This is a genomic window from Sphingomonas sp. C3-2, from assembly GCF_033025475.1.
Taxonomy (GTDB): Bacteria; Pseudomonadota; Alphaproteobacteria; order Sphingomonadales; family Sphingomonadaceae; genus Sphingobium_A.
On record NZ_CP130322.1, the window covers coordinates 796,361 to 908,866 of the forward strand.

Here is a 112,506-nt window from a genome sequence, read left to right on the forward strand (position 1 = left end):
CTAGGTGATAGGGAAAGTGTCTTGTGCAGACAGGCACCGTCAGGCAGCAGGGCGCCCGTTGCGTATAAAGTGGGGTGGGCATGATCGAGCTAATCACCGAAAATTGGAGTGCGGTGCTGCCGTTCATTGCCATCGGCTTTGCCGCACAGATGGTGGACGGCGCGCTGGGCATGGCATTTGGCGTGATCTCGAACACCCTGCTCGTCAGCTTCATGGGCGTACCGCCCGCACGCGCATCGGCTGGCGTACACCTCGTCGAGATGTTCACCACCGCCGCATCGGGCATCAGCCATGTCATCCACCGCAATATCGACTGGAAGCTGTTCGCGCGGCTCGTGATCCCCGGCATCATCGGCGGCTGTCTGGGCGCTTATGTGCTCACCAATATCCATGCCGATGCGGCGCGCCCCTTTGTCATGGCGTACCTGACCTGTATCGGCCTCTATCTGCTTTGGCGCGCATGGGATTTGCCCCGCCCGCACAAGCGCCCTAAGGTGATTGCGCCGCTTGGACTCGTTGGCGGTTTCCTTGATGCCGCAGGCGGTGGCGGCTGGGGTCCGGTTGTCACGTCCAACCTGCTCGTCCAAGGCGCGACACCCCGCACGACGATCGGCACGGTCAATCTGTCCGAGTTTTTCCTGACCACTTCGGTGTCGCTGATCTTCATCTGGCAGCTTGGCTTTGCCGCCTTCACCACAGTGACGGTCGGCCTATTGCTGGGCGGTTTGCTGGCTGCTCCCTTCGGCGCCTATCTGACAAAGCGCGTATCCGCACGTACGCTGATGACGATGGTGGGCGTCGTGCTGACGCTGACCAGCCTCTACAGTGTGTACAAGGCGCTGAGCTGAGCTGAACCGAGCGGGCGCCACGGCTGGCTAGAAAAATCGATCAAAGCGATTATATTCGCATGATTGATCGAGAAGGTGACTGATGTCGACATATCTGCCGACGCTAAAACAACTGCAATATCTGGTGGCATTGCGCGATCATGGCCATTTCGGGCGGGCCGCAGATGCTTGTTTCGTGACCCAGTCGACACTTTCGGCCGGGCTGCGCGAACTGGAATCGCTGATCGGCATTACGCTGGTGGAACGGACCCGGCGTGTCGTGCGGTTTACCCCCCTAGGTGAAAAGATCGCCGACAAGGCGGTGCGCGTATTGCAGGAAGCCGAGGAACTGTCGGGCATGGCACGCGCTGCCGGGAAGCCTTTATCGGGCGACCTGCGCATGGGCGTCATTCCGACCATTGCGCCCTTCCTGCTACCCAAGATTCTTCCACGCATTCGACAGGACTGGCCCGAACTGAAGCTCTACCTGCGCGAGGAAACCAGCCGAAGCGCGTGCGAATCGCTGCATCATGGCCAGGTAGATTGCGTGTTGCTTGCCCTTCCCTATGCCTGTGGCGATGTGGAAACCGCCGCGCTGTTCGAGGACCGGTTATTCGTGGCCTTTCCACAGGGCGAGCGCGAACATCTCCCCGCCCTGGTCAACGCCGATGCCATCGATGAAAGCCGGCTGTTGCTGCTCGAAGACGGCCACTGCCTGAAAGATCATGCGCTGGCGGCCTGCAACCGCCCCGAACTACGCGCCGAAGCAGCGATGCTTGGAACCTCGCTGCACACGCTGGTCCAGATGGTCGACAACGGGCTTGGCGTTACGCTGCTTCCCGAAATGGCGGTGGATGCAGGCATTCTCGACGGAACGACGATCGAGGCGCGACCACTCGACGCGGCCAACCCGTCCCGCCGGATCGCATTGGTATGGCGCAAGGGCAGCCCCCGGGAGCGCGATTTCCAGCTGTTGGCCGATGTCTTGAAAGACGCCAAGGCAACGACGGAGTAATATCTCCGAAGCCGCGTCGGCCTCAATCCATGTGCTTGAGGCCGACGCGCAGGTAATCCCAGCCGGTGACCATCGTCAAGATCGCCGCCGCCCAAAGCGTGACCACGCCAGTGCTCATCACAAACGGCCATTCGGGCAGCGCGCCGCCCAGAATTAGGGCACCTAGCGACACCAACTGAAAGGTCGTCTTCCATTTCGCAAGGCGGCTGACCGGTACGGAGACGCTGAGCCCGGCCAGAAATTCGCGCAGGCCCGATACCATGATCTCGCGCAGCAAAATGATGAGCGCGGCAATCATGTTCCACCCCTCGATATCGTCGATGAAGATCAGCATCACCACGACCGCCGCCACCATGATCTTGTCGGCGATGGGATCGAGGAAGACGCCGAGGCGCGATACCGTGCCCTTGGCGCGGGCCAGATAGCCGTCGAAATAATCGGTAATGCCCATCAGGCAATAGAGCGCAAAGGCCAGAAAATAGTCGAACGGCTTTGGGCTGGGCCAAAGCAGAAATACGAGCAAGGGTACCGCGAAGATTCGCGACAGCGTCAGAATGTTCGGAAGCGTCAGCATGATCGTCCCCTCCATAGCGTGCATATTTGCAACTGTGGAGAGATTGATTGGTTTTGCGGCATCGGTCCGCTATGACCGCGCCTCCTGTGAATTACGGAGCTTCCATTCCGTCCCATGCAAACCTCGCTCCGGCTCCTTGCCCGCCGTCGTTTCCTACCGCTTTTCGTTACGCAGCTGTTAGGCGCTTTCAACGACAATCTGTTCAAACAGGCGATGATCCTGTTCGTTACCTTTCAGGTCTATTCGGACCCGATGCAGGAAACGGCGTTCAACGCGGTGGCGACAGGGATTTTCATCCTGCCCTTTTTCCTGCTTTCGGCGCTGTCAGGGCAGTTGGCCGATGCGCGCGACAAGGCGATGATCATCCGCTGGGTGAAGACGGCCGAGATATTGATCATGGTAGTGGGTGGAATCGGGCTTCTCCTCCCCTCGGTTCCCTTGATGCTCGTGGCGCTGCTCGCGATGGGCGTGCACTCGACATTTTTCGGGCCGATCAAATATGCGATCCTGCCGCAGCACCTGAAACATAATGAGGTTCTAGGCGGCACCGGACTGGTCGAAGCCGGTACCTATATCGCGATCCTTGCCGGCACGATCACGGCAGGCGCGCTTGGATATCTTTCGGCCCATACCGCCAATGCCAGCGGCGGGCTGATCAATGATACGGCCAAGCTTGCGACCGCCCTCGTGCTACTCGTTGCGATCTTGGGCTGGGTTGCCGGACGACAGGTTCCGGCCGCGCCCCCGATCGGTGAACCGGACCCGATCGATTTCAACGTGCTGCGATCCTCGTGGAAGCTCGTGTCCAGCACGATGCACATTCCACGCCTGTTCCTGGCGATCTGCTCGATCAGCTTTTTCTGGACGATCGGATCGGTACTGTTCATCGAATTCCCGCCAATCGTGAAAAATGTACTGACCGCGGACGAAGGCGTGACCAGCCTTCTCCTCTCGATCTTCTCGGTGGGCGTCGCCATCGGATCGATCGCGATCAACCGCTTGCTGAAGGGTGAGGTATCCGCCCGTTACGCGCCGGCATCCGTGGTCGCGATGGGTGGTTTCATCGTCGCTTTCTTCTTCGTCCTGCGCGGTTGGACGGGGATGCCCGAAGGCCAGCTTTACGATTTCTGGACCTTTTTGAACCTGCCGAATGCCCCAATGCTGCTGGGATCGCTTTTGATGGTGGCGGTCACCGGCGGCATGTTCGTGGTGCCGCTCTATGCGTTTCTGACGACCACCGTCGCGCAAAGCGAAACCGCGCGGACCGTCGCCGCGAACAACATCGTCAATTCGGGTGCGATGGTGATCGGCGCGGTGCTGGCGATGGCGCTTTCAGCCATCGGCGTCAGCGCGGTCGATCAATTGCTGATGGTTGCGGGCATGTGCCTGATTTCAGCCTGGCTTGCGCTCAGGTTGATCCGGGCGTGCCGCCACGGTTAAAGGATGAAACCGTAAAAGGCTGTGAATGCGACGCAAAAGGTAATGCCTGCGTCGCGCCAGTCCGCCGCGACAAGGGCATAGCGTGAGGCCGCAAAACGGGAGATCGGTCGCGTCCTTGGCGCCACCGGCAAACGATCAAGCTTGTTATCGCCCCTTGCATCACATGGGTTTTCCACAGGCAAAGCCTCCGCTAACTGGTCGGCAACACAATCAAATGCAGGGCTGGCGGAATCGGCCTGCGCGTGTATCGTGCCGCCCAAAAGCCGGGCTGGCGGACACGCGTCCGTTCCGACAGGCATTGGCTACCTATCAGGGAGTGAAACCTGATCCGGGCGATCGGGTTCCTCGGGGGAATTAGAAAAGCGGATGACAAAATTTCTTATCGGAATTGCCGGCATTGCCGTGATTCTGGCCATTGCTGTCGCGCTATCGAGCAATCGCCGCAACATCCGCCTTCGCGTGGTTGGGGCCGCTTTCGGCTTGCAGGTCGCGATTGCCGTGCTCGTTCTGTACGTTCCGGCGGGGCGCCAGGCGATCAACGCAATGTCGCAGGGTGTTTCGAACCTTCTGGGCTATGCCAATGAAGGCACGAATTTCCTGTTCGGCAAGTTTGCCACCGACGAGCTGGGTCAGAATTTCGCGGTGCAGGCACTGCCCGTGATCATCTTCTTCGCGGCGCTGGTATCGATCCTCTATTATCTGGGGATCATGCAGCGGCTGGTTCAGTGGATCGGCGGCGCGATCGAGAAGGTGATCGGCGTATCCAAGGTGGAATCGCTGTGCGCCGCGGCGAACATCTTCGTCGGGCAGAGCGAATCGCCGCTCGTGATCCGCCCCTATCTGGCCAGCCTTACCCCGGCGCAACTCTTCACGGTGATGACATCGGGTATGGCGGGTGTCGCGGGCACCATATTGGCCGCCTATGCCGCGATGGGAATCCGGATCGACTATCTGCTGGCCGCGAGTTTCATGGCAGCACCAGGCGGCATCCTGATGGCAAAGATCATCATGCCCGATGATCCGCGCGACGGCCCGATCGATCCAGTCGTCGTTGTCGATGACAGCCACGGCGAGGAAAAGCCCGCCAATATCATCATGGCAGCGTCGCAGGGCGCACAGACCGGCGTTCGGCTGGCGGTGGCGGTCGGCGCGATGGTGCTTGCCTTTGTTGCGCTGGTGGCGCTTGCCAACGGCCTGCTCAACGGGGTTGGCGGCTGGTTCGGGCTGACCGACCTCAGCTTCCAGAAGATCCTCGGCTATGTCTTCGCGCCGGTGATGTACCTGCTCAACGTGCCATGGGACGAAGCGCTGCGCGCGGGTGGCATGTTCGGCGAAAAGGTCGTTCTCAACGAGTTCGTCGCCTATATCAGCCTGGGCGCGCAACAGGGCGCATTGTCGCCGCACACGGTGGCCATTGTCACCTTTGCGTTGTGCGGCTTCGCCAATTTCAGCTCGATCGCCATCCAGATGGCCGTAACGGGCAGCCTTGCGCCCAATCAGCGATCGACAATCGCGCGACTGGGGGTCAAGGCGCTGATCGCCGGTTCGCTCGCCAACCTGATGAGCGCGGCACTGGCGGGCATGTTGCTCGCCCCCTGAGCCCACCCGACGGCCTAAATGCCGAAGTGCAGCGCCATCACGTCGCGATAATAGAAGAAGGCAGCGCCCAGCGCCGCAAGCGACAATATCACGCCCGTGGCCGTCAGCAGGCGGCCACGGCGCGGCGGGGGAGCCACTGCCTCCTCGTCCTCCAGATCATCGCCAGCATCCGCCTCATCGCGATCCGCAGACAGGCCGACCACGCCCGGCCCGGACACGCCGGACATCAACGCCAGCTTTTCGCTGTCGAGCGCCTGCTTCTGGCGCGCAACCATGTCGGAAATGGGCGCAAGTTCCGGCATGTCCTCTGCTGCACCGCCAATCGCCTCAATGAAATGTTCGAGTTCGCGGTCCATTTCACCAAGCCGATCGAGCGATTCCAGTGCTGGACGCTGTTCCTTTCGCATCACCGCCAATTGAAAGCGGGTCGACTGCATCGACACGGCGCGCATCAGTTGCATGCCGGCGACAAGTTCTTCCCGGGAAATCGGATCGTGAGGGTGCATTCCCCCAACGGAATAGGAATAGCTGCGCATAGCCCCGCCCTTGTCCACATGCGCACCGGCCAAGGATTCCGGCAGCGCAGGCCAATGGCTAAACCCAAGTGGGAAACAAGCGGAAGCGCTGCCGGGGCATTTAGCGCCGAAATGTGCCCATGGATCGGCACATGCCCCGATTCCGGACGATTCACCCTCAGAGAGCCGCGACACACAGGAGAACGCGCCCATTAGCTTGCTTTAAAATAAAATAGACCTAATCACTAAACCATCGAAATAATTTTTTCGAAGAGCAAATATCCAACGCGCTCTACAGAATTTTATCACAGGAGATTTAATTGAAGGTCGGCGATCAGATTCTTTTTCTTGAAGTCGATGAAAACGAAAACATCACGCGGCACGAAGCGCATATTTCCAGCATGATCGATTTCAAGGTCACGGTAGCGCACAAGAGCCGCAACATCACGCTGCACCGGCGTCGGCTTGTTCCGATCAGCAGAGATCGTTTTGCACTGATCCAGCCGGCCTGAGGGCGTCCCGCGCCCCTCCCCCAAATTTCGTTTTGAAATCTCAGCGCCTCCTCTCTGCGCCGACGCCTGACAGCGGCCGGGACGATCGGGCTGCGTCCAACGTCAACACTGGGGCGCTGGATCGAACATCACACCAGTGAAGCCCGATAATGTCAGGATGGCTCTCGCCGGCAGATTGTTGCCGGCGAGAATCGCGGAACCGAATCAGTGAACGCGACAGCAAGGCTGATTCGCGAATCACCGGTTGCCGCGATTCGGCAAATTCATGGTATCGCACCTCAGGAACGGCTCCGACGCACGAAAAAGGCGCCGGACCTTTCGGCCCCGCGCCTATCAAATATAGTTTGCTCTGAAATCTATTCAGCGCCTAGCGCTTGAGGGTTGGTGGAGCCGAGGGGGATCGAACCCCTGACCTCTACAATGCCATTGTAGCGCTCTCCCAGCTGAGCTACGGCCCCGTTTCCAACCTCGCCGCTCTGGGTTAGCGGCGTCGTGGGGCTGCCTTTACGGAGGCAGCTCCCACTTGGCAAGCACTGATTTTAATTATTTGAATCGTCGCTGTCGTCAGAGGTGTCGACGCCCAGATCGTCGTCGCCACCGAGGTCGACGTCGTCGTCCGGAGAATCGGCGTCTTCGGAATCGACGTCGATGTCCAGATCGTCATCGCCAAGGTCGGAATCGACCTTGCCCTCGCCGTCCTTCTTGGGCGCTTCATAGGGAAGCGGCTGCTTCGACTTCAGTACGGGCTCAGGATACCAGGCATTACCGCATTCGATGCAGTTGACGGGTTCATCCTTCGCAAGATCGTAAAACCGGGCCCCGCACTTCGGACAGGTCCGCTTGGTGCCCCATTCAGGCTTCACCATGTGCCGCCTCGCCTCCAATTCAAGTGAAAACAGCGAGCCAACGCACCTTGCGGCGGCTCGCAAACTGGAGCGGCGCCTTGCCATAGCCGGGGGCCGCTGTCAAAAGCCTGCGTTCCTGCAAGCCGGAATACAAGCTTTCTTCATGATTTCGAACACGCCTTTGCCCGCATCCTTCTCCGCACCGGTCCCGCTGAAGGGCACCATCAAGGTGCCTGGTGACAAATCGATCTCGCACCGCGCACTGATGCTATCCGCGCTGGCGGTCGGCCGCAGCACCGTGCGCGGCCTTCTGGAAGGCGAGGATGTACTGGCCACCGCCGCCGCAATGCGCGCCATGGGGGTTACGATCGATCGATCGGACGATGGCGTATGGACGATCGACGGCGTGGGCGTCGGAAGCCTGCTGCAGCCCCAATCTGCCATTGAGATGGGCAATAGCGGCACCTCTACCCGGCTGTTGATGGGGCTGATCGCAAGCCACCCGATCACCGCCACCTTTACGGGTGATGCTTCGCTTTCGAGCCGCCCGATGAAGCGCGTGATGGAGCCGCTGTCGCGCATGGGCGCGGAATTCACCGCCACCAGCGGCGATCGGCTGCCGATGATGGTGCGCGGCATCTGCCCTGCGGTTCCGATCGAATATCGCCTGCCGGTCGCCTCTGCGCAGGTGAAATCGGCGGTGCTGCTGGCGGGCCTCAATACGCCGGGCATTACCCGCGTCATCGAACCGGTGCCGACCCGCGATCACAGCGAACGCATGTTGGCAGGCTTCGGCGCGGAGCTGACCGTCGATGTGGAAGCGGATGGCACGCGGATCATCTCGCTGACCGGCGAAGCCACCCTGCGCGCGCAGGATATTGTCGTTCCCGGAGACCCCTCCTCCGCCGCCTTCCCCGTGGTGGCGGCGCTTCTCGTTCCCGGATCGGACGTGATCGTCGAGAATGTCGGCATCAACGCAACGCGCGCGGGCCTGTTCGACATACTCCGCGCAATGGGCGGGCATGTTGAGTATCTGAACGAACGCGAAGTAGGCGGCGAACCCGTGGCGGACATCCATGTCCGCCATTCGGTGCTGAAGGGGATCGCCGTTCCGGCCGATATCGCGCCGTCGATGATCGACGAATTCCCGGTCCTGTTCGTGGCCGCCGCGCTGGCCGAGGGACGGACGGTGACGACCGGGCTGGAGGAACTGCGCGTCAAGGAATCGGATCGTATCGCGCTGATGGCCGAAGGCCTTGCCGCGATCGGTGCGCGCGTGACCGAAACCGAAGACGGCATGATCATCGACGGTACCGGCGGCGCGCTGCTCGCCGGCGGCGCCAGTGTTGCCACCAAGCTGGATCACCGCATCGCGATGAGCTTTGCGATCGCGGGCCTGATGACGAAGGCGCCGGTCACGATCGACGACATGACCCCGGTTGCCACGAGCTTTCCGCAGTTCACCGAACTGATGACTGCGCTTGGAGCGGTGCGCGCATGATCATCGCCGTCGACGGCCCGGCGGCATCGGGCAAAGGAACAATCGCCCGCGCGCTTGCCGCGCATTATGGCCTGCCCCATCTCGACACGGGCCTGTTGTACCGCGCGGTCGCCTGGCGCGTACTGCAGGACGGCGGCGATCCGGAGAGCGAAAGCGACGCGCTGGCCGCCTGCTCGTTCGAGGACGCCGTCCTGTCGAATCCCGCGCTGAAGGGCGAGGAAACCGGGCGCGTGGCCTCGATCGTCTCGGCCCATCCGCTGGTGCGCGCGGCGCTGATCAAGCGGCAGAAGAGCTTTGCCCAGCAGCCCGGCGGTGCCGTGCTCGACGGCCGCGACATTGGCACGGTCATCGCGCCCGAGGCCGATGCCAAGCTGTTCGTCACCGCAACGCCCCAGACGCGTGCGCGGCGCCGGCATGACGAGATGCAAAAAGCGGGCAGCGACGGGAGCTATGACAAGGTGCTGTCCGACATCCGCGCACGCGACCGGCGCGACATGGCTCGGGAGAGCGCACCGCTGGCGCAAGCTGCCGATGCGCACTTGCTCGATACCACCTATCTCTCTATAGACGCCGCCGTCCAGCGGGCGATTGCGCTTGTTGATGAACGGACCGGCGCAAAGCCCCAAGGCTGAGGCCGGACGGGCAGTTTTGATGGTGCGCAGGGGCCTTGGCTAAGGGCCAGGGCTTTTGGCGCGCCCTTTTTTGCTATCCGCAACGTTCGTCATCTTGTCTCAACCGCACGCGGGATGCCGCAGAGGCATACGGCCGCTGTGGCAGTTCTGGTCAAGACCGCCGGAGACAACCGGCTGGCCGGAAAAAGAGACAGGAAACTATTTTTATGGCTTCTATGAATCCCTCGCGCGACGAATTCGCCGCGCTTCTCAATGAAACGCTCGGTGGCGAAAACGAAGGCTTTGAAGGCCGCGTCGTCAAGGGCACCGTCACCGCAATCGAAAACGATCTGGCTGTCATCGACGTAGGCCTGAAGTCGGAAGGCCGCGTGCCGCTGCGCGAATTCGCTGCGCCGGGCCAGAAGGCCGACCTCAAGGTTGGCGACGAAGTCGAAGTCTATGTCGACCGCGTCGAAAACGCCAATGGCGAAGCCATGCTGTCGCGCGACCGCGCGCGCCGCGAAGCCGCCTGGGACAAGCTCGAAGCTGAATTCAGCGAAAACACCCGCGTCGAAGGCGTCATCTTCGGCCGCGTCAAGGGCGGCTTCACGGTCGACCTCAACGGCGCCGTCGCCTTCCTTCCCGGTTCGCAGGTCGACATCCGCCCCGTGCGCGACGTCACCCCGCTCATGGATATTCCGCAGCCGTTCCAGATCCTCAAGATGGACCGTCGTCGTGGCAACATCGTTGTGTCGCGTCGCGCGATCCTCGAAGAAACCCGCGCCGAACAGCGTTCGGGCCTGATCCAGACGCTGGCCGAAGGCCAGGTGATCGAAGGCGTCGTCAAGAACATCACCGATTACGGTGCGTTCGTTGACCTTGGCGGCATCGACGGCCTGCTGCACGTCACCGACCTGAGCTACAAGCGCATCAACCACCCGTCGGAAATGATCAACATCGGCGACACCGTCCGCGTGCAGATCATCCGCATCAACCGCGAAACGCAGCGCATCTCGCTCGGCATGAAGCAGCTTGAGAGCGATCCGTGGGAAGGCGCAGCCGCCAAGTACCCGGTTGGCGCGAAGCTGACCGGCCGCGTGACGAACATCACCGAATATGGTGCGTTCGTTGAACTCGAACCCGGCATCGAAGGCCTGGTCCACGTTTCGGAAATGAGCTGGACCAAGAAGAACGTCCACCCCGGCAAGATCGTTTCGACGAGCCAGGAAGTCGACGTCATCATCCTCGAAGTCGACGAAGACAAGCGTCGTATCTCGCTGGGCCTCAAGCAGGCGATCAACAACCCCTGGGAAGCGTTCGCCGCAGCGCACCCGATCGGCAGCGAAGTCGAAGGCGAAGTCAAGAACGCCACCGAATTCGGCCTGTTCATCGGCCTGGACGGCGACGTGGACGGCATGGTCCACATGTCGGACATCGCATGGGGCATCTCGGGCGAAGACGCACTGGCTCTGCACCGCAAGGGCGAAGTCGTGAAGGCAATCGTTCTCGACATCGACGTCGAGAAGGAGCGCATCTCGCTCGGCATGAAGCAGCTTGAAAAGGGTGCACCGGCAATCGGCGGCGCAGTCACCTCGGGTCTGGCGAAGAACAGCGTTGTCACCGTCACCGTTCTCGAAGTTCGCGATGGCGGCCTCGAAGTGCAGGCTGGCGACGATGGCGCAACCGGCTTCATCAAGCGCACCGACCTCGGCCGCGACCGCGACGAACAGCGTCCGGAACGCTACCAGGTTGGCCAGAAGTTCGACGCGATGGTCACCGGTTTCGACCGTTCGAAGAAGCCGACCTTCTCGGTCAAGGCAATGCAGATTGCCGAAGAGAAGCAGGCAGTTGCACAGTATGGCTCGTCCGACTCGGGCGCGTCGCTGGGCGACATCCTCGGCGAAGCGCTGAAGGCGCGCACCGAAGACAAGAAGTAATCGATAAATTTTCCAGTAAGGTGCCGCCGTCGCTTCATGCGACGGCGGCATTTTTTTTCGTCTTTCCAATGGCCTGCACAAATTGACGTTTTCAGGCCCCGAAATGCCCGTGCTTTCTGGCCGAAGCGCATTCGGGCAAGGGCTTGCAAATGCACCGCAAAACGTCACATTTGGGACGCCGATCGAATGGTGTGGGGCCATTTTCCGGCGCTTAAGCGTTACAACAGCCCAACCCGGCGTATCGAGGCCTGTGGCCTCGACACCCATTTATGGGGATATTGCCATGATCCGTTCCGAACTTGTTCAGAAGCTCGCTGCGGAAAACGCCGATCTGTCGCTGAAAGACGTGGAACGCATTGTCGACGTCTTTTTCGACGAGATCACGGCACGCCTTGCCGAAGGCGGCCGCGTGGAACTGAGGGGCTTTGGCGCCTTTTCCACACGTGCACGTGCATCACGCCAGGGCCGCAACCCGCGCACGGGAGATCCGGTGGAAGTGGACGCCAAGCGCGTCCCCTATTTCAAACCGGGCAAGGAAATGCGCGAACGACTGAACATGGACGACCATTGATAGGAGCGGAGCCTGGCTCCGCTCCTTATCCTCGCCGTGCTCCTGCTCAGCTTTTGAGACGATAGCCGGTCCGGAAAATCCACCAGATCACGACCAGGCACAGAAAGAAGAAACCGAGCGTCGCCGCGAGGCTGAGCGTGATGCTGACATCCCCCTTCCCAAAGAAGCTCCAGCGAAACCCGCTGATCAGATAGACGATCGGATTGAACAGCGTGACCGTGCGCCAGGCCGGCGGCAGCATGTCGATCGAGTAGAAGGCCCCGCCGAGAAAGGTGAGCGGCATCACCACGAGCAACGGAATGACCTGAAGCTGTTCGAAATTGCGCGCCCAGATGCCGATGATGAAGCCGAACAGGCAGAAGGTGGCCGCGATCAGGAGGAGGAACGCCGCCATCCAGAACGGATGGGCGATCGTGACATCGACGAAGAGATGCGCGGTCGCGAGGATGACGAGCCCGACGATCACCGATTTCGTTGTCGCCGCGCCAACATAGGCGAGCACCGTCTCGAACGCCGAAATGGGCGCCGAGAGCAGTTCATAGATCGTGCCGGACCATTTGGGCATGAAGATGCCGAAGCTGGCGTTGAAGATGCTTTCGGTAAACATCGAGAGCATGATCAGCCCCGGGACGATGAACGCGCCGTAAGGGACGCCGCCGATTTCGGTCATCCGCGATCCAATCGCCGAGCCGAACACGATGAAATAGAGCGAGGTGGTGATCACCGGCGTGACGAGGCTGGTGAGCGCGGTGCGCATGAAGCGGTGGATTTCGAACTTGTAGATCGACCAGATGCCGCGAGCGTTGAAGTTCACTGGCCTTCCCCCTTCCCGTCGCGCACGAGCCCGACGAAGATTTCCTCGAGCGAGCTTTGGCGGGTGTTCAGATCCTTGAACCCGATGCCGAGATCGCCCAGCGCGCGCAGCAGCGAGGGCACCCCCGTCCGTTCGGCATTGATGTCGAATTCATATTGCAGCTCGTTGCCGTCGGCATGGAGCGTGAGCGGCCATTCGGCGAGCGTGTCGGGAATGGCGGCCATCGGCTCGCTGAGATTGAGCGTCAGCGTCTTGCGCCCCAGCTTCTTCATCAACCGCGTCTTTTCCTCGACAAGGATCAGTTCGCCCTTGCTGACCACGCCCACGCGGTCGGCCATTTCCTCCGCCTCCTCGATATAATGGGTGGTGAGGATGATGGTGACGCCGCTTTCGCGGAGTTCGCGGACGAGCTGCCACATGTCGCGCCGCAGATCGACATCGACACCCGCGGTGGGTTCGTCGAGGAACAATATCTCGGGCTCATGCGCGAGCGCCTTGGCGATCATCACCCGACGCTTCATCCCGCCCGAAAGCTCGATGATCTTGGCGTTGCGCTTTTCCCAGAGGCTGAGATCGCGCAGCACCTTTTCGACGAGCGCGGGATTGCGCGGCTTGTTGAACAACCCGCGGCTGAAGCTGACGGTATCGACCACGCGTTCGAACTGGTCGGTATGCAGTTCCTGCGGCACCAGCCCGATCCGCGCACGCGCCGCGCGGTAATTCTGGACGATATCGTGTCCGGCCACGCTGACCGTTCCCGAACTGGGACGGACGATGCCGCAGACGATACTGATCATCGTCGTCTTGCCCGCGCCATTGGGGCCGAGCAGCGCGAATATCTCACCGCGCCGGATATCGAGGTTCACGGCCTTGAGCGCCTGGACCCCGCCCGCATAGGTCTTGGTGAGACCGGCAATGGAAATGATCCCCTCACCCGGTGGGACCGCGCCATCGGCACGCCCCCCGCCATTGGATTCCGGAACTACGCCGCGCATCCTCTACTCCTGTTTTTATTATATCCCAGCTATCGGACGGGAGCGGCGCAACCGCAAGCCGGCGCAGCGCGAAACGCTCTTTTGCGCGACCAGAGGCGAACAACCCGCTTGACCGAAGGGCCGTTATCCGCCTTTGGTCAGCCATCACGCGGATGTGGCGAAATCGGTAGACGCAGCGGACTTAAAATCCGCCTCCCTCTGGGAATGCGGGTTCAAGTCCCGCCATCCGCACCAGAACACTTGCCCCCTACCCTCCCCATCGTCCAAAGGCAGTATGTGACTGCCAGAATCGACATTGGAACAGATGGCACCGGACAATCGGTGCAAATGGATCTTGAAGAACTGCTCGCGACCCGGCTGCTCGTGCAGGGCAATTCGGGATCGGGAAAGTCGCACCTTTTGCGCAGGCTGCTCGAGGGTAGCGCCGGGCTGGTCCAGCAGGTGGTGATCGACCCCGAGGGCGACTTCGTGACGCTTTCCGAACCCTTCGGGCACGTCGTGCTGGATGCCGCCGAGCACAGCGAGGGCGAGATTGCCCGCATCGCCGCGCGAATCCGCGAGCACCGCGCCTCGGTGGTGCTGAACCTTGAAGGGCTGGACCTTGATGCGCAGATGCGCTGCGCGGGCGGTTTCCTGTCCGCGCTGTTCGATGCCCCGCGCGATCATTGGTATCCCGCGCTGGTGGTGGTCGACGAAGCGCAGATGTTCGCGCCCGTTGCCGCGGGCGAATTTTCCGAAGATGCGCGCCGATCCGCGCTGGGCGCGATGACCAACCTGATGTGCCGTGGCCGAAAGCGCGGGCTGGCCGGCGTGATCGCGACGCAGCGTCTGGCGAAGCTGGCCAAGAACGTCGCGGCCGAAGCCTCGAACTTTCTGATGGGGCGTACCTTCCTCGATATCGACATGGCGCGCGCGGCCGACCTGCTGGGCATGGACCGGCGCCAGGCCGAGCAGATCCGCGATCTGGAGCGCGGGCGCTTTCTGGCGCTTGGCCCGGCGGTGTCGCGCCGCCCGCTTTCGGTGAAGATCGGCGAGGTGAAGACCGGCGCGCGCGGCGGCACCCCCAAGCTGACCCCGCTGCCCACCGCGCCCGAGGATCTGGAAGACCTGCTGTTTTCCTCGTTGGAAGTGGCGCACCCGCCGCCGCCTCCCCCGCCGACACCGCGCGTGACATCCGAGGAACTGATCCGATCGATCGCGCGGCCGGTGCTGACGCCCGCATCCCCCACACCCGCCGCGCCGCCGATGGAGGAAGGGCCGCGCAACGCAATCATCTCTGCCGTGCTGGCCGAGATCTGCGCCGATCCCGACGCGACCTACCGGACGGCGGCCGTGCTGTATCAGGATTTCGGGCTGCGCTGCCGCATGCGCCAGCTCAATGATCCGGGCATGGACCTGGCCGATTTCCGCCGCCGCCTTGCGATGGCGCGCGCCGGGATTTTCGACGAGGGCGATGAGAGCTGGACCGAGGCGCTGGAGCTTTCGACCCGACTGCCCGAGGACATGCTGGGCGCGTTTCTGTTGATCGCCCGCGCGGCGAAGGATGTGCTGCCCTGCCCATCCGACGCCGAACTGGCTGAGGTTTACGGCACGCGCTCCCCCGGGCGCGTCCGGCGCCTGCTGAGCTATATCGAGGCGCGCGGGCTGCTCGTCACCCGCATCGACCTTTCGGGCAAGCGTACGCTGACCCTGCCCGACCTGGGCTGGACCACCGCGCCCGCCATTCCCGAACCCGAGCAGCCGAGCGCGACGCCCGCGCGCGGGACGGCCGATATGGGCTCGCTGCTCTAAGGATCGCCCCATGGACCTCGACACGCTGATCCACCATTATTTCGGCACCGACGACCTCGATGCGCTGTCCGACGACGCACTCGCGCGCGGGCAGGAAGCGCTGGCGATCGATTTCGGCATCGCACAGGAACCGGGCCGCCGCTTTGCGCTCTGGGCGCTGATGCAGATGATGGGATGCGCGCCCGATCCGGACACGGCATTCGAGGACGCGGAGGAGCGCCGCGCTGCGTGGCGCTTTGCCCGGATGACAGAGCCGCCGCGCGACTGATCCGGATCATAAAGGCGACATGACGATTGTCCCCTTTGTCGCGCGTGCATCGAAATGTTGCCCTTGCACACAAAATGATAATGATTATCAAGAGCGCGCAATGACCCGTCGCGCCGCCCTTTCCGATTCGCATTTTCGGCAGATCGACCGGCGCGGCACCGCCTGGCCCGCCAAGGCCGATCGGATGCGCATAATGCCGCCATACCCGGCATTGCCACGCCAAGACGCACGCACCGGCGGATTTTTGCGGGTTTCGCCAAAGGCGCGCACCGATGCCTGCCCGCACCCGCCACCGACGCAGCCCAGCCTATTCACGCCAAAACAATTCTTACGTTGCTCTTGGCGAACAAGGTTGTATCGACGCGCTGCAGGCGTTTTGCCCCGGCATTGGCGCGTTTGGCGTGCCCGACACCTGCCCCGTTTGATCAAATGAGAGTTTTCGAATGAGCGACCGTAACGCTGCCGCATCGCTGCTTGCCCCTTCGGCCAGCCTTTCCGTCGAGGAAGTGCTGAGCGTGCGCCACTGGAACGAGCATCTTTTCAGCTTCACCATCACCCGCCCCGCAAGCTTCCGCTTCCGTTCGGGCGAGTTCGTGATGCTGGGCCTGCCCGATGGCAACCGCCCGCTGCTCCGCGCCTATTCGATCGCCAGCCCGTCTTATGCCGAGGAACTGGAGTTCCTGTCGATCAAGGTGCCCGATGGCCCGCTGACCTCGAAGCTGCAGCTGATCCAGCCGGGCGACCAGCTGTTCCTTGGCCGCAAGCCGACCGGCACGCTGGTGGCCGATGCGCTGCTGCCGGGCCGCCGCCTTTTCCTCTTGTCCACCGGCACCGGGCTTGCCCCGTTCCTGAGCATCATCCGCGATCCGGAAATCTATGACCGGTTCAACCAGATCGTGGTGGTCCACAGCGTGCGCCGCGTATCCGACCTCGCCTTCCGCGAGGAACTGGAATCGCAGCTGGCGGGCGATCCGCTGGTGCAGGACCAGGCGCTGGTGCAACTCAGCTATCTGCCGACCGTAACGCGTGAGGAATTCCGCACCACGGGCCGGATCGACAAACTGATCAGCGACGGCACGCTGTTCGAAGGCCCGCTGGCCGGCCCCAAGAATTTCGATCCCGAGCTGGACCGCATCATGCTGTGCGGCAGCATGGCGATGATCAAGGAAACCGCCGCGATGCTCGACGAATTGGGCTTCGAGGAAGGTTCGAACAACAAGCCCGGCCATTATGTGATCGAGCGCGCCTTTGTCGGCTGACGCCCGCCGCGCATAACAACCGCGTACAAACGCCGCGCCGCCCCTCAAAGGTCGGCGCGGCGTTTTGCTTTTCAGCCCTTTGCGCGCCCGATCGGGCTTGGCAGCACCGCGCCCACGCCATACACCCGTGAATCAGAAACACGGACACCATGGCCTTGAAATTCCGCGCCCTCCTGACCGCTGCCCTGCCTGCACTGCTGCTTGCCGGATGCAGCGAGCCCGCCAATGACGGGCCGCTGCGCGTGGTGGCGATCGGCGGCGAGCCCAAGCTGGAAGCCGCCGAGGGTGCGCTGAACCTGCCAAGCCAGATCCTGCGCATCTCGGTGGCGCAAGGGCTGGTGGCATTTGACGAGAGTGGCCATGTTGAACCCGCCCTGGCGCAACGCTGGGTCGTTTCGGACGATGGGCTGAGCTATATCTTTCGCCTGCGCCGGGCCGAGCTTTCCGACGGCAAGCCACTGACCGCGCAGATGATGGCGCGCCGGATCCGAACGATGGTGGCGCATGGCAGCAAGAACCCCCTGGCGCCGCTGTTCAACCCGGTGGAGCAGGTGAGCGCGGTGACGCCCGAGATCATCGAGCTGCGCCTGCGATCGCCGCGACCACAGCTGTTGCCGCTGCTGGCCCAGCCCGAGGCGGGGCTGACATTCGGCAATGCTGGGGGTGGGCCGTTCAAGATGGCGCGCGAGGAAGGCGGGTCGATCCTGCTGACGCCACTGGCCGAGGCGCAAGACGAGGAGGAACCGCAACAAGCGCGCTATGCGGTGCGGCTGCGCGGCGACCGTGCGGCGGCTGCCGTGGCGCGGTATGACAAGGGCTATGCCGATCTTGTGCTGGGCGGCAGCTTTGCCGACCTGCCCTATGCCCGGCTGATCAAGCCCCCCAGTGCACAGCTGCGTTTCGACCCCGCGATCGGCCTGTTCGGACTGGCGGTAGAAAAGCGCGAAGGCTTTTTGGCGAGCGCGAAGAACCGCGAGGCGATTGCCATGGCAATCGACCGCGAGGCGCTGATCCAGACGCAGAACATCTCAGGCTGGCGCCCCGCCTATACGATCGTGCCCGAGCGGCTGGATCTGGCATCGGACCCTGCCCAGCCCGGCTGGATCGGACTTGGCCGCGAGGAGCGGCTGACGATCGCGCGCCAGCGCGTGGCCGAATGGAGCGCGGGCCAGACTGCATTTCCGCGCGTGCGGATCGCGCTGCCCGCCGGCCCGGGATCGAAGATATTATTCGCGCGGATCGCCGTTGACCTGGGCCAGATCGGTATCATTGTGGAACGCGCCGAGGGCGACGATACCGATCTGCGCCTGATCGACGAAGTGGCGCCGCATGACAGCGCGAGCTGGTTCCTGTTGCGGCTGGGCTGCGGACGCGGGCTGCCGTGCAGCGAGGCAGGCGCCGCCGCACTGGAGGCTGCGCGTGCGGCGGACACGCTGTCTGCGCGGTCGAACCAGTTGACCAATGCCGAGGCCGCCTATCTGGCCGAATTGCCCTTCATTCCGATCGCATCGCCGGTCCGCTGGTCGCTGGTGCGGCCAAAGCTTACGGGGTTTCGGACCAATGTCCGTGCGGCGCACCCGCTCAACCGATTGTTGAAGGACTGATCGGGGCTTCCCATATCCGGGGCTCCCTTTTTGGAGACACGGTTCCAATGCGTATTTCCCCCGACCAGTTCGACGCGATGATGCGCGACATGCCCGGCATGGGGCGCGACGCGGATTCGATCCGCCGCCGTATCGAGGCGATGGAGGGCATATTGGAACGCGCCTTCGTCATCCCCGGCCTGAACCGGCCCGTGGGGCTTGATTCGATCGTAGGCCTTATCCCTGTGCTCGGCGATGTCGTGACCGCAGCGATGGGGGCGTGGATCGTGTGGGAAGCGCGCAATCTGGGCATGTCGAAATTCCAGATCGCCCGCATGGCGGCGAATGTCGGCTTCGATACGCTGCTGGGCGCGGTGCCGCTGGTGGGCGATGCGTTCGACTTCCTGTTCCGATCGAACAGCCGGAACCTGAAAATCATCAGAAAGCATCTGGACAAGCACCACCCATCCACTGTCGTAATAGACGGGTAAGGCGGCGTCCGTCGCCTGCTTCCGGATTCCCGCGTCTGACCAGGGCGCCAACAATATGACAGGAAGATGCGATGCCCGTTCAGACCGACGCCTATGCCGTGAAAACCGCCGGGACCCCGCTGGCGCCGTTCAGTTTCGAGCGGCGCGATCCCGTGGGAGACGATGTCGCGATCGACATCCAGTTCTGCGGGGTGTGCCATTCCGATCTGCACACCGCCTATGACGAATGGGGCCGCACCACCTTTCCCTGCGTGCCGGGCCACGAGATCGTCGGCAAGGTGACCGCGATCGGCCCCGATGTCACCAAGTTCGCCGTGGGCGATACCGTGGGCGTAGGCTGCATGGTCGACAGTTGCGGCACCTGCCCGTCCTGCGATGCGGGCGAGGAGCAATATTGCGAAGGCAGCGGCTTTGTCGGCACCTACAACAGCAAGGACGCCAAACATGGTGGCCACACGCTGGGCGGATACAGCACGCATATCGTCGTGAAGCAGGATTTCGTGCTGGCGATCGGCCATGACGACGCCGATCTGGCGGCGGTTGCCCCGCTGCTGTGTGCGGGGATCACCACCTATTCGCCGCTGCGCCACTGGAAGGTGGGGCCGGGCAGCAAGGTGGGCATCGTCGGGCTGGGCGGGCTTGGCCATATGGGCGTGAAGATCGCGCACGCGATGGGCGCCGAAGTCTATGTGTTCAGCACCTCCCCCTCGAAGCGCGAGGATGCGAAACGGCTGGGGGCGACCGACCTGATCGTATCGGGCGACGACGCCGAGATGCAAGCGCATGCGGGCAGCTTCGACTTCATCCTGAACACCGTGGCCGCGCCGCATGATCTGGACCGTTTCCTCAACCTGCTGAAGCGCGATGGGACGATGACGCTGGTCGGCGTGCCCGCCGAGCCGCATCCCTCACCCGCCGTCGGCAACCTCATCTTCCGCCGCCGCGCCATTGCCGGCTCGCTGATCGGCGGGATCGCCGAAACGCAGGAAATGCTCGATTTCTGCAAGGAGCACGGGATCACCGCCGATATCGAGACGATTCCGATGGACGCGATCAACGAGGCTTATGACCGGATGCTGCGCAGCGACGTGAAATATCGCTTCGTGATCGACATGGCGTCGCTGAAGGCGGCCTGAGCCTGAAACCCCGGCCGGGCGCTGAACCGATCAGCGCCCGCGCCAGATCTTGAGCCGCGCGCTATCGGCGAGCCCCTTTTGATGCGTGGGGCAGCGTGTCCATTTGCGCTGGCGGTTCATGCAGATCCACACCTCATCCAGCCAACCGCGCGCGCCGGTGACGCGGAACATCGCAGTGGTGAGCCCCGGATTGGCGGCGGCAAAGGCGTGCGCAAACTGCGCCACGGTGAGGTTAGGCAGCCGCGATAAGGCATCCATATCGGGATAGCGGATCTTCGCATAATGCGCGCGCGCTTCGGCGAAATAGGTTTCGGGCCGCGTCGTCATGCAGGTGCCGTGCTTGGCCCATTCATGCTGGATCAGCTGCGCCGACGGCGTGGCGCAGAGATTGGCGCGGATCGTGCTTTGCGGCAGGATGCGGGCCGGACGGCAATATTGCGGCCATTTCCCGCCATATCCATCGGGCCAGAGCCCGTGGAGCGTGAAGCCGAAGCGGTTGCCGCTGCCGCACTGGAACCGATCCTCGGTGCTGTTCTGGCGCGTCCGGCAATATTCGGGCGACCAGGTGAGCGCGAGCGTATAGCTGCCGATCGCAAGATTGCGCTGCGGCTGAGAGGGGGTGGGGTTATCCGGTAAGGGTCGCGCGACATGGCGTGGGATGGCGCAACTGATCGCCTGCGCACCCGCAGCCCCCGGCAAGGCAGCGCCGATCAGCGCCGCCGCAAGGGCAAGATCATGCGCTTTCAAAATCGAGCCCGATATCGGCCGCCGGTGCAGACTGGGTGAGACGGCCGACCGAGATATAGGTGACGCCGCTTTCGGCAATCGCGCGGATGGTATCGAGGCGGACGCCGCCCGACGCCTCGGTCGGCACACGGCCGTTCACCAGCGCCACGGCCTCGCGCAGCGTGGCGGGGCCCATATTGTCGAGCAGCAGGTGCGTGGCCCCGGCGGCGAGCGCGGGCTGGATCTGATCAAGCCGATCGACCTCGACGATGATGCGTTCGATCCCGGCGGCGACCGCGCGGCCGACGGCCTGGGCGACCCCGCCCGCAACGGCGACATGATTGTCCTTGATCATCGCGGCGTCCCACAGGCCCATGCGGTGGTTGGTCGCGCCGCCCATGCGGGTTGCATATTTTTCGAGCGCGCGCAGGCCCGGAATGGTCTTGCGCGTATCGAGCAGCGTTGCGCCCGTGCCGTCGATCGCATCGACATAGTCGCGCGCCATCGTCGCAATGCCGGTGAGGTGCTGGACGGTGTTGAGCGCCGAACGCTCGGCGGTAAGCATCGCGCGCGCGCTGCCCTTCAGCCGCATCAAATTGGTGCCCGCGGCCACCCGGTCGCCATCGGCAACGAGCATCTCGATTTCCACCGACGGATCGAGCGCGCGGAAAAAGGCGGCGGCGATGGGCAGCCCCGCGATCGTCACGGCATCGCGACTGTCCATCACGCCTGCGAAGATCGCATCGGCGGGAATGACCGCAGCCGAGGTGATATCGCCCCCCGGGCCGAGATCTTCGGCGAGCGTGGCGGCAACGAAAGCGTCGAGGTCGAAACCGGAAAGCGAGAAAGTCATGCGCGCTGCCTAGCCGCATTCAACGCGCTGGAAAAGCCGGAATGGCGCGCGAGCGCGAATGGATGCGGCGAGATCCGAGCAGGTTCAGCGCAGATTTTCGTGCCGTCGCCCCTCGTCCCGCCCGCCATCCCCACCGCCTGTACGCGGGGTTTCCCTCCGGGGTGCCTCGGTACGTGGAGTTTCGACGCGCGGCGCATTCCCGCTATCGCCAGCACCGCTGCGTGGTCCCTCGCCAGTCGGAGAAGAAGACGGCGGTGCCCCGCCCCCAGTTTCGCCGCCACCCCCAGGCGTACCGCCGGTAGACGCGGCGATGGCGGGCGAAGACAGCGATGTGGACAGCAGCACGGTCATGGCCGGCGGCACGGTCAGCGCGAAACGGCCACAACCTTTCAGGAAGGTTCGCCGATCATCCCCCGCAGTGTCCGCCAAGCGTTCGTCGTGCTGCATCGGATTGCCCTCCTGCCCTGCGCGTTCAGGGCAGAATGCAGCGGGGGTGCGGGAGGGTCAAATGCGCGGGCGGCTTATGCCGGGGCGCATAGATCATTGGTCAGAGGGTTCTTCCACGCACGAAAAGCGCGGGGTACGCCAAGGGGCGTGCAGGCCGCACGCCCCTTGGTGATCGTTAGTCGCCCGTGGGGCGCGCGCCGAGATCGCCCATGCCCACCGTGCCGGAGGCCATGGCGAGCATGCGATCGAGCGACGTCTTCGCGGCGAGACGCACATTTTCGTCGAGTTTGATGCGCGGCTCCAGATCGCGCAGCGCAATATAGAGCTTTTCCATCGTGTTGAGCGCCATATACGGGCAGATATTGCAGTTGCAGTTTCCGTCCGCACCGGGGGCGCCGATGAACGTCTTGTGCGGAACCGCCTTTTCCATCTGGTGGATGATGTGCGGTTCGGTGGCGACGATCACCACGTCATGCTCGGTCGTCTTCGCGAATTCGAGGATCGCGCTGGTCGACCCGACCATATCGGCATGGTCGAGCACGTGCGGCGGGCATTCGGGGTGCGCCGCAACCGGCGCGCCCGGATACTGCGCCTTGAGCTTGAGCAGTTCGGTTTCCGAAAACGCCTCGTGCACGATGCAGACGCCCGGCCACAGCAGCATTTCGCGGCCAAACTTGCGCGCCAGATAGCCGCCAAGATGCTTGTCGGGGCCGAAGATGATCTTCTGATCCGCGGGGATCTGGCTGAGGATCTTTTCGGCCGACGAACTGGTGACGATGATGTCGCTGAGCGCCTTCACCTCTGCCGAGCAGTTGATATAGGTGAGCGCGATGTGATCGGGGTGCTGTTCGCGGAACGCCTTGAACTTGTCCGGCGGGCACGAATCCTCGAGGCTGCAGCCGGCGTCCATGTCGGGCAGGATCACGGTCTTTTGCGGCGAGAGGATCTTTGCCGTTTCAGCCATGAAGCGCACGCCGCAAAAGGCGATCACGTCCGCATCGGTTTCCGCGGCCTTGCGCGAAAGCTCAAGGCTGTCGCCCACGAAATCGGCCAGATCCTGAATCTCAGGCTTCTGGTAGTAATGGGCCAGAATGACGGCATTGCGCTCCTTGCGCAGACGGTCGATCTCCGCCTTCAGGTCGAGCCCGGTCAGGCTCCCGCCAATTCCACCACGTGCATCCATCTTCCTCAACCTCCGGATTCGTCGCTGAAACGCGCGACGACGTTGGCCTCTACGCCCGCTGCCTTCAAAGGCATAGAGAAACTGTTGGCGATTGCGCGCCGGGTGGCTTCCCGGGCGAGCTTCATCGGAACGTCTTCGCGCGCCTGCCGCACCAGCTCAACCTGACCGGCCTTGCGATTCGCGGCGTCGAGCGTCTTTTCCGCATCGGTCAGCGCCAGCAATATGCCGCCGCCATCATATTCCCTTATCGCGGTCATATCCACTTCCGGTCCGCTGATCTCGACGGGCGGAAGCGTGATGCTGAGCGTCTTGGTCGCTTCGTCCCAGCGCAGGTCCTTGTCTGCAAGCTTGGACAGATCGACCTCGTAACGCACCAGCCCGGGCATGATCAGCGTCTTCTTCGCGCTCAGCCCGAAGCGGTTCTGTTCGGAGGTGACGACCGCGACGAAGCGCGCGGCGAAGGCCGACAGGCGGTTCTGTTCGCGCAGGCCCTGAAGGCTCGACGCAGCGATCGTCTCAAGGCTTCCCTGCCAGCGATTTTCGGCGGTGCGCTGCACGAGAAGGAGCGCACCGAGCCCCAGCGCAATCGCAAAGGCAATTGCGATCAGCCATTTTCCAAGCGGTTTCATTGCGGCAGCAATTCCCAATGCTCATCGTGCGCGCGGACCTGCCCGCGGCGTTCGAGATCGATGAGATGCGCAAGGACCGAGCGTCCGGCGGCGCCGTGTAGCCGCGTGTCGAGCCCCTTGTACATGCTGGCGACCATCGCCGGGATATCGTGCGTGCCCCGGCCGAGCAGGCGCAGTATCTGCCCTTCGCGCTGCTTGCGGTGGCCGAGCAGCCCGCGCACGAAGCGGCGCGGGTTTTCCACAGGATCGCCGTGCGCGGGATAATAGACCGCGTCGGGACGGCCGAGCAGCAGTTCGAGGCTGGCCATATAGGCCGCCATGTCGCCATCGGGCGGGGAGACGACGCTGGTGGACCAGCCCATCACATGATCGCCCGTGAACAGCGCCTGTTCCTCTTCCAGCGCGAGGCAAAGATGGTTCGACGTATGCCCCGGCGTTGCGACCGCGCGCAGCGTCCACCCCTCACCGCTCAGCGCTTCGCCATCGGCGAGAACCCGGTCGGGATGGTAATCGGCATCGAACGCGGCATCGGCGCGCGGGCCATCGTCATCGAGCGCGAGCGCGGCGCAGCCCACGATCTCCGCCCCCGTCGCCGCCTTCAGCGCGCGCGCGGCCGGGCTATGATCGCGGTGGGTGTGCGTACAGACGATATAGGCAACCGTTTCGCCCGCGACCGCAGCGAGCAGCGCATCGACATGCGCGGCATCGTCCGGACCCGGATCGATCACGGCGACGCGGCCATGCCCGATGACATAGGTCTGCGTGCCCGAATAAGTATAGGCGGAGGGGTTGGGCGCAAGCACGCGGCGGATAAGCGGCGTCAAGGCGATGACCTGTCCCGTCGGGAAATCTTCCATGCCCCCCATGTGGCATATTATCCGCGAGAAACAAGATTTCGAGGCCCACAAACGTGATCGGGCGAAACGGCCTGTAAGCGTTTCGCCCGATCCCCTCCCTGAATGCGTCCCTCAGGTGGAGCTGGATAAGCATAGCAGAGCGGCCAGCCCCAGTCACCACCGCTTGGCATCGGCCGAGAGGCGCGCGATCTGCGCGTCGATCGAGGCGACCGCCTGCCGCCGCGCGGTGGCATCCATCGCGCGATCGGCGTCAAGATCCGAGCGCACTTCCTTGAGCGCATCGAGCGTCTGGCGCCGGATCTGGGCCCGATCGGGCAGGCAATATTCGGTGCGATCGATGACCGCGCCCGTGCCATCGGTGGTGACCATCGCCCGCGCCGAACCCTTGCAATCCGCCGATGCACTGATCTTTACCGAGCGGGTGACGATCCGCGCCTGGGCATCCGCCAGCCGCGCCTGAGCATGGGCCACGCGCATCGCTTCAGCGACATGGCGCTCGGCATCGGCATGCGCGGCGCGGGCTTCGCGGATCGCGGCATGGGCTTCGCGCAGATCGGGGGCGACCGGGGGCACGGGGGGAACCGGGGGCACCGGCGGCTGCGCCGGATCAGCGTTTGCCACGGGGGGGAGCGGCGCAATCGGCGCGGGCACGGCGCCCGCATGATCCGCGACTGCCGGCGGCGCAGGCACAGCGAGCGTGGCGATCGCAGCTATATTTGCGGGCGCCGGAATTGCGGTTTCGATGGCCTCTACCTGATCGGCGACGATATCCCGTGTGGTATCGGCGGCAAACCCGCCCGAGGCGGTAAGCCCCAGCCCGCTGCCGATAAGCGCGACGGCGAGCGCGCGCGAGCCAACGCCCGGTGCCGACACCTGGCGCATCATGCGCAGGCGCAGCTTCAGCTGATCGCGCGGGTTGAGCGCGCACACGGCCACCGGCGTTCGGCTGCACGCCGATTTGACGAGCGCAAGGCCATAGCTGTGCTTGGCATCCCCGCCAGCGCCAGCGAGCACGATCGCATCGCACGCCAGTTCCTGATCGGCGCGGAAGGCGCGCCAGGCGCGGTGTGCGACCGGGTTGAACCAGTGGAGCGAGAGCATCGCGAGCGCGAGATAGTTGACCGAGAGATCGCCGCGACGGTGATGTGCGGTTTCGTGGAGCATCGCGAGGCGGAGTTCGGTTGCGTCGTAACGGGTGCGCCAGTCGAACGGCAGGACGATGCGCTGAAGGAGGACGCCGGTGGCCACCGGCCCGTCCACAGCCTTGCTGGCGCACACCTCAATCCCATGGCGATCAAGCTCGGGCAGCTGCAGCGCATTGTCCAGCGCGGTGCGGACGAAGCGGTGATAGGCAACGAGATGCCAGGCAAAATAGGCGAGCGCCCCGGTGAGCCAGATAGCGAGCACCAGCGTGAGCCAATCCACCCCGCCCGTGCCCTGCACCGGCGTCTCGGCAAGCGCGATCATGTCGACGGGCATTTCGAGCACGGCGAGATCGAGCATCTGGGGCAGATGGCTTGACGGCACATCGGCCACGGTTTCGGGGATCGGCGGCAGCACCATGCGCAGCGCCGGCAGAAGCCAGAGCATATAGGCAATGCGCGGACCAAAGATGCGCGCGACGGGCGCGCGGACAAGCAGGACGGCGGCCATGAGCAGCGTCGATGCGATGAGGGTTTCGGCGATCCAGTTCATGGTTTCAGCGCCTTCAAAAGGGCTTCGATCTCGGCGACATCTTCGGCGCTGAGTTCATCGCGTTCGGCCAGATGCGCGACCAGCGGCGAAAGACGGCCGCCGAACAGGCGATCGACGAGCTTGCGCGATTCCCCGCTGACATAATCGTCGCGCGCGACCGCCGGGCGATAAAGATAGCGCCGGCCCTCTTCCTCATGCGCAAGCGCGCCCTTGGTGAGCAGCCGCGACAACATCGTCTTGACGGTGCGATCGGACCAGCCGCGTGCCGGATCGATCCGCTGGTGGACTTCGGCGGCGGTGAGCGGGGCCTCTTCCCAGAGCACCTCCATCACCACATGTTCGGCATCACTTATGCGTTCGTGCACCGGCTCTCTCCCCGTCCGACTACAACTGTAATTAACAGTGACTACATCTGTAGTCAATTGACTGAACGCGAAATGAACATGGGGTGCCGCCGGCGACGGCGGCGGTTTTTACCACACGGCCAGACAAACAAAAAGGCCGCGCCACCGGGGTGGCACGGCCTTTTCAAGCTATCGGCCCCTTAAAGGGCGAAGGATCAACCGGCCTTGGCGACGCCGGCTTCGTCGACGAGCTGCTGCAGCTCGCCCGCTTCGAACATTTCCATCATGATGTCCGAACCGCCGACAAATTCGCCCTTCACATAAAGCTGGGGTATGGTCGGCCAGTCGGAAAATTCCTTGATGCCCTGCCGAACGCCCTGATCCTGAAGCACGTCGACGCTTTCATACGCCACGCCGAGATGATCGAGAATCGCCACCGCGCGGCTGGAAAAGCCGCATTGCGGGAAAAGCGGCGTGCCCTTCATGAACAGCACCACATCGTTCGAAGAGACGATCTGGCCAATACGGGCCTGGGTATCGTCGGTCATGTCATTTGCTCCTTAGTCGGGCGTGGCCGTGGTCAGCTGGAGAGCGTGGAGAACCCCGCCCATCCGACCGCCCAGCGCGGCGTAAACCGCCTGGTGCTGCTTCACACGGGGCATGCCCCGAAAAACTTCGCTCACCACGCGAGCGGCATAATGATCGCCATCCCCAGCCAGATCGGTGATTTCCACCTTGGCATCGGGAATAGCGGCAACGATCATCGCCTCGATGTCTTCTGCCGCCATAGGCATGATCAGAGCGCTTCCATGAACTGGCGGCGGGCTTCGACGGTCATTTCGTCGAGCGCGGCGCGGACAACGGCTTCGTCGACTTCGACGCCGGCCGAGGTGAGATCACCCAGCACCTTGCGGATCACGTCTTCGTCGCCGGCTTCCTCGAAATCGGCCTGGACGACAGCCTTGGCATAGGCGTCGGTTTCCTCGGCGGTCAGCTTCATCTTTTCGGCGGCCCACTGACCCAGCAGACGGTTGCGCCGCGCGGTGATCTTGAACTGGACTTCCTGATCGTGCGCGAATTTTGTTTCGAATGCGCGCTCGCGCTCGTCAAAAGTGGTCATTGTGGTCCCTTGATTAGTCAGCGTTTCGAGCCCGAGATAAGGCCGCGCGCGCCGAACCGCAACGGGGACGGCCGATCAATCTCCGATATCGACCACAAGCTTTCCAATGACCTTGCGCGCGGCCATCTGGGCGATCGCGTCTCCCGCCCGCTCGAGCGGGAAGCGGCCGGTGACGCGCGGCGCGATCTTGCCATCTTCCCAGAGCGCGAAAAGCCGCGCGACATTGGCGCGGTTGGCCTCGGGATCGCGCGCGGCAAATGCGCCCCAGAAGACGCCGCGCACGTCGCAGCTCTTGAGCAGGGTAAGGTTGAGCGGGAGCTTGGGAATACCGGCCGGGAAGCCAATGACGAGATAGCGCCCCTCCCACGCGATGGCGCGCAGCGCGGGCTCACAATAATCGCCGCCGACGGGATCGTAGATAACATTGGCGCCGTCTGGCCCGACCGCCTGCTTAAACGCATCGGCAAGCGCCTTGGACTGATCGCGGTCGAACGGCGCGCGGCCATAGATCACAACGTCATCGGCGCCCGCGCGGCGAACGGCCTCAGCCTTTTCTTCCGACGAGACGGCGGCAACCACGCGCGCGCCGAGCGCCTTGCCCAGCTCGACAGCAGCCAGCCCTACCCCGCCCGCAGCGCCAAGCACGAGCAGCGTTTCGCCCGCCTTGAGGCCACCGCGGTCGACGAGCGCATGGATCGTCGTGGCATAGGTGAGCAGAAGCGCTGCACCCTCGGCGAAATCGCGATTTTCGGGAAGCTTGAAGGCCTTTTCGGCGGGGATCAGCACTTTCTGCCGCATCCCGCCCGAACCGGGAACCGCGACCACGCGGTCCCCCACCTGCCAGCCGGTGACGCCGGGGCCGATGGCTTCCACCACCCCGGCGATTTCACCACCGGGCGAAAAGGGCCGCGGCGGTTTTACCTGATATTTGTCCTCGATGATGAGGACGTCGGGGTAATTGACCGCACAGGCCCTTACCGAGACGAGGAGCTGCCCTGCCCCGGCCTCCGGATCCGCGATGTCTTCGACAACCAGCGTTTCCGGCCCACCAACGGCCTTGGACAGCAATGCCTTCATCCAGTTACCCCTTTTGAGATCCATGGCCGTTCATCGCCGACCTTCTGCTCAAACTGCGCAATCTGCGCGTCCATGGCAAGGGTCAGGCCGATTTCGTCCAGACCTTCCATCAGGCAGCGCTTGCGGAAGGGATCGATCTCGAAGCTGAAACGATCCTGGAAGGGGGTCGTCACCGACTGGTTTTCCAGATCGATATGGATCGGATGCGTCCTGGCGACTTCGAGCAGGCGGTCCACCGCGTCCTGCGGCAGGACGACCGTGAGGATGCCGTTCTTGAACGCATTGCCCGAATAAATGTCGGAAAAGCTGGGGGCGATCACCGCCTTCAGCCCCATGTCGAGCATCGCCCAGGCAGCGTGTTCGCGGCTGGAGCCGCAGCCGAAATTATCGCCCGCGATGACGATCGGCGCGCCCTGATATTCAGGATCGTCGAACACATTGTCGGGGTCCTTGCGCAGACGCTCAAACGCGCCCGCGCCGAGGCCTGAGCGGCTGATCGTCTTCAGCCATTCGGCCGCGATGATCATGTCGGTATCGACATTCTTCAGACCGAGCGGATAGGCCCGCCCCTCGATTACAGTAACCTTTTCCATAAGTCCTCAGTCTAGCGCCGCCGGAAAGACGGGCAGTTCTGCCAGATCGCGCGAATCATGCTGGATGACGACGCGCGCGTTCAGATTTTTCGCAATTTCCTCAAACCGGTCGTGCGAGGCGAGCGTCTCGGCACGGCTGGTATTGGGGATGGGAACACCGCGCACCGCGCGGTTTTCCCGGAAATGATATTGATCGCCGCTGATGAGCACCGCGCCCGTCTTGGGCAGGCGCACGAGCAGCGCGCTGTGCCCCGGCGTGTGCCCCGGCATGGCGAGCATCGTGACGCTGCCATCACCGAAAACGTCGAGATCGCCCTTCACCGGACGGACGCGCCCCTTGCCCGAAAGCCAGTGGGTGAGCATCTGCGCCTGTGGGTTATCGGGCTTCATCGCCTGAACCGCGTTCCAGTCGCCCGCGCCGATCAGCAGTTCGGCATCGGGAAACTCGGCCGCGCCGCCCGTATGATCGGGATGATAATGGCTGATGCCGACATGGGTGACAGAAGTCGGCTGGATGCCCGCCTGCGACAGGCGATCGGTGATGCTTTGCGACACGACCACGCCCGCCGGGCCATCCTTCGCGCCGACCAGCGCCTTGGTAAAGCCGCTGTCCCAAAGCAGCACGCCCTTGGGGTGGCGGATCAGGAAACAGCCAGCGACGAATTCGCGCTTTTCGCCCTTGAAACGCATCGTGTCGGAGAAGATCCCGAGATCATTTTGCTGGAAGCGTCCACATTCGAACGCCTGCAGCGTAATCCCGGGATTTTCCTGCGCCATGGCGTTCCACGCCGCGACCCCGCTCAGGATCGCGCCGCCGAACAGCAGGACCATTACCCTTTTCATGGCGCCCCTTCCCCCTTGTTCAGTCCATCAGTTCGCGCACGTCCGTCAGACGCCCGGTCACCGCCGCCGCCGCCGCCATGGCCGGCGAGACGAGATGGGTGCGCGCACCCGGCCCCTGCCGCCCCATGAAATTGCGGTTCGACGTCGAGGCGCAGCGTTCGCCCGAAGGCACCTTGTCCGGGTTCATGCCGAGGCACATCGAGCAGCCGGGTTCGCGCCATTCGAAGCCCGCTTCGATAAAGACGCGGTCGAGCCCTTCCTGTTCGGCCTGATATTTGACGAGGCCCGAGCCGGGCACGACAAGCGCCTGCTTGACGCCCGCCGCGACATGGCGGCCACGCACGATATCGGCGGCGGCGCGCAGATCCTCGATCCGGCTGTTGGTGCAACTGCCGATGAAGATGTTTTCCACCGCCACGTCCTGCATCCGCTGACCGGGCACGAGGCCCATATAGTCGAGCGACTTGCGTGCGGCATCGCGCTTGGACGCATCTTCGAAGCTGTCGGGATCGGGCACGACACCGGTGATCGGCACGACGTCTTCGGGGCTGGTGCCCCAGGTGACGCTGGGGACGATGTCGGCGGCGTCGATGATGACGGTGCGATCATAGGTTGCGCCGGGATCGGTAGCGAGCGACCGCCACCAGGCAACCGCCTTGTCCCAATCCGCGCCCTTCGGCGCCATCGGACGCCCCTTCAGATAGGCGAAGGTCTTGTCATCGGGCGCGATCAGGCCAGCGCGCGCGCCACCCTCGATCGACATGTTGGAGACGGTGAGACGCCCCTCGACCGACATGTCGCGGAAGACCGAGCCGGTATATTCGATGACATAGCCGGTGCCGCCCGCGGCGCCGATCTTGCCGATGCTCGCGAGGATCACGTCCTTGGGCGTGACGCCCGCGCCGAGCGTGCCGTCGACGCGGATTTCCATCGTCTTCGACTGTTTGAGCAGCAGCGTCTGCGTGGCGAGCACATGCTCCACCTCGCTGGTGCCGATACCGAAGGCGAGCGCACCGAGCGCACCGTGCGCGGCGGTGTGGCTGTCACCGCAGACAAGCGTGCAGCCCGGCAGCGTGAAACCCTGTTCGGGGCCGACGACATGGACGATGCCCTGTTCGCGGTCGGTGGCGCCGATATAGCGGATGCCGAACGCAGGCGCGTTGGCCTCAAGCGCGGCAAGCTGCCCGGCGGACATCGGGTCCGCGATCGGCAGGCGGTTGCCCGCCGCATCGAGACGCGCCGTGGTCGGCAGGTTGTGATCGGGGACCGCGAGCGTCAGTTCGGGCCGGCGCACCTTGCGGCCGGCGGCGCGAAGCCCCTCAAAGGCCTGCGGGCTCGTGACCTCGTGAACAAGGTGACGATCGATATAAATCAGGCAGGTGCCATCATCGCGACGTTCGACGACGTGCGAATCCCAGATCTTTTCGTACAGTGTGCGTGGCATAGTCATGCCACCGCCCATAGACCCATTCCGCGTTGCAGCGAAAGCCAGAAATGCGCAATTTTCGTGCGTATCATCCGCTGACGACTAGCGCGCAACGACCGGTGCGCCGCCACCGCCGGCAGGCGCCTTGCCCAGATCCATCCAGTCGGTGAAGGGCTGGCCGTAAAGCATGTCCATCACCTCGAGCTGCATGCCGACCGGGCGGTTGCTCTGCGAGTTCCAGAGCATCGCGATCCCCGATTTCTGGGCACCGTCGAACAGGATGAGCGAGCGATAGCCGTTCACTGCGCCGCGGTGCCCGGTGATCTTGTGGCCAAGATATTCATAGTCGCGCCAGCCAAGCGCATAATGCGCGTTCTTGAGCTGGGCATCGACGCGGCCGCCGCCATGGCGCGTGCTGACGACCATCGGCTGGTGGACGCGGTCGAGCACCTCGTTCGACAGCACGCCGGGAGCTGCGCCCATCTGCGCGCGCATCCATTTGGCGAGGTCGAAGATCGAGGAATTGACGCCGCCCGCTGCGGGCACGCGGTAATAATTGTCGTTCACTTCAAGCATGTGCTGATTGACATGCGGGCGCGCCCAGCTGGCCGCGTGCTGCAGCCCGGCGCGGCCGATGCTGGCATTCGCCATGCCGAGCGGCGCGAACAGGCGTTCCTGCACGACCTGCGCATAGGGCTTGCCCGTCACCTTCTGCACGATTTCGGCGGAGGTGTCGTAGGCGACATTCTGATAGCTGTAGCAGGTGGGGATCGCGCAGGTTGCACCGACGGTGGCGAGCATGCCGCGCAGCACGCCCGCATCCATGCCCTGTTCGAGCTTGTCGTCATAGGCATTGCGGGGAAGCCCGGTGCGCTGGGCGAGAATATCCTCGACCGTGACGCGGCTTTCGGCGCCGCCGGGCAGGCGCAGCGTGGTGTTGAACTGGGCGACCGGGGCCCGGAGCGAAAGCATGCCCTTGTCGGCAAGGCTGGCGACGAGCGTGGAGGCGACACCCTTGGACAGCGAGGCCCAGCGGAAGACCGTCGTGGGGGTAACGGGTTCGGTGCCGCCGGAAGTGGTGACGCCGTACCCCTTCACGAAGCGGATATGGCCGTTCTCGATGATCGCCACGGCAAGACCGACCATGTCGCGGCCGTGGACGAGTTGCTGAAGGCGCTGGTCGACGCGTTCATAATCGACGCGTTGAGGGCCGCTAAAGGCGATCGGATCGGCGACCACCGCGCTGTAGGTGGAGGTGAGCTTGAAGGCGTCGCCCTTGTCATCGGCCGCCTTGCCCGGCCCCGCCTGCGCGAATCCGTAAAGTGCGGCCGCTGCCATGCTGATGGCGGCTATCGGATAGCCCAGCGCCCAACGACGCGATCCCGCTGATTTCATCTCGTTTCCGACCCCCGCAAAGCCTGACTGGCCCGCTCATTCATTATGGTAACAAATGTAAGCGTGTCATAGGGGTTTCGCCAAGACTCCGCAGATTCACCCGGTCCCGTGTCACGGTTCATTCATCGTAAAAATTCAGCGCTTTTTCGCGACACCCAGCCGTTTCCGCACGATCGGCGGGACGGCAAGATCGCTGACGACCGAGGCGGTATCGGCAAAACCGCACAGTTCGCGCTGCACCAGATATTCCCACACGCGCGCGGCTGCGGCATCGCACAGCGCATCATGTTCCGTGCCATCAACGTCCCCGGCAAAGGCGGCGAGATCGGCCAGCGCCTTTTCCGCCACCCGCGAAGCGCGGGTGAGCGAGGCGACCTTTTCGTTGAGCAGTTCAGCCTCGAACGCCGCATGGGCGGCGTCTCCGGCCTGCAGATTCGTGGCACCGTGGGGAAGACGAATGGCCATGGTATGGATGCTAGCGCCTGACGCGCGCCGCGCCAGTCAATTCGTGCGTCGATAATCTGCCGTGATGCGCCCCGCCGCCAGCAATTCGGCCTCGTGCGCCGCCTCGCGCCAGCCTTCGGCAAGCGCGGCCTCTTCCCATTCCTGCATCGCCGGATGGGCGAGGATGCGGTCTACCCAGGCCTGCCCGGCGGCGCCGACATCCAGCCCATAGGTGCGCACGCGGTAGGCGACCGGCGCGTAAAAGGCGTCGGCGGCGGTGAAGCTGTCCCCGGCAAGCCAGGGACCGCCGAAACGCGAAAGCCCCTCCGCCCAGATTTCGGCGATCCGCGCGATATCGCGCTCGAGCGCGGCGCGCTTGGGATTGGGCGCGACCCGCACGCCGATATTCATCGTGCAGTCGTTGCGCAGCGCGCCGAAGCCGGCGTGCATTTCGGTAACCACGCAGTAGGCCCAGGCCCGTGCATCGGCGTGGGCAGGCCAGACGCCGGGGTGGCGTTCGGCCAGATAGAGCGCGATGCCGAGCGAATCCCAGATGCGGGTTTCACCATCAACTAGAACGGGCACCTGCCCGGTGGGCGAGAAGCTGCGAAAATCCTCGTAATTTTCAGGGCCAGTAAAGGGCTCTAGCCGATCGGTGAAGGCGAGCCCCAAGGCCTTCATCAGGATCCACGGGCGCAGCGACCAGCTCGAATAATTCCGGTTTGCGGTGATCAGCGTATAGGCCATGCGCACTCTCCCGTGATTGCCGGGCGCGCCATGAAAAAAGCCGGCCCCGCGCGTGCGGAGCCGGCCTTATCACAGCCAAAGCGGTTGTGCGATCAGCTGATGTAATGCGCGCTTGTCTTGGCGGCGACTTCCTCGGCGGTTACGCCGGGGGCAAGCTCGACCAGCCGGAACGGGCTGGCATGATCGGGCCGCTGGAACACGGCGAGATCGGTGACGATCATATCGACGACATTCTTGCCGGTGAGCGGCAGCGTGCAGGCGGGAATGAACTTGGGATCGCCGTTCTTGGAGGTGTGTTCCATCACGACGATGATCTTTTTCACCCCCGCGACGAGATCCATCGCACCGCCCATGCCCTTGATCATCTTGCCCGGGATCATCCAGTTGGCGATGTCGCCATTTTCGGCGACTTCCATCGCACCGAGCACGGTGAGATCGATATGCCCGCCACGGATCATGGCAAAGCTGTCCGCCGAGCTGAAATAGACCGACGACGGCAGTTCCGAAATGGTCTGCTTGCCCGCATTGATCAGATCGGGATCGACATCCTCGGGATAGGGGAACGGGCCGATGCCAAGCATGCCGTTTTCGGACTGGAGCGTGACCTCGACCCCGTCTGGGATGTGGTTCGCCACCAACGTCGGGATGCCGATGCCGAGATTGACGTAGAAACCGTCCTTGAGTTCCTTTGCCGCACGCGCGGCCATTTCATCGCGCGTCCAGCCTTTGGTTTGCTCAACCATGATTATGCCCCCTCCCGCGCACGCGTGGTCGTGAATTCGATCTTCTTGTCATAGGGCGCACCCACGATCATCCGCTTCACATAGATGCCGGGCAGATGGATCGCATCGGGATCGAGACTGCCAACGGGGACAACCTCTTCCACCTCGGCCACGCAGATCTTGCCTGCGGTGGCCATGGGCTGGTTGAAGTTGCGCGCCGTCTTGCGGAAGATGAGGTTTCCGGCCTCGTCGGCCTTCCACCCCTTGATGATCGAGACATCGGCACGGATGCCGCGTTCGAGGATATATTCCTCTCCGTCGAAGAGCTTCACTTCCTTGCCCTCGGCCACCAGCGTGCCGACGCCCGTCTTGGTGTAGAAGCCGGGAATACCCGCACCACCAGCACGGCAGCGTTCGGCGAGCGTGCCCTGCGGGCAGAACTCGACCTCAAGCTCGCCCGAGAGATATTGGCGCTCGAACTCCTTGTTCTCGCCGACATAGGACGAGATCATCTTCTTCACCTGCCGCGAGCGCAGCAGCTTGCCCAGGCCTTCATTGTCGATGCCGGCATTGTTGGAAGCGATGGTGAGATTCTTGACGCCCGATGCCTGGATGGCATCGATCAGGCGTTCGGGAATGCCGCACAGGCCAAAACCGCCCGCGCAGAGCGTCATGCCGTCGAACAACAGCCCCTCAAGCGCAGCCTGCGCATCGGGAAAAAGTTTTTTCATTCAGGGTCCTCCCCAAGTTTTATGGGCGGAGGATGTAATCGGTTTCCCAAAGCGTCAATCGCGCGCCGCTTGCAAAGCCCGAAGCCGCGATTGCCATTCTTGCACCTTGGGCGCGTTTCAACCGATCAGCCAGCACACCCCGCAAGCCGCAGACCGGGGCGTGGCCAATCCATCCGCACCAGCCGCCCCGTGCCCGACAGGGTGATGAAGGCCGTGGCCATATCCACGCCGCCCCAGCAGATATTGGTGGTGAAGGGATCGTCCATCGGCACGAAATCGATCAGTTCGCCTTCCGGCGAGATCACGGTAATGCCGCCCTGCCCCACGGTCGCGACGCAGATATTGCCGCACGCCTCGACCCCAAGGCTGTCGAAATAGGTGTAGCCGGCAGGCGAATAGAGGAAGCGGCCACCGCCGCCGGTGAGCCCCGGGGTGCTGCGAACCCGGCCGGGGCCGTCGAGATCAAACGCCCAGAGCTTGGAGGTATAGGTTTCGGCGACATAGAGCGTGTTGCCATCGGGAGAGAGGCCGATGCCGTTCGGGTTTTCGAGCGGGAAGATCACTTCCTCGATGTGGCTGCCGTCAGCCCGGGCATAGAAGACACCGACGACATCGCGTGAGCGCGGGCCGGTTTTGCCATGATCGGTGAACCAGAAGCCGCCATGCGCATCGAAGACGATGTCGTTCGGACCACGCAGGGACACATCGCCCGCATGGGTGTAGAGCGTTTCGACCGCGCCCGTGGCGATATCCACGCGCTGGATCGCCCCGCCCGCATAATCGGACGCGGTGCCGTGGGGAACGAGCAGTCCGCCCGCCTCCGCCCAGCCGAAACCGCCATTGTTGCAGACATAGAGATGCCCGTCCGGCCCCAACGCCAGCCCATTGGGCCCGCCCCCGGTTTCGGCGACGGCGGACAGGGAACCATCCGGTTGCACCCGCGTGATCCGGCCCGCTGCGATCTCGACCAGAATGACGCTGCCATCGGCCATGGCCACGGGCCCTTCGGGAAAACGCAGGCCCGATGCGACCTGATGGACTGCGATCATCCTGCCCCTCCCCTCTGCGCGCCCGGCGGCTGTTGACTTGGATGAGAGCAAAGGCCACCCCTTTCGACAAGGAAAAAACAATCCGGAGAGCGAGTGCCATGCCAGCCAGAACCGGCGGCCGCATCCTTGTCGACCAGTTGATCGCGCAGGGCTGCGATCGGATTTTCACCGTGCCGGGCGAAAGCTTTCTCGCCGTGCTCGACGCGCTGCACGATACCCCTCAGATCGAAACGGTGATCTGCCGTCAGGAAGGTGGTGTCACCTTCATGGCCGAGGCGGACGGCGCGATGACCGGGCGACCGGGTATCGCCTTCGTCACGCGCGGGCCGGGCGCCACCAATGCATCGATCGGCGTGCACGTCGCGATGCAGGATTCGACGCCAATGATCCTGTTCATCGGCGACGTTGCGCGCGGCGACCGCGACCGTGAGGGATTTCAGGAAGTCGATTTTCAGGCGATGTTCACCCCACTCGCCAAATGGGCGGCGCGGATCGACGATGCGCGGCGCATTCCCGAATATGTCGCGCGCGCCTATGCCACCGCGATGTCGGGACGCCCCGGCCCGGTGGTGCTGGCGCTGCCCGAAGACATGCTGTGCGATGCGGTGGAGGCGATCGATCGCCCGCGCGTCGTGCCGCCTGAACAGGCGCCCGATGCCGAAGCGCTGATGACGATGGTCGACCTGCTGAAGGACGCGTGCGCGCCGATTGCAATCGTGGGCGGCGCGGGCTGGTGCGCAGGCGCCGCGCATTATTTCAAGGAATGGGCCGAACGCGTCGGCATTCCGGTGGCGGCCGCATTCCGCCGGCAGGATGCGATCGACAATGACAGCGCCGTTTGGGCGGGCAATCTGGGCTATGGACCCAACCCCAAGCTGGTGGAGCGCGTGCGCAATGCCGACCTGATTCTGGCGGTAGGCGCGCGATTGGGCGAGGCGACGACTGATGGTTATTCGCTGATCACGCCCGATCACCCCGACCAGATACTGATCCATGTCCACCCCGACCCCAATGAGCTGAACCGCGTGTACCGCGCCGATCTGGCGATCTGCGCGGATATGCGCGAATTCGCCGAGGAGGCGTCGCTATGGGAGGATGATCTGCTCGATTTCGACGCGGGCAAGGAGGCGCACGGCGAGTGGGAGGCGTGGAACGAGCCCGTGCCCGTCGACGTGCAACTGGACCTTGGCATGTGCGTGAAGGCGATGCGCGAAAAGCTGCCCGCCGACACCTTCATCTGCAACGGCGCGGGGAATTTTTCCGGCTGGTGGCATCGCCACTGGCGCTACAAGCCGGGCAGCCAGTTGGCGCCGACCGCAGGCGCGATGGGCTATGGCCTGCCCGCCGCAGTGGCCGCGTGCCTGCGCCATCCCGACCGGCAGGTGGTGGCGCTGGCGGGAGACGGCGACTTCCTGATGAACGGACAGGAACTGGCGACCGCGATCCGTTATGGCTGCAACATGCTGGTGCTGGTGATCGACAACGGCGCCTATGGCACGATCCGCATGCATCAGGAGCGCGAATATCCCGGCCGTGTTTCGGCAACCACGTTGGTCAACCCGGACTTTGCGGCGCTGGCGCGCGCTTATGGTGCCTGGGCGACGACGGTGGACAGCACCGACGCCTTCCCGGCCGCGCTCGACGAAGCGCTGGAGCAAACCGGCGTGCGGCTCATCCATTTCCGGACCGAGGTGAACAATATCGCCGCAGGCGGCCTGACGCTGGACAAGGTGCAGGCGCTGGGCCGCAAGGCACGCGGCGAGGGCTGACGCAAGAAAAGGGCCTCGCTCCGATGAGGGAACGAGGCCCTTCCTGCGACCCTCGGCAGGCCCCGAGCTCCCGCAGCCCGAAAGAGGGAGTAAACTTCCGAACTGCTGCTGAAGCGACAACGACCGCCTTGCGTTCGGGTTTCGGAAGGTGCGACAGACGGTTGCGTCGTACCGACAATCGGTGGGCTCAGGCGATATCGTCGGCAAGGCCCGGATCAACGCCGCTGAGAAGCGGGACGAAGCGCACATCGCAAAGGCCGTGCGCGGAAAAATCGCCCTTCCCCATGCGCCGGTAGAGCATCAACGCCTGACCATCGCCCGGTTGCGCCACCGGCATGACGAGGCGTCCGCCGATTTTCAGCTGGTAAAGCAATGCGGAAGGGACATGGGTGCCAGCAGCCGAGACGATGATCGCGTCATAGGGTGCGGCAGCAGGCCAGCCCGACAGCCCGTCTGCGGCAATGATATGGACATTGCCCAGATGCAGATCGGCGATCCGGCCTGCCGCCTCCGCCGCAAGCGGGGCGCGGCGTTCGAGCGCATGGACCGAGGCGGCGATCTGCCCCATGACGGCGGACGCGTAGCCCGATCCTGCGCCCACTTCGAGCACGCTCGCCCCCGCGTCGATCTCCGCCGCATCGATCATCAATGCGACGATATAGGGCTGGGATATGGTCTGCCCCGCCCCAATCGGGAGCGGGCAATCATCATAGGCGTAAGGGCGCTCTTCCTCTGGCAGGAAGAGGTGGCGCGGCACCGTGCGCATCGCCGCCAGCAGGCGCGGGCTGTGAATACCCCGCGCCTCGATCTGGCGGGCCACCATGTGATCGCGTGCCGCTGCATCACCCGGCATGTCCGGCCTCCGTTACCCCCGCACGGGGATAACGCAGCGCCGCGCGATCAGATCAATCCGGCAAGCGGGCTCGACGGATCGGCATAGCGGCGCTTGCCCATGCGGCCGGCCAGATAGGAAAGACGCCCCGCCTCGACCGCCGCCTTCATCGCGCGTGCCATCATGAGGGGGTTCTTCGCCTCGGCGATGGCGGTGTTCATCAGGACGCCGTCACACCCCAGCTCCATCGCGACCGCCGCATCCGACGCGGTGCCGACGCCGGCATCAACCAGCACGGGCACCTTGGCGCCCTCGACGATCAGGCGAATCGTGACGCGGTTCTGGATACCGAGCCCCGAGCCGATCGGCGCGCCCAGCGGCATCACCGCAACCGCGCCCGCATCCTCAAGCTGCTTCGCCGCGATCGGATCGTCGACGCAGTAGACCATCGGCTTGAAGCCTTCCTTGGCGAGGACCTCGGTCGCGCGCAGCGTCTCGCGCATGTCGGGGTACAGCGTCTTGGCCTCGCCCAGCACCTCGAGCTTGACCAGATCCCAGCCCCCGGCTTCGCGCGCAAGGCGCAGCGTGCGGATCGCGTCATCGGCGGTGAAGCAGCCTGCGGTGTTGGGGAGATAGGTGATCTTTTTGGGATCGATGAAATCGGTGAGCATCGGCGCCTTGGGATCGGCGATATTCACCCGGCGCACGGCAACCGTGACGATTTCCGCCCCCGACGCCTCAACCGCGGCGGCGTTTTCGGCGAAGTCCTTGTACTTGCCGGTGCCGACGATTAGGCGCGAGCGGAAGGTGTGGCCCGCCACGGTCCAGCTGTCATCGTCCGACTGGCCGCCGCCCACGAAATGGACGATTTCGAGCTGGTCGCCATCCTCGACCTTCACATCGGCGAGAGTCGAACGGGGGACGACCTCGAGATTGCGTTCGACCGCGACCTTGGCGGGATCGAGCCCCAGTTCGGCAGCGAGATCGGCAATCGACATGCCCGATACGATCCTGCGATGTTCGCCGTTCACCTCGATCGAAACCGTTCCGTCCGTGCTCATTCAACTCAAACCTTTGCGTGTTTCCGTCGCGGGCCATATAGGGAGCCCCTTGGCAATGCCGCAACCGAAAGGCTCGTAATGGCAGATACAAAGACCGTGTTCGTGCTCAACGGCCCCAATCTCAACCTGCTTGGGCTGCGCGAACCGGAAATCTACGGATCTGACACGCTGGACGACATTGCAGACCGTCTGGAAGACCGGGCACGCGAACTGGGGCTTGTCATCGACATGCGCCAATCGAACCATGAGGGGCATCTGATCGACTGGCTGCACGAGGCGAATGCCGAGGGCGCACAGGCGGTTATCCTCAATCCGGGCGGTTACACGCATACTTCGGTGGCGCTGCACGACGCGATCAAATCGATCACCGTGCCCGTTATCGAGGTCCATCTTTCAAACCCGCATGCGCGGGAAAGCTTTCGCCATGTCAGTTATGTAGGCCGCGCGGCCAAGGGAACCATTGCGGGCTTCGGCGCGCTCTCCTATTCCCTTGCGCTGGACGCGGCCGCCCGTCTCTGACAATAGCGCTCGCTTCAAGGGGTAAAATGAGGGTCGGATGACGACTGAAAAAACCAACGACACCATGCAGATCGACCCGGCGCTGGTTCGCCAGCTGGCAGAACTGCTCGACGACAGCAAGCTGACCGAAATCGAGGTGCAGGACGGCGATCGCCGCATCCGCGTTGCCCGTAACGTCACGATTGCGGCAGCAGCCCCCGTGGCGATGGCCGCGCCGGTGGCAGCAGCGCCTGTTGCAGCGGCAGCGCCCGCAGCCGAGGCACCCGCAGCGGCAGCGCCTGCCAATGCAATCAAGTCGCCCATGGTCGGTACCGTCTATCTCGCGCCCGAACCGGATGCCGCGAGCTTCGTGACCATCGGCAGCACCGTGAAGGCCGGCGACACGCTCCTCATCGTCGAAGCGATGAAGGTGATGAACCCGATCACCGCGCCGAGCGGTGGCCGCGTGACCGCCATCCTCGTCGAAAATGGCCAGCCGGTCGAATACGACCAGCCGCTCGTTGTCGTCGAGTAAGCGACCATGAAGATCGAGAAGCTCCTGATCGCCAATCGCGGCGAGATCGCGCTGCGCATCCACCGCGCGGCGCACGAAATGGGCATCCGGACGGTAGCCGTGCATTCGACCGCAGACGCGGACGCCATGCACGTGCGCCTGGCCGACGAGGCGATCTGCATCGGCCCGCCGCCGGCGGGCGAGAGCTATCTCAACATCCCCAACATCATCTCGGCTGCCGAGATCAGCCATGCCGATGCGATCCATCCCGGCTATGGCTTCCTTTCGGAAAACGCGCAGTTCGCCGAGATCGTTGAATCGCACGGCATCGTCTTTGTCGGCCCCAAGCCGGAACATATCCGCACGATGGGCGATAAGGTCGAGGCCAAGCGCACCGCGGGCAAGCTGGGCCTGCCGCTGGTTCCGGGTTCGGACGGCGCGCTGACCGGCATTGAAAGCGCCAAGATCATCGCCGAACAGATCGGGTATCCGGTGCTGATCAAGGCGGCATCGGGCGGCGGCGGCCGCGGGATGAAGGTGGTGCCAAGCGCCGATCAGCTCGAAAGCCTGATCGGCCAGGCCAAGAGCGAGGCCAAGGCGGCGTTCGGCGACGACACCGTCTATATGGAAAAATATCTCGGCAACCCGCGCCACATTGAATTCCAGGTGTTCGGCGACGGCAGCGGCAACGCCATCCATCTGGGGGAGCGCGACTGTTCGCTGCAGCGCCGCCACCAGAAGGTTCTGGAAGAAGCGCCCTCCCCCATCCTCAGCCACGCACAGCGCGACGAAATGGGTGCGATCTGCGCCAAGGCCATGGCCGAAATGGGCTATCGCGGCGCTGGCACGATCGAGTTCCTGTACGAAAATGGCGAGTTCTACTTCATCGAGATGAACACCCGCCTGCAGGTGGAGCATCCGGTGACCGAAGCGATCACCGGCCTCGACCTCGTCCGCGAACAGATCCGCATCGCCGAAGGCAACCCGCTGACCCTGCGCCAGCAGGATGTGCAGTTCCGCGGCCATGCGATCGAATGCCGTATCAATGCCGAAGACCCGCGCACCTTTGCCCCCTCGCCGGGCCTGGTGAAGAGCTTCCACGCGCCGGGCGGCATGCACGTGCGCGTCGATAGCGGGCTGTATGCCGGGTACAAGGTGCCGCCTTATTACGACAGCATGATTGCCAAGCTGATCGTATACGGCACGACCCGTCAGGGCGCCCTTCGCCGTCTGCGCCGCGCGCTGCAGGAATTCGTGATCGAGGGCATGAAGACCACGATCCCGCTGCATCAGGCGCTGCTCGACGATCCCGAATTCCAGTCGGGCGACTATACGATCAAGTGGCTGGAAGAATGGCTGGCCAAGCAGGACGACGCCTGAGCGCATTTCGAGCATAGACTAAGGAGGTCCGGATGCCTGATCTTACCGCGTTTCCGATTACGAGGCGCTGGCCGGCCAAGCATCCGGACCGTATTCAGCTTTATTCGCTACCCACGCCCAATGGCGTGAAGGCTTCGATCATGCTGGAAGAGATCGGGCTTCCCTATGAGCCCCATCTGATCGATATCGGCGCGAACGAGACCTGGACGCCCGAATATCTGGCGCTCAACCCCAATGGCAAAATCCCGGCGATCATCGATCCGGACGGCCCCGGCGGCCAGCCGCTGGCGCTGTTCGAATCGGGCGCGATCCTCCTCTATCTGGCCGACAAGACCGGAAAGTTCATCCCGCACGACGTCCACCAGCGTTACGAGACGATCCAGTGGGTCTTCTTCCAGATGGCGGCGATCGGGCCGATGTTCGGTCAGGTTGGTTTTTTCCACAAATTCGCGGGCCGCGAATATGAGGACAAGCGCCCCCTCCAGCGCTATGTGGCCGAAAGCAAGCGCCTGCTGGGTGTTCTTGAGAGCCGGCTGGACGGGCGCGACTGGATCATGGGCGAGGATTACACCATCGCCGATATTTCGATGCTGGGCTGGGTGCGCAACCTGATCGGTTTCTACGATGCGGGCGAGCTGGTCGATTTCGCCAGCCTGAAGCACGTGCCCGCATGGCTGGAGCGTGGACTTGCCCGTCCGGCCGTGCAGCGCGGGCTGAACATTCCCGCACGCGGCTGATCCCCCCATCGCCATCGTCAAGGAACAGATGCGCCGCGCGGCGCATTGGACCACTATATCAAACCCAAGGAGCAGGCCGTGAAGGCAACCATCTGGCACAACCCGAAATGCGGCACATCACGCAAGACGCTGGAAATTCTGCAGAACCAGCCCGGCGTCGAGGTTGAGGTGATCGAGTATCTGAAGAACCCACCGTCCCCCGAAAAGCTGGGTGCGCTCTACGCCCGCGCCGGCATGACCCCGCATGACGGGCTGCGCCGCAAGGAAAAGCTGGTGCAGGACCTCGACCTTGATCATGTGAGCGAACCGGCGGTGCTGAAGGCGATGGTGGCCGATCCGATCATCATTGAACGCCCGATCGTCGAGACCGAAAAGGGTGTCCGCCTGTGCCGCCCGCAGGAAAAAGTGCACGAAATCCTGTGATCCGGCGCTAATCGCGCCAACTGCAACATCCCTGTCACATTTCGTGCGTTTACCCCGGGGCGAGAAAGCCAGAAGGGGTGGCGCACGATATGGGCACGGTTGCTGTTTACAGTTTGAAAGGCGGGGTCGGCAAAACCACGATCGCAGTGAACCTGGCCTGGGCGGCGGCGCAGCAGTCCGCCCGGCGAACGCTGTTATGGGACCTCGATCCGCAAGGGGGTGCCAGCTATCTGATCGGCGCCCCCGCGACGCCCGGCATTTCGGCCGAGGCGATATTCTCGAAATCGGTGGCGCCTTCCCATTATATCCGCCCCTCGACGGTAGCGGGCGTAGACCTGCTCGGTGCCGGCGCGTCGCTGCGCGGGCTTGACCGGTTCCTTGAGGATCTGGCCAAGAAGAAGCGGTTGGCGCGGCTGATCGAGGGGCTGCGCAAGGATTATGACCGGATCATCCTCGATTGCCCGCCCGGGCTGCACGAGACCGGCGAGCAGATATTGCGCGCGGCGGATATCATCGCCGTACCCGTCATCCCCTCTCCGCTTGCCGAACGCGCGCTGGACGAGATGATCCAGACGCTTTCTCGGCTAAAGGGCGCGGACGGTGCGATCATCCCCATCTATTCGATGGTGGACCAGCGCCGCGTGCTCCACCGCACCGCCACCGACGCCCGGCCAAGCTGGCCTGCCATTCCCATGGCGAGCGCGGTCGAACAAATGGGTGTCGAACGTGCCCCGGTGCATGCATTTGCCCCTCGTTCCAACGCCGGGCAGGCCTTCAGCGAATTATGGCGCGTGATCGAACAAAGGCTGAGCGGCGCAAAACCAATGCGGGGCCATTGATAAGGCGGGGTTAAAGCCGCATATTGAGGGCGTGCAACCACTCGACACAACGATGCTGCTCCGCGCCTATGCCTGCGGCGTCTTTCCGATGGCGGACGACCGCGATGCCGACAAGGTGTTCTGGGTCGAGCCCAAGAAACGCGGCGTGTTGCCCCTTGACGGCTTTCACCTCTCCCGCTCGCTTGCCAAGACGATCAAGTCCGACCGGTTCATAGTGACCGCCGACCGGGCGTTTCGCGAGGTGATCGCCACCTGCGCGCAGGAAACGAGCGACCGGCCGGGCACGTGGATCAACGCGCAGATCGAATCCGCCTGTGTCGAGCTCCACGCGCGTGGCCATGCCCATTCGGTGGAAGTGTGGCACGAGGATGCGCTGGTCGGCGGGCTTTACGGGATCAAGCTGGGCGGCGCGTTTTTTGGGGAGAGCATGTTCAGCCGGATGCGCGACGCCTCGAAGGTTGCGCTGGCGCATCTGGTGGCGCGGTTGCGGCTGGGCGGATTTACGCTGCTCGACTGCCAGTTCATCACCGATCATCTGGCGTCGCTGGGCGCGATCGAAATACCGCGCGACGATTACATCGCGTTGCTGGATTCGGCGTTGGTCGGCGGTTCGGGCGTGGCTTCCTCACCCGACTTCTCGGCGCTCGATTCCCTGGCGGCGGAGGCCTTGCGCGGCGCCGATGACGCAGCTTCGGAAACAACCGTATCGGGCCCGGTATCGGGGAAATTCATCGTGCAGGCCTTGGCCCACACATCATAGACCGGGTGCTCGACGACGTTGAGCGAAGGCGACTCCTTGAACAGCCAGCCCGAGAATACCCGGCCCCATTTGTCCTTGGCGTCCTTCACATCGACCTGGACAAAGGCGCCGGTCAGTTGCTCGGGCTCCCAGGGCGCGGTCTTTTCACAGGCGCGCAGGCGGACGATGACATCGCCCAGCCGCAGCGCCTGGCCGGGCTTCATCGTGAGATCGCGGGAAATACCATTGCGCTTGTTGAGCACGCCGATCACGGCCACGCGGTCGGCCATCGGCGTCGTCCCGGCGACCGCCGGGGCATCGACCTGCTCGACCTTTTCGGTGGGCAGGGCTTCAGCCGCGGCGCGGGGCGTTGCGGGCGCCTGCGGCTGTTGATCCTGAAGCGCCGAGACAGCCTGCCAGCCAGCCGCGCCAAGCACGACCGCGGCCACACCGCCCAGCACCCAGCGCTTGCTCACGCGCCGGGCGTCCATGCCTCATAATCGCCAGTGGCCTTGGCCCGCTGACCACCCTTTTCAAGCGCGCCCGCAGGACGATAGGCCTGCGGCGTGCCGGTAAGGTTGGGCATGGGCTCCACCTGCCAGGCGCGCGCCGGGGGCATCACTTCATCGGGCGTGCCGCTGATCGTGCCGTGGAGCCAGCTGTGCCATTCGGGCGGCACGCGGCTTGAATCGTTCAAGCCCTTGTAGATGACCCAACGACGACCGCGACGGCCATCCTGCGCGCGCCCTTCGTAATAGACATTGCCCAGATGGTCCTCGCCGACCTTGCGGCCATTGCGCATCGTGTTGAGCGCGGTGCCGAAGGTCGCGCCTTCCCACCAAGTGAAAATATTCTTGAAAATGCCCATAGGCGCTCCGTTACTGCAAAGCAGGCCGTTAGCAAACCGCTTTTCGCCCGATCGCGGCGTTCAGCGGGGTTGCGGGCCGCCTTCCCAGCTTACCTTGTCGCCTTCGCGGATGCCGAGCGCGTCCGAGCGGCCACCGGCGATCTCGAAAACGGCAATGACCGGCTCTCCCGAGTCGACAGGCTCCAGCGAGTGGGGTGTGGCCTCCCGCGCTATGCGCGCAATGCTACCGTCCTGCCGGATGAAGATCATATCGAGAGGGATGAGCGTGTTCTTCATCCAGAACGACGCCGGGCGCGGCGTTGCGAAGGGAAAGATCATCCCGCCATCGTCGGGCAGCTGGGTCCGGAACATCAGGCCCCGCTGCTGTTCCTCAAAGCTGCGCGCAACCTCGACGCGGAAAGCGATCGTGCGATCGGCGGTTTTCACCGAAAGCGGGATGAGAACGGCCTCTTCGGCCTGATTCGCGGCCACGGCAGACGTCGCCCCACTGCAGCCGCCCAGCATTGCAGAAAGCGCCAGCACACACGCCAGATATGTCTTCATCGGTTCAGTGAGGCCTTTCAACGACCACGGCGAGCAACCCCTTGTTGCCCTTCACACTGCGTGCGTGAAGCGTATCCCCGGTTTCAATGTCAATGAGGCCCGCGCGCCGAAGCGTTTCCATATGGACGAAAATGTCGCTCTCATCATCGTCGCGAACAAGGAAACCGTAGCCCTTGACCCGGTTGAACCATTTCACCGTTACCTTTTCGAAAGGCCCGGCTTCGTCGACGAACTCCATCGGATCGACACGGCTGGCACGATCACGCGCCTGCTTGTCGAAATCGGGCCCGATCGCGGTCGACAGGTCGAAGGTCAAAATCTTGCGCGCCTGAAGCCCGCGATTGCGGCGCACCGCAAGGCAGACGAGCCGCGTCCCTTCGGGCAGGCTCCTACGGTCATGCTCACGCAGGACCGAGAAATGGATGAGCACATCGCCCGATCCGTCCTCGGCAACCATGAAGCCGAAGCCCCGCGTTGCATCGAACCATTTGATGGTGCCCGAATGGCGTTCCAGAACCTCCAGATCGGCCGATCCGGCCGAAATGGAATTTGTGTGAGCAGTCTCATGGCCGGCCCCAAAAGCCGAACCGTGATCTAATGCCTCCAAGCGACCAGTCTCATGCACGCGAGCGGTCCCCTCCATTCATGTGCTTCCCCAGTTGAAGGTAACATAGGAACCAGAAATACCAAACCTTGAGAAGAGGAATGTTTCACAACGGTTCTTCAAGTTCATCGCCGGGAGCGGCCGAGACTATTCTTTTCGAGAATTCAAAGGAATGACCTGCGCGCAACATCGCGGAAAACTGCCGTTTACGCGTAGGTTCATCAGCGGGCGAAGCGCCATAGGGGCCGATCCGGCGCCGGCTGGCAAAACGCATCGCGGCATCCCATGCGCCCTCCTCCGCCACCGTGCGCGCAGCCCCTGCGTCCGAATCCTCGATCCCCGCGAGTCGCAGCGCCTCTTCCACGCGGCGGCTGCCATAGCCGCGCCGGGTGAGTGCGGTCGCGCGCATTTCGGCAAAAAGCGCGTCGTTGACATAGCCGAGCTCTGCCATCCGCTCGGCGAGCTGTTCCACCGGCGGCGGCGCCTCCCCCGCCCAGCCGCGCTCGCGCAGCTTGCGATGCAAATAAGCCTGCAATCTGGCCCTTGAGGTGGCGTAGCGTTCGACATAATGGAGCGCCAGACGTTCAAGGTCAGCCGCCTGTAGCGCCGGACGCCCGGTTTTTGGTTGTTTTCCCGTCACCGCCACGTTTGTGCCACAGTCGGGCCGGATTTTGAACGCGCCTTTATCGTTAGAAGGCGAAACTGTGATAATTCGCGCCGGTGCGCCTGCTGGGTTCAAAACCACGGCAATTCCGGCAACAAGGGACGCTGTGACATGCTTAATATAGCAAGGAATGCCGCGCCCGGCTCAAAGGTCGCTGATATGCAAATTCTTGAACCGACCCCGACCCAGGATGGGCTGGCGCGTCGTTTTTCCGACTTCAACACGCTTGGCGACGCGCTCGACTATGCCGCCACCGGCAAACGCGGCCTGAATTTTCACGATGCGCGCGGCAATCTGGCGCACCCCTATCGCTACTCCGAACTGCGCGAAGATGCGCTCGACTATGCCTATCGTCTGATCGCGCACGGAATCGCCCCCGGCGACCGTATCGCGCTGATCGCCGAAACCGGCCCCGAGTTCGCTGCCCTGTTCTTCGGCACCGTCTATGCCGGTGCATGGCCCGTGCCGCTGCCCCTGCCCACCTCGTTCGGCGGTCGTGACAGCTATATCGACCAGCTCAAGGTCCAGTTGCAAAGCTCCGACCCGAAGATGCTGCTCTTCCCGGCCGAACTGGCGACGATGGCCGGTGAGGCAGCGACCCAGTCGGATGTCGAAGGGATGGCCTGGGAAGATTTCGGCGCGCGCGCCGCAACGCCCGCCCCGCTTCCCGAAGCCAAGCCGGACGATATCTGCTATCTGCAATATTCCAGCGGCTCCACCCGCTTTCCGCACGGCGTGGCCGTGACCCACCATGCGCTGCTCAACAATCTGGCCGCGCATTCGCATGGCATGGAACTGGCCCCCGAGGACCGCTGCATTTCGTGGCTGCCCTGGTATCATGACATGGGTCTGGTCGGCTGCTTCCTGTCGCCGGTCGCCAATCAGGTTTCGACCGACTATCTGAAGACCGAGGATTTCGCGCGCCGGCCGCTCGCCTGGCTCGACATGATCAGCCGCAACACCGGCACCTCGATCAGCTATTCGCCGACCTTCGGCTATGACATCTGCGCCCGTCGCATGTCGAGCCAGACGCGCGCGTCGGACCGTTTCGACCTGTCGCGCTGGCGGCTTGCGGGCAATGGCGCGGACATGATCCGCCCCGACGTGATGCAGAGCTTTGTCGATGCCTTTGCCGAAGCCGGCTTCAAGGCATCGGCCTTCCTCCCCAGCTACGGCCTTGCCGAAGCAACGCTTGCGGTGTCGATCATGCCCCCGGGCGAAGGCATCGTCGTCGAACTGGTCGAGGAAACCGAATTGTCGGGCGGCGCGGGCGCCGAAGACCGGCCGCAGCGTTACCGCGCCATCGTCAATTGCGGCAAACCCTGCCGCGACATGACCATCGAGATCCGCGACGAGGATGGCGGCGCGCTGCCCGACCGCACGATCGGCAAGGTCTGGTGCAAGGGGCCGTCGGTCATGGCGGGCTATTTCCGGGATCAGGAAGCCACCGATGCGTGCATGCGCGATGGTTGGCTCGACACCGGCGACATGGGTTATATGTCCGATGGCTACATCTATATTGTCGGCCGCGCCAAAGACATGATCATCATCAACGGCAAGAACCACTGGCCGCAGGACATTGAATGGGCCGTGGAGCAGCTCCCCGGCTTCAAGCAGGGCGACATCGCGGCGTTCTCGATCACCACCGCCGGTGGCGAGGAAACCCCCGCCGTGCTCGTCCATTGCCGCACGTCGGACAATGCCGAACGCGTCCGCCTGCGCGAGGAAATCCGCGAAAAGGTACGTTCGATCACTGGCATGAACTGCGTCATCGAACTGGTTCCGCCGCGGACGCTGCCGCGCACCAGCTCGGGCAAGCTCAGCCGCGCCAAGGCGCGCAACCTGTATCTGTCGGGCGAGATCCAGCCCTTCGATCTGGCCGCCTGACCTTATCCGGCAAGACTGATAAAATTGTTCGGGCGGCAGGACATTCCTGTCGCCCGAACTGCAATTCGGCATAGCCCGGCCGCCTCGGCAACTTCTCGCTAACCTGTCTCCGCTATGTCCGCCCATGTGGACCAGAATCGGATGATAGGGGGAATTGCGCCCGATATCGGGTGGCTGACCATATTGGGGCTGAGTGATTCGGCTGCCCGCAATCTGGGTGCCGTGCGCGCGGCCCAGTTGAGCGTGCTCCACCGCACCGCACTATTTCGCTTTGCTGCCAATATGTTCGCCGCGCTGCTCCTCATCATCGCGTTCCGGGAGCAGATCGGTGCTCAAACGCTGTATGGCTGGCTGGTGCTGACCATCGCCACCACCGGCTTCAACGCGCATGACCGGATAAGCGCCCGCCACTGGGCGGACCGTTCCGCAACGCTGGTAAACCTCCACCGCGAAACCATTGGTTCGCTGCTGACCGGCCTTGTCTGGTGCATCCCGATCATTTTGTTCGCGCCGCACGCGGATACGGGCGGGTTGCTCGCGCTCTGGGCGATATCGGCCTTTCTAATGGCGGTATCGACCGCAATCCTCGTTACCGTTCCGGTGGCGACGATCACCTTCCTGCTGCTGATCGGATTCACATGGGCGGCGCAACTGGCGGCGCTCGGGCATATCATCCCGATGGTGGTGACGCTCTGCTACACGGCCATACTTGTCGTCTCCGCCATGCGAAGCGGCCGCGCCTTTGTGCTGAACCGCGTCGCCACGCTTGAACTCAGCGAGAATAAGGAAGTCGTGAGCCTGTTGCTGCGCGAATTCGAGGACGAAAACGCAGACTGGCTATGGCAGACCGACATGCAGGGACGCATGACCTCAATCGCGCCCCGCTTTGCCGCGGCCCTCGGCAAACCGGCCGAGGAACTGATTGGAATGACGCTGCCATCGATGCTGATGTCGGCGTCGGAAGATGGCAACGCCGCCGCCCTTGCGCCGCTCATCGACCGCTTGGCAACGCGGACGAGTTTCGCCAACCTGATCGTGCCGATCGATCGGCAGGGCGAAATACGCTGGCTGGCGCTGTCCGCCGCGCCCAAGACCGATGTGCATGGCAATTTCATGGGGTTTCGGGGTGTCGGGTCTGACGTGACCGCCGAACGCACCTCCGCCGACCAGATCAACCGGCTGGCCCGATCCGACATGCTGACAGGCCTGCCCAACCGACTGAGCCTGAACGAAATGCTGAGCCGGGCACTGGAACCGTGCGGGGCCATTCCGCCGCGCTGCGCCTTCTTGATGATCGACCTCGACCGATTCAAGGCGGTCAACGACACGCTCGGCCACCCGCTCGGAGACCGGTTGCTGGGCCAGGTGGCGGCACGGCTCAACGCCCTGATGGCCGCGCAGGATCTGTGCGGGCGCCTGGGCGGCGACGAATTTGCGGTGGTGATCCGCAATGTCGCCGTGATCGAACATATCGACGAACTGGCTCAGGCGATCATCGAATCGCTTTCCGCGCCCTATGAGGTGGACGGGCATTCGCTATACATAGGCGCGAGCATCGGGATCGCCGTGGCCCCGGAAGACGGATCAACGCCCGAGACGCTCGTCCGCAGCGCCGACCTCGCCCTGTACCGATCCAAGGATGCCGGCGGCGGGCGCTATCACCGGTACGAGCCGCAGCTTCATGCGGATGCCGAAGAGCGCCGCGCGCTTGAAAGCGCGCTGCACGGCGCGCTGGAAGCCGGACAGATGCGGATCGTCTATCAGCCGGTCATCTCGACGAGCGCGGCCGCGATCGAGGCGTTCGAAGCGCTTTTGCGCTGGGACCACCCCGAACTGGGCGCTGTTCCGCCCTATAAGTTCATCCCCGTCGCCGAGGACACCCGGCTGATCACGCGGATCGGTGAATGGGTGCTGCGCACCGCGTGCATCGAGGCCGCGCGCTGGCCCGCCCCCATCCGCGTCGCGGTGAACGTCTCCCCCGAACAACTGAACGATCCCCACTTCGTGTCGTCGGTGGTGTCGGCCTTGTCGCACAGCGGGCTTGCGCCGGAACGGCTTGAGCTTGAGGTGACCGAGAGCATTTTTCTGCGCGAGGGCACGGGGGCGATCAATATTCTCGATCAGGTGCTCCGCCTCGGCATTCGCCTGACGCTCGACGATTTCGGCACCGGCTATTCAGCGCTCGGCTATCTGCGCAAGACCCGGTTCTCGACGATCAAGATCGACCGAAGCTTTGTCGAGGGTGCGGCGCGCAACAACAGCGAAAGCCTCGCGATCATCCGCGCGGTGGTGGCGCTGGCGCAGAGCCTGGGCATGAGCACGACCGCCGAAGGCGCCGAAACCGAGGAAGAGGTGAAAATCGCCCGGCAATTGGGGTGCAGCAAGGTGCAGGGCTATTATTTCGGCCATCCCATGAGCCCGGCCCATGCCGCAGCGCTGGTGAATCAGGACGCATCGCCGATTGCTGCCAGCGCCTGACAATCGCGCCCGAGCCAGTTAAGCTCACCCAATGCAAACGCCCCCTGCCCTGATCCTGATCGACCTGCAACGCGCGATCGACGATCCGCTCTGGGCGCAACACGGCCCGCGCAACAATCCACAGGCGGAGGAGCGCGCAGCCACGCTGCTGGCGCACTGGCGCGCAAAACACTGGCCGGTAATTCACGTCCGGCATGATTCGACCGAGCCCGATTCCGCCTATCGGCCGGGACAGGCAGGACATGATTTCAAACCCGAACTGTCGCCCTTGGCGCAGGAAACGATCGTCCCCAAGCACCGCAACAGCGCCTTTATCGGCACCGGACTGGAGGACGCGCTGCGCCGCGCGGGAATCGAAAGGCTCGTGCTGGCAGGGGTGCTCACCAACAATTCGGTGGAGGCGACCGCCCGCATGGCCGGCAATCTGGGGTTCGACGCGATTCTGGCTGAAGATGCCTGCTTCGCCTATCCGGTGCGCGACCGACGCGGCAGGATATGGCCCGCCGAGGATGTCCATGCGCTTTCGCTCGTCAATCTCGACGGCGAATATTGCCAGATAATGCTGACCCAGAACATCGTCGCGGACGATTTTTTCACCTGAAGCGCGCAGCAATCCGCGAATAAACGCATTGAAGCACTTGCGCTTCCCCGCAGCGGCGGCTAATGGCCGGGCTCTTCCCGAGACTAGGGGTATAGCTCAGTTGGTAGAGCATCGGTCTCCAAAACCGAGGGTCGTGGGTTCGAGTCCCTCTGCCCCTGCCACGCTTGCCACAACAGGCGGCGCGGATTAGATCGGGATCTGAAATTGAGGTCGGCAGGCGACTCTGGTCGATGAGGCCGGACGGTTGCCTACGGCCTCATTTTCGTTGTCTATTGGATTTTGAAGGCGAGCAGCGTGGCGAAGATCAATCCCGGCGAGTTCATCCGGCAGGTCCGAGCGGAAACGGCGAAAGTCGTTTGGCCGTCCAGCCGTGAGACGATCCTGACCACGGTCATGGTTCTCATCATGACCACCATTCTTGCGCTGTTCTTCTTCACGGTCGATACGGTATTCAGCCGCATCGTTAAGGCACTGCTCAGCCTCATCGGCTGACAAGTTTTTAGGGACGAGAATGTCGCGCTGGTACATCATTCACGCCTATTCGGGCTTTGAAAACAAGGTTCGTGACGCGATCATGGCGGAAGCCACGCGCATGGGTCTCGAACGGCTCGTGGAAGCGGTCGAGGTTCCGACCGAGACGGTGACCGAAGTCCGCCGTGGCAAGAAGGTCCAGTCCGAACGCAAGTTCTTCCCCGGCTATGTGCTGGCGAAGCTCGAGATGAACGACGACGTCTATCACCTGGTGAAAAACACCCCGAAGGTGACGGGCTTCCTCGGATCGTCGGGCAAGCCGCAGCCGATCAGCGAAGCGGAAGCCGCGCGAATCCTCAACACCAAGGAGGAAGCCGCCGCAGCACCCAAGCACAAGATCAAGGTCGATTTCGAAATCGGCGACAGCGTCAAGGTTCTCGATGGCCCGTTCGCGAGCTTCAACGGCCTTGTCGAGGAACTCGATTTCGAAAAGAACAAGGTCAAGGTCGCGGTATCGATCTTTGGCCGCGCCACCCCGGTCGAACTGGATTTCGAACAGGTCGAGCGCGCGAAATAAGAATTTGGCCCTGGCGACGGCCAGGACCAGAGTACCCCGGCTTCGGCCGGGGTACGAACTTGCGGGAGGCCTTTGGGCTGCAAGAACCGCTAAACTTGAAAGAGAGTGAACCATGGCAAAGAAGATTACGGGCTATATCAAGCTCCAGGTGCCTGCTGGCGCCGCCAATCCCTCGCCGCCGATCGGCCCTGCACTGGGTCAGCGCGGCGTGAACATCATGGAATTCTGCAAGGCTTTCAACGCCGCCACCGGCGACCTTGAAAAGAGCATGCCGATTCCGACGATCATCACCGTCTATGCCGATCGCAGCTTCTCGTTCATCACGAAGACGCCGCCGGCCACCTTCCTCATCAAGAAGGCCGCCAACCTGAAGTCGGGCTCGAAGGAACCCGGCAAGGCGAGCGCTGGCAAGATTGCCCGTTCGAAGCTGGCTGAAATCGCCGAGCTGAAGATGAAGGATCTGAACGCCAACGACATCGAAGCGGCGACGAAGATCATCGAAGGCAGCGCCCGCTCGATGGGCCTCGAAGTGGTGGAGGGCTGAAACCATGGCTAAGCAGACCAAGAAGGCAAAGACCCTCGCCCAGAGCATCGACCGTGACAAGCTGCACGGCGTTGATGAAGCGATTGCACTGATCAAGGCAAACGCGACCGCCAAGTTCGACGAAACCGTCGAAATCGCACTGAACCTGGGCGTTGACCCGCGCCACGCCGACCAGATGGTCCGCGGCGTCGTCACCCTGCCCAAGGGCACCGGCAAGACCGTTCGCGTTGGCGTTTTCGCCAAGGGCAACAAGGCTGACGAAGCCAAGGCTGCCGGCGCAGACGTGGTTGGCGCAGAAGACCTGCTCGAAATCATCCAGGGCGGCAAGATCGAGTTCGATCGCTGCATCGCGACCCCGGACATGATGGGCCTGGTCGGCCGCCTCGGTAAGGTTCTGGGTCCGAAGGGCCTGATGCCGAACCCGAAGCTGGGCACCGTGACCCCGAACGTCGCCGAAGCCGTCAAGGCAGCCAAGGGCGGCCAGATTGAATACCGCGTCGAAAAGGCCGGCATCATTCACTCGGGCATCGGCAAGGCATCGTTCTCGGCCGAAGACCTGCGCGCGAATTTCGACGCGCTGGTTGACGCTGTCGTCAAGGCAAAGCCGTCGGGCGCCAAGGGCAAGTATCTGAAGAAGATCGCCCTCAGCTCGTCGATGGGCCCGGGCGTGCGCGTGGACACTGCGGAAGTCGCAGTCGCCTGATCGCACGACAGGACAAACGGAAAGGGCTGGAGGAAACTCCGGCCCTTTTTGTTTTAGATCAACCGATCGATCGGACTGGACTCCCCCGCCCCACTGCGCACAATGCCGACATGCAGAACCCTGATCTATATCTTGAAGACCTGACGCCCGGCGAAAGCTGGACGGGCCAGCCCTTTCAGATCACCGAGGCGGAGATCCTGGCCTTTGCCCGCGAATATGATCCGCAACCCATGCATGTGGACGCCGAAGCCTCCGCCAAGGGACGGTTCGGCGGGATCATCGCGAGCGGATGGCATGTCGCATCGCGCGTGATGCGCGAATATGTCGACACCGCACCTTTCGGCAACACGCCGATGCTGGGCGTGCGAATCGACAATCTCTGCTGGCTTCACCCGGTACGCCCCGGCGACTGGCTGACGGTGCGCCGCGAGATCGTGGAGGTCAGCCGGTCGAAAAGCCGCCCCGACCGCGGCATGCTGCGCACCGCGACGAGCGTGACCAACCAGGACGGCGTGGCCGTGCTGACCTTCGAAAATCTGATGCAGATGCCCGCCCGCGCCGCACCCTGACCGCGCCAAAGCTTGACGGGCGAGCCGAATCTGCTATGCGCTCGCCCTTGATCGGAAGGCTTTGCCGCCCGATCGCCGTCCGAGACAGTTGGTGCAGGGATTTGCCTGCTTAATTTCCAGCCTAGACGGGGAACAGTTTCATATGCCCTGAGCCACGCTTTCGCGCTGATTTCAGGGTCTGCCACTCAGGCAGGCGATACATTCCCCTCGGACCAAAACACCCCGCGCCTGGGCGCGTGCGTTTCGGCGCATGCCCTGATCGCGGGATTTGCCGGTTTTGCGTGGTGCGAAACCGGAATTACGTGGAGAATGGCATGGATCGTGCTCAAAAAGCTGAGCTGGTCGCCGAACTGAACAGCGTCTTCTCCGAGACCAGCGTGGTGGTTATCACCCGCAATCTCGGCCTCACCGTCGCCCAGTCGACGGATCTGCGTGGGAAGATGCGCGAAGTTGGTGCCAGCTACAAAGTAGCGAAGAACCGCATTGCCAAGATCGCGCTCGAAGGCACGCCGTATGCACCGATCAGCGACCTGCTGACCGGCCCGACGGCGATCGCCACCTCCGCCGACCCCGTGGCCGCCGCCAAGGCAGCTGTGGAATTCGCGAAGACCAACGACAAGTTGGAAATCGTGGGCGGCGCGATGGGCGAAACGTTCCTCGACGCCGATGGCGTGAAGGCGCTTGCTGCGCTTCCTTCGCTCGACGAACTGCGCGCAAAGATCGTGGGCCTCGTTCAGGCTCCCGCTCAGAAGCTCGCTTCCGTCACCCAGGCACCCGCAGGCCAGCTGGCCCGCGTGTTTGGCGCTTACGCGGCCAAGGACGCCGCCTGAGTTACCTAATCAATCTGAAACTTTCGGGGCACAGCCCCAATTGGAGATTACATCATGGCAGACCTTAACCAGATCGTTGAAGACCTTTCGGCTCTTACCGTTCTCGAAGCAGCTGAGCTCTCGAAGCTCCTCGAAGAAAAGTGGGGCGTTTCGGCCGCCGCAGCAGTTGCAGTTGCAGCTCCCGCCGGTGCCGCTGCTCCCGCAGCTGAAGAAAAGACCGACTTCGACGTCGTTCTCGTCAACGACGGCGGCAAGAAGATCAACGTCATCAAGGAAGTCCGCGCCATCACCGGTCTCGGCCTGACGGAAGCCAAGGCACTCGTCGAAGGCGCTCCGAAGGCTGTCAAGGAAGGCGTCAACAAGGACGAAGCCGAAAAGATCAAGAAGCAGCTCGAAGAAGCTGGCGCGACCGTCGAACTCAAGTAAGTTCGCGATCCGCGTGGTTGGCCCCGGCCAACCCGATCGAAAAGGAAGGGCGGTGCTTCGGCGCCGCCCTTTTCTTTTGGGCTCAGAGCCCGCCCGGCACCCAATTGCCGTGAAACCCCGGCGGAATGCGGTGCGGAATGTGGATAACCGCGACCGGCGCCCCCGTGAAATCACCGGCATCGAGGATCTGAAGCTCGGTCCGCTCACCGGGCAGATCGACGACCATCCCGATCAGCCAGCCATCCCCCTCTGCGGCTTCGCCTGAACGCGGCACGAAGACGAACTCGCCCGGATGGCGACCGGGGCCGCAATCACGAATATCAGTTTTCGCCGCCTCGACATCATGACGGAAGAGCCGCGTGTCCGAGATCGATAGCTCGCCCCGGCCATCCTGCGGCAGCGCGACCGAATAGAGCCATTTATAGGGCCTGCCCGTCTGCCGTTCATCGAAACGCGGAAATTCCTGCGGATGCTCGTGGAGCACCGCGCGGGTGACCGCCCCCGCCACCGGATCGATCGTCCAGCGCTCAAGCCGCGACGCGGGGGAATCTGGGCCAAAGACGCTTTGCGCAAACATGGTATCGTGCGCGACGACATCGACGATGACACACCCGTCCGCGCGTTCGAACGCATTGCCCGGATGGAAGACATAGCAGGGATCGACATCGCACCAGATGGTGTCGGCGCCGCGGCCGGTGCGCGGGCACAACCCGACACGCGCACGGTGCGCGGGGTTCCACTGATAGGGGAAACGCCGACCGCCGAGCATCGCCTTCATCGAGAAAGTAACGGGCAGATCGAAGACCAGCACATAGTGTTCGGTAATCGCGCAGTCATGTATGCTTGGCCCATGTTCGACGGCGATCGCTTCCTGCCGGACGACATGCCCCGCCGGATCGACGACGACGTGCCAGACCGTGTCCATGACGGGCGCGTCATAGCAGATGGCGTGGAGATCGCCGGTGGCCGGATCGCGGTGGGGATGCGCAGAAAAGGCGGTGGTGAGCGTACCGCCGAACGGATTGTGCGCGACCGTATCGAGCCCGTCGGAGAGTTCGACCGGATAGCCGCCCGCCTCGACAATCGCCCAGGTGCGCCCGGCATGGCCGATGATATTGGTATTGGCGGTATCCGTCCGGGGATTACGGGAGCCCGACGCGCGCGGCTCACCCAGTGCATCGCTGACGGCATTCGAGCGGATCCAGCGATTGCGATACCACGCGGCGCGCCCCCCCGCGATGCGAATGCCGTGCGCCATGCCATCGCCGGTGAACCAGTGATAATCGGCCGGATTGGGCGGCGTGACCGGATTGGGCCCGATGCGCAGATAGCGGCCATCGAGTTCGGGCGGAATAGCCCCCTCCACCACCAGATCCGAAAGGCTTTCCTCCGTCGTCATCGGGCGGTGGATGCCAGTGAGATACGGATGCGGGCGATCGGGTGCGGCCATGCGGCCCCGATTGAACTCCGCCACCATGCCAAGGCCTTTTCCAACGGCAGACCGGATCGTGCTTTCAATGCTGTTGGGCATATCGCTCTCCTGACATTCCGCATGGATGGCTTTTGCTCCATGCAATGTTTACAGTGAAAACATGACAAGAAATGGTAACAGCGTCAACATTGAACCGATAAGGCCCTATCATCACGGCGATTTGCGCGCGGCGCTGATCGCTTCGGGCCTTGAATTGCTTGCCGAACATACCGCCGACGCCCTTTCCCTGCGCGAAGTGGCCCGCCGAGTCGGCGTAAGCGCCACTGCGGTCTATCGCCACTTTCCCGACAAGCAGGCGCTGCTTTCGGCGCTGGCGGCCGAGGGGATGGAGCAGCTGGGCGAGATGCAGCGCGCGGCCAGCGACCGTGCGGGCGGCGGCCCCGACGGATTTGTCGCCTCGGGCGCCACTTATGTGCGCTTTGCGGCGGAAAACCCCGCGCTGTTCCGGCTGATCTTTGCCTCGGCCGCTTCGATCAGCCTGCTCGATGCCGCGCCGGACAAGGTGGGCCGCGCGATGCGCGGTCTGCGTGAGGACATTGCCCGGCTGATACCGGCCGATCTGCCCGACGCCGCCCATCGCACCGCCGCGCTCCACGCCTGGTCGCTGGTGCATGGGCTCGCAATGCTGATCCTCGACGGCCAAGTGTCATATGAGCCCGACGAGATCGAGGCCGTGATCCGTGGTGCCGGGCTTGCCGGAAAGGCTGGCTGAGCCCCTTCCTTCCCCTTTGACACGGAACCAGCCACAGCCTATATCCGGTCGATCACCACAATCGTTCGGGAAATGATGTGCCGTCGCGCAGTGCATCGTACGTATGGAGCGATTGGGGTTCCAGTGACGCTGAAGCTGCGGCCTTCCAGGCGGGAAGGCGCGCGGCTTTCGGCGTTTTGCGCGCCTGAATTCTTGAATACGAGGCGAAAATCAACATGGCGACCAAGGAAGCACCCGCGACCGTCAAGAAGCGCATCCGGAAGGTCTTCGGCAACATCCACGAAGTGGTGCAGATGCCGAACCTGATCGAGGTTCAGCGCGAATCATACGAACAGTTTCTTCGTTCCGATTCCAGCACGGGCTATGTCTCGGGCCTGGAAAAGACGCTTCGCTCGGTCTTCCCGATCCGCGATTTCGCCGGCACCGCCGAACTCGACTTCGTGCACTATGAGCTTGAAGACCCCAAGTTCGACGTCGAAGAATGCCGCCAGCGCGGCATCACCTATGCAGCGCCGATGCGCGTCACGCTGCGCCTGATCGTTTTCGAAGTCGACCAGGACACCGAAACCCGTTCGGTGCTCGATATCAAGGAGCAGGACGTGTACATGGGCGACATGCCGCTCATGACCGAGAACGGCACCTTCTTCATCAACGGCACCGAACGCGTCATCGTGTCGCAGATGCACCGTTCGCCGGGTGTTCTGTTCGACCATGACCGCGGCAAGACCCACGCCTCGGGCAAGTATCTCTTCGCCGCGCGCGTCATTCCGTATCGCGGTTCGTGGCTCGATTTCGAATTCGACGCCAAGGACATCGTCAACGTCCGTATCGACCGCAAGCGCAAGCTGCCGGTGACGGCGCTGCTCTATGCGCTTGGTCTGAATTCGGAAGAGATCCTCGGCCACTTCTACAACAAGGTCACCTTCGTTCGTGGCGAAAATGGCTGGGTTGTCCCCTATGCCGCCGAACAATGGCGCGGCCAGAAGCCCGCGTTCGACGTCGTCGACGCGCAGTCGGGCGAAGTCGTTTTCGCCGCCGGCCAGAAGATCAGCCCCCGCGCCGCCAACAAGGCCGGCAAGGATGGCCTTGAGCAGCTGCTGATCCCGACCGAGGAAATCTTCGGCCGCTATTCGGCGTTCGACCTGATCAACGAAACCACCGGTGAGATCTATATCGAAGCCGGCGACGAAGTTTCGCCCGAAAATCTGGAAAAGCTGGACAAGGCCGGCATCGAGAAGCTCGAACTGCTCGACATCGACCATGTCAACACCGGTCCCTGGATCCGCAACACCCTGAAGGCAGACAAGGCCGAAGACCGCGACCACGCGCTCGCCGATATCTACCGCGTCATGCGCCCCGGCGAACCGCCGACGCGCGAAACCGCCGAAGCGCTGTTTGCTGGCCTGTTCTTCGACCCCGAGCGCTACGACCTGTCGGCCGTGGGCCGCGTCAAGCTGAACATGCGCCTTGACCTCGACTGCGAGGACACGGTGACGACGCTGCGTTCGGAAGACATTCTGGCCGTGGTGAAGACCCTCGTCGACCTGAAGGACGGCAAGGGCGAAATCGACGACATCGACAATCTCGGTAACCGCCGCGTGCGTTCGGTGGGCGAACTGCTTGAAAACCAGTACCGTGTCGGTCTGCTGCGCATGGAACGCGCGGTGAAGGAGCGCATGAGTTCGGTCGACGTGTCGACCGTGATGCCGAACGACCTGATCAACGCGAAGCCGGCCGTGGCCGCGGTGCGTGAATTCTTCGGCTCGTCGCAGCTGTCGCAGTTCATGGACCAGACAAACCCGCTGTCGGAAGTCACCCACAAGCGCCGCGTTTCGGCACTTGGGCCGGGCGGTCTGACCCGCGAACGCGCAGGCTTCGAAGTCCGCGACGTTCACCCGACCCATTATGGCCGTATCTGCCCGATTGAAACGCCGGAAGGCCCGAACATCGGTCTGATCAACTCGCTGGCGTCGTTCAGCCGCGTCAACAAGTACGGCTTCATCGAAACCCCGTACCGCAAGGTCGTGGACGGCAAGGTGACGACCGACGTCGTCTATCTGTCGGCGATGGAAGAAGCCAAGCACACGATTGCACAGGCGAACGCCGAACTGAACGCTGACAACAGCTTCGTCGAGGAACTGATCTCGGCGCGTGAAGCCGGCGAATTTCTCATGGCGCCGCGCGATCACATCACGCTGATGGACGTCAGCCCCAAGCAGCTCGTCTCGGTTGCAGCATCGCTCATTCCGTTCCTGGAAAACGATGACGCCAACCGCGCGCTCATGGGCTCGAACATGCAGCGTCAGGCCGTGCCGCTGGTGAAGGCGGAAGCGCCCTTCGTCGGCACCGGCATGGAAGAAACCGTGGCCCGCGATTCGGGCGCAGCGATCGCCGCCAAGCGTGCGGGCATCGTCGACCAGGTCGACGCGACCCGTATCGTCGTCCGCGCAACGGGTGATGTCGAAGCCGGCAAGTCGGGCGTCGACATCTACACGCTGATGAAGTTCCAGCGTTCGAACCAGAACACCTGCATCAACCAGCGTCCGCTGGTGAAGGTGGGCGATCCGGTGAACGCGGGCGACATCATCGCTGACGGCCCGTCGACCGAACTGGGCGAACTCGCCCTCGGCCGCAACTCGCTCGTCGCGTTCATGCCCTGGAACGGCTACAACTATGAGGACTCCATCCTCATTTCCGAACGCATCGTGAAAGACGACGTCTTCACCTCGATCCATATCGAGGAATTCGAAGTGATGGCGCGCGACACGAAGCTCGGGCCGGAAGACATCACGCGCGATATCCCGAACGTCGGCGAGGAAGCCCTGCGCAACCTCGACGAGGCGGGCATCGTGTACATCGGCGCCGAAGTCGAGCCGGGCGATATCCTCGTCGGCAAGATCACGCCGAAGGGCGAAAGCCCGATGACGCCGGAAGAAAAGCTGCTCCGCGCGATCTTCGGTGAAAAGGCCAGCGACGTGCGCGACACCTCGCTCCGCCTGCCCCCGGGCGTCGCCGGTACCGTTGTCGAAGTCCGCGTCTTCAACCGTCACGGCATCGACAAGGACGAGCGCGCGATGGCTATCGAGCGCGAGGAAATCGAGCGCCTGAAGAAGGACGCCGACGACGAACGCGGCATTCTGAACCGTGCCACCTGGTCGCGCCTGCGCGAAATGCTCCTCGATCAGGTGGCGACCGCCGCTCCGAAGGGCATCAAGAAGGGCACCGAGATCACGCCGGAGCTGCTCGACGAAGTCGAGAAGCATGAATGGTGGAAGTTCGCCGTTCAGGACGACAAGCGTCAGGCCGATCTCGAAGCCGTCAAGGCGCAGTATGACGATGCCGTCAAGGTCATCAACGAGAAGTTCGAAGACCGTCGCGAGAAGCTCGAGCGCGGTGACGAACTGCCCCCGGGCGTTCTCAAGATGGTCAAGGTGTTCGTCGCGGTGAAGCGCAAGCTGCAGCCGGGCGACAAGATGGCAGGTCGCCACGGGAACAAGGGTGTCATCTCGCGCATCCTCCCCGTCGAAGACATGCCGTTCCTTGAAGACGGTACGCCGGTCGACCTCGTTCTGAACCCGCTGGGCGTGCCTTCGCGTATGAACGTCGGTCAGATCTTCGAAACGCATCTTGGCTGGGCAGCCCGCAACCTGGGCATGCAGGTGGCGAGCGCGCTGGAAGATTGGCGCGAAGCCAACCCCAATGCGCAGGCAGGCGAAATGCCCGCCGCCGTCAAGGACCGCCTGAAGGCGATCTATGGCGACCATTATGCCGACGACATCGAAGCCCGGACGCCCGACCAGGTGGCCGAGCTGGTGCACAATGTCCGCACCGGTGTGCCGATGGGCACCCCCGTGTTCGACGGCGCGCGCGAAGCCGATGTTTCGGACATGCTGGAACTGGCGGGTCTCGACACCTCGGGCCAGTCGACGCTGTTCGACGGCCGTACGGGTGACGCGTTCGACCGCAAGGTGACCGTGGGCATCATCTACATGCTGAAGCTCCACCACCTTGTTGACGACAAGATCCACGCACGTTCGATCGGGCCCTACTCGCTCGTCACCCAGCAGCCGCTGGGTGGTAAGGCGCAGTTCGGCGGCCAGCGCTTCGGGGAAATGGAAGTCTGGGCGCTCCAGGCTTACGGTGCCGCGTACACGCTGCAGGAAATGCTCACGGTCAAGTCCGACGACGTGGTCGGCCGTACCAAGGTTTACGAAGCGATCGTCAAGGGCGACGACACCTTCGAAGCCGGCATTCCCGAGAGCTTCAACGTGCTCGTCAAGGAAATGCGCTCGCTGGGTCTCAACATCGAGCTGTCGTCGGTCACCGACCAGGACGATGGCGACGTTGCCGAGGCCGCGGAGTGATCCTGCCCGGGCCAGGTGCTGACCGCACCGGGCCCGCCAGCCGCCCCGCCAGAGATTTGCCCTCCAGAGGGAAGAGAAAATGAACGAACTGACCAATTTCGCCAATCCGATGGCCAAACCGGAAACCTTCGACCAGATACAGATCGGGATCGCTTCGCCCGACCGCATTCGCAGCTGGTCGTTCGGCGAAATCAAAAAGCCGGAAACGATCAACTACCGCACGTTCAAGCCCGAGCGTGACGGCCTGTTCTGCGCGCGCATCTTTGGCCCGATCAAGGATTACGAATGCTTGTGCGGCAAGTACAAGCGCATGAAGTACAAGGGCATCGTCTGCGAAAAGTGCGGCGTGGAAGTGACCGTTTCGAAGGTCCGTCGCGAACGCATGGGCCATATCGAACTGGCCGCGCCGGTTGCGCATATCTGGTTCCTGAAGTCGCTGCCGTCGCGCATCGGCCTGCTGCTCGACATGCAGCTGAAGCAGCTGGAACGCGTCCTGTATTTCGAAGCCTATATCGTTATCGAGCCGGGCCTGACCCCGCTTGAGAAGTATCAGCTTCTGACCGAAGACGAACTGCTCGACGCGCAGGATGAGTATGGCGAAGACGCCTTCTCCGCCGGCATCGGCGCAGAAGCGGTCCGCATCATGCTCGAAAACCTCGACCTCGAGGGCGAGCGTGAAGTGCTTTTGAAGGACCTGGCCGAAACCAAGTCCGAACTGAAGCCCAAGAAGATCATCAAGCGTCTGAAGGTCGTCGAAAGCTTCATCGATTCGGGCAACCGTCCCGAATGGATGATCCTTGAAGTCGTCCCCGTCATTCCGCCCGAACTGCGCCCGCTGGTTCCGCTGGACGGTGGCCGCTTCGCGACGTCGGACCTGAACGACCTGTATCGCCGCGTCATCAACCGTAACAACCGCCTGAAGCGCCTGATGGAACTGCGCGCGCCGGACATCATCGTCCGCAACGAAAAGCGCATGCTTCAGGAATCGGTCGACGCCCTGTTCGACAACGGCCGCCGCGGCCGCACCATCACCGGTGCGAACAAGCGTCCTCTGAAGTCGCTGTCCGACATGCTCAAGGGCAAGCAGGGTCGCTTCCGTCAGAACCTTCTCGGTAAGCGCGTCGACTATTCGGGCCGTTCGGTCATCGTGACCGGTCCCGAACTGAAGCTGCACCAGTGCGGTCTGCCCAAGAAGATGGCGCTCGAACTGTTCAAGCCGTTCATCTATGCCCGCCTTGACGCCAAGGGTCTGTCGATGACCCTGAAGCAGGCCAAGAAGTGGGTCGAGAAGGAGCGCAAGGAAGTCTGGGACATCCTTGACGAAGTGATCCGCGAGCACCCGGTTCTGCTGAACCGCGCGCCCACGCTTCACCGTCTGGGCATCCAGGCGTTCGAGCCTGTCCTCATCGAAGGCAAGGCGATCCAGCTCCACCCGCTCGTCTGCTCGGCATTCAACGCCGACTTCGACGGTGACCAGATGGCCGTCCACGTCCCGCTCTCGCTGGAAGCTCAGCTGGAAGCGCGCGTGCTGATGATGTCGACCAACAACATCCTGTCGCCCGCAAACGGCAAGCCGATCATCGTTCCGTCGCAGGACATGGTGCTGGGTCTCTATTATCTTTCGATCATGAAGGAGAAGGAACCGGGCGAAGGCATGCTGCTCGCCGACATGGCCGAAGTGCATCAGGCACTGCACGCCGGCGCGGTGACGCTGCACACCAAGGTGATCAGCCGCGTTCCGCAGACCGATGCGGACGGCAACACCTATCTGAAGCGCTATGAGACGACCCCGGGCCGCATGCTGCTCGGCGAATGTCTGCCGAAGAGCCACAAGGTGCCGTTCGAAACGGTCAACCGCCTGCTGACCAAGAAGGACATCGGCGACGTCATCGACGAAGTCTATCGTCACACGGGTCAGAAGGAGACCGTGCTGTTCGCCGACGGCATCATGGCGCTCGGCTTCCGCCACGCATTCAAGGCCGGCATTTCCTTCGGCAAGGACGACATGGTCATCCCCGCCGCCAAGGAAGATCTGGTCGAGGAAACCCGCACGCTCGTGAAGGATTACGAGCAGCAGTATCAGGACGGCCTGATCACGCAGCAGGAAAAGTACAACAAGGTCATCGACGCGTGGTCGCGTTGCGGTGATCAGGTTGCTGCGGCGATGATGAAGGAAATCCAGGCTGTTAAGCGCGACGAGGAAACCGGCCGCGAAAAGCCGATCAACGCGATCTACATGATGGCGCACTCCGGTGCGCGTGGTAGCGCCGCGCAGATCAAGCAGCTGGCCGGTATGCGCGGCCTTATGGCCAAGCCGTCGGGCGAGATCATCGAAACGCCGATCATCTCGAACTTCAAGGAAGGTCTGACCGTTCTTGAATACTTCAACTCGACCCACGGTGCCCGTAAGGGTCTGGCCGATACCGCACTGAAGACGGCGAACTCGGGTTACCTGACCCGTCGTCTCGTCGACGTCAGCCAGGATTGCGTCGTCATCGAAGAGGATTGCGGCACCACCCGCGCCCTCGAAATGAAGGCGATCGTCCAGGGCGGTTCGACCATCGCGTCGCTTGGCGAGCGTATCCTCGGCCGTACCACCGCCGAAGATATCGTCGACAGCAAGACCAACGAGATCGTGATCCCGATCGGCACGCTGCTGGACGAACCGATGATCGCGCAGATCGAAGCGATCGGCACGCAGGCGGTGAAGATCCGCAGCCCGCTCGTTTGCGAGAGCAAGCAGGGCGTGTGCGGCAAGTGCTATGGCCGTGACCTGGCCCGCGGTACGCCGGTGAACATCGGCGAAGCCGTTGGCGTCATCGCGGCACAGTCGATCGGTGAACCGGGCACGCAGCTGACCATGCGTACCTTCCACATCGGCGGCGCGGCACAGCTGAACGAACAGTCCAACCTCGAAGCCGTGAGCGACGGTTCGGTCGAGTATCGCGATCTTCGCGTGATCGTCGACAAGCGCGACCGCCGCGTGGTTCTGGCGCGTTCGGGCGAACTGGCGATCATCGACGCGGAAGGCCGTGAACGCGCCGTCCACCGTCTGCCTTATGGTGCCTATGTCCTGGTCGAGGACGGCGCTACGGTGACCAAGGGCGATCGTCTGGCCGAGTGGGATCCGTTCACCATGCCGGTGATCACGGAAAACCCGGGTGTCGTGAAGTATCAGGACCTGCTCGACGGCAAGACGCTGACCGAACAGACCGACGAAGCGACCGGCATCGCGCAGCGCGTGGTGACCGAATATCGTGCGCCGACGCGTTCGAAGGAAGATCTTCGTCCGCGCCTGACCCTGCTCGATGGAAACTCGGGCGAGGCCGGCCGTTACATGCTGACGCCGGGCACCACGCTTTCGGTTGAAGACGGTGCGGAAGTCCATGCCGGTGACGTGCTGGCCCGCGCCAGCCGCGAAGCCGCCAAGACCCGCGACATTACCGGTGGTCTGCCGCGCGTGGCCGAGCTGTTCGAAGCCCGCAAGCCCAAGGAAAACGCGATCATCGCGAAAGTCTCGGGCCGCGTCGTCTTCGGCAAGGATTACAAGGCCAAGCGCAAAATCGGTATCCAGCCCGAGGACGGCGGCGAGGTCGTGGAATATCTGATCCCGAAGTCGAAGGTGATCGACGTTCAGGAAGGCGACTACGTGAAGCGTGGCGACAACCTGATCGGCGGTTCGCCCGATCCGCACGACATTCTGGAAGTGCTCGGCATCGAGCCTCTTGCCGAATATCTCGTGTCGGAAATCCAGGAAGTCTACCGACTGCAGGGTGTGAAGATCAACGACAAGCACATCGAGACGATCGTTCGTCAGATGCTGCAGAAGGTTGAGATCACCGATGGCGGCGACACCACCCTGCTCGCCGGCGAGCAGGTGGACCGCGAGGAAATGGACGAGATCAACGACAAGCTCGCTCCGAACCAGCAGAAGGCACAGGGCAAGCCCATCCTGCTCGGCATCACCAAGGCGTCGCTGCAGACCCGCAGCTTCATCTCGGCGGCGTCGTTCCAGGAAACCACGCGCGTGCTCACCGAAGCCTCGGTGCAGGGCAAGAAGGACCTGCTCATGGGTCTGAAGGAAAACGTCATCGTGGGTCGCCTCATCCCTGCCGGTACCGGCGCGGGCATGAACCGCCTCCGCGTGGCCGCTTCCAGCCGCGATGCCGCCCTGCGCGCCTCGCAGCGTGCATGGCAGGCCAGCCTGATCGCCCCGGCATCGGCAGCCGAAGAGCATGAAGCCGAGCTGCGTCAGCCCGTTGAAGCCGATACCGGCAACGACCCGCTGGCCGCCGTGGTGGCCGACACCAATGGCGAGGACGGCGCAGAGGCATAAGCCCCTGCCCATCCGGGCCAAGAGAAATCACCCCGCAGGCCAGCCCGGCCTGCGGGGTTTTCTTTTGCCCCCTGCCGACGTGCATAACCCCAACGGGCAGAGTTCCCTGATTTTCGGATCTACCCCCTAAAGCCCCGCCCCCGCCTGCCCTTCCCGGCTAGGATGGCCCACCCGCACCGAGCCAGAGACAGGGCCAAGCGACAGGGGGAAATCATAGCCAGCATTGCCGCATCACCCAGCTATCTGCGTATCAAGGCGACGCTGAAAGGCATTCGCCGGCGGCGGCTGTGGATGCAGGAGCGGCTGTCACTCTCTCAACTGAGCAACCTGGCCCGCAATGTCCTGGCTTTTGCGACGCATGCGGAACGCGCGGCGCCTTTGCCCTCGGTGGTCAAGATCGACATATCGCCCCAGTGCAGCCTTGCGTGCACGCACTGCCTGCACGCCGTTCCCGAAGGCCGTGACAAGCCGCTGCTTGCCGCACAACGCTTTGCCAAGACCGACCGGATGTCGCTGGCGCAATATGGCCGGATCATCGATCAGTTGCGCGGGCGAGCGGTGGCGGTGAGCCTTTATTATTATGGCGATCCGCTGATCCACCCAGATCTCGACGCGATGATCCGGATGGCGCGGGCGGCGGGGCTCGCCGTCCATATCACCACCCATTTCAGCTATAAGCTGTCGCTGGCGCGCATCCGTAGCCTGGTGGAATCGGGCCTCAGCCACATCACCGTGGCGGTCGACGGCGCGACGCAGGAAAGCTATTCTGCGACGCGCGTGCGCGGGCGGCTCGATTTCGTTCTCGCCAATCTTGCCATGGTGGCGCAGGTGAAGCGCGAGACTGGTCGCGCGCATCCCTTTGTCGAGGTGCAGCATCTGCGCTTTCCGCACCACGCGCCCGACGAACGCGAGCGCGTGCAACAGATCGCGCTCGATCTGGGCGCGGACAAGTTTACTACCTATTCGGGGCTCCACAAAAATCCCGACGGGTCATTCTACAATGTCGTCGACGATGATCCGGGGGATGCGCCGCCGCCCCCTGCCCGGCCACTGCGCCCGGTGCCGCGCTGCCTATGGCCCTATAGCAGCACGGTGATCCGGTTCGACGGAACGGTGATCCCCTGCTGTCTGTGGCGCGTGGGGCGCCAATATGCCGCGGGCGAGGATCCACGCGGAGTTGGCAATATCTTCGAAACGCCGCTCAGCGCGATATGGAACAGCCGCCCCTATCGGCAGTTGCGCCGTCAGGTATCAAACCCGCGGCGCTTTTCGAAAAAAGAGGGCTGCGGCAGTTTTTGTGATGGTTGCCCCAGATTGTACGAGGCCCCCGGAGCCGATCAGCCGGCGGGCGGATAGGGATCGGTGCCATAGGTCCATTGGGTGCGGAAACGGCCATCGCCTTCCTGCACCAGAACCTGCGCCTCGAAACCACCGACACCCGCCTTTTGCGCGGTATCGACCGCGTCACGCAGCGCCGCGCTCTGCGTCGAATAGGGCCCGTAATTCTTGCCGTCGATATTGATCATCCACTGATTGCCATGGGGAATGATCGCATAACGGGCTTGAGGCATTCGGGCATCCTTTCAATTGGTCTGATCAAGGAGTTAGGAAGTCGCGCCCCCGATTTCCAGACACGTTGATCGTTACAGCTGCAGCGCTGCCACGATCGAGGCGGCGAATTCGGACAAGGTGTCGTCGCGCGCGCCCATCACGACGATCCGGTCCCCCGATCGCGCCAGTTCGACCAGTCTTTTGCCCGCATCGGCGCGCTCGGCGACATGCTCCGCCTGACGCCCCGCCGCCGCGACGCCCGCGATGATGCCCTCGGTCCCCACGCTCCCGTCGGTCGTGCCGCCGAAATAGACGGGATCGGGCATGATGAGCACATCGTCAGCCGCCATGTTGCCGACGAGGCAGGCGATGAGTTCGTCCTTCATCGTCCGCAGCGGGCCATAGCCGTGCGGCTGGAACATCACGAGGAGACGGCCGGGAAAATCGTGAAGCGTCGACAGCGTGGCGGCGATCTTGTCGGGGTTGTGCCCGAAATCGTCGATCACGGTGATGTCGTTTGCGGTTCCGGCGATTTCCATGCGGCGCGACAGGCCGGCAAAGCCGCCCAGTGCCTCGGCCGCAACGTCAAGCGAAAGCCCGCAGGCCCGTGCAGCGGCCAGCGCAGCGAGCGCGTTCGAGGCATTGTGGCGGCCGGGGACCCGCAAGGAAACGCTGGTACGCGCGCCATTTGCCTTTTCGACCACGCCGAAGCGGATGCCATCGGGCAAAGCGACAATATCGACCGCGCACAGATCGGCATCGCTACGGCCGAGGCCGTAGCTGATTACGCGTTCGGACGGCAGCGTGTCGGCAAGGCGGGCAACCTCGTCATTGTCGAGATTGAGCACGGCATGATCGGCCTTGCCGATAAAGTCCCCGAACAGGCTGCGCAGTTCCTCCATCGACTTGTGATCGTGGGAAATATTGTTGAGCACGGCGATGCGCGGGCGGTAAAGCGCGATCGAGCCGTCGCTTTCATCAACTTCGCTGACAAAATACTCCGCCCCGCCGACGAGCGCGCTGGCGAAGGGCGCATCGGGGGTGACGAAATTCTTCATCACCGCGCCGTTCATCACGGTAGGACGCAGCCCCGCGCTGTGCAGTATCCAGCCGATCATACCGGTGACCGTGGACTTGCCGCTGGTGCCCGCGACGCCGATGCTGGTGGGGGCATCGTTGAACAGTTCGGCAAGCAGATTGGCGCGGCGCATCATCGGCGCGCCGAGTGCGTTGGCCTTCACCACATCGGGAATCGTGTTTTCTACCGCGGCCGAGGTGACGAGTACCTGCTCCGCGCTAGTGAGCCCGCTGCCATCCTGTGGATAAAGAGCAATTCCGAGACCGCGTAGAAAATCGAACTTTGCCGCGATCCGCCCCTGATCGAGCGAGCGATCCGAGCCCCCGACCGCGTGCCCGCGCGCCTTCACGATGCAGGCGAGCGGCAGCATCCCGCTGCCACCAACGCCACAGAAGAAATAGCTTTTGGTCTTGCTCATAAGCTCGGGCTATTGACGCTTTTCCTTCAATCGGCAAGCGCGCGGGGATGAGTGACGTGAAATCGAGACGGATCGGCATCGTCGCCCCCAGTTGCCCAATCGACGATGCGGTGGTGACTGCGGTCAATGCGCGGGCCCTGGCGCTCTACGGAGACGACGCCCCCGAGCTCGTTTTTCATCCGCAATGCTTCCTGTCCCACGGTCATTTCGCGGGCGAGGATCATGAGCGCCTGTCGGCGCTTGTCGAAATGGCGAACGATCCGGCCATCGACGCGATCTGGTGCGCGCGCGGCGGTTATGGCTCGGGACGAATTGCCGAGGATGCGCTGGCACAAATGGAAAGCACCGCGCGCGCCAAGAGCTGGCTTGGCTATAGCGACGCTGGAAATCTGCTGGGCGGGCTGTACGCGCAAGGGTTCGAACATGTCGCGCATGGCCCGATGCCCGCCGATATCCGCCGAAAGGGTGGCGATGCCGCCGTCGACCGCGCGCTGAACTGGCTGGTCGAGGGGGACAGCAATGCCGTCGAACCCAATGCCCTCGCCGCGCCATCAGCCGCGTTCAACATGATCATCCTGAGCCATCTGATCGGCACGCCGCTGCAGCCTGACCTGTCTGGCCATGTGCTGATGCTGGAGGAGGTTGCGGAGCATCTCTATCGCGTCGACCGGGCGCTGTTCCACATCACCAGCAACCGCGACATCCGGCGCGTTGCCGGAATCCGGCTTGGCCGGGTAAGCGACGTGATCGAGAATGACCGCCCCTTCGGCTATGAGATCGACGAGATCGTCGCGCATTGGTGCGCCAAATCGGGCATCGCCTGGCTCGGAACCGCCGATATCGGGCATGATGTCGACAACAAGGTGGTTCCATTCGGCCACAGTTGACGATTGATTGCGGTTGATGGGCGTTGCCGGTGGAAATTCACGGTCGAAGCCGTTATCGGCTGTGCGCTTATGGAAGCTTCCGACCTTCGCATCGCCCTGTTCAGCGGTAACTATAACTATGTACGCGATGGTGCCAACCAGGCGCTCAATCGGCTCGTCGGCTATTTGCTGAAGCAAGGCGCGCAGGTGCGCGTCTATGCCCCGGTCGTTGAAAATCCGGCTTTCCCGCCGACCGGCGATCTTGTCGGTGTACCGGCGTTCGCGATCCCCGGCCGCGCCGAATACCGCGCGCCGATGATGATCCCGCCCTCAGTGAAGCGCGACATCAAGGCGTTTGCGCCCAATATCTTTCATGTGTCGAGCCCGGAGATACTCGGCCACCGCGCCGTGACGCTGGCGCGCAAGTGGAAGACGCCGGTGGTGGCCTCGGTCCACACCCGCTTCGAGACCTATTTGCGCTATTACGGCCTTGCTTTTCTGGAGCCGCTGGCCGTGGCATGCCTGCGCCGTTTCTATCGCCGCTGCGACGCGATCTTTGCCCCGTCCGATTCGATGGCGCAGCTGCTGCGCGAGCAGCGGATGAACTATGATGTCGGCATCTGGACGCGCGGCATCGATCAGGAAATCTTCAATCCCGGCCGCCGCGACATGGAATGGCGCCGGAGCCTGGGCATTGCCGATGACGAGGCGGTGATCGGCTTTGTCGGCCGACTGGTGATGGAAAAGGGCCTCGACGTGTTTTCCGACACGATCGACGCGCTCACCAAGCGCGGCGTGAAGCACCGCGTGCTGATCGTGGGCGAAGGCCCTGCGCGCGAATGGTTCACCGATCGGCTGCCATCAGCCACTTTCGTTGGCTTTCAGGCGGGCCCCGATCTGGGCCGCGCCGTTGCCTCGATGGACATGCTGTTCAACCCGTCGGTCACCGAAACCTTTGGCAATGTCACGCTGGAAGCCATGGCCGCTCACCTGCCGGTGGTGGCAGCACGCGCGACGGGCAGCGAAAGCCTGGTCACCGACGGCGTTACGGGCAAGCTGATCCGCCCCGGTGCGATCTCGGACTTTGCCGACGCGCTCCAATATTATTGCCAGAACCGCGAGGCGCGCATCCACGCCGGCGAGGCCGGACGTGCTTCGAGCGATCGCTATGGCTGGGACCAGGTGAACCAGGCGCTGGTCGACGGCTATCTGCGCGTCATCCGCCAGCGCGAACTGGGGAGCAGCCCGCCGCGCCCCAGCCCGGTTCCCTGATCCGATCGATCAGCGTCGCAATCAGCCCTGTGCGAGGCTGAGGAACAGCGGACGTTCGCCGCCGCCATGCACGGCGATCTGCGCGCCGCTGACATAGGCAGAATCGTCCGAGGCAAGGAAGCTGACGACGTCGGCGATATCCTTGGGGCGCGCCATGCGGCCGAGCGGCAGCATCGCGCCGATGCGCTTCATGCCGTCCTCACCACCATAATGTTCCTCTGCGGCCTCGGTCGCCACCAGCCCAACGATGATCGCGTTGATGCGGACCTTGGGGCCCCATTCCATCGCGAGCGACTGGGTGAGGCTGAGCAAGCCCGCCTTCGCCGCGCCGTACACCGCAGTGCCCGGCGACGGGCGCGCGCCGGAAACGCTGGCGATGTTGACGATGCTGCCGCCCTCGTCCTGCGTCTGCATGATCCGGTTCGCCGCCTGTGCCACATGAAGCGGCCCGAGCAGGTTGAGCTGGAGGATGCGTTCGGAAAAACGCGGCGATGCGGTGGCGGCGTCAGTTTCGGGCGAACCGCCCGCATTGTTCACCGCAAGATCGAACCGGCCGTGGCGCGCATAGATGCGATCGAACATAGCGTTCACTTCCTCAGCCGAGCGTACATCGCAGGCCTCGAACTCGGCCGTGCGGCCATCCGCACTCGGCAATTCGGCAGGCTCGCTCCGGCCACAGATTACGACCGTCATCCCATCAGCGAGCAGGCGTTCGGCAATGCCCTTGCCGATGCCGCGACCACCACCCGTAACGAGGGCAACCCCCCGGTTCTTATCCGCCATTTTCATCTCCGCTATCAGCGCCCTTCCCTCTCTTATCCGGCGCCGGGAAAGTCTCTCTCCATATGGTGGTAGCGAACGGACGACCCTGCGGCCTAGCCATATTCGGACATTGAGGAAGGGTCGGAGGACCGGCCCTGCTAGGCGCTGAAAAGCCGGAGAGACGATTGAACAAGGAAATTACGGTCGAGCAGTTCGTCGCCTCGCTGAAGAGCGGGATGACGATCGGTATTGGCGGCTGGGGTCCGCGTCGCAAGCCGATGGCCCTTATCCGCGCCATCCTGCGTTCGGATCTGAAGGATCTGACCGTGGTCGCTTATGGCGGTGCCGATATCGGCATGCTGTGCGCAGCGGGCAAGGTGAAGAAGGCGATTTTCGGCTTCGTCTCGCTCGATGCGATTCCGCTGGAGCCCTATTTCCGCAAGGCACGCGAAGCCGGCGGCCTCGAGATTCTCGAGCTCGACGAAGGCATGCTGCAATGGGGCCTGAAGGCCGCGGCATTCCGCCTGCCCTTCCTGCCGACCCATGTGGGCCTTGGCACCGACGTGCTGACGCATGGCGGCTTCAAGACCGTCCAGTCGCCCTATGAAGACGGCGAAACGCTGATCGCGATGCCCGCGATCAAGCTCGACGCGGCGCTGATCCATGTTCACCGCGCCGACCGCCTCGGCAACATCCAGGCGCTTGGGCCCGACACCTATTATGACGAATGGTTCGCGCGCGCAGCCGACAAGACCTTCGTTTCGGCCGAGGAAGTCGTGGACCGCATGGACCATAGCTACCCCGAAGACGTGAAGGCGAACATCGTCGAGCGTTGCTTCATCCACGCCGTCGTCCACTCGCCCTTCGGCGCGCACCCGACGTCGTTCCCGCCCGCCTATGGCTGGGATATGAAGCACTTCAAGGTCTATACCGCGAGCGCCAAGGAAGAAGGCGGCTGGGACAATTACATGGCCCAGACCATCGGTGCGGACGAAGCGCACTACATCGAGAGCGTCGGCGGCAAGGACGCCATCGCCAGCCTTCCCCTTCCGATTTTCTAAGGCGGACGATATGACCAGCCAACCCGATTTCACTCTTGCAGAACTCCTGATCGTTGCCTCGGCGGAAGCCTGGCGCGGTAACGGCGAAGTTGTCGCGACCGGCATCGGCACCGTGCCCCGCGTCGCGGCATCGCTTGCAAAGGTTTCGCACACCCCCGAACTGATGATGACCGATGGCGAAGCCTATCTGGTCGAAGATCCCGTTCCGCTGGGGCCGCGCGGCTATGACGATCGCAAGCCCGCAGGCTATCTGCCCTTCTCGCGTTATTTCGACGCGGCCGTATGGCCGGGCAAGCGCCACGCCATGGTTTCGCCCAGCCAGATCGACCGCTTCGGTCAGATGAACATCTCATACCTCGGCGGCACCTATGACAAGCCGAAGGTTCAGATGCTGGGCGCGCGCGGTTTTCCGGGCAACACCATCTATCACATCAACTCGATGTTCATCCCCGCCCATTCGAAACGCGTCTTCGTCGAAGGCGAGGTCGATATGGTGTCGAGCGTCGGCTATAATCCCGCCCGTCGGATCCCCGGCGCGAATTACGACTTCGTCGACCTGCGCCTGATCGTGACCGACCTGTGCGTCATGGATTTCGGCGGCAAGGACAATGCGATCCGCGTGATCTCCCTCCACCCCGGCGTCACGTTCGACGAGGTGCAGGCAGCCACCGGCTTCGAACTCGAAAAGGCAGCGGACATCAAGGAAACCGCCGCCCCGACCGAGGAACAGCTGGCGATCATCGCGCGCATGGATCCTCACAACTGGCGCGCCGCCGTGATCAAGGACAACCCCGCTGGCCGTAGGAGCTGAGCATGGACGACCTGGTTCAACCGCAAGAGACTGAAGTCATCTACGAAACCGACGAACCTGTTCTCTATCGCGTGGAGAACCGGGTCGCCTGGATCACGATGAATCGCCCGACGTTCAACAACGCCCAGAACAGCCAGATGACCTATGCGCTGGACGACGCGTTCCGCCGGGCGGTTGACGACGACAATGTGAAATCGATTGTGCTTGCCGGTATCGGCAAGCACTTTTCGGCAGGCCACGATATCGGCACCCCCGGTCGCGACGTTACCAAGTCGTTCGACCGCAAGCTGCTGTGGCCCGACCATACGAACAAGCCGGGTGCGGAGTTCCTCTACACCCGCGAGCAGGAAGTCTATCTGGGCATGTGCCGCCGCTGGCGCGACATTCCCAAGCCGACCGTGGCCATGGTTCAGGGCGCGTGCATTGCCGGCGGCCTGATGCTGGCATGGATCTGTGACCTGATCGTCGCGTCGGACGATGCCTTCTTCCAGGACCCCGTTGTCCGCATGGGCATTCCGGGCGTCGAATATTTCGCGCACGCCTTCGAACTGCCGCCGCGCGTGGCCAAGGAATTCCTGCTGCTCGGCGATCGCATGCCCGCAAAGCGCGCCTATGAGCTGGGCATGGTGAACCGCGTCGTGACGCGCGACGAACTGGAAGGCGAAGCCCGCAAGGTTGCCGAGCGTCTGGCGGAAATGCCGCGCCTTGGCCTGTCGCTGACCAAGCAGGCGATCAACCATGTCGAAGACCTGCGCGGCAAGCGCACGGCGATGGATGCGGTTTTCCACATGCATCACTTTGCGCATGCGCAGAACGATCTGGTGACCGGCAACAGCCTGGCCGGCCTGACCGGCAAGTCGATGGCGGCTGCCAACAAGCGCGAGGCGGGCGACAACTGATGGCCGATCCGCTCAAGACAATTCTGACCGAGCGGCTGGGCTGCCGCCTGCCCGTGATCCAGACCGCGATGGGCTGGGTCGCCACGCCGCAACTGGTGATCGCATCGAGCGAAGCCGGTGCATTCGGCTTCCTCGCAGGCGCAGTGATGCAGCCCGCCGAACTGGAAAACGCGATCAAGCAGGTGAAGGCCGGCACGCGCCATGCCTTCGGCGTCAATTTCCACATGTTCCAGCCCGGTGCCGCAGAGATCGTCGAGATCATCCTGAAGCACCGCGATCAGGTTCGTGCCGTCAGCTTCGGCCGCGGCCCGGATGCCAAGATGATCGGCCGCTTCAAGGATGCCGGCATCCTCTGCATCCCCACCGTGGGCGCGGTGAAGCACGCACAGAAGATGGTGCAGCTGGGCGTCGATATGGTGACCGTGCAGGGCGGCGAAGGCGGTGGGCACACCGGTTCGGTGGCCTCGACCGTGCTGCTGCCGCAGGTTCTGGACGCAGTGAACGTTCCCGTGGTGGCCGCTGGTGGCTTTGGCGATGGACGCGGCCTCGCCGCAGCGCTCGCCTTTGGCGCGCAGGGCATCGCTATGGGCACCCGTTTCCTGATGACCCGCGAAAGCCCCATCCCCGACGCCACCAAGGCGCGCTACGTCAAGGCCGGCACCGACGACATCCTGGTATCGACCAAGGTGGACGGCATGCCGCAGCGGATGATCCGCAACAGCCTGCTCGACCGGATCGAACGCTCGACCGGCATTGGCATCTGGCGCCGCGCGATCGAAAGCGGTTTGCAGATGAAGCGCCAGACCGGCGCCTCGTTCGGCGAACTGTTTCAGGCGGCCAAGGGCATGACCAGCCATGGCGGGTTGACCCTGCCGCAAGCGATGATGGCGGCTTCGGCCCCCATGCTGATCCAGAAGGCGGTTGTGGACGGCGATCCCGAACACGGCCTGATGGCCACCGGCCTTGTTGCCGGCCGACTGAACGAACTGCCGAGCTGTGCCGAACTGCTCAGCAAAATCGAAACCGAAGCACGGGCCCGCATCGGCGCGCTCTGCCCCACTCAAGCAACGGAAACGGTCTGACCATGCCGATCCATACCGTAATCAAGGACCGTATCGCGGAAATCGTCTTCGACGTACCGCCGGTCAACGCGTTCGACAGCACCACCTGGAACAGCCTGCCCGCGATCATCAAGGAAGCCGGCAGCAACCCCGAGGTGCACGTTGTCCTCATCCGCGCCGAAGGCCGTGGTTTCTGTGGCGGCGTCGACATCAAGGAAATGCAGGCGCATCCGGAGCGCATCACGCTCCTCAACCGCGGCAACTACCTGACGTTCAAGGCCGTGCGCGACTGCGAAGTTCCCGTGGTGACCGCCGTGCACAAGTTCGTGATCGGCGGCGGCATCGGCATCTGCGGTGCATCGGACACGATCATCGCCTCGGACGACGCCTATTTCTCGCTTCCCGAGATCGATCGCGGCGCCATGGGCGGCGCATCGCACATGTCGCGCATGCTGCCGCTCCACAAGGTGCGCGCAGCCTTTTTCACCGGCGGCAACATCCCCGCACAGGAAGCCTACCGCCTTGGCGCGGTTGAAAAGGTTGTCCCGCGCGAAACGCTGGAAGAAGAGGCCCGCGCCTTTGCCAGCATCATCGCCAGCAAGTCGCGCAAGGCGCTGGTGATCGCCAAGGAAGCGCTGAACGGCCTCGAGCCGCGCGATGTCGACCATGGCTACCGCTTCGAGCAGGGCTTCACGCTCGAAATGTACATGCACGAAGACAGCCAGAAGTCGCGCGACGCGTTCGTCGAAACCGGCAAGGCGGCCAGCTTCTGATGGAACTCAACTACACCCCCGAACAACAGGCCTTTCGCGCCGAAGTCCGCGCATGGATGGAAGCGAATGTGCCCAAGGAACCGCTCGTCACGCTGGAGCGTGAAGAGGGTTATCACCAGCATGTCGAATGGGAGCACAAACTCGCCAGCGGCAACTGGGGCATGGTCACCTGGCCGGAAGCCTATGGCGGCCGCGGGCTGGACCTGATCCAGTGGCTGATCTTCGAAGAGGAATATTACCGTGCGGGCGCGCCGCTGCGCGCCAACCAGAACGGTATCTTCCTTCTCGGCCCGACGATCATGGAATTCGGCACCGACGAGCAGAAGGCCCGTTTCCTGACGCCGATGGCGAAGGGCGAAGTGATGTGGGCGCAGGCCTGGTCCGAACCCAATGCCGGTTCCGACATGGCGGCGATCACCTCGAAGGCCGTGCGCGACGGTGACCATTATGTGCTCACCGGCCAGAAGACCTGGTCCAGCCGCGCAAGCTTTGCCGACTGGGGCTTCGGCCTGTTCCGCACCGATGCGGAGTCGAAGCGCCACAAGGGCCTGAGCTTCATCCTGTTCGACCTCAACGCCCCCGGCGTGACGCGCCGCCCGATCCGCCAGCTCCACGGCGATCCGGGCTTTGCCGAACTGTTCTTCGACGAAGTGCGCGTGCCGGTGGAAAACCGCATCGCGGGCGAAGGCGAAGGCTGGAACGTCGCGATGGCAACCGCCGGTTTCGAACGCGGCCTGATGCTGCGTTCGCCTGCCCGCTTCCAGGCGGCGGCCGAACGCCTCGTCAAGCTGTTCCGCGAGCATGAGGACAAGGCATCCCCGGCCGCACGCGAGCAGGTGATGCAGGCATGGATGGATGCGCAGGCCTATGCGTACAACACCTATGCCGTCGCATCGAAGATTATCGCCGGCGGCCATATCGGCGCCGAGGCGAGCCTGAACAAGATCTTCTGGTCGGAGCTGGACCGCGCGGCACACCGCACGGCGATGCAGCTTTTGGGTGCCGCCGCGGAAATGCGTCATTTCCCCTGCGGTTCGCTCAACACCTGGCTCGAAGGCTATATCTTCTCGCTGTCGGGCCCGATCTATGCCGGCTCCAACGAGATCCAGCGCAACATCATCGCCGAGCGTCTGCTCGGCCTGCCGAGGTAATCCGGCCATGGATTTCACGCTTTCCGAAGACCAGCTGACGCTCACCGAATCCGTGCGCGACTATCTGACCGGGGTCCACGGCCCCGAGCAGCTCCGCGCGCTCGATGCGAGCGAAAGCCGCCGTTCCGATGCCGTCTGGCAGGGCCTTGTCGAAATGGGCCTGCCCGGCCTGCTCGTTCCCGAAGCACAGGGCGGCCTTGGCCTCTCGCTGCTCGACGCCGCACTGATCGCAGCCGAACTCGGCCGCGCAGGCGTTGCCGAGCCGCTGGCCGATACCGCGCTGGTCGCTGCCCCCGTGCTCGCCAAGGCCGGTGACCATGACGATCTGCTGCAGGCGATCGCCACGGGCGAAGCCAAGGTGGCGCTGCAGCACCCCGCCAATTTGTGGGTTGCCGATCTGAAGGGTGCAAGCCACCTGCTCGCCGCCAAGGGCGACGATCTGGTCGTGGCCCCCTTTGCCGGCGATGCCACCCCGCTCGATAGCGTCGATCCGCTCCGCCGGATCTATGCGCCGGTCGACGCCGATGGCACCCCCGCCGGCAAGGCAGACGATCTGCTGAACCATGCCGCGCTGATTTCGGCAGCCCAGCTGGTCGGCACCGCCGACGCGATGCTGGCGCAGGCGACCGAATATGCGAAGAACCGCAATCAGTTCGGCCAGCCCATCGGCAGCTTCCAGGCGGTAAAGCACCACCTGGCCAGCGCCGTGGTGAAGATCGAATTCGCCAAGCCCGTGCTGCAGCGCGCCGCAATCGCGCTGGCCGAGGGCAATCCCAACGCCGCCGTCCATGTGAGCCACGCCAAGGTAGCCGCAACCGACGCCGCCTGGGCAACCGGCGAGACCGCGATCCAGGTGCACGGCGCCATGGGCTACACCTATGAAGTGGATCTCCACTTCTGGATGAAGCGCGCATGGGCGCTTGGCGGCGCCTGGGGCGACCGCACCTTCCATCTCCGCCGCATCGACGCCGCCGTGATTGGCGGAAGCCTTCCGATCGGCCCCGGCCACAGCTTCGCATAAGGAAAAGACGAAATGGCTGAAGCCTATATCATCGACGCCGTCCGCACCCCGATCGGCCGCAAGAAGGGCAGCCTTGCCCAGGTTCACCCCGCCGATCTGGCCGCACACCCGATCAAGGCGCTGATCGAGCGCACCGGCATCGACCCCAATCTGGTCGACGACGTCGTCTGGGGCTGCTGCGACACGATTGGCCCGCAGGCGGGCGATATCGGCCGCACCGCATGGCTGGTCGCCGGCCTGCCCGAGCATGTTCCCGGCACGACGATCGACCGCCAGTGCGGTTCGTCGCAGCAGGCCGTGCACTTCGCGGCTCAGGGCGTGATGAGCGGAACGCAGGATCTGGTGGTTGCCGGCGGCAGCCAGGCGATGAACGCGATCCCGATCTCGGCCGCGATGTTCGCCGGTCAGCCTTATGGCTTCGACAGCCCGTTCATCGGCGCCAAGGGCTGGGACGCGCGTTACGGCACCGAAGAGATCAACCAGATCAAATCGGCCGAGATGATCGCCAACAAGTGGAACCTGAGCCGCGAGGCGATGGAACTGTTCGCGACGGAATCGCACCGCCGCGCACAGGCCGCGATCGACAATGGCTGGTTCAAGAACGAGATCGCACCGCTCGAAGGCCTTGAGCAGGACGAAACCGTTCGCCCGACGACCACGCCCGAGGGCCTTGCCACGCTGAAGACGGTGAACGAAGGCGGCGTGATCACCGCCGGTATCGCCAGCCAGAACTGCGACGGCGCCGCCGCAATCCTCATTGCTAGCGAAGCCGCGGTAAAGGCGCATGGCCTGAAGCCCCGCGCCCGCATCCATCACCTGTCGGTTCGCGCCGACAACCCGATCTGGATGCTCACCGGCCCGATCCCCGCGACCAAGTACGCGCTGGAAAAGGCAGGCATGACGATCGACGACATCGACCTGTTCGAATGCAACGAAGCCTTCGCCTCGGTCACCATGGCGTGGATGCAGGAACTGGGCATCCCGCACGAAAAGGTGAACGTGCAGGGCGGCGCGATCGCGCTGGGCCACCCCATCGGCGCAACTGGCGCACGCCTGATGACGACGCTGCTCGGCGCGCTTGAGCGCACCGGCGGCCGTTTCGGCCTGCAGACGATGTGCGAAGGCGGCGGCCAGGCCAACGTCACCATCATCGAACGACTTTCCTGACGGACGCGGCAGCGACCGGACGACCAGAGACGAGAGGGATTTCCATGGGTATTTGCGACGGACGTACCGTCATCATCACCGGCGCGGCGCGCGGCCTTGGCCGCTCCTACGCGCTGGCATTCGCGGCCGAGGGCGCCAATGTCGTCGTCAACGACATCGGCACCAGCCTGTCGGGTGAAGGCCGCGACACCTCCGCCGCCGACGGCGTGGTGGCCGAAATCAAGGCAGCCGGCGGCAACGCCATCGCCAATTACGAAGACATCACCGACTGGGATGCCGCCAAGCGCATCGTGGACGCCGCCGTCGAGGCATTTGGCGACCTGCACGTCGTCGTGAACAATGCCGGCATCGTGCGCGACCGCATGTTCGTGTCGGCGACGCTTGAGGAATGGGATGCGACGATGCACGTCCATCTGCGCGGCCATTTCTGCGTCAGCCGCCATGCGGTGGATTACTGGCGCGCGCAGCAAAAGGCGGGCAAGGCCGTCGATGCGCGCATCATCAACACCACCAGCGGTGCCGGCCTTCAGGGCTCGATCGCGCAGGCAGCCTATTCGACCGCAAAGGGCGGCATCGCCGCGCTGACGCTGGTTCAGGCCGCCGAACTCGGCCGCTATGGCATCACCGCCAACGCGCTGGCCCCCGCGGCGCGCACGCGCATGACCGAAGGCGCCTTTGCCGACAAGATGGCCGCCGTCGAAAGCGGTTTCGACGTGCAGGATCCGGACAATATCGCGCCGACCGTCGTCTATCTGGGCTCGGCACAGTCGCGCAACGTGACGGGCTGCGTCTTCGAACTCGAAGGCGGCCGGATCACGCTCGAAGACGGTTGGGACCTGGGTGCCACGGTAGACAAGCAGGCGAAGTGGGCGCCGTCCGAAGTGGGCGCGGCGGTCGACAAGCTGATGGCCGATCGCAAGGCTCCCCGTAAAGTCTGGGGCAGCTGAGATGCGGTTCGCCTTCACCGAAGAACAGGCGATGATCGCCGAAACGGCGAAGGCGTTCTTCGCTGAAAACGCCACAAGCGAGCGCACGCGCGCGGCAATGGCCAAGACCGGTGTGGACGATGCCCTTTGGGGCGCGTTCACGCAGGAGCTGGGCCTTGCCGGCGTCGCGGTGTCCGAAAGCTTTGGCGGGGTTGGGCTCGGCATGGTCGAGCTGGCCATTCTTGCAGAAGAAGCCGGCCGGAACACCGCCACCCTTCCCTTCCTGTCCAGCCTTGGGCTTGCCGCATCGGCGATCCAGGCGGGCGGATCGGAAGCGCAGAAGCAGCGCTGGTTGCCCAAGCTGGCCTCGGGCGAGCTGATCGCAAGCTTTGCGATCGCCAATGCCGAAGACACGCCCGGCGCAACGCTGGGCGACGGGATGCTCACCGGCGCGGCACTGCATGTGCCGCACGGCGCACGCGCCGACCTGTACGTGGTGGCCGCGCATAACGGCGTCGCGATCGTCGAACGCAGCGCGCCGGGGCTGAGCGTCACCCCGCTCACCACCATGGACCAGACGCGCCCCTATGCCCGGCTGGATTTTGGCGGTGTTGCCGCCGAAGCGCTTGCCGATGGCGATGCAGGCCTGAAGGCCGCGCTTTCCGCGGGCTGCCTGATGATCGCGGCGGATTCGCTGGGTGGTGCGCAGGCGTGCCTTGAACGCACCGTCGCCTATGCACAGGAGCGCGTTCAGTTCGGCCGCGTGATCGGCAGCTTCCAGGCTGTAAAGCACCGGCTGGCCGACATGATGGTGGAAATCGAGCAGTCGCGCTCAGCGGTTTACTGGGCTGCTTGCGCGATGGACGAAGGCTCGGACGAGGCCGCAATGGCCGTGCATGCCGCCAAGGCCTTTGCATGCGACACCTATCAGAAATGCGCGGGCGAGATGATCCAGCTGCACGGCGGGATCGGCTTCACCTGGGAACATGACGCGCATCTTTATTTCAAGCGCGCCCGCAGCAATGCGAGCCTGCTCGGCACGCCCGACTGGCACCGCGAAGAAGTGGCGAAGCTCACCGGATTGGACGAAGCTGCATGAAACTGGGATTTTCCCCTGAAGAAGAAGCCTTTCGCGCCGAAGCCGCCGCGTGGCTGCAGGCCGAGCTGAACGGCCCCTTCGCCGATGTGAAGGGCGTGACCAGCCTGACCGAGCACCCCGAACGCCGCCGCGATTGGGAAAAGCGCCTCGGCGAAGCCGGCTGGAGCTGCGTGGGCTGGCCCAAGGCCTATGGCGGCCGCGATGCGACGCTGGCCGAGCAGGTGATCTTTGCCGAAGAATATGCGCGCGCGGGCGCCCCGCCCCGCCTGAACCATATCGGTATCGAACTGGCTGGCCCCACCATCCTTGCTTTTGGCACCGATGAGCAAAAGGCCCGTTTCCTTCCCGCCATCGCCAAGGGCGAGGAAATCTGGTGCCAGGGCTATTCCGAACCCAATGCCGGGTCGGACCTTGCCAATGTGCGCACCAAGGCCTGGCGCGAAGGCGATGAATGGGTGGTCGAAGGCCAGAAGGTCTGGACCAGCCTGGCCCAGTTTTCGAACTGGATCTTCGTCGTGGCGCGCAGCGAAGAAGGCTCGAAGGGCCCCAAGGGCCTCTCGTTCCTGCTCGTTCCCGTCGATCAGCCGGGCGTTGAAGTGCGCCCGATCCACCAGATCACCGGCGAGGCAGAGTTCAACGAAACTTTCTTCGACGGCGCACGCACCAAGGCTGAGAATATTCTTGGCCAGCCGGGCGACGGCTGGAAGGTGGCGATGGGGCTGCTCGGCTTTGAACGCGGTGTTTCGACGCTGGCGCAGCAAATGGGCTTCCGCAACGAGCTGGACGCGGTGATCGACGCCGCGCGCCGCAACGGCCAGGCACGCAATCCCGTCATCCGCCAGCGCATCGCGCACGCCGAGATCGGACTGAAGCTGATGCGTTACGGCGCGCTGCGGATGCTGACCGATGCGGAAGGCGGCAACCTCAACCCGTCGGCGCTGACCTACAAGATCCAATGGGCCAGCTGGCGCCGCGATCTGGGTGAGCTGGCGATGGATGTGCTTGGTATCGCCGGTGAAACCGTGACGGGTGAGGACTATGCCTTCCCCGCCCTGCCCAATCTGTTTCTCTATAGCCGCGCCGACACGATCTATGGCGGCACCAACGAGATTCAGCGCAACATCATCGCCGAGCGTGCGCTTGGCCTGCCGCGCGAACCGCGCGGTGACCTGAAATAAGACAAGGGAGACTGACCGTGCCGAGACCGGCCCCCGAATATACCACCCCGACCGGCCTGCTGAAGGGCAAGACCATCCTGATCACCGCCGCCGCCGGCAGCGGCATCGGTGGTGCGGTGGCGCAGCGCGCAGCCGAGGAAGGCGCCACGCTTTTCCTGTCCGACATGCATGAACGCCGCCTTGGCGAAACCGCAGACCGGATCGCGAGCCTCGGCTTCGCGCGTCCCGGCACGCTGGTGTGCGATGTCACCAACGAGGAACAGGTCCAGACGCTGGTCGCCACCGCGATCAAGGACATGGGCCATGTCGATGTGCTGATCAACAATGCCGGCCTTGGCGGCGCCGCACCCGTCGTCGAAATGACCGATGACCAGTGGCACAAGGTGCTCGACGTCACGCTGACCAGCGTGTTCCGCATGACGCGCGCGATGCTGCCGCACATGTACGAACGCCAGAAGGGCGCGATCGTCAACAACGCCTCGGTCCTCGGCTGGCGCGCGCAGAAACTGCAGGCGCACTATGCCGCCGCCAAGGCAGGCGTGATGGCGTTCACGCGCTGTTCGGCGCTGGAAGCCGCCGAGCACGGCGTGCGCATCAACGCGGTTTCGCCCAGCCTTGCCATGCACGCATCGCTGTCGAAGGTAACCCCGCCGGGCCTGCTCGAAGAGTTGACCGAGAAGGAAGCCTTTGGCCGCTACGCAGAGCCCTGGGAAGTCGCGAACGTGATGCTGTTCCTCGCCAGCGAACTTTCCACCTACATGACCGGCGAAGTCGTCTCCGTATCGAGCCAGCAGGCATGAGCGTGCGCGTCTTCGCAACGCCCGGCGAACTGCTGGGCGCTGTCGGCGAGACGTTCGGCCCGACCGAATGGGTTGCGATCGAGCAGGACCGGATCGACCAGTTCGCGCAGGCGACCGACGATCACCAGTGGATCCATGTCGACCCGGCCAAGGCCAAGGACGGCCCGTTCGGCGGCACGATTGCGCATGGCTATCTGACCATGAGCCTTGTCAACCGCTTCCTGCCCGAGATGATCGATGTGCAGGGCATTTCGATGGGCGTGAATGTCGGCGTCGACCGGCTGCGCTTCATGAACCCGGTTCGTTCGGGCAGCCGCATCCGCGGCGTCGGTGAACTGGTGAAGGCGGAAGAAATGAAGGGCGGCATCCAATCCGTCGTTCGCGTGACGATCGAGATCGAAGGCGTAGAAAAGCCCGCCTGCGTGGTCGACACGATCAGCCGCTATTTCCCGGCCTGATATCAGATGGCCCGGCGTATCCACGCCGGGCCATTCGGCCGAACACGGGGCCACGGCGCCCATCCCCTTACAGCCCGGCGCCTCATATGAGTTCGATGCCATGGTGCTGACCTCCCTGCCGTTCCAGCAATATGAAACCATCGTCGGTGCGCAGTGGATCGACGTCAACGATCATATGAACGCGCGCTTTTACAGCGATGTGATCTATGAGGCGCATGCGCTGCTGACCACATATATCGGGCTGGGCGACGACTATGTCGCCGCCACAGCTTGCGGCAAGGTCGTCGCCGAAAGCCATCTGATCTATGAGCGCGAACTGCGCAAAGGCGCACGGATCGGGGTACGATCCTGGCTGCTGGCGGTGGACGAGAAACGCCTGCATTTCGCGCACGAACTGCTCAACCTCGACGAAGGCTACCGCGCGGCCTTTGCCGAGCAGCTGGACCTCCATATCGACCTGACCGCAAGGCGCGTGGCGCCTTTACCCGAGGCGCTCAGAAACCGACTGCAGACGCTCAGCAAAAGCGCGGACGCAGCCAGGGCGGACCTGCCTGTCGGTCGTGCGGTGGGCATGCCGAGCCGCTCCAGCGCCGCTTAGAGGCCTTCTCCGCCGCTGAGGCGCTGTGCGTCACCTTGCAGGATGCGCAGGACATCGTCGGCGCTGTGATGCCCCTTGCAGTCGGATTGGACGACGGTCCGCAGCTTGAGCGCCATGGCGGCCATGGAGGGTGCCGGGGTTTCGAGCATTTCATCGACCGCGCGGTTGACCGCATCGATCAGATCCTCGTGCCGTTTGCGCACGGGTTCGAGCGCCGCCAGCGCCTTGTGCATCTGGATCTGCGCGAGCGAACCTTCCTTGAGCTGCGATTCCCCCGGCCATTTGGCGCGAACGGCAGCAAAGGCACGCTGCGCGGGATTGAGAAATTCGAATTCGAAGCCACGCAGGTCAGCCAGCGCGTTTTCGTGCGCGGCGATCACCGTCTTCCACTTGCTCAGGCTGATCGGCGCAGTCTGAAAGGCTGCCCGCGTGGTGTGATAGACTTTCATCATCCCCGCACTTTCCCAGGCTTCATGGCCAGTGAATAATGCGCAAGGCGATCTTGCAATAAGGGCTTCCGGTCTGCGCGACCGGAAGCCCTTATTGAGCGACAAATTCCTTAACGGATCGTATCAGCCGGCGTTTTCATCGCGCAGCATGAATTTCTGCACCTTGCCCGAGGCGTTGAGGGGCAGCGCCTCGCGGATTTCGACCTGACGCGGCACCTTGTAGTTCGCCATATTCTCACGGCACCAGGCGATGATCTCTGCCGGGGTGGCCGATGCGCCGGGGCGCAGAACGACATAGGCCTTGGGCACTTCGCCAAGGCGCTCATCAGGAACACCGATGACCGCCGACTGCATGACCACCGGATTGGCGGCGAGCAGGCCTTCGATCTCGGCCGGATAGGCGTTGAAGCCGCCGACGATGAAGATGTCCTTCGCGCGGTCGGTGATCTTCACATTGCCGCGCGCATCCTGCACCGCGATATCGCCAGTGCGCAGCCAGCCATCGGCGTCGATCGCCGCCTCGGTGGCGGCAGCATCATTGAAATAGCCCTGCATGACATTGTCGCCGCGTACAAGCAGCTCGCCTGCCTCGCCGGTGGGGACAGTGTTGCCTTCACCGTCGACCAGTTTCACCTCGACGCCGTCGACCGCGCGGCCTGCGGTGTTGGCGATGGTTTCGGCATCGTCATCGGCGCGGCACATGGTGACCGTGCCGCAGGTTTCGGTGAGACCATAAGCGGTGACCACCAGATCGATGCCCAGCTTTTCCCACATTTCGTGGATGAGCGTGACAGGCACCGAGGCGGCCCCCGTCATCGACAGACGCAGCGACGAAATGTCGCGCGCGGTGTAATCGGCGGCGAGCAGGCTCTGATAGATGGTCGGCGGCCCGGGAAGGATCGTGACCTTTTCCTTCTCGATCCGCTCAAGCACGCCGTTCGGATCGAACATGCCGTGCGGCAGCACGGTGGCACCCGCGAGCATCGCCGCGAGCCAGCCGGCCTTGTAGCCGAAGGAATGGAAGAAGGGATTGATGATCAGATAGCGATCATCCGGCCCCATGCCGAGCGTGCGGCCATAGCCGATATAGAGACGGACATTCTGGCCGTGGATGGTGACCGCACCCTTGGGGTTGCCGGTGGTGCCCGAGGTAAAAAGGATGTCGCAGATCTGGTTTTCGTCGATCCCGTCCATGCGGCGATCGACTTCTGCCTGATCCACGGCGTCGCCCGCCTCGAGGAAAGCGTTCCACCGGGTGCCGCCGCTTTCGCCGTCGAGCAGCACGGTCCCGGTCAGATTCGGCAGATCCTCGTTGGCGAGCATCTGGGGATAATCCATGCCCAGAAAGTTCGACACGGTGACCAGCAGCTTGGCGCCCGAGGTGTTGAGGATGTAGCCCGCTTCACGCCCCTTCAGACGCGTGTTGAGCGGCACGATCGCGCCACCGGCAGCCTGCGCGCCGAGCGTGGCGATGATCCATTCGATCGAATTGGGCGCCCAGATCGCGACGCGATCGCCGGGCTGAAGCCCGGCGGCGCAGAAACCGGCGGCCGCGCGGCGCACCAGCGCTTCCAGATCGCGATAATAGACGCGCCTGCCATCCTCGCCGCGAATAGCCTCGACATCGCCATGGCGACGGGCTGCTTCAAGGATCTTGTGGGGGATGGTAAACTTGCTTTCAGACACCGACCGTCTTCTCCTGGCCAGACCAATGGCCAAGGATGCCCGCACCCCCGCCATAGGCCCTTCAGTTTCCGTTTGTGTCTGCGTGAAACGCTGGCGTCCAGTTCACAACCCCTATACGGGGATGGCACGGGGACGCGCCGCAAGGCCCAAGCCCCGGGTCGCAACATGAAGCATATGGGATAAAGCGAAAACGATGCGGAGCGTGGAACCGCTGGCGGAAGTCGATGAACTGGTGACCCTGATCTATCAGGGCCCTCTGGAATCGCAGCCCTGGCAAGGATTTCTCGAGGCCTTGAGCCGCCGCATGCGCTGCACCAGCGCAGCCATCACGCTGCGCGTGAGCCGCCAGGGCACCCCGCCGCTGATCATCTGGGGCCCGCCCCCCGCGATCGCGGAAAAGGAAGCCCGGCTGGTGAATCAGATCCATGCCGAACTGGGCGATCATGATCCGCTGGCGAACGCATTGTCCAAGCCGGGCGACATATTCACGCTGAGCGAAGTGATTTCGGACGAAGAGCTTCAGAACAACCGCTTCTTCCGCGAGATCATGCAGCCTTACGGCATCGCCTATGAGCTGGGCATGTATATTTCCGAACCGGGCGGCTGGGGCGGCAATGTCGGCCTGACCAACGGGCCCGATGCCGAAGATTTCACCGAAGCGGACAAGCAGGTGCTGATCGCGCTGCGCCCGCATCTGGAACAGTCGCTCGCGCTGTTTTCGCGCATCCGCCGCGACGAGACCGAATTGCAGGTGATGATCGACACGCTCGACCGTCTGACCATCTGCACCTTCATTCTCGATGGTTCGGGGCGCATCCTGCGCACCAACAGCGCGGGACGCCAGCTGATGAAATCGAACAAGGCGATCCGCGCCGCCGACGAACGGCTGGTGCTGGCCAACAAGGCCAGCAATGCGCAGTTGCAGAACCTGATCGGCAAGGCGATCGAAACCCGGCGTGCGGGCGGCCATTTCACCGAAGCGCTGCGCGTCGAAGGCGATCTGGACCGGCATCTCGGGGTGCTTGTCCGCACCATCGAAACGCCGACGCCCCATGCCAATGATGCCGCCCCCGCCGCCGTCATCTATGTCTCTGGCCTCGGCAACACCCAGCCGCTGGAACGACTCGTCAGCCAGATTTTCGACCTGACCCCTTCAGAGGCGCATCTCGCGGCATTGCTGGCGACCGGCCTCAGCCTGGCCGAAGCCGCCGAAAAGCTGGAACTGACCGAAAATACCGTCCGCAGCTATTGCAAGACGATCCTGAGCAAGACCGGCGTCAGCCGTCAGGCGGATCTGGTGCGGTTGATCCTGCGCAGCGTGGCCGTTCTGGGATAATCCAGAAAAGCCACGCAAAAGCGAATCACTACACTCATTTTACTGCCAATTGCGTAAATCCACCTTGCCACTCCATCGCATCGTTGCGATAGTTCTGGAATGGAGAGCGATATAAGGCACCTATCGGGTTATAAGACCCGAGCCATGGCGACAGCTGCCAGACCCATAATGATCGGCGCCCACGCCGACACACCCCAAATTCGTCGTCGCCACGCGCACTCCATAGCCCCTTTCCGCAGCATATCGGGAGCCTGACAAGGACTATGGAAAAGATCATCTATGCCCTGTGGTACGACACCAACGCCGACCGGGCAGAGCTGAACGCACGCGTACGCGGCGAGATTGCCGAACAACTGACCAACCATGCGCTGGCGGTTCGCGTGAATATTCAGGACGAGACCGTTCAGGGTGGCAATTCGCCGCGCCTGACCTCCACCCGCCCGCAGATGGATGCAGTGATCCAGCTCTGGGTCAACGCCTCGCACGACCCGCAGCGCCAGCCGATCGACGCGATCATCGCCTCGGTCGCGCAGCGCCATGCCGCCTGGCTGGTGAGCGAATCGACGATCCTGCCCAATATCGATCACCCCCCCGTTGCCGGCGAACGCACCCCGGGTTTCTCGCAGTTCGTGTTCCTTGGCCGCCCGCCGCGCCTGACGCAGGACGCCTGGCGCCTGGCGTGGCACGGCCTGCACACGCCCGTGGCCGTCGATACCCAGGCCAATTTCGAATATGTCCAGAATTATGTCGTCCGCCCGCTGACCTACGGCGCGCCCGAATATGTCGCGATGGTCGAGGAATGCTTCCCGCTCGATGCGCTGGGCAGCGAGGAAGTCTTCTACGATGCGGTCGGCAATCCCGAAAAGCTCGCAGCCAATCAACAAGCCATGATGGAAAGCTGTGCGCGGTTCATGGATTTTGACCGGGTGGATTGCATCCCGACCAGCCAGTTCGACATCAAGACGCTGGGTGCGCGCGGCTGATTGCCGCGCATAACGCACCGGCACAAACAAGAAAGAGAGGACTGAACATGGCCGATACCGAAGACCCCCGCCTTCGCCTCGACCCCGACTCCATCGTGCGTTCGGAAGTGGTTTCGATCAATGCCCCTGCGTCTGTCGTCTGGGAAATCCTGACCGACCTGCCCCGCTACGGCGAATGGAACCCGTTCTGCGTGGCTGCGGAATCGACGCTTGAGATGGGCGCGCCCGTCAACATGACGCTGAAAAGCTATATCGAGAAGGACGTCACCTTCCCGAACTGCGAATTCGTCTGTGCGTTCGAGCCCGAAAAGCTCTTGTCCTGGGCGCTGCCCCATGACGATGCCTGGCCCTATCCCGCGCGGCGCGACCAGATCATCGAAACCACGGGTCCGGAAAGCTGCACCTATCTGTCGACCGACGCCTTTCTGGGCGACAACGGCATCCATGTGATGCGCTTTGCCGGCCCCTGGGTGAAGATCGCGTTCGACGAAACCGCGCTGGCGCTCAAGGCCCGCGCCGAGGCATTCCATAACGAAAGAAAGAACAAGGCATGACGTTCGACCTTCAGGCTATCGAAGCCATCAAGCGCGTAAAATACGAATATTGCGAAGCGATCGACACGTGCAATGTCGAACTGCTGCGCTCGGTGTTCGCCGAGGACGTTTCGGTCGACTATCAGGGCGGCACCTATCGCTTTCAGGCGCAGGGCCGCGACAATGTCGTGAAGGCGCTTGAACAGGCGTTTCATCCCGAATTCGTGGCATGCCATGCCGTGACGATGCCGATCATCGACGTTCATGGCGACGGTACCGCCGATGGCCGCTGGCGGCTGATCGATTATGCGATGAACCTGCGCGAAAACAATCTCGTGACGGTTGGCGCAGCGGTTTACCGCGACAAATATGTGCTGATCGACGGTGCATGGAAGATCCGCCACGCGGCCTATACCCGCATTTACGAGCGCGTTTACAACGAAACCGATCCGGCACTGACCGCCCATATTCTGGGCACCAAGGCGGCCTGATCGCCATCGGGCCCTGCCCGCCTTTCAACGGCGGGGCCCCATTTTCCTTACGGAGTTTCCCCGATGACGCAGAATTCGATCGACGCGCGGCTGCAGGACCTGCTCGACCGCGAAGAGATCCGCCAGTTGATCACCACTTATTGCAACGCGGCCGACCGTCACGACAATGAGAAGATGCGATCCTGCTATCATGAGGACGCGATCGACGATCACGGCGCGATGTTCTGCGGCCCGGCAATGGCGTTCATCGACCATCTGCCCGAGATCCAGAAGGACATGGAAATCCTTCACCACAACGTCACCACGATCAACCTTGCGATCGAAGGCGACTATGCCGAGGGCGAGGTCTATCTGCTCGCGATGCACCGCGTGCGCACGCCCGAAGGATCGATCGACGTGCTCGTGGGCGGCCGTTATTTCGACAAATATGCCCGCCGCAACGGCGTGTGGAAGTTCACGCACCGCGCGATCGTGGCGGACTGGGCCAATGTCCATTCGCCCGCCTTCACCACGCTGGACCACCCCTTCCTGGCCGGCGCGAAGATCGGCAAGCCGGGGCCCCAGGACCCATCCTATGATTTCTTCCGGCTGTTGACGCGGGTCAGCTGATCGACCGCAAAAGGGGCGCCACCGGCGCCCCTTTTCATATGCCCGGCTGATCGGCGGGAATGAACACGCGCAGCCCATCCAGATCTTCGATGATCGGGATCTGGCAACTCAGCCGACTGGTGGGCCGGACATCGATCGCATCGGTAAGCGCATCCAGCATCTCGGCTTCTTCCGGCCCCGGCGGGCCCACGCGCTCGGCCCAGTCCGGATCGACATAGACATGGCAGGTGGCGCACTGCCGCATGCCGCCGCACAGCGCATCGATCCCATCGACCAGATTGGCGACGGCCAGATGCATCACCGCCAGCCCCTCATAATTGGTGAAGGTCTGTTCACTCCCATCGGGCTGGACATAGGTGACACGCGCCATCAGTCATTGCCTTCCTTTTGATGGGCGGGACATCCGGCTGCAGCTGCCATCGCTGCCATATCGGCCGGTGCCCGTGAGACATCGCCACGCCGCCTGGCATAGCGCACACGGCATGGCTGGGCGGGCCAATAGGTGCCGGCGCCTGCGATCGGGCGCGGCGTATCGATAAGCTCCATATCGTAATGCTGGAGGAGGATGGCGAGCAGCACCTTCATCTCCATCCGCGCGAAATTGACGCCGGCACAGCGATGCACGCCGCCGCCAAAGCCGATAAGGCTGGACGATTCCATCTTGGCGTCGCTGCGTTCGGTATCGAAACGCTGCGGGTCATAGCTGTCGGGATGCGCAAAGACCTCAGCCATGCGGTGGCTGACCGACGGCGCCAGCAACACCCAATCGCCCTTGTGGACGCGGTATCCGTCATGCTCGAAATCGGCGGCAGCCTTGCGGATCATCGTGAACGCCACGGGATGAAGCCGTTCGGTCTCTCGCAGCGTCAGATCCATCTTCTGCATGGCGATCGCCTGTTCCCAGGTCATGCCCTGCCCCGGCGCACCGAGCAGATGATCGACCTCTTCCCTGAGCGTCCGGCGATAATCGGCATTTTGAAGAATATCGATGAGCGCCCAGCTGACCTGCCCAGCAGTGGTTTCATGCCCCGCCCAGACGAGGAGGAGAATGAGGTTGATGATCAGTTCATCGGGGATAGGCGTACCGTCAGGATAGGTCGCGGCCACCATGTCCTGAAAGAAATCGGGCGGATCGAGCGGACGGGCTCGGCGTTCGGCGATCCATTCGCCCAGAATCCGGTGGAGCTTGCGCTTCGCGGCCTGGCTTCGGCGCATCTTTTTCGTCGGTAGCCAGAGCGGGAGGACGAATTCCATACCGCCCGAAAAGTCGCGGAAAAGATCGAAGAACTGATGGCCGAGCTTCTGCTTGAAATCGCTGCCCATAAAGGCGTGCGCCGCGATATCCATGACGACGGGCCCCAGCGTGGGGATAAGATCGAATTCCCCGCTATCTCCCAGTTCCGCGACGAGTCCTTCGGCCTCGTGCGCCATGACGGGCACGTAATTCTTCATCGCAGACGCCTTGAAGCGCGGCATGATAACCGCCCGCTGACGCAGATATTCATCCATTTCCGCAAAGAGGTAGAAGTCGTCCGAGAACATCTTGTGGAAGAACGGCATCGATTCCCGGACAGAGAGAAGCTTGTCGGTTTCCTGAAAGACGAACCGATTATTTTCCGGCCCCAGCATGACGACCATCTTTCGCCCGCCCATGCGGAACGAGTAGATCGGGCCGAGCTTTTCATAGCCACCGCGCAGCAGCGCGACGGGATCGCGAAAGAAGCTAGTGAGGTGCCCCAGCAGGGGTAGGCCGCCATCAAGGACGGGGGGCTCGACTGCGATTGCCGACATGGACGACCTCCTTCAACGAAGGAACGCACATTATTGGCCCGGGCACGCCCGCCACGATACGCACTGGGACAGCATCGTTCGTAGAACGCGCGAGGACGCGAATGCACCGTTGCAAAGCCATGCTAGGCCTGTGCACGCTTGCGGTAAAGATCGCGGGATGATGCGGAGCAGCCGGGCTGGGCGCTGTTCTTTTGTCTGACAGGTCAGGCGGATGGGGGAAATGAATGGACGTGAGGGGCAGGACGCCTTGCGCCCTGCCCCTCACCGGTCAGTGGATCAGCGACGGATCGACAGTGTCACCGAGTAACGGCGTGGGTCGTTCCAATAGCCTTCCATGAAGCCGAAGCTGGCCGAACCGTCGAAGCCGGCGACGAGAACGCGCTTGTTGGTCACGTTATCAGCCGCGAAGCGAACCGAGGTGCCATCCCAGGGCAGATCGAATTCGGCGCTGAGGTTGAGCGTCGCATAATCGGGCGAGCGCAGCGGCGAATTTTCCACGTCGAGATAGGTGAGGCTGCGATAGTTCGCATCCGCACGGAAGGTGGCATCAAGCGCATCGGTGATCGCCGTGGTGTAGACAAGGCTGAGGCTACCGGTGATTTCCGGGGCCTGCTTCAGCTTGCGATCGGTAAGATCGGTCAGCACGCCATTCACATAGGATTCGAACTCGAGATATTTCGCATCGAGCAGGCCGAGCGAACCGCTGACGCGGAATTCGGGCGACACGCGCGCATCGAGTTCGAATTCAAGACCCTGGATCCGCGAACGGCCTGCGTTTTCGTAGGACACGTTGAGGTTGGTCTTGTTCACCAGCAGCTGCTGGTCCTTATATTCGTTGCGGAACGCCGAGACGTTCAGCACGACCGGGCCGAGCGTGCTCTTGAAGCCCACTTCATAGGCGGTCAGATATTCGGGATCGTACGAACCGATTTCCGCCGGCGCAGTCGGGCGACCGTTGAAGCCACCGCTGCGGAAGCCACGCGACCACGACGCATAGCCGAGGATGTTCGGCGCGAACTTGTAGGCAAGCGACGCACGCGGGCTGAACGCCTTCCAGTCTTCGGACAGCGTGTAGGGATCGACAAGATTCATCCCGCTGCCAACGCGGATCGAACGCTGGCTGAAGGTCTTCTTTTCCCAGGTGTAGCGCGCACCGACTTCGGCCGTCAGCGCATCGGTCAGATCATAGGTGAAGTTGCCGAACAGCGCATAGTTCGTCGTCTTCTGGCGATTGTTGAAATCGATGTTGAAATCGAAGAACGCCGCGTTCTGCGGGGTGATGCCGAACATCGCAAGTTGCGCAAGAACATCGGCCGACGCATTTTGCACGCCGTCAACAAAACCATCGGCAACGATCAGACGCGTATCCGCGACCGAGCGTTCACGGAAATAATAGGCGCCGACGAGCAGGTTTCCGCGATCGCCGAAGAGCGGCGTCGCATATTGAAGTTCCTGGCTGAACTGCTTCGACGTCACATCGGTGATGTCGCCCGCATAGTTGATCGTCGACGACGCATCGCCATCGCGGCCAAACGCGGCATCAACCCAGCGATAGGCGCTGATCGACTTCAGCACGCCTTCACCAATGTCGTACGAAAGCGTCAGGCCGACATTCGCGGAATCGGTGTCGTCGCGGTTGAGCGCAGCCGTGCTGTCGGTGCGGTTCTTGCTGTCCGGAACGGTGCAGCACAGGCCGAGCGACGGGCCGAACACAATATTCTGCAGCGTCGCGAAGAAGGCCTGATCGTTGAACGCGATCATCGAGTGCGGCGCCGAGTTCTGACGGCGATGCAGACCATCGACGGTCAGCACGGCATCGAACGGGCCGCCATCGTCATAATGCAGCGTGACGCGGCCAGCGACGACGTTCTTGTTGCCGAGATTCTTGCCCGAAGGGATCTTCTGCCAGCCTTCGCCCCATTCGCCGAGCGCCGAAACGCCGATCGAGAGCGCATCGGTGAGCGGTGCCTCGACATTGGCGCGCGCGCGCAGCGTGTTGTACGAACCGTAGCGCAGATCGGCCTGGAGACGGTTGGTGCCATCGGGCACATGGCTGACGACGTTGATCGCGCCGCCAATGGTGTTCTTGCCGAACAGCGAACCCTGGGGCCCGCGCAGCACTTCGATGCGATCGATGCCGAGCAGTTCGGTCGTCGCGCCGAAGCTGCGGGCGACATAGACGCCGTCGATGTAAAGGCCAACGGCCGGATCGGCGGTGATGATATAGTCGTTTTCGCCGACGCCGCGGATAAAGGCCGAGATCCCGCCGCTATTGCCGCCCTGACCGGGGGTGAAGTTCAGGTTCGGTGCGATCTGCTGAACGTCGGTGATGGCATCAAGGCCACGCGAGTCGAGCGCTGCCTGGCCAACGGCGGTGACGGCGATCGGCACGTCCTGCAGCTTTTCTTCGCGGCGACGTGCGGTAACGACGATTTCGTCGCTGTTGGCCGAAACGCCGGCTGCCTGTTCATCCTGCGCGTGGACGGCAGGTGCAAAGACAAGCGCGCATAGCGCGGACGTAGCAAGATAAAGCGTTCTGGATTTCATCAGTCACCCTCCCTGTGGTGATCGGGCAATTACCGCGATCTTCGACCGTTGGAGCCGCCCTGCCAGCATTCAAAACGCATTTCAACACCGTAACAACACTTAACCACCGATATGCGCTGTATATGCAACAGTGATCTGCGAAATCACACGATCATTACCGAAAACACACATCATTCAGCGACATTTCATTTTGTTTACAAATGCTTAATTATCGATCGCGTGTTCAGCGCCCAAAAAGAAAGGCCCGGCGCCAGCGGCACCGGACCTTTCCCCCCATAAGCGAAGGCTCGCTTATTCCGCGGCGAGTGCGGCCTGAGCCCGGAAGTGCGGGATCACCTTCTCACCGATGTTACGGATGGTTTCCATGATCGCTTCGTGCGGCACGGTGCCCATCTGGAAGAGGAAGAGCACTTCATCGGCGCCTGCTTCCTGCAGACGGGTGCAGTAGCGGATGCAGTCATCGGCATTGCCATAGGCATCCTGCGCGACGGTGTAGTTGCTCGTGTGTTCGTCGCCGACCGGGATGTGCTCCTCGGACAGGAACGCGACGGTGCGTTCCTTCTGGACGCTAAGCGCGGCTTCCTGTTCCTCGGCCGACAGATCGTCGACAACCGGCTTGGGGCCGCCCTGATACCAATAGGCGATCGATTCAGCGAAGAAGCGCTGGCCGCGCAGACCGATGCGGCGGGCCTTTTCGCGGTCGTCGAGCACGCAGGCTGCGCAGAAGGCGGCGAGGTGTTCGTTGGGACGGAAGCCGACCTGATCTTCGTCCTTACGATTCTTGAAATGCTCGCGGTAGATGGCGTTCTTGCGCGCGATTTCCTCGGGGCCCGAGAAACCGAGCACGAGCGCGCCAATGCCGCGATCGCCGGCCAGCTGCAGCGTCGCTTCGCGGGTGCAGGCATAATAGATCGGCGGGTGCGGATCCTGGACCGGGCTGGGATGGATCGGGCGCGACGGGATCTTCACATACTGACCGTCATGCTCGACATGCCCTTCCTTCAGGATCTTCGGGATGAGGTACATCGACTCGTCGATCATGGGCTGCAGTTCATTGAGGTCGTAGCCGAAGGTGCCGGCTTCCTGCTGCGTACCGCCCTTGCCCATGCCGAAATGGACGCGACCGCCCGAAAGAATGTCGAGCGTCGCAATGCGCTCGGCCACCTTCACGGGGTGGTTCATCGCGGGGGGAAGGCAGACGACGCCGTGGCCGATGCCGATCCGCTTGGTGCGGCCGGCGATATAGGCAAGGAAGGTTTCCGGTGCCGACATATGGGCATATTGCGTGAGCGCGGTGTGCTCGACCGCCCAGACATTGTCGAAGCCCATTTCCTCGGCATAGACGACCTGTTCGACGATCTCCTCAAAGCAGCGGCGTTCGGATTCGCGCGACGGATCCGCCATCTGCGCTTCATAGATAATCGAGAACTTCATGCTCTGCCTCTCCAGTTTTTTCGGATTTCGGCGGGGAGTGTAAGCGGCACGCGGCATTGGCTTCCTCCTCCATTTGGACCAATTCGCGATGCGGACGTGATGCTAGAAAATCTGCCGTAAATTAGAGGAGATGGATGAATGGGGCTGTTCAACGGCAAGGTGGCGCTCGTCACGGGCGGGGCATCGGGCATCGGCGCTGCGGCCGCTCTGCGTTATGCAGAAGAAGGCGCGGCAGTGGTGGTCGCCGACCTCAATCTCGAAGGCGCCGAAGCCATTGCCGAGCAAATTCGCGCCAAGGGCGGCCGTGCCCAGGCAGTTGCGGTCGACGTGTCGAAGGACGCCGACAACCAGAAGATGGTCGCGGTCTGCAAGGACAGCTTCGGCGGGCTCGACGCCGCTTTCCTGAATGCCGGCGCCTATGACCATTCGGCGACGTTCGACGAACTGACGATCGAAAAGTTCGATCGGATGATCTCGATCAACCTGAAGGGCACGTTCTACGGGATGAAGGCCGTGCTGCCCGCGCTCAACAAGGGTGGCGCCGCGGTTGTGACGGCATCGGCCGCCGGTCTGCTCGGGCTCACCGTGGCGGCGGGCTACAGCTCTGCCAAGCACGGCGTTGTCGGTCTGGTAAAATCGGCGTCGCGCGCCTTTGCCGAACACGGCGCACGCATCAACGCGATCTGCCCCGGCGCGGTCGCCACCCCGCTGGTGGGCGTGACCGAAGCCGCACCGATGCAGGATGCCGACGCGCTTGTGGCACCCGAATATCGCGGTCAGCTGCTGCCCCAGCATATCGCCGAGGTTGCCCTGTTCCTGACCAGCGCGCGTTCGAGCGGGATCAACGGTCAGGCGCAGCTTGTCGATGCAGGCTATGCTGCGGCCTTCCCGCCGCTGGACGAATAAGAAAGCGATTTGCTCTGAAGTGCCGCGCCCTGGGCCCGGCACTTCGGAGCATGATCAATCAGGCGTCGAGAAAGGCCTTGCGATAACGGGTGAAGAGCCCCTCGATCGCTTCCTGCTCGAGACCGAAATCTTCCAGCGTGTATTTATGGGGTGCGCGATCCTCACGCTTATTGGCCTCGATCCATTCGGACATACCGTCACGCACCGAATCGGTGACGGTGATGCCTGCGGCTTCGAGAACGCGCGTGCCCTGTCCGATCGGATCGGTGAGCAGATCCTTGTAGCGGACATCGACGAAATTCTTGCCGCCGACCTTTTCGCGCACATCCATGAAGCTGTTGAGCAGCTCGGCGAGGCGCCCCACCCAGAAATCGGCGACGCTCTTCCGATCGACGCTGTCCGAGCCCATCTGGTAGAGGCTGTATTCCATGCTGCAATAGCTGGGCACGGTGGCCACCGGATCACGGTGCGTCATGACGATCTTGGCATCGGGGAACACCTCGAGCACGCCGTCGAGCGCCATCAGATGGCCCGGGGTCTTGAGCACCCACTTGGCGCCCTTGCGCGACGGATCCTGCCACTGGAGCGATTGCAGGATCTGCTTCAGATCGCGGTAGCACTGGATGCGATCATTCTGCATCAGCCAGCGCGCATAGCCGGGGACGTAATAGGTGCCCTCGATCATCGTGCTGGAATAAAGCTGGCCGAGGATGATGAGCTCTTCGTCGGGCTGATCGATGCTCATCGGATGGATCGACATCAGATCCGGGATGGTGGCGAGCATATAATCGAGAATGCCCTTGGCGGCGTCGCGGCGGCCTTCGGGATTGCCGCGTTCTTCACCCGGGAAGGGCGAGTAGTTCTGGGTTTCGAACCAGCGCGTGCCGGTCATGCCCGGAGCCGAGGCGAGCAGGCGGTGGAGCATGGTGCTGCCGGTGCGCGGCAGGCCGACGACGACGGCCGCAACCTCGATCTCTTCATCGAGAATCTCGGGGTTTTGCTTGATCAGCTCAACATGGCGCAGGCGGTTTACCAGGCCGTTGACGATCATTCCGGCCGCGCCCTGAACGCCAGCGGGGCTGAGGCGCGATTCGGAATTGAAGATCGGAATGAGCGCATCGATATTCGCGAAAAACCACGTATCGCCGAAATCGCTCAGCCCGGTCTGTTCGATGGCGCGCCTAACAAGCTCTTCCCGATCGGGAACGCGATCAACGGTGGACAACACGGCTCTCCTCTGCATTTGATTAGTTTGAATGCAGAGCTATATCGAAATAGCCACTTCCTCAACAGCAATGATACGCAAAGTGCGCCGTCACACTGCCGGGCCGCTGCCCAGCTCGGGAATGCCCGCATGGAGCAGGTGCACCAGCTGCGACTGACGCCGCGCGCCCGTTTTGGCGAAGATCGAGCGCAGGTGCGAACGCGCGGTATTATGCGCAATGCCGAGCTTGTCCGCCGCATCGACCAGCGAGGCCCCGCCCGCAAGCGCGGCGGCAAGAAGCGCCTCCATCCGGGTCAGCTGGAACAGATCGCGGATCGCCTCGGGATCGGGGCTCGCCCCCTGCCCCGGATCGCTGATGAACAGCGCAAGCGCCGCCCCCTTGCCGCTCCGCAAAAAGGCGGGTGCCGTGATCGGCTTGGCAACCGCGCTCAGATCGCGCCGGCCCGAGGGGCGTTCGATACGGAAACGCTGCAGCGGGAGCGTTTCGGGCGTTTCGGCGCCGCGCAATTCGCGCAGCATCCGATCGACCAGCTGCTGTTCAGCACGGGCGGTGATCCGCAGGCGCCCGGATGCAAGGCCAAGCCCGTCCTGCTCGGCGATAAGGCGTTCGGCCACCGCATTGGCGCGCACCAGCTTGCCGTCATGATCGAGGATGATCGCACCGAGCCCAAGCTGTTCGACGACACCGTGATAGACGCCGTGTTCGGCGCCCGAGGACTGGAGACGCTCGAACAACGAGATCGCGTGCCGCAGATGCGGAACGAGTGCCTGGACCGCCTGTTTGTGCTCGGGTCCGAAATCGGGACGGCTGCGATCCTGGGTCACGCGCAGGCGCGCCTCGAACCCGCTGTCGAAACGCAGATCGACGCCGAGAATCTGCTCCCCGCCGGTCGCCTCAAGGAAATCGCGCCAGATTTCGCTGGGCTCGCCCCGGACGAATTCGGAAAAGGACTGGACCTTGCCCTCTGGCAAGCCCCGGAACGGATCGGTCGCGAAAAAGCTTTCGGCGTAATCCTCGGTGGTTTCGGGCGGCGCATCCGGCGTCACGATCGTGCCGGGCTTGCCCGTGTTCGGCGCCGTCAGAATCAGCGTCGCATAGGTGCCGTCCACCCATGCAACGAGCCCGCGCAGAAAATCCTCCCACGGCGCAGCGCCCAGCAGCCCGCCGTACAACGCCGACAGAACCGCCGAAAAGGCTTCGATGTCGCGCACCCTCTCATGTGTCTTCATGATTGTCCCATCTCACAACCCGAAGGAGTTTGCCAATGCCTGTAGATCCCGCGCTCGTTCCACTGCTCGATGTGCTGAACAGCATGCCGCAGATGCAGCCGCCTTATGATCCCGCCGCGATCCGCGCCGCCGACGAACAGCCAATGCCCATTCCCAAGGCCGATGTGGCCGAGGTGCGCGACGTTACGCTCGCCACCGACAAGGGGCCGGCCGACATGCGCCTTTATCACCCGAAGCCGGGCACCGTGCTTCCCGTGCTCGTCTTCTACCATGGCGGCGGCTGGGTCGGCGGAACGATCGGCACGCATGACGCGCTGTGCCGCGCACTGGCCGATGCCGCCGAGATCGCAGTGATTTCGGTCGCCTATCCGCTGTCGCCCGAGCATCGCTATCCGGTCGCGCTCGACCTCATCCATGCCGCGCTGTCGAGCATCGTGGCCGAGGCGGGATCGCTGGGCATCGATGCCGACCGGCTGGCGGTTGGCGGCGACAGCGCCGGCGGCAACCTTGCAGCGGCGCTGGCGCTGGCCGTGCGTGATCGCGGCGGGCCGACCATCCGCCATCAACTGCTCTATTACCCCGTGATCGACAACGACTTCACGCGCACATCCTATATCGAGAATGCAACCGGCTACATGCTGACCGGGCATATGATGCAGTGGTTCTGGGAACAGTATCTGGGCGATGCGAACGCCAAGGCCGATGCGCTTGCCGCGCCGATCAAGGCCGAGACGCTGGCCGGTCTGCCGCCCGCAACCGTCTTCACCGCCGAACTCGACGTGCTGCGCGACGAGGGCGTCGCCTATGCCGAAGCGCTGCAGGCGGCGGGCGTTCCCGTCGAGCATATTGCGGTGCCCGGCGTGCTCCACGGCTTCGCCAGCATGCTGAGCATGCTGCCGCAGGCCGATCAGGCGGTGGGCAGCGCCGCCCGCGCACTGCGCAAGGCGCTGAACGTCGAGGATACGGTAGCAGCCTGAACAATAACGGGGGCGGATCGCACGGCGCATCCGCCCCGCCTTTTTCGCCCCTTGTCGGCCAAGATATTTTATGGAATGACTGTCGAAATGCGATGTTAACAGCACTGTTTACAACGCAAAATGCAATAAAAACGACATGATTTCGGCGGGAGAGGGTTGCCAGATGCGCAAATGCGACGCGCGATATGCGCCTATGCATGAACGCCGCGTGGCGCGCATCGCGGCATGGCCTCAGGGCCCAAGCCTCCCCCAGAACCGTTGGGGAGACGAATAATGGCAAGACTGGAAAACAAGGTCGCGATCGTGACCGGCGCCGCCCAGGGCATGGGCGCGGCAACCGCCCGCCTGTTCGCCAAGGAAGGCGCCAAGGTTGTCCTGTGCGACATCCTTGAAGAAGCCGGGCAGCAGACCGCAGCCGAAATCGGCGGTGACGCCGTGTTCATGAAACTCGACGTGCGCGACGAAGCAGAGTGGGACAAGGTGGTGACCGATACGGTCGCGCGGTTCGGCAAGCTCGACATCCTCGTCAACAACGCCGCCGTCGTCCATTTTTCGGCGATCGAGGATATGCCCGCAGCCGATGTCGAGCGCGTGCTTTCGATCAACGTGATCGGCACGATGATGGGCGCCAAGCATGCTGCGCGGGTGATGACCCAAGCTGGCAAGGGCGTGATCGTCAATATCTCTTCGGTCGATGGCCTGCGCGGCTGCAACGGCCTGACCGCCTATACCGCCAGCAAATGGGCGGTGCGTGGCCTGTCCAAGTCGCTGGCCTATGAACTTGGCGCGCGTGGCATCCGCGTCTGCACGATCCACCCCGGCGGTGTGAACACGATGATGGGCAACCCCGCCGGCCTGACCGGCGACGCGCTCAACAAGGATTACACCATGGTGCCGCTGCAGCGGATCGGCGAGCCCGAGGAAATCGCCAATGCCACGCTGTTCGTCGCCTCTGACGACGCAAGCTACATCTCCGGCGCCGAAATCGCCGTCGATGGCGGCTGGTCTGCCGGATATTACCAGCCGGTGCTGCCCGGCGCGCCCAAAGGAATGAACGCATGAACAACGAACTCGCCGGCAAAGTCGCCATCGTAACGGGTGCTGGACAGGGCGTCGGCCGCGGCATCGCGACCGCACTTGCCAAGCGCGGTGCAAAGCTCGCGCTTGTCGGCCGCACGCTTTCGAAGGTCGAGGAAGTGGCCGCCGATCTCGGCCCCGACGCCGCCGCATTCCAGTGCGACATCAAGGACGGCGACGCGATCACCGCGACCGCAGCGGCCGTGGCCGAACGCTTCAGTGGCATCGACATCCTCGTCAACAACGCACAGGAAGTGCCGCTCGGTCCGCTGCTGAAGGTGACCGACGATGCGTTCCAGGCTGGTTTCGAATCCGGCCCGCTTGCCACGATGCGCTTCATGAAGGCGTGCTATCCGCACATGGTAGCGCGCGGTGGTGGCACGATCATCAACCTCGCCAGCTCGGCGGCGGTACGCTGGGACATGACCAATTACGGCGCCTATGCGGCGGTAAAGCAGGCGATCCGCTCGCTCACCCGGGCAGCGGCCGCCGAATGGGGCATCGACAATATCCGTGCGCTCACCATCGCACCGCACGCCAAGTCGCCGGGGCTGAAGCACTGGATCGAGACCAACCCGGAAGAGGCCGAGGCCTTTTTCCGTACGATCCCGCTGCGCCGGGTGGGCGAGTGCGAGGAAGATATCGGCAATGCCGTGGCCGCGCTGTGCGGCAGCGACCTTTCCTATCTGACGGGCGCGACGATTCCGCTCGACGGTGGACAGGCCAATTTCGACTGAGGAGGCAGCCATGCCCCATCCCCGGGAAGAAGTGGAGGCCGCGATCAGCGGCCTTCGCGACGCCTTTGCCGAGGCGGAAAAGCGCAACAGCTGGTCGTGGATCGCCGACGAATTCTATCACGAGGATTGCGTGTACGAATGCCCCTATGGCGGGGCGATGCTCGTTCGGGCCGAAGGGCGCGAGGCGATCCGCAAGACCCATTATGGCCGCGACATGGATGTCGGCTCGGGGTGGCAGGGATGGAGTTTTCCGATCCTGCGCTGGGCGATCAACGGGAATCTCATCATCAGCGAATGGGTGAACCGCGGCCCGGGCAAGCGCCCCGACGGCAGCCATTACGAAACCACCGGCGTGTCGATCATAACCTATGGAGGAGACGGAAAATTCTCCTCCCAAATGGATCTATTCGACATCGCGCACCAGATGCACCTGTGTGACGAGCTGGATGCCGCCGGGTTGCTTCATCCGTCGCTGAAACGCGATTGGGTGGAGCCAATGAAGAAGCGGATTATCACCATGCTGCAAGGAGACGCATGATGAACGAAGTCGCATCCGATATCGTTGCTATCCAGCAACTCCTTGCGACCTATGTCTTTGCGATCGATGCCAAGGATTTCGACGCACTCGACCATGTTTTCACCCCCGACGCGCAATTCGACTACAGCGTAACCGGCGGCGAGATCGGCGATTATGCCAAGATCAAGCCCTGGCTGAAAAAGGCGCTGGCGCAATTTCCGGTAACCCAGCATCTGATCGGGATGCCGCTGGTGAAGGTGGAGGGCGACCGCGCCACTGCCCGCACTATGCTGTTCAACCCCATGCAGATGGCAAAGCCCGAAGGGCATATCTTCTTTGTCGGCGCCACCTATGTCGACGAACTGGTCCGCACCGGCAATGGCTGGCGCATCGCCAAGCGCAGCGAGGCCGACGCCTGGACCAAAGACCTGCCCAGCGATCATATCCCGGAGAAAGCATGACCGACCTTTTCAGCCCGGTTCAGATCGGACCGATCACCCTCAGGAACCGCTTCATCCGTTCGGGTGCGAACGAGACGAAGAACAAGGACATGTTCCCGACGCTGGCGCTGCGTGATTTCCACGCGGCCTATGCCCGCGGCGGCGTGGGCATGACCACGCTGGCCTATATCGCCGTATCGAAGGATGGCCGCACACTGCCCAGCCAGGGCACGATGACGCCGGAAAGCGCCAAGCATTACAAGGTGATCACCGACGCCATCCACGCCGAAGGCGCCAAGGCATCGGCCCAGATCACCCATGGCGGCAGCTTTTGCCAGATCGACGATCTGTCGACCTCGCGCTGCATGTCGGCATCGGGCGGCCTCGACAAGATGGGCGTACTGAAAGGCCGTTTCTTCCAGCGCGAGATGACCCGCGCCGACATGGACATGGTGATCGGTGAATTCGCCGAGGCGGCTCGACTGTGCGCCGAAGCCGGCTTCGACGCGGTCGAGTTGCACATGGGCCATGGTTATCTGCTCAACCAGTTCATCTCCCCGCTCTCCAATTTCCGCAAGGATGCCTATGGCGGCTCGGCGGAGAACCGCGTGCGCTTCCCGGCCGAAGTTCTTGCGGCCGTGAAGCAGGCGGTGGGCGACCGGCTGGCGGTGCTGGCCAAGATCAACCTGACCGACGGCGTTCCCAAGGGCGCGACGGTGGACGACGCGATCGTGACCGCGCGCGCGCTGGAAAAGGCTGGCGCCGACATGCTGATCCTTTCCAACGGCCGCAATATCGAGAGCACCTGGGCGATGTTCGGCAGCGCGCTGCCCTATGACGAACTGGCCGCGATGCAGGGCACGCTGATGGCCAAGTTGCAGTTCGCGGTGATCAAGCGCAGTGTGCCAAAGCTGCCGCCGTTCCGCGAAAATTATCTGATGGATCACGCGCTGAAGCTGAAGGCGGCGCTGGCAGGCAGCCCAATGAAACTGTCCTATCTTGGCGGGGTGCAATCCATGGCGTCCGCGCAGCAGGCGATGGATCAGGGTTTCGAGGCGGTCACCATCGCCCGCGCGCTGATCCACGATCCCGAACTCATCAACAAGTGGCAGACGGGCGCGTCCACAACATCGGGCTGCACGGCGTGCAACCGCTGCGTGGCGGTAATGTACGGCCCGTCGGGCACCTATTGCCCGGTCAGCGACAATGCGATCGACCCGGCACTCAACCAGATTTACGCAGGAGAGGAACATCAGCATGCTGCTTAAGGATAAGGTCGTCGTCATCAGCGGCGTCGGCCCCGGCATGGGCCAGGCCATGGCCCGCGTGGCCGCCGCAGAAGGCGCCAAAGTGGCGCTGGGCGCCCGCAACCAGGCGTTCATCGACGAAGTGGCGGATGAAATTCGCGCCGCCGGCGGTCAGGCGATCGCGGTCTCGACCGACATCGCCAGCAAGGATCAGTGCGAAGCGCTGGCCAAGGCCACGGTCGATGCATTCGGCAGGATCGACGGGCTGGTCAACACCGCCTATACCCACGGCGCATGGGTGACGGTGGATGAGGCGGATCCAGAGGATTGGGCCCGCGTGTTCGATATCAACTGCCTCGGCGCGCTGCGCATGTCGCAGGCCGTTCTGCCCGCGATGAAGGATGCCGGCGGCGGCGCGATCATCAATGTTTCCACCATGTCGTCGGTCAATCCGTTCCCGGGTGAAGGCGGCTATGCCACCGGCAAGGGCGGCATGACGACGATGATGAAGCACATGGCTAAGGATTTCGGCCGCTTCAACGTCCGCGTCAACGCAACCCGCATGGGCTGGATCGGCGGCAAGCCGGTTTACGACTTTGTCGATCGCCGCGTGGCGGGTGGCGACAAGCGCGAAGACGTGATCGCCGAGATCACCGACCGCATCCCGCTCGGCGTGATCCCGCCCGAAGCAGAGTGCGCCAAGAGCGTTCTGTTCTTCGTTTCCGATTACTCATCGATGGTCACCGGCGCGACGCTCGACGTCAACGGCGGCCAGTATATGGCTCCCTGAGCCGGAAGGGATAATCATGTTCACGCCCGAAATGTGGCGCGATTTCTGCCGGCGGCTTGAAGCCGCCGGGGAGATCGTGAGCGGCGCCGAAGCCGCCCGCAACCCGATCGACCAGGCGGAAGGCTATCGCTATCTGACCCGCCTGCTCCGCATCGCGCTCGACATGCAGCTCGAAAATGCGGACCCCGACTTCCCCGCCTTCTATGCCGCGAGCCACGAGACCGCGAAGATCGGCGCCGACAATCCCGACAATATCTACATGAATGCGTCGATTTCGGGATCGCGGCGCTATCGCATCACCGGCACGCGCGGCACCGTACCGGTGCTGAGCTTTGGCACCAAGGCCAACCGCTATGCCGTGGATGGCACCATGGCATCGACCGGCGAGCTCGATTCCGCCGACATGGCGTATGGCCCCGATGGCAGCTTCGAGATCATCGTCAGCCAGGACAAGGTGGACGGCAACTGGCTGAAGCTGGCCGATGACAGCACGATGCTGCTCGTACGCCAGACCTTCCTTGACCGCGCCAACGAAACCCCGGCGACTGTGAAGGTCGAATCGATCGACGGCCCCGCCTATCCCGCACCGCTCACCGGCGAGGCGCTGGAACAGGCATTGCAGCGCGTGACGGGTTTCGTGACGGGCACCGCCAAGACCTTCGTCAACTGGACCGAGATGTTCCGCGCGAACAACCGCAACGCGCTGAACACCGTCGACCAGTCGATGTTCTTCAAGGCGGGCGGCGATCCCACGATCTTCTACCTCCATGGCTGGTGGGAACTGAAGCCGGGCGAGGCGCTGCAGATCGACACGCGCATTCCCGAATGCAGCCTGTGGAACTTCCAGCTCGACAATTACTGGATGGAATCGCTGGACTACCGGCACCACCGCATCCATGCCAATTCGCACAGCGCCAAGCCCAACGCCGATGGCACGGTGACGCTCGTCATCGCCGACCGCGATCCCGGTTTCGGCAACTGGATCGATACGGCCGGACACCATCAGGGCACGATGCTACTGCGCTGGACCGGCGCGACCGACCACCCCGTCCCCGAAACAAAGGTTATCCAGCTCAATGACTGATCTTGAAACGCGTATCGCCCGGCTCGAGGCCGAAAGCGACATTCGCAAGCTCAAGGCACGCTACCTCAATTCGTGCGACGCCAAGGACGTCGACGCGATCCGCGCCTGCTTCACCGAAGACGCGGTGATCGACTTTCCGCCGATCGGCCAGTTCGATCTGGATGGCCTGATCGGCATCTTCACTCAGATGGCAGCGACCACGCCCATCGTCGATGTCCATCACGGCCATAATGGCGAGATCGAGGTGAATGGCGACGACGCGAGCGGCCGCTGGAATCTGGGCTTTGCGACCTACGACCCGCGCGCAGGCAGCTTCCGCATGCTCGCGAACTTCTATGAAGACCGCTACCGCAAGACCGCCGATGGCTGGCGCATCTGCTATTCGCGCTCGATCCCGCGCGCGATTGTAGACGGCACGCTGGCCGAAGACGGTATCAAGGGTGCTTGGGTAGCTGCAGGCTGAAGCCTCGATACCAACAAAACCAAAAAAGGCGCCGAGGGAGACCCCGGCGCCTTTTCTTTATATGGTCAATCGCCGGGCCGGCGGATCATTCAACCAGCGCGCACCAGCGATAGTCGTGCTTGATGAAATTCTGGCCCAGGCTGTAGTTGACCCGGCGCACGCCCGCGATCTTGTCGATCGTCTGATGCAGGAAATCGGTGAGTTCATTGCCGTTTTCGACAAGCGTCATCGCCAGAACGTCCGCCCGGCCGAGCGTGGTAGCGACAAAGGCGATTTCGGGAAGCCGCGCCAGATTTTCGGCGATCTTTTCGATATCGTTAGCGGTATCGGCCTCGATCCAGAGATAGGCGAGGATGGGGTTGCGCAGCCGCTTGGCATTGGTGACGGCGGCGACGCGGATGACCTTGTTGTCGAGCAGTCTTTTGAGGCGCGAGCGGATCGTGCCTTCTGTCAGGCCGAATTCACGGCCGATTTCGCGGTTGGAAACGCGGGCATCGTTGCCCAGGCGTTCGATGATGCGGTGATCGAGTTCGTCCAGGCTGATGCGGCTCATAGCGGGGCCCATTCATGGTTATATTTGTGGACCTTGAGCGCAAGGCTGGGAAACAGCCGCTCGACGCCCGGGATCTTGGGAATGACGTTGGTGAGGAGGTGCTGAATTTCCTCGAGCGTTTCGGCAACGACCTGAATTTCCAGATCATGCGTACCGATGGCGATATTGACCGTGATGACACGGTCGAGCTTACCGATATCGGCGCCGACATCGGCCGCCGAACGCCCTTTCACCTGAACACCCACCGGCGCGAGATACTCAAATCCCATCGCGCGCAGATCGCGCATCGCGACGACGCGCAGCATGTTCGCTTCTTCAAGCCGGCGCAGGCGCGTGCGCACCGTGGCCTCGTTCACCCCCATATCGCGCGCGAGATCGCGGTTGGCGACACGACCATTTTGCCGAAGCGCCGCGATGATCTGTTCATCCACTTCATCGAGAATGAAGACCGTATCATCCCCATTGCTGGCGGCACGCCCACGGGCGCGACGCTCACCTTTTCCTTCGGTTCGCAACGCATCACTCCCAGTTCTCTACAATGCGCCGCACATGCGCAAAAACGCGTTCCGGCGAAATCAGGCTCCACTGACCCCAGCGTAACATGACTGTCAATAACTTGCAGGCAAATCGGCCGCAATCCATGATTTGCGCATAACTATTCTCTTTTCACCGCGCATTTCGCATGCAACAAGGCAAAGAATACGAGCAAACAGAATGCTGAAAGTAAAATTCGGCACAATAAAGGAGCGGGCAAGGCCGTGAATTCGGTACATGAAGTCGATATTCTGGTGATCGGTTCGGGCGCAGGTGCGCTGACCGCCGCCTTCACCGCCGCCGATGCCGGTGCAGATGTTCTCGTCGTCGAGAAGAGCGATCGCTACGGTGGCACCTCCGCCACTTCTGGCGGCGGCATCTGGATCCCCAACAGCGCCGATGCGCGCGCCAAGGGCCATGCCGACGATCCTCAAGCCGCGCTCGGCTATATCAAGGCGCTGATCGGGGACGATGTGCCCGAGGACAAGCTGCGCACCTATGTCGACAATGCGCACCGCATGCTCAGCTATCTCGAAGAGCATTCGGACGTTCGCTACACCGCCTATGCCTATTCCGATTATCACATGGACGTGGCGGGCGCGCGCGACGGCTGGCGTACGCATGATCCCATCCCGCTCAACGCCAATGAACTGGGCGAGGATTTCTGGAAGATGGAACCGCCCCATCCGCTCACGCTGACCTTTGGGCGCTTCACCTGGACGATGCCCGAAGCCAAGCTGCTGCTGACGATGAGCCCGGGTGCCAAGCCGCTGCTGTTCAAGCTGATGCTCAAATATATCTTCGATCTGCCGTGGCGGCTGAAAACCAAGCGCTCGCGGCGCCTGACCGGCGGCAACGCGCTGATCGGCCGCCTCAAACTGTCGCTCGACCATAAGGGAGTTCCGATCTGGCTTAGCTCGCCGATGAAGGAGCTTGTCACCGAAAATGGTCGGATCACGGGCGCGATCGTCGAGCGCGACGGCCAGCGCATCACCGTCAAGGCGCGCAAAGGCGTGGTCCTGGCGAGCGGCGGATTCGATCATAACGAGGCGCTGCGCCGCGAAAACACCCCCGCCACGCGCGCGGAATGGAGTGCCGGCGTGCCCACCAACACAGGCGACGGGCTGATCGCCGGCCGTGCGGTCGGCGCCGCCACTGCGGCGCTCGATTCCGCCTGGTGGGGCCCCGGCTTCGTTCTCGAAGGCGAAGACCGCGCACGCATCATGTTCGTCGAACGCGCCCTCCCCTCCTCGATCATCATCAATCAGGCGGGCAAACGCTACATGAACGA

General features: G+C 63.2%; 114 protein-coding genes, 3 tRNA genes and 1 pseudogene (1 of these 118 running past the window's edge). 71 read left to right on the forward strand and 47 right to left on the reverse strand.

The window, feature by feature from the left end; genetic code table 11:
- Window positions 1-80: 80 nt before the first annotated feature.
- Together QYC26_RS03830 and QYC26_RS03835 are read left to right on the forward strand one after the other, a co-directional pair.
- The gene (locus QYC26_RS03830) at window positions 81-848 is read left to right on the forward strand and encodes a sulfite exporter TauE/SafE family protein (protein ID WP_317514073.1); all 768 of its coding nucleotides are present in this window, start codon (window positions 81-83) and stop codon (window positions 846-848) included.
- Window positions 849-930: 82 nt separating this feature from the next.
- Window positions 931-1,842 carry a hydrogen peroxide-inducible genes activator gene (locus QYC26_RS03835; RefSeq protein WP_317514074.1) on the forward strand — a complete coding sequence of 304 codons (912 nt, stop codon included), beginning with the start codon at window positions 931-933 and terminating at the stop codon, window positions 1,840-1,842.
- Between the two features lie 22 nt (window positions 1,843-1,864).
- Here the strand turns inward: QYC26_RS03835 and pgsA are convergent, their stop codons facing one another.
- Complete coding sequence (gene pgsA / locus QYC26_RS03840) at window positions 1,865-2,416, reverse strand: CDP-diacylglycerol--glycerol-3-phosphate 3-phosphatidyltransferase (RefSeq protein WP_317514075.1); 552 nt, start codon at window positions 2,414-2,416, stop codon at window positions 1,865-1,867.
- A 114-nt stretch (window positions 2,417-2,530) separates the two neighbouring features.
- Here pgsA and QYC26_RS03845 point away from each other — a divergent pair, with 114 nt between their 5' ends.
- Complete coding sequence (locus QYC26_RS03845; RefSeq protein ID WP_317514076.1) at window positions 2,531-3,856, forward strand: MFS transporter; 1,326 nt, start codon at window positions 2,531-2,533, stop codon at window positions 3,854-3,856.
- A gap of 366 nt (window positions 3,857-4,222) precedes the next feature.
- Window positions 4,223-5,455, forward strand: a complete 1,233-nt coding sequence (locus tag QYC26_RS03850) for a NupC/NupG family nucleoside CNT transporter (RefSeq protein ID WP_317514077.1) — start codon at window positions 4,223-4,225, stop codon at window positions 5,453-5,455.
- Window positions 5,456-5,469: 14 nt separating this feature from the next.
- On the opposite strand, the gene QYC26_RS03855 is transcribed toward QYC26_RS03850, so the two are convergent.
- Complete coding sequence (locus QYC26_RS03855; protein WP_317514078.1) at window positions 5,470-6,183, reverse strand: hypothetical protein; 714 nt, start codon at window positions 6,181-6,183, stop codon at window positions 5,470-5,472.
- A gap of 107 nt (window positions 6,184-6,290) precedes the next feature.
- On the opposite strand from QYC26_RS03855, the gene QYC26_RS03860 reads away from it, so the two are divergent.
- Entirely contained in the window at window positions 6,291-6,482 is a 192-nt protein-coding gene (locus tag QYC26_RS03860) for a hypothetical protein (protein WP_317514079.1), read from the forward strand.
- Window positions 6,483-6,864: 382 nt separating this feature from the next.
- Here the strand turns inward: QYC26_RS03860 and QYC26_RS03865 are convergent.
- Together QYC26_RS03865 and QYC26_RS03870 are read right to left on the reverse strand one after the other, a co-directional pair.
- Window positions 6,865-6,940: transfer RNA gene (locus QYC26_RS03865), tRNA-Ala, on the reverse strand.
- 81 nt (window positions 6,941-7,021) lie between these two features.
- Entirely contained in the window at window positions 7,022-7,348 is a 327-nt protein-coding gene (locus tag QYC26_RS03870) for an FYDLN acid domain-containing protein (protein WP_317514080.1), read from the reverse strand.
- A gap of 142 nt (window positions 7,349-7,490) precedes the next feature.
- On the opposite strand from QYC26_RS03870, the gene aroA reads away from it, so the two are divergent.
- The 4 genes from aroA (at window position 7,491) to QYC26_RS03890 (ending at window position 11,947) form a co-directional block, all read left to right on the forward strand.
- Entirely contained in the window at window positions 7,491-8,828 is a 1,338-nt protein-coding gene (aroA, locus tag QYC26_RS03875) for a 3-phosphoshikimate 1-carboxyvinyltransferase (protein WP_317514081.1), read from the forward strand.
- Window positions 8,825-9,460 (forward strand): (d)CMP kinase, encoded by a 636-nt coding sequence (gene cmk / locus QYC26_RS03880; RefSeq protein ID WP_317514082.1) that lies wholly within the window; start codon window positions 8,825-8,827, stop codon window positions 9,458-9,460. Before aroA ends, cmk begins: the two co-directional genes overlap by 4 nt.
- A 206-nt stretch (window positions 9,461-9,666) precedes the next feature.
- Entirely contained in the window at window positions 9,667-11,376 is a 1,710-nt protein-coding gene (gene rpsA / locus QYC26_RS03885; RefSeq protein WP_317514083.1) for a 30S ribosomal protein S1, read from the forward strand.
- A 283-nt stretch (window positions 11,377-11,659) separates the two neighbouring features.
- Window positions 11,660-11,947 (forward strand): integration host factor subunit beta, encoded by a 288-nt coding sequence (locus QYC26_RS03890; RefSeq protein WP_317514084.1) that lies wholly within the window; start codon window positions 11,660-11,662, stop codon window positions 11,945-11,947.
- A 46-nt stretch (window positions 11,948-11,993) separates the two neighbouring features.
- Here QYC26_RS03890 and QYC26_RS03895 read toward each other — a convergent pair whose 3' ends face one another.
- Both QYC26_RS03895 and QYC26_RS03900 read right to left on the reverse strand, forming a co-directional pair.
- Window positions 11,994-12,761 (reverse strand): ABC transporter permease, encoded by a 768-nt coding sequence (locus QYC26_RS03895; RefSeq protein WP_317514085.1) that lies wholly within the window; start codon window positions 12,759-12,761, stop codon window positions 11,994-11,996.
- Window positions 12,758-13,756, reverse strand: a complete 999-nt coding sequence (locus QYC26_RS03900) for an ABC transporter ATP-binding protein (RefSeq protein WP_317514086.1) — start codon at window positions 13,754-13,756, stop codon at window positions 12,758-12,760. The genes QYC26_RS03895 and QYC26_RS03900 overlap by 4 nt, the downstream gene beginning before the upstream one ends.
- Before the next feature lie 148 nt (window positions 13,757-13,904).
- Here QYC26_RS03900 and QYC26_RS03905 point away from each other — a divergent pair.
- From QYC26_RS03905 to QYC26_RS03935, 7 genes are all read left to right on the forward strand, one after another.
- Window positions 13,905-13,990: transfer RNA gene (locus QYC26_RS03905), tRNA-Leu, on the forward strand.
- 42 nt (window positions 13,991-14,032) lie between these two features.
- A complete protein-coding gene (locus QYC26_RS03910; RefSeq protein WP_317514087.1) occupies window positions 14,033-15,547 on the forward strand; it encodes an ATP-binding protein in 1,515 nt (504 codons plus the stop codon).
- A 10-nt stretch (window positions 15,548-15,557) separates the two neighbouring features.
- Window positions 15,558-15,815 carry a hypothetical protein gene (locus QYC26_RS03915; RefSeq protein ID WP_317514088.1) on the forward strand — a complete coding sequence of 86 codons (258 nt, stop codon included), beginning with the start codon at window positions 15,558-15,560 and terminating at the stop codon, window positions 15,813-15,815.
- Window positions 15,816-16,258: 443 nt separating this feature from the next.
- Window positions 16,259-17,074: a ferredoxin--NADP reductase gene (locus QYC26_RS03920; protein ID WP_317514089.1), complete on the forward strand. Its 816-nt coding sequence runs from the start codon at window positions 16,259-16,261 to the stop codon at window positions 17,072-17,074.
- Between the two features lie 149 nt (window positions 17,075-17,223).
- Window positions 17,224-18,678, forward strand: a complete 1,455-nt coding sequence (locus QYC26_RS03925) for an ABC transporter substrate-binding protein (RefSeq protein WP_317514090.1) — start codon at window positions 17,224-17,226, stop codon at window positions 18,676-18,678.
- A gap of 47 nt (window positions 18,679-18,725) precedes the next feature.
- Window positions 18,726-19,148 (forward strand): DUF4112 domain-containing protein, encoded by a 423-nt coding sequence (locus QYC26_RS03930; protein WP_317514091.1) that lies wholly within the window; start codon window positions 18,726-18,728, stop codon window positions 19,146-19,148.
- A 71-nt stretch (window positions 19,149-19,219) separates the two neighbouring features.
- On the forward strand, window positions 19,220-20,284 hold the full coding sequence (locus QYC26_RS03935) for an NAD(P)-dependent alcohol dehydrogenase (RefSeq protein ID WP_317514092.1): 1,065 nt from the start codon (window positions 19,220-19,222) through the stop codon (window positions 20,282-20,284).
- A gap of 30 nt (window positions 20,285-20,314) precedes the next feature.
- On the opposite strand, the gene QYC26_RS03940 is transcribed toward QYC26_RS03935, so the two are convergent.
- The 20 genes from QYC26_RS03940 to QYC26_RS04035 form a co-directional block, all read right to left on the reverse strand.
- On the reverse strand, window positions 20,315-21,031 hold the full coding sequence (locus QYC26_RS03940) for a ribonuclease T2 family protein (protein ID WP_411197626.1): 717 nt from the start codon (window positions 21,029-21,031) through the stop codon (window positions 20,315-20,317).
- Complete coding sequence (gene nadC, locus QYC26_RS03945) at window positions 21,018-21,863, reverse strand: carboxylating nicotinate-nucleotide diphosphorylase (protein WP_317514093.1); 846 nt, start codon at window positions 21,861-21,863, stop codon at window positions 21,018-21,020. The genes QYC26_RS03940 and nadC overlap by 14 nt, the downstream gene beginning before the upstream one ends.
- A gap of 622 nt (window positions 21,864-22,485) precedes the next feature.
- Window positions 22,486-23,493, reverse strand: coding sequence for a quinolinate synthase NadA (gene nadA, locus QYC26_RS03950; protein WP_317514094.1), 1,008 nt, complete (start codon window positions 23,491-23,493; stop codon window positions 22,486-22,488).
- A gap of 5 nt (window positions 23,494-23,498) precedes the next feature.
- Window positions 23,499-24,122 carry a DUF4230 domain-containing protein gene (locus tag QYC26_RS03955; RefSeq protein WP_317514095.1) on the reverse strand — a complete coding sequence of 208 codons (624 nt, stop codon included), beginning with the start codon at window positions 24,120-24,122 and terminating at the stop codon, window positions 23,499-23,501.
- On the reverse strand, window positions 24,119-24,988 hold the full coding sequence (locus QYC26_RS03960; RefSeq protein ID WP_317514096.1) for an MBL fold metallo-hydrolase: 870 nt from the start codon (window positions 24,986-24,988) through the stop codon (window positions 24,119-24,121). The genes QYC26_RS03955 and QYC26_RS03960 overlap by 4 nt, the downstream gene beginning before the upstream one ends.
- Before the next feature lie 144 nt (window positions 24,989-25,132).
- Window positions 25,133-26,674 carry a M56 family metallopeptidase gene (locus QYC26_RS03965; protein ID WP_317514097.1) on the reverse strand — a complete coding sequence of 514 codons (1,542 nt, stop codon included), beginning with the start codon at window positions 26,672-26,674 and terminating at the stop codon, window positions 25,133-25,135.
- Complete coding sequence (locus tag QYC26_RS03970) at window positions 26,671-27,039, reverse strand: BlaI/MecI/CopY family transcriptional regulator (protein WP_317514098.1); 369 nt, start codon at window positions 27,037-27,039, stop codon at window positions 26,671-26,673. The genes QYC26_RS03965 and QYC26_RS03970 overlap by 4 nt, the downstream gene beginning before the upstream one ends.
- A 194-nt stretch (window positions 27,040-27,233) precedes the next feature.
- On the reverse strand, window positions 27,234-27,566 hold the full coding sequence (gene grxD / locus QYC26_RS03975; RefSeq protein WP_317514099.1) for a Grx4 family monothiol glutaredoxin: 333 nt from the start codon (window positions 27,564-27,566) through the stop codon (window positions 27,234-27,236).
- A 12-nt stretch (window positions 27,567-27,578) separates the two neighbouring features.
- A complete protein-coding gene (locus tag QYC26_RS03980; protein ID WP_317514100.1) occupies window positions 27,579-27,812 on the reverse strand; it encodes a BolA family transcriptional regulator in 234 nt (77 codons plus the stop codon).
- A gap of 2 nt (window positions 27,813-27,814) precedes the next feature.
- The gene (locus QYC26_RS03985) at window positions 27,815-28,138 is read right to left on the reverse strand and encodes a DUF1476 domain-containing protein (protein WP_317514101.1); all 324 of its coding nucleotides are present in this window, start codon (window positions 28,136-28,138) and stop codon (window positions 27,815-27,817) included.
- Window positions 28,139-28,213: 75 nt separating this feature from the next.
- Window positions 28,214-29,215, reverse strand: coding sequence for an NADPH:quinone oxidoreductase family protein (locus tag QYC26_RS03990; protein WP_317514102.1), 1,002 nt, complete (start codon window positions 29,213-29,215; stop codon window positions 28,214-28,216).
- Entirely contained in the window at window positions 29,212-29,808 is a 597-nt protein-coding gene (gene leuD, locus QYC26_RS03995; protein ID WP_317514103.1) for a 3-isopropylmalate dehydratase small subunit, read from the reverse strand. Before leuD ends, QYC26_RS03990 begins: the two co-directional genes overlap by 4 nt.
- 6 nt (window positions 29,809-29,814) lie before the next feature.
- On the reverse strand, window positions 29,815-30,651 hold the full coding sequence (locus QYC26_RS04000) for an N-acyl homoserine lactonase family protein (RefSeq protein ID WP_317514104.1): 837 nt from the start codon (window positions 30,649-30,651) through the stop codon (window positions 29,815-29,817).
- A 19-nt stretch (window positions 30,652-30,670) separates the two neighbouring features.
- The gene (leuC, locus tag QYC26_RS04005; RefSeq protein WP_317514105.1) at window positions 30,671-32,101 is read right to left on the reverse strand and encodes a 3-isopropylmalate dehydratase large subunit; all 1,431 of its coding nucleotides are present in this window, start codon (window positions 32,099-32,101) and stop codon (window positions 30,671-30,673) included.
- 78 nt (window positions 32,102-32,179) lie between these two features.
- Window positions 32,180-33,472, reverse strand: a complete 1,293-nt coding sequence (locus QYC26_RS04010; protein ID WP_317514106.1) for a serine hydrolase domain-containing protein — start codon at window positions 33,470-33,472, stop codon at window positions 32,180-32,182.
- 135 nt (window positions 33,473-33,607) lie between these two features.
- The gene (locus QYC26_RS04015; RefSeq protein WP_317514107.1) at window positions 33,608-33,937 is read right to left on the reverse strand and encodes a DUF6665 family protein; all 330 of its coding nucleotides are present in this window, start codon (window positions 33,935-33,937) and stop codon (window positions 33,608-33,610) included.
- A 36-nt stretch (window positions 33,938-33,973) separates the two neighbouring features.
- Window positions 33,974-34,663 (reverse strand): glutathione S-transferase family protein, encoded by a 690-nt coding sequence (locus QYC26_RS04020; RefSeq protein WP_317514108.1) that lies wholly within the window; start codon window positions 34,661-34,663, stop codon window positions 33,974-33,976.
- A gap of 92 nt (window positions 34,664-34,755) precedes the next feature.
- Entirely contained in the window at window positions 34,756-35,406 is a 651-nt protein-coding gene (locus tag QYC26_RS04025; protein WP_317514109.1) for a CoA transferase subunit B, read from the reverse strand.
- A 2-nt stretch (window positions 35,407-35,408) separates the two neighbouring features.
- Complete coding sequence (locus tag QYC26_RS04030) at window positions 35,409-36,116, reverse strand: CoA transferase subunit A (protein ID WP_317514110.1); 708 nt, start codon at window positions 36,114-36,116, stop codon at window positions 35,409-35,411.
- Window positions 36,117-36,241: 125 nt separating this feature from the next.
- Complete coding sequence (locus QYC26_RS04035; RefSeq protein WP_317514111.1) at window positions 36,242-37,165, reverse strand: SMP-30/gluconolactonase/LRE family protein; 924 nt, start codon at window positions 37,163-37,165, stop codon at window positions 36,242-36,244.
- A gap of 98 nt (window positions 37,166-37,263) precedes the next feature.
- Here QYC26_RS04035 and QYC26_RS04040 point away from each other — a divergent pair, with 98 nt between their 5' ends.
- Window positions 37,264-38,934, forward strand: a complete 1,671-nt coding sequence (locus QYC26_RS04040) for a thiamine pyrophosphate-binding protein (protein ID WP_317514112.1) — start codon at window positions 37,264-37,266, stop codon at window positions 38,932-38,934.
- A 187-nt stretch (window positions 38,935-39,121) separates the two neighbouring features.
- On the opposite strand, the gene QYC26_RS04045 is transcribed toward QYC26_RS04040, so the two are convergent.
- Window positions 39,122-39,787 carry a protein-L-isoaspartate(D-aspartate) O-methyltransferase gene (locus QYC26_RS04045; RefSeq protein ID WP_317514113.1) on the reverse strand — a complete coding sequence of 222 codons (666 nt, stop codon included), beginning with the start codon at window positions 39,785-39,787 and terminating at the stop codon, window positions 39,122-39,124.
- 47 nt (window positions 39,788-39,834) lie between these two features.
- The gene (gene thiS, locus QYC26_RS04050; RefSeq protein ID WP_317514114.1) at window positions 39,835-40,827 is read right to left on the reverse strand and encodes a sulfur carrier protein ThiS; all 993 of its coding nucleotides are present in this window, start codon (window positions 40,825-40,827) and stop codon (window positions 39,835-39,837) included.
- A 78-nt stretch (window positions 40,828-40,905) separates the two neighbouring features.
- Between thiS and aroQ the strand changes: the two genes are divergently transcribed.
- The 7 genes from aroQ (at window position 40,906) to aat (ending at window position 45,978) form a co-directional block, all read left to right on the forward strand.
- Window positions 40,906-41,346, forward strand: coding sequence for a type II 3-dehydroquinate dehydratase (gene aroQ, locus QYC26_RS04055; RefSeq protein WP_317514115.1), 441 nt, complete (start codon window positions 40,906-40,908; stop codon window positions 41,344-41,346).
- A gap of 37 nt (window positions 41,347-41,383) precedes the next feature.
- Window positions 41,384-41,860, forward strand: coding sequence for an acetyl-CoA carboxylase biotin carboxyl carrier protein (gene accB / locus QYC26_RS04060; protein ID WP_317514116.1), 477 nt, complete (start codon window positions 41,384-41,386; stop codon window positions 41,858-41,860).
- Between the two features lie 6 nt (window positions 41,861-41,866).
- Window positions 41,867-43,219, forward strand: coding sequence for an acetyl-CoA carboxylase biotin carboxylase subunit (gene accC / locus QYC26_RS04065; RefSeq protein ID WP_317514117.1), 1,353 nt, complete (start codon window positions 41,867-41,869; stop codon window positions 43,217-43,219).
- A gap of 32 nt (window positions 43,220-43,251) precedes the next feature.
- Window positions 43,252-43,956, forward strand: a complete 705-nt coding sequence (locus tag QYC26_RS04070; RefSeq protein WP_317514118.1) for a glutathione S-transferase N-terminal domain-containing protein — start codon at window positions 43,252-43,254, stop codon at window positions 43,954-43,956.
- 78 nt (window positions 43,957-44,034) lie between these two features.
- Complete coding sequence (gene arsC, locus QYC26_RS04075; RefSeq protein WP_317514119.1) at window positions 44,035-44,379, forward strand: arsenate reductase (glutaredoxin); 345 nt, start codon at window positions 44,035-44,037, stop codon at window positions 44,377-44,379.
- A gap of 89 nt (window positions 44,380-44,468) precedes the next feature.
- Window positions 44,469-45,218 carry a ParA family protein gene (locus QYC26_RS04080; RefSeq protein ID WP_317514120.1) on the forward strand — a complete coding sequence of 250 codons (750 nt, stop codon included), beginning with the start codon at window positions 44,469-44,471 and terminating at the stop codon, window positions 45,216-45,218.
- Window positions 45,219-45,249: 31 nt separating this feature from the next.
- Window positions 45,250-45,978 (forward strand): leucyl/phenylalanyl-tRNA--protein transferase, encoded by a 729-nt coding sequence (gene aat, locus QYC26_RS04085; RefSeq protein ID WP_317514121.1) that lies wholly within the window; start codon window positions 45,250-45,252, stop codon window positions 45,976-45,978.
- 35 nt (window positions 45,979-46,013) lie between these two features.
- Here aat and QYC26_RS04090 read toward each other — a convergent pair.
- The 5 genes and pseudogenes from QYC26_RS04090 to QYC26_RS04110 all read right to left on the reverse strand — a co-directional run.
- Window positions 46,014-46,448 (reverse strand): annotated as a pseudogene (locus tag QYC26_RS04090) (DUF2155 domain-containing protein); the annotation flags it as partial.
- Window positions 46,430-46,825: an NADH:ubiquinone oxidoreductase subunit NDUFA12 gene (locus QYC26_RS04095; RefSeq protein WP_317514122.1), complete on the reverse strand. Its 396-nt coding sequence runs from the start codon at window positions 46,823-46,825 to the stop codon at window positions 46,430-46,432. The pseudogene QYC26_RS04090 and the gene QYC26_RS04095, both read right to left, overlap by 19 nt.
- Window positions 46,826-46,885: 60 nt before the next feature.
- Window positions 46,886-47,368 carry a DUF192 domain-containing protein gene (locus tag QYC26_RS04100; RefSeq protein WP_317514123.1) on the reverse strand — a complete coding sequence of 161 codons (483 nt, stop codon included), beginning with the start codon at window positions 47,366-47,368 and terminating at the stop codon, window positions 46,886-46,888.
- A 4-nt stretch (window positions 47,369-47,372) separates the two neighbouring features.
- On the reverse strand, window positions 47,373-47,975 hold the full coding sequence (locus QYC26_RS04105; RefSeq protein WP_411197627.1) for a cold-shock protein: 603 nt from the start codon (window positions 47,973-47,975) through the stop codon (window positions 47,373-47,375).
- Window positions 47,976-48,078: 103 nt separating this feature from the next.
- Window positions 48,079-48,717 (reverse strand): regulatory protein RecX, encoded by a 639-nt coding sequence (locus QYC26_RS04110; RefSeq protein WP_317514124.1) that lies wholly within the window; start codon window positions 48,715-48,717, stop codon window positions 48,079-48,081.
- 78 nt (window positions 48,718-48,795) lie between these two features.
- Here QYC26_RS04110 and QYC26_RS04115 point away from each other — a divergent pair, with 78 nt between their 5' ends.
- The 11 genes from QYC26_RS04115 (at window position 48,796) to rplL (ending at window position 57,722) form a co-directional block, all read left to right on the forward strand.
- On the forward strand, window positions 48,796-50,523 hold the full coding sequence (locus QYC26_RS04115) for a fatty acyl-AMP ligase (RefSeq protein WP_317514125.1): 1,728 nt from the start codon (window positions 48,796-48,798) through the stop codon (window positions 50,521-50,523).
- Between the two features lie 141 nt (window positions 50,524-50,664).
- Window positions 50,665-53,001 (forward strand): putative bifunctional diguanylate cyclase/phosphodiesterase, encoded by a 2,337-nt coding sequence (locus tag QYC26_RS04120; protein ID WP_317514126.1) that lies wholly within the window; start codon window positions 50,665-50,667, stop codon window positions 52,999-53,001.
- A 31-nt stretch (window positions 53,002-53,032) separates the two neighbouring features.
- A complete protein-coding gene (locus QYC26_RS04125) occupies window positions 53,033-53,602 on the forward strand; it encodes a cysteine hydrolase family protein (protein WP_317514127.1) in 570 nt (189 codons plus the stop codon).
- Window positions 53,603-53,687: 85 nt separating this feature from the next.
- A tRNA-Trp gene (locus QYC26_RS04130) sits at window positions 53,688-53,763 on the forward strand.
- Window positions 53,764-53,896: 133 nt separating this feature from the next.
- Window positions 53,897-54,094, forward strand: coding sequence for a preprotein translocase subunit SecE (gene secE / locus QYC26_RS04135; protein WP_317514128.1), 198 nt, complete (start codon window positions 53,897-53,899; stop codon window positions 54,092-54,094).
- A gap of 19 nt (window positions 54,095-54,113) precedes the next feature.
- Window positions 54,114-54,650 carry a transcription termination/antitermination protein NusG gene (gene nusG / locus QYC26_RS04140; RefSeq protein ID WP_317514129.1) on the forward strand — a complete coding sequence of 179 codons (537 nt, stop codon included), beginning with the start codon at window positions 54,114-54,116 and terminating at the stop codon, window positions 54,648-54,650.
- Between the two features lie 112 nt (window positions 54,651-54,762).
- The gene (gene rplK, locus QYC26_RS04145; RefSeq protein ID WP_317514130.1) at window positions 54,763-55,194 is read left to right on the forward strand and encodes a 50S ribosomal protein L11; all 432 of its coding nucleotides are present in this window, start codon (window positions 54,763-54,765) and stop codon (window positions 55,192-55,194) included.
- 4 nt (window positions 55,195-55,198) lie between these two features.
- The gene (gene rplA, locus QYC26_RS04150) at window positions 55,199-55,897 is read left to right on the forward strand and encodes a 50S ribosomal protein L1 (RefSeq protein ID WP_317514131.1); all 699 of its coding nucleotides are present in this window, start codon (window positions 55,199-55,201) and stop codon (window positions 55,895-55,897) included.
- A 110-nt stretch (window positions 55,898-56,007) separates the two neighbouring features.
- Window positions 56,008-56,466 carry a MaoC family dehydratase gene (locus QYC26_RS04155; protein ID WP_317514132.1) on the forward strand — a complete coding sequence of 153 codons (459 nt, stop codon included), beginning with the start codon at window positions 56,008-56,010 and terminating at the stop codon, window positions 56,464-56,466.
- A 314-nt stretch (window positions 56,467-56,780) separates the two neighbouring features.
- The gene (rplJ, locus tag QYC26_RS04160) at window positions 56,781-57,296 is read left to right on the forward strand and encodes a 50S ribosomal protein L10 (protein ID WP_317514133.1); all 516 of its coding nucleotides are present in this window, start codon (window positions 56,781-56,783) and stop codon (window positions 57,294-57,296) included.
- A 54-nt stretch (window positions 57,297-57,350) separates the two neighbouring features.
- Window positions 57,351-57,722 (forward strand): 50S ribosomal protein L7/L12, encoded by a 372-nt coding sequence (rplL, locus tag QYC26_RS04165; RefSeq protein ID WP_317514134.1) that lies wholly within the window; start codon window positions 57,351-57,353, stop codon window positions 57,720-57,722.
- A gap of 82 nt (window positions 57,723-57,804) precedes the next feature.
- On the opposite strand, the gene QYC26_RS04170 is transcribed toward rplL, so the two are convergent.
- Window positions 57,805-59,253 (reverse strand): carotenoid oxygenase family protein, encoded by a 1,449-nt coding sequence (locus QYC26_RS04170; protein WP_317514135.1) that lies wholly within the window; start codon window positions 59,251-59,253, stop codon window positions 57,805-57,807.
- A 61-nt stretch (window positions 59,254-59,314) separates the two neighbouring features.
- Here QYC26_RS04170 and QYC26_RS04175 point away from each other — a divergent pair, with 61 nt between their 5' ends.
- From QYC26_RS04175 to QYC26_RS04190, 4 genes are all read left to right on the forward strand, one after another.
- On the forward strand, window positions 59,315-59,926 hold the full coding sequence (locus tag QYC26_RS04175) for a TetR/AcrR family transcriptional regulator (RefSeq protein WP_317514136.1): 612 nt from the start codon (window positions 59,315-59,317) through the stop codon (window positions 59,924-59,926).
- Window positions 59,927-60,141: 215 nt separating this feature from the next.
- Window positions 60,142-64,290, forward strand: coding sequence for a DNA-directed RNA polymerase subunit beta (gene rpoB, locus QYC26_RS04180; RefSeq protein ID WP_317514137.1), 4,149 nt, complete (start codon window positions 60,142-60,144; stop codon window positions 64,288-64,290).
- A 79-nt stretch (window positions 64,291-64,369) separates the two neighbouring features.
- The gene (gene rpoC, locus QYC26_RS04185) at window positions 64,370-68,626 is read left to right on the forward strand and encodes a DNA-directed RNA polymerase subunit beta' (protein WP_317514138.1); all 4,257 of its coding nucleotides are present in this window, start codon (window positions 64,370-64,372) and stop codon (window positions 68,624-68,626) included.
- Window positions 68,627-68,917: 291 nt separating this feature from the next.
- Window positions 68,918-69,982, forward strand: a complete 1,065-nt coding sequence (locus tag QYC26_RS04190; protein WP_317514139.1) for a radical SAM protein — start codon at window positions 68,918-68,920, stop codon at window positions 69,980-69,982.
- On the opposite strand, the gene QYC26_RS04195 is transcribed toward QYC26_RS04190, so the two are convergent.
- Together QYC26_RS04195 and QYC26_RS04200 are read right to left on the reverse strand one after the other, a co-directional pair.
- The gene (locus QYC26_RS04195) at window positions 69,964-70,197 is read right to left on the reverse strand and encodes a DUF2188 domain-containing protein (RefSeq protein ID WP_317514140.1); all 234 of its coding nucleotides are present in this window, start codon (window positions 70,195-70,197) and stop codon (window positions 69,964-69,966) included. The two genes, QYC26_RS04190 and QYC26_RS04195, sit on opposite strands and share 19 nt — an antisense overlap.
- Window positions 70,198-70,269: 72 nt before the next feature.
- Window positions 70,270-71,673 carry a Mur ligase family protein gene (locus QYC26_RS04200; protein ID WP_317514141.1) on the reverse strand — a complete coding sequence of 468 codons (1,404 nt, stop codon included), beginning with the start codon at window positions 71,671-71,673 and terminating at the stop codon, window positions 70,270-70,272.
- Between the two features lie 47 nt (window positions 71,674-71,720).
- On the opposite strand from QYC26_RS04200, the gene QYC26_RS04205 reads away from it, so the two are divergent.
- Complete coding sequence (locus QYC26_RS04205; protein ID WP_317514142.1) at window positions 71,721-72,560, forward strand: LD-carboxypeptidase; 840 nt, start codon at window positions 71,721-71,723, stop codon at window positions 72,558-72,560.
- 69 nt (window positions 72,561-72,629) lie between these two features.
- Window positions 72,630-73,811, forward strand: coding sequence for a glycosyltransferase family 1 protein (locus tag QYC26_RS04210; RefSeq protein ID WP_317514143.1), 1,182 nt, complete (start codon window positions 72,630-72,632; stop codon window positions 73,809-73,811).
- A 21-nt stretch (window positions 73,812-73,832) separates the two neighbouring features.
- Here the strand turns inward: QYC26_RS04210 and QYC26_RS04215 are convergent, their stop codons facing one another.
- Window positions 73,833-74,594: an SDR family oxidoreductase gene (locus QYC26_RS04215; protein WP_317514144.1), complete on the reverse strand. Its 762-nt coding sequence runs from the start codon at window positions 74,592-74,594 to the stop codon at window positions 73,833-73,835.
- A gap of 164 nt (window positions 74,595-74,758) precedes the next feature.
- On the opposite strand from QYC26_RS04215, the gene QYC26_RS04220 reads away from it, so the two are divergent.
- From QYC26_RS04220 to QYC26_RS04285, 14 genes are all read left to right on the forward strand, one after another.
- Window positions 74,759-75,634, forward strand: a complete 876-nt coding sequence (locus QYC26_RS04220; RefSeq protein ID WP_317514145.1) for a CoA transferase subunit A — start codon at window positions 74,759-74,761, stop codon at window positions 75,632-75,634.
- 10 nt (window positions 75,635-75,644) lie between these two features.
- A complete protein-coding gene (locus tag QYC26_RS04225) occupies window positions 75,645-76,445 on the forward strand; it encodes a ketoacid CoA transferase (protein WP_317514146.1) in 801 nt (266 codons plus the stop codon).
- Between the two features lie 2 nt (window positions 76,446-76,447).
- Window positions 76,448-77,344, forward strand: a complete 897-nt coding sequence (locus QYC26_RS04230) for an enoyl-CoA hydratase (RefSeq protein ID WP_317514147.1) — start codon at window positions 76,448-76,450, stop codon at window positions 77,342-77,344.
- Window positions 77,344-78,426 (forward strand): nitronate monooxygenase, encoded by a 1,083-nt coding sequence (locus QYC26_RS04235; RefSeq protein WP_317514148.1) that lies wholly within the window; start codon window positions 77,344-77,346, stop codon window positions 78,424-78,426. Before QYC26_RS04230 ends, QYC26_RS04235 begins: the two co-directional genes overlap by 1 nt.
- Before the next feature lie 2 nt (window positions 78,427-78,428).
- Complete coding sequence (locus tag QYC26_RS04240; RefSeq protein WP_317514149.1) at window positions 78,429-79,178, forward strand: enoyl-CoA hydratase family protein; 750 nt, start codon at window positions 78,429-78,431, stop codon at window positions 79,176-79,178.
- Window positions 79,178-80,329, forward strand: coding sequence for an acyl-CoA dehydrogenase family protein (locus QYC26_RS04245; protein WP_317514150.1), 1,152 nt, complete (start codon window positions 79,178-79,180; stop codon window positions 80,327-80,329). The genes QYC26_RS04240 and QYC26_RS04245 overlap by 1 nt, the downstream gene beginning before the upstream one ends.
- A 7-nt stretch (window positions 80,330-80,336) precedes the next feature.
- Window positions 80,337-81,350 carry an acyl-CoA dehydrogenase family protein gene (locus tag QYC26_RS04250; protein ID WP_317514151.1) on the forward strand — a complete coding sequence of 338 codons (1,014 nt, stop codon included), beginning with the start codon at window positions 80,337-80,339 and terminating at the stop codon, window positions 81,348-81,350.
- Window positions 81,351-81,362: 12 nt separating this feature from the next.
- Window positions 81,363-82,517, forward strand: coding sequence for an acetyl-CoA C-acetyltransferase (locus tag QYC26_RS04255; protein ID WP_317514152.1), 1,155 nt, complete (start codon window positions 81,363-81,365; stop codon window positions 82,515-82,517).
- A 44-nt stretch (window positions 82,518-82,561) separates the two neighbouring features.
- Complete coding sequence (locus QYC26_RS04260; protein WP_317514153.1) at window positions 82,562-83,464, forward strand: SDR family oxidoreductase; 903 nt, start codon at window positions 82,562-82,564, stop codon at window positions 83,462-83,464.
- A 1-nt stretch (window position 83,465) separates the two neighbouring features.
- Window positions 83,466-84,542, forward strand: a complete 1,077-nt coding sequence (locus QYC26_RS04265; RefSeq protein WP_317514154.1) for an acyl-CoA dehydrogenase family protein — start codon at window positions 83,466-83,468, stop codon at window positions 84,540-84,542.
- Complete coding sequence (locus tag QYC26_RS04270) at window positions 84,539-85,720, forward strand: acyl-CoA dehydrogenase family protein (RefSeq protein ID WP_317514155.1); 1,182 nt, start codon at window positions 84,539-84,541, stop codon at window positions 85,718-85,720. The genes QYC26_RS04265 and QYC26_RS04270 overlap by 4 nt, the downstream gene beginning before the upstream one ends.
- A gap of 17 nt (window positions 85,721-85,737) precedes the next feature.
- The gene (locus QYC26_RS04275; RefSeq protein WP_317514156.1) at window positions 85,738-86,520 is read left to right on the forward strand and encodes an SDR family oxidoreductase; all 783 of its coding nucleotides are present in this window, start codon (window positions 85,738-85,740) and stop codon (window positions 86,518-86,520) included.
- A complete protein-coding gene (locus tag QYC26_RS04280) occupies window positions 86,517-86,978 on the forward strand; it encodes a MaoC family dehydratase (protein WP_317514157.1) in 462 nt (153 codons plus the stop codon). The genes QYC26_RS04275 and QYC26_RS04280 overlap by 4 nt, the downstream gene beginning before the upstream one ends.
- A 100-nt stretch (window positions 86,979-87,078) precedes the next feature.
- On the forward strand, window positions 87,079-87,576 hold the full coding sequence (locus tag QYC26_RS04285; RefSeq protein WP_317514158.1) for a thioesterase family protein: 498 nt from the start codon (window positions 87,079-87,081) through the stop codon (window positions 87,574-87,576).
- Here the strand turns inward: QYC26_RS04285 and QYC26_RS04290 are convergent.
- Both QYC26_RS04290 and QYC26_RS04295 read right to left on the reverse strand, forming a co-directional pair.
- The gene (locus QYC26_RS04290; protein ID WP_317514159.1) at window positions 87,573-88,028 is read right to left on the reverse strand and encodes a hypothetical protein; all 456 of its coding nucleotides are present in this window, start codon (window positions 88,026-88,028) and stop codon (window positions 87,573-87,575) included. The genes QYC26_RS04285 and QYC26_RS04290 overlap by 4 nt on opposite strands.
- Before the next feature lie 120 nt (window positions 88,029-88,148).
- Window positions 88,149-89,711: a FadD3 family acyl-CoA ligase gene (locus QYC26_RS04295; protein WP_317514160.1), complete on the reverse strand. Its 1,563-nt coding sequence runs from the start codon at window positions 89,709-89,711 to the stop codon at window positions 88,149-88,151.
- 193 nt (window positions 89,712-89,904) lie between these two features.
- Between QYC26_RS04295 and QYC26_RS04300 the strand changes: the two genes are divergently transcribed.
- The 5 genes from QYC26_RS04300 to QYC26_RS04320 all read left to right on the forward strand — a co-directional run bounded on the left by QYC26_RS04300 (window position 89,905) and on the right by QYC26_RS04320 (window position 93,663).
- On the forward strand, window positions 89,905-91,047 hold the full coding sequence (locus QYC26_RS04300; protein ID WP_317514161.1) for a helix-turn-helix transcriptional regulator: 1,143 nt from the start codon (window positions 89,905-89,907) through the stop codon (window positions 91,045-91,047).
- A gap of 263 nt (window positions 91,048-91,310) precedes the next feature.
- The gene (locus tag QYC26_RS04305; RefSeq protein ID WP_317514162.1) at window positions 91,311-92,030 is read left to right on the forward strand and encodes an EthD domain-containing protein; all 720 of its coding nucleotides are present in this window, start codon (window positions 91,311-91,313) and stop codon (window positions 92,028-92,030) included.
- A 47-nt stretch (window positions 92,031-92,077) separates the two neighbouring features.
- Entirely contained in the window at window positions 92,078-92,584 is a 507-nt protein-coding gene (locus QYC26_RS04310) for an SRPBCC domain-containing protein (protein ID WP_317514163.1), read from the forward strand.
- Window positions 92,581-93,054 carry a nuclear transport factor 2 family protein gene (locus QYC26_RS04315; protein ID WP_317514164.1) on the forward strand — a complete coding sequence of 158 codons (474 nt, stop codon included), beginning with the start codon at window positions 92,581-92,583 and terminating at the stop codon, window positions 93,052-93,054. Before QYC26_RS04310 ends, QYC26_RS04315 begins: the two co-directional genes overlap by 4 nt.
- 63 nt (window positions 93,055-93,117) lie before the next feature.
- Window positions 93,118-93,663 (forward strand): nuclear transport factor 2 family protein, encoded by a 546-nt coding sequence (locus tag QYC26_RS04320; protein WP_317514165.1) that lies wholly within the window; start codon window positions 93,118-93,120, stop codon window positions 93,661-93,663.
- Window positions 93,664-93,697: 34 nt separating this feature from the next.
- Here the strand turns inward: QYC26_RS04320 and QYC26_RS04325 are convergent, their stop codons facing one another.
- From QYC26_RS04325 to QYC26_RS04340, 4 genes are all read right to left on the reverse strand, one after another.
- Window positions 93,698-94,033 carry a 2Fe-2S iron-sulfur cluster-binding protein gene (locus QYC26_RS04325; protein WP_317514166.1) on the reverse strand — a complete coding sequence of 112 codons (336 nt, stop codon included), beginning with the start codon at window positions 94,031-94,033 and terminating at the stop codon, window positions 93,698-93,700.
- Complete coding sequence (locus QYC26_RS04330; RefSeq protein WP_317514167.1) at window positions 94,033-95,454, reverse strand: cytochrome P450; 1,422 nt, start codon at window positions 95,452-95,454, stop codon at window positions 94,033-94,035. The genes QYC26_RS04325 and QYC26_RS04330 overlap by 1 nt, the downstream gene beginning before the upstream one ends.
- 276 nt (window positions 95,455-95,730) lie before the next feature.
- Window positions 95,731-98,001, reverse strand: a complete 2,271-nt coding sequence (locus QYC26_RS04335) for a TonB-dependent receptor (protein WP_317514168.1) — start codon at window positions 97,999-98,001, stop codon at window positions 95,731-95,733.
- Between the two features lie 291 nt (window positions 98,002-98,292).
- The gene (locus QYC26_RS04340; RefSeq protein WP_317514169.1) at window positions 98,293-99,435 is read right to left on the reverse strand and encodes an LLM class flavin-dependent oxidoreductase; all 1,143 of its coding nucleotides are present in this window, start codon (window positions 99,433-99,435) and stop codon (window positions 98,293-98,295) included.
- A 138-nt stretch (window positions 99,436-99,573) separates the two neighbouring features.
- Between QYC26_RS04340 and QYC26_RS04345 the strand changes: the two genes are divergently transcribed.
- The gene (locus QYC26_RS04345; protein WP_317514170.1) at window positions 99,574-100,341 is read left to right on the forward strand and encodes an SDR family NAD(P)-dependent oxidoreductase; all 768 of its coding nucleotides are present in this window, start codon (window positions 99,574-99,576) and stop codon (window positions 100,339-100,341) included.
- Between the two features lie 58 nt (window positions 100,342-100,399).
- On the opposite strand, the gene QYC26_RS04350 is transcribed toward QYC26_RS04345, so the two are convergent.
- Both QYC26_RS04350 and QYC26_RS04355 read right to left on the reverse strand, forming a co-directional pair.
- The gene (locus tag QYC26_RS04350; RefSeq protein ID WP_317514171.1) at window positions 100,400-101,566 is read right to left on the reverse strand and encodes a sulfotransferase; all 1,167 of its coding nucleotides are present in this window, start codon (window positions 101,564-101,566) and stop codon (window positions 100,400-100,402) included.
- A 90-nt stretch (window positions 101,567-101,656) separates the two neighbouring features.
- Window positions 101,657-102,796: a LuxR family transcriptional regulator gene (locus tag QYC26_RS04355; RefSeq protein ID WP_317514172.1), complete on the reverse strand. Its 1,140-nt coding sequence runs from the start codon at window positions 102,794-102,796 to the stop codon at window positions 101,657-101,659.
- A 35-nt stretch (window positions 102,797-102,831) separates the two neighbouring features.
- Between QYC26_RS04355 and QYC26_RS04360 the strand changes: the two genes are divergently transcribed.
- The 9 genes from QYC26_RS04360 to QYC26_RS04400 all read left to right on the forward strand — a co-directional run bounded on the left by QYC26_RS04360 (window position 102,832) and on the right by QYC26_RS04400 (window position 110,128).
- Window positions 102,832-103,773, forward strand: coding sequence for an alpha/beta hydrolase (locus tag QYC26_RS04360; RefSeq protein WP_317514173.1), 942 nt, complete (start codon window positions 102,832-102,834; stop codon window positions 103,771-103,773).
- Window positions 103,774-104,046: 273 nt separating this feature from the next.
- Window positions 104,047-104,835 (forward strand): glucose 1-dehydrogenase, encoded by a 789-nt coding sequence (locus QYC26_RS04365; RefSeq protein ID WP_317514174.1) that lies wholly within the window; start codon window positions 104,047-104,049, stop codon window positions 104,833-104,835.
- Window positions 104,832-105,587 (forward strand): SDR family NAD(P)-dependent oxidoreductase, encoded by a 756-nt coding sequence (locus QYC26_RS04370; RefSeq protein ID WP_317514175.1) that lies wholly within the window; start codon window positions 104,832-104,834, stop codon window positions 105,585-105,587. The genes QYC26_RS04365 and QYC26_RS04370 overlap by 4 nt, the downstream gene beginning before the upstream one ends.
- 10 nt (window positions 105,588-105,597) lie before the next feature.
- Window positions 105,598-106,125 carry a nuclear transport factor 2 family protein gene (locus QYC26_RS04375; RefSeq protein WP_317514176.1) on the forward strand — a complete coding sequence of 176 codons (528 nt, stop codon included), beginning with the start codon at window positions 105,598-105,600 and terminating at the stop codon, window positions 106,123-106,125.
- A complete protein-coding gene (locus QYC26_RS04380; protein WP_317514177.1) occupies window positions 106,122-106,565 on the forward strand; it encodes a nuclear transport factor 2 family protein in 444 nt (147 codons plus the stop codon). The genes QYC26_RS04375 and QYC26_RS04380 overlap by 4 nt, the downstream gene beginning before the upstream one ends.
- Window positions 106,562-107,812 (forward strand): NADH:flavin oxidoreductase, encoded by a 1,251-nt coding sequence (locus tag QYC26_RS04385; protein ID WP_317514178.1) that lies wholly within the window; start codon window positions 106,562-106,564, stop codon window positions 107,810-107,812. The genes QYC26_RS04380 and QYC26_RS04385 overlap by 4 nt, the downstream gene beginning before the upstream one ends.
- Window positions 107,802-108,581, forward strand: a complete 780-nt coding sequence (locus tag QYC26_RS04390) for an SDR family oxidoreductase (RefSeq protein ID WP_317514179.1) — start codon at window positions 107,802-107,804, stop codon at window positions 108,579-108,581. The genes QYC26_RS04385 and QYC26_RS04390 overlap by 11 nt, the downstream gene beginning before the upstream one ends.
- Before the next feature lie 16 nt (window positions 108,582-108,597).
- Complete coding sequence (locus QYC26_RS04395; protein ID WP_317514180.1) at window positions 108,598-109,665, forward strand: DUF1214 domain-containing protein; 1,068 nt, start codon at window positions 108,598-108,600, stop codon at window positions 109,663-109,665.
- Window positions 109,658-110,128 carry a nuclear transport factor 2 family protein gene (locus QYC26_RS04400; protein WP_317514181.1) on the forward strand — a complete coding sequence of 157 codons (471 nt, stop codon included), beginning with the start codon at window positions 109,658-109,660 and terminating at the stop codon, window positions 110,126-110,128. Before QYC26_RS04395 ends, QYC26_RS04400 begins: the two co-directional genes overlap by 8 nt.
- A gap of 85 nt (window positions 110,129-110,213) precedes the next feature.
- Here the strand turns inward: QYC26_RS04400 and QYC26_RS04405 are convergent, their stop codons facing one another.
- On the reverse strand, window positions 110,214-110,681 hold the full coding sequence (locus QYC26_RS04405) for an Lrp/AsnC family transcriptional regulator (protein WP_317514182.1): 468 nt from the start codon (window positions 110,679-110,681) through the stop codon (window positions 110,214-110,216).
- Window positions 110,678-111,196 carry an Lrp/AsnC family transcriptional regulator gene (locus QYC26_RS04410; RefSeq protein ID WP_317514183.1) on the reverse strand — a complete coding sequence of 173 codons (519 nt, stop codon included), beginning with the start codon at window positions 111,194-111,196 and terminating at the stop codon, window positions 110,678-110,680. The genes QYC26_RS04405 and QYC26_RS04410 overlap by 4 nt, the downstream gene beginning before the upstream one ends.
- A 243-nt stretch (window positions 111,197-111,439) precedes the next feature.
- Between QYC26_RS04410 and QYC26_RS04415 the strand changes: the two genes are divergently transcribed.
- A protein-coding gene (locus tag QYC26_RS04415; RefSeq protein ID WP_317514184.1) for an FAD-dependent oxidoreductase crosses the window boundary here: on the forward strand, window positions 111,440-112,506 show its 5' portion. Its footprint extends 619 nt past the window's final position; only the first 1,067 of its 1,686 coding nucleotides appear in the window; it begins with the start codon at window positions 111,440-111,442; its stop codon lies beyond the right edge, outside the window.

Coding starts and splice junctions, on each gene's coding strand:
- QYC26_RS03830 (WP_317514073.1), top strand. CDS start 81: ATGATCGAGCTAATCACCGAAAATTGGAGTGCGGTGCTGCCGTTCATT.
- QYC26_RS03835 (WP_317514074.1), top strand. CDS start 931: ATGTCGACATATCTGCCGACGCTAAAACAACTGCAATATCTGGTGGCA.
- pgsA (WP_317514075.1), bottom strand. CDS start 2,416: ATGCTGACGCTTCCGAACATTCTGACGCTGTCGCGAATCTTCGCGGTA.
- QYC26_RS03845 (WP_317514076.1), top strand. CDS start 2,531: ATGCAAACCTCGCTCCGGCTCCTTGCCCGCCGTCGTTTCCTACCGCTT.
- QYC26_RS03850 (WP_317514077.1), top strand. CDS start 4,223: ATGACAAAATTTCTTATCGGAATTGCCGGCATTGCCGTGATTCTGGCC.
- QYC26_RS03855 (WP_317514078.1), bottom strand. CDS start 6,183: ATGGGCGCGTTCTCCTGTGTGTCGCGGCTCTCTGAGGGTGAATCGTCC.
- QYC26_RS03870 (WP_317514080.1), bottom strand. CDS start 7,348: ATGGTGAAGCCTGAATGGGGCACCAAGCGGACCTGTCCGAAGTGCGGG.
- aroA (WP_317514081.1), top strand. CDS start 7,491: ATGATTTCGAACACGCCTTTGCCCGCATCCTTCTCCGCACCGGTCCCG.
- cmk (WP_317514082.1), top strand. CDS start 8,825: ATGATCATCGCCGTCGACGGCCCGGCGGCATCGGGCAAAGGAACAATC.
- rpsA (WP_317514083.1), top strand. CDS start 9,667: ATGGCTTCTATGAATCCCTCGCGCGACGAATTCGCCGCGCTTCTCAAT.
- QYC26_RS03890 (WP_317514084.1), top strand. CDS start 11,660: ATGATCCGTTCCGAACTTGTTCAGAAGCTCGCTGCGGAAAACGCCGAT.
- QYC26_RS03900 (WP_317514086.1), bottom strand. CDS start 13,756: ATGCGCGGCGTAGTTCCGGAATCCAATGGCGGGGGGCGTGCCGATGGC.
- QYC26_RS03915 (WP_317514088.1), top strand. CDS start 15,558: ATGGACCTCGACACGCTGATCCACCATTATTTCGGCACCGACGACCTC.
- QYC26_RS03920 (WP_317514089.1), top strand. CDS start 16,259: ATGAGCGACCGTAACGCTGCCGCATCGCTGCTTGCCCCTTCGGCCAGC.
- QYC26_RS03925 (WP_317514090.1), top strand. CDS start 17,224: ATGGCCTTGAAATTCCGCGCCCTCCTGACCGCTGCCCTGCCTGCACTG.
- QYC26_RS03930 (WP_317514091.1), top strand. CDS start 18,726: ATGCGTATTTCCCCCGACCAGTTCGACGCGATGATGCGCGACATGCCC.
- QYC26_RS03935 (WP_317514092.1), top strand. CDS start 19,220: ATGCCCGTTCAGACCGACGCCTATGCCGTGAAAACCGCCGGGACCCCG.
- nadC (WP_317514093.1), bottom strand. CDS start 21,863: ATGACTTTCTCGCTTTCCGGTTTCGACCTCGACGCTTTCGTTGCCGCC.
- nadA (WP_317514094.1), bottom strand. CDS start 23,493: ATGGATGCACGTGGTGGAATTGGCGGGAGCCTGACCGGGCTCGACCTG.
- QYC26_RS03955 (WP_317514095.1), bottom strand. CDS start 24,122: ATGAAACCGCTTGGAAAATGGCTGATCGCAATTGCCTTTGCGATTGCG.
- QYC26_RS03960 (WP_317514096.1), bottom strand. CDS start 24,988: ATGGGGGGCATGGAAGATTTCCCGACGGGACAGGTCATCGCCTTGACG.
- QYC26_RS03965 (WP_317514097.1), bottom strand. CDS start 26,674: ATGAACTGGATCGCCGAAACCCTCATCGCATCGACGCTGCTCATGGCC.
- grxD (WP_317514099.1), bottom strand. CDS start 27,566: ATGACCGACGATACCCAGGCCCGTATTGGCCAGATCGTCTCTTCGAAC.
- QYC26_RS03980 (WP_317514100.1), bottom strand. CDS start 27,812: ATGCCTATGGCGGCAGAAGACATCGAGGCGATGATCGTTGCCGCTATT.
- QYC26_RS03985 (WP_317514101.1), bottom strand. CDS start 28,138: ATGACCACTTTTGACGAGCGCGAGCGCGCATTCGAAACAAAATTCGCG.
- QYC26_RS03990 (WP_317514102.1), bottom strand. CDS start 29,215: ATGAAGGCATTGCTGTCCAAGGCCGTTGGTGGGCCGGAAACGCTGGTT.
- leuD (WP_317514103.1), bottom strand. CDS start 29,808: ATGGAAAAGGTTACTGTAATCGAGGGGCGGGCCTATCCGCTCGGTCTG.
- QYC26_RS04000 (WP_317514104.1), bottom strand. CDS start 30,651: ATGAAAAGGGTAATGGTCCTGCTGTTCGGCGGCGCGATCCTGAGCGGG.
- leuC (WP_317514105.1), bottom strand. CDS start 32,101: ATGACTATGCCACGCACACTGTACGAAAAGATCTGGGATTCGCACGTC.
- QYC26_RS04010 (WP_317514106.1), bottom strand. CDS start 33,472: ATGAAATCAGCGGGATCGCGTCGTTGGGCGCTGGGCTATCCGATAGCC.
- QYC26_RS04015 (WP_317514107.1), bottom strand. CDS start 33,937: ATGGCCATTCGTCTTCCCCACGGTGCCACGAATCTGCAGGCCGGAGAC.
- QYC26_RS04020 (WP_317514108.1), bottom strand. CDS start 34,663: ATGGCCTATACGCTGATCACCGCAAACCGGAATTATTCGAGCTGGTCG.
- QYC26_RS04025 (WP_317514109.1), bottom strand. CDS start 35,406: ATGGTTGAGCAAACCAAAGGCTGGACGCGCGATGAAATGGCCGCGCGT.
- QYC26_RS04030 (WP_317514110.1), bottom strand. CDS start 36,116: ATGAAAAAACTTTTTCCCGATGCGCAGGCTGCGCTTGAGGGGCTGTTG.
- QYC26_RS04035 (WP_317514111.1), bottom strand. CDS start 37,165: ATGATCGCAGTCCATCAGGTCGCATCGGGCCTGCGTTTTCCCGAAGGG.
- QYC26_RS04040 (WP_317514112.1), top strand. CDS start 37,264: ATGCCAGCCAGAACCGGCGGCCGCATCCTTGTCGACCAGTTGATCGCG.
- QYC26_RS04045 (WP_317514113.1), bottom strand. CDS start 39,787: ATGCCGGGTGATGCAGCGGCACGCGATCACATGGTGGCCCGCCAGATC.
- thiS (WP_317514114.1), bottom strand. CDS start 40,827: ATGAGCACGGACGGAACGGTTTCGATCGAGGTGAACGGCGAACATCGC.
- aroQ (WP_317514115.1), top strand. CDS start 40,906: ATGGCAGATACAAAGACCGTGTTCGTGCTCAACGGCCCCAATCTCAAC.
- accB (WP_317514116.1), top strand. CDS start 41,384: ATGACGACTGAAAAAACCAACGACACCATGCAGATCGACCCGGCGCTG.
- accC (WP_317514117.1), top strand. CDS start 41,867: ATGAAGATCGAGAAGCTCCTGATCGCCAATCGCGGCGAGATCGCGCTG.
- QYC26_RS04070 (WP_317514118.1), top strand. CDS start 43,252: ATGCCTGATCTTACCGCGTTTCCGATTACGAGGCGCTGGCCGGCCAAG.
- QYC26_RS04080 (WP_317514120.1), top strand. CDS start 44,469: ATGGGCACGGTTGCTGTTTACAGTTTGAAAGGCGGGGTCGGCAAAACC.
- QYC26_RS04095 (WP_317514122.1), bottom strand. CDS start 46,825: ATGGGCATTTTCAAGAATATTTTCACTTGGTGGGAAGGCGCGACCTTC.
- QYC26_RS04100 (WP_317514123.1), bottom strand. CDS start 47,368: ATGAAGACATATCTGGCGTGTGTGCTGGCGCTTTCTGCAATGCTGGGC.
- QYC26_RS04115 (WP_317514125.1), top strand. CDS start 48,796: ATGCAAATTCTTGAACCGACCCCGACCCAGGATGGGCTGGCGCGTCGT.
- QYC26_RS04120 (WP_317514126.1), top strand. CDS start 50,665: ATGATAGGGGGAATTGCGCCCGATATCGGGTGGCTGACCATATTGGGG.
- QYC26_RS04125 (WP_317514127.1), top strand. CDS start 53,033: ATGCAAACGCCCCCTGCCCTGATCCTGATCGACCTGCAACGCGCGATC.
- nusG (WP_317514129.1), top strand. CDS start 54,114: ATGTCGCGCTGGTACATCATTCACGCCTATTCGGGCTTTGAAAACAAG.
- rplK (WP_317514130.1), top strand. CDS start 54,763: ATGGCAAAGAAGATTACGGGCTATATCAAGCTCCAGGTGCCTGCTGGC.
- rplA (WP_317514131.1), top strand. CDS start 55,199: ATGGCTAAGCAGACCAAGAAGGCAAAGACCCTCGCCCAGAGCATCGAC.
- QYC26_RS04155 (WP_317514132.1), top strand. CDS start 56,008: ATGCAGAACCCTGATCTATATCTTGAAGACCTGACGCCCGGCGAAAGC.
- rplJ (WP_317514133.1), top strand. CDS start 56,781: ATGGATCGTGCTCAAAAAGCTGAGCTGGTCGCCGAACTGAACAGCGTC.
- rplL (WP_317514134.1), top strand. CDS start 57,351: ATGGCAGACCTTAACCAGATCGTTGAAGACCTTTCGGCTCTTACCGTT.
- QYC26_RS04170 (WP_317514135.1), bottom strand. CDS start 59,253: ATGCCCAACAGCATTGAAAGCACGATCCGGTCTGCCGTTGGAAAAGGC.
- QYC26_RS04175 (WP_317514136.1), top strand. CDS start 59,315: ATGACAAGAAATGGTAACAGCGTCAACATTGAACCGATAAGGCCCTAT.
- rpoB (WP_317514137.1), top strand. CDS start 60,142: ATGGCGACCAAGGAAGCACCCGCGACCGTCAAGAAGCGCATCCGGAAG.
- rpoC (WP_317514138.1), top strand. CDS start 64,370: ATGAACGAACTGACCAATTTCGCCAATCCGATGGCCAAACCGGAAACC.
- QYC26_RS04190 (WP_317514139.1), top strand. CDS start 68,918: ATGCAGGAGCGGCTGTCACTCTCTCAACTGAGCAACCTGGCCCGCAAT.
- QYC26_RS04195 (WP_317514140.1), bottom strand. CDS start 70,197: ATGCCTCAAGCCCGTTATGCGATCATTCCCCATGGCAATCAGTGGATG.
- QYC26_RS04200 (WP_317514141.1), bottom strand. CDS start 71,673: ATGAGCAAGACCAAAAGCTATTTCTTCTGTGGCGTTGGTGGCAGCGGG.
- QYC26_RS04205 (WP_317514142.1), top strand. CDS start 71,721: ATGAGTGACGTGAAATCGAGACGGATCGGCATCGTCGCCCCCAGTTGC.
- QYC26_RS04210 (WP_317514143.1), top strand. CDS start 72,630: ATGGAAGCTTCCGACCTTCGCATCGCCCTGTTCAGCGGTAACTATAAC.
- QYC26_RS04215 (WP_317514144.1), bottom strand. CDS start 74,594: ATGGCGGATAAGAACCGGGGGGTTGCCCTCGTTACGGGTGGTGGTCGC.
- QYC26_RS04225 (WP_317514146.1), top strand. CDS start 75,645: ATGACCAGCCAACCCGATTTCACTCTTGCAGAACTCCTGATCGTTGCC.
- QYC26_RS04230 (WP_317514147.1), top strand. CDS start 76,448: ATGGACGACCTGGTTCAACCGCAAGAGACTGAAGTCATCTACGAAACC.
- QYC26_RS04235 (WP_317514148.1), top strand. CDS start 77,344: ATGGCCGATCCGCTCAAGACAATTCTGACCGAGCGGCTGGGCTGCCGC.
- QYC26_RS04240 (WP_317514149.1), top strand. CDS start 78,429: ATGCCGATCCATACCGTAATCAAGGACCGTATCGCGGAAATCGTCTTC.
- QYC26_RS04245 (WP_317514150.1), top strand. CDS start 79,178: ATGGAACTCAACTACACCCCCGAACAACAGGCCTTTCGCGCCGAAGTC.
- QYC26_RS04250 (WP_317514151.1), top strand. CDS start 80,337: ATGGATTTCACGCTTTCCGAAGACCAGCTGACGCTCACCGAATCCGTG.
- QYC26_RS04255 (WP_317514152.1), top strand. CDS start 81,363: ATGGCTGAAGCCTATATCATCGACGCCGTCCGCACCCCGATCGGCCGC.
- QYC26_RS04260 (WP_317514153.1), top strand. CDS start 82,562: ATGGGTATTTGCGACGGACGTACCGTCATCATCACCGGCGCGGCGCGC.
- QYC26_RS04265 (WP_317514154.1), top strand. CDS start 83,466: ATGCGGTTCGCCTTCACCGAAGAACAGGCGATGATCGCCGAAACGGCG.
- QYC26_RS04270 (WP_317514155.1), top strand. CDS start 84,539: ATGAAACTGGGATTTTCCCCTGAAGAAGAAGCCTTTCGCGCCGAAGCC.
- QYC26_RS04280 (WP_317514157.1), top strand. CDS start 86,517: ATGAGCGTGCGCGTCTTCGCAACGCCCGGCGAACTGCTGGGCGCTGTC.
- QYC26_RS04285 (WP_317514158.1), top strand. CDS start 87,079: ATGGTGCTGACCTCCCTGCCGTTCCAGCAATATGAAACCATCGTCGGT.
- QYC26_RS04290 (WP_317514159.1), bottom strand. CDS start 88,028: ATGATGAAAGTCTATCACACCACGCGGGCAGCCTTTCAGACTGCGCCG.
- QYC26_RS04300 (WP_317514161.1), top strand. CDS start 89,905: ATGCGGAGCGTGGAACCGCTGGCGGAAGTCGATGAACTGGTGACCCTG.
- QYC26_RS04305 (WP_317514162.1), top strand. CDS start 91,311: ATGGAAAAGATCATCTATGCCCTGTGGTACGACACCAACGCCGACCGG.
- QYC26_RS04310 (WP_317514163.1), top strand. CDS start 92,078: ATGGCCGATACCGAAGACCCCCGCCTTCGCCTCGACCCCGACTCCATC.
- QYC26_RS04315 (WP_317514164.1), top strand. CDS start 92,581: ATGACGTTCGACCTTCAGGCTATCGAAGCCATCAAGCGCGTAAAATAC.
- QYC26_RS04320 (WP_317514165.1), top strand. CDS start 93,118: ATGACGCAGAATTCGATCGACGCGCGGCTGCAGGACCTGCTCGACCGC.
- QYC26_RS04325 (WP_317514166.1), bottom strand. CDS start 94,033: ATGGCGCGTGTCACCTATGTCCAGCCCGATGGGAGTGAACAGACCTTC.
- QYC26_RS04330 (WP_317514167.1), bottom strand. CDS start 95,454: ATGTCGGCAATCGCAGTCGAGCCCCCCGTCCTTGATGGCGGCCTACCC.
- QYC26_RS04335 (WP_317514168.1), bottom strand. CDS start 98,001: ATGAAATCCAGAACGCTTTATCTTGCTACGTCCGCGCTATGCGCGCTT.
- QYC26_RS04340 (WP_317514169.1), bottom strand. CDS start 99,435: ATGAAGTTCTCGATTATCTATGAAGCGCAGATGGCGGATCCGTCGCGC.
- QYC26_RS04345 (WP_317514170.1), top strand. CDS start 99,574: ATGGGGCTGTTCAACGGCAAGGTGGCGCTCGTCACGGGCGGGGCATCG.
- QYC26_RS04355 (WP_317514172.1), bottom strand. CDS start 102,796: ATGAAGACACATGAGAGGGTGCGCGACATCGAAGCCTTTTCGGCGGTT.
- QYC26_RS04360 (WP_317514173.1), top strand. CDS start 102,832: ATGCCTGTAGATCCCGCGCTCGTTCCACTGCTCGATGTGCTGAACAGC.
- QYC26_RS04365 (WP_317514174.1), top strand. CDS start 104,047: ATGGCAAGACTGGAAAACAAGGTCGCGATCGTGACCGGCGCCGCCCAG.
- QYC26_RS04370 (WP_317514175.1), top strand. CDS start 104,832: ATGAACAACGAACTCGCCGGCAAAGTCGCCATCGTAACGGGTGCTGGA.
- QYC26_RS04375 (WP_317514176.1), top strand. CDS start 105,598: ATGCCCCATCCCCGGGAAGAAGTGGAGGCCGCGATCAGCGGCCTTCGC.
- QYC26_RS04380 (WP_317514177.1), top strand. CDS start 106,122: ATGATGAACGAAGTCGCATCCGATATCGTTGCTATCCAGCAACTCCTT.
- QYC26_RS04385 (WP_317514178.1), top strand. CDS start 106,562: ATGACCGACCTTTTCAGCCCGGTTCAGATCGGACCGATCACCCTCAGG.
- QYC26_RS04390 (WP_317514179.1), top strand. CDS start 107,802: ATGCTGCTTAAGGATAAGGTCGTCGTCATCAGCGGCGTCGGCCCCGGC.
- QYC26_RS04395 (WP_317514180.1), top strand. CDS start 108,598: ATGTTCACGCCCGAAATGTGGCGCGATTTCTGCCGGCGGCTTGAAGCC.
- QYC26_RS04400 (WP_317514181.1), top strand. CDS start 109,658: ATGACTGATCTTGAAACGCGTATCGCCCGGCTCGAGGCCGAAAGCGAC.
- QYC26_RS04405 (WP_317514182.1), bottom strand. CDS start 110,681: ATGAGCCGCATCAGCCTGGACGAACTCGATCACCGCATCATCGAACGC.